96 protein-coding genes and 4 riboswitches (1 of these 100 running past the window's edge) are annotated in these 115,343 nt (G+C 69.1%); of the genes, 59 read left to right on the top strand and 37 right to left on the bottom strand.

Going from position 1 to position 115,343, the window contains the following annotated elements:
* Together DTA22_RS22400 and DTA22_RS22395 are read right to left on the bottom strand one after the other, a co-directional pair.
* Positions 1-392, bottom strand: the 5' end (the start) of a protein-coding gene (locus DTA22_RS22400) for an HAD-IIA family hydrolase (RefSeq protein ID WP_052033043.1). The gene continues 403 nt to the left of window position 1, outside the view; 392 of the gene's 795 nt are visible here — the first part of the coding sequence; it begins with the start codon at positions 390-392; the stop codon falls past the left edge of the window.
* 76 nt (positions 393-468) lie between these two features.
* Positions 469-1,236: a sulfite exporter TauE/SafE family protein gene (locus DTA22_RS22395; RefSeq protein ID WP_037230743.1), complete on the bottom strand. Its 768-nt coding sequence runs from the start codon at positions 1,234-1,236 to the stop codon at positions 469-471.
* A gap of 212 nt (positions 1,237-1,448) precedes the next feature.
* Positions 1,449-1,545: riboswitch (SAM riboswitch) on the top strand.
* A gap of 7 nt (positions 1,546-1,552) precedes the next feature.
* On the opposite strand from DTA22_RS22395, the gene DTA22_RS37195 reads away from it, so the two are divergent.
* From DTA22_RS37195 to DTA22_RS36335, 28 genes are all read left to right on the top strand, one after another.
* Positions 1,553-1,627, top strand: a complete 75-nt coding sequence (locus DTA22_RS37195) for a putative leader peptide (protein ID WP_368681154.1) — start codon at positions 1,553-1,555, stop codon at positions 1,625-1,627.
* Between the two features lie 145 nt (positions 1,628-1,772).
* Entirely contained in the window at positions 1,773-2,753 is a 981-nt protein-coding gene (locus tag DTA22_RS22390; RefSeq protein WP_037230742.1) for an amino acid ABC transporter permease, read from the top strand.
* Positions 2,750-3,532 carry an amino acid ABC transporter ATP-binding protein gene (locus DTA22_RS22385; protein WP_112300936.1) on the top strand — a complete coding sequence of 261 codons (783 nt, stop codon included), beginning with the start codon at positions 2,750-2,752 and terminating at the stop codon, positions 3,530-3,532. The genes DTA22_RS22390 and DTA22_RS22385 overlap by 4 nt, the downstream gene beginning before the upstream one ends.
* Positions 3,533-3,569: 37 nt before the next feature.
* Positions 3,570-4,541, top strand: a complete 972-nt coding sequence (locus tag DTA22_RS22380) for an ABC transporter substrate-binding protein (protein WP_037230740.1) — start codon at positions 3,570-3,572, stop codon at positions 4,539-4,541.
* An 11-nt stretch (positions 4,542-4,552) separates the two neighbouring features.
* Positions 4,553-5,095 carry a GNAT family N-acetyltransferase gene (locus DTA22_RS22375; protein ID WP_112300935.1) on the top strand — a complete coding sequence of 181 codons (543 nt, stop codon included), beginning with the start codon at positions 4,553-4,555 and terminating at the stop codon, positions 5,093-5,095.
* Complete coding sequence (locus tag DTA22_RS22370; protein WP_037230738.1) at positions 5,092-6,153, top strand: LLM class flavin-dependent oxidoreductase; 1,062 nt, start codon at positions 5,092-5,094, stop codon at positions 6,151-6,153. Before DTA22_RS22375 ends, DTA22_RS22370 begins: the two co-directional genes overlap by 4 nt.
* The gene (locus tag DTA22_RS22365; protein WP_112300934.1) at positions 6,150-7,208 is read left to right on the top strand and encodes an LLM class flavin-dependent oxidoreductase; all 1,059 of its coding nucleotides are present in this window, start codon (positions 6,150-6,152) and stop codon (positions 7,206-7,208) included. The genes DTA22_RS22370 and DTA22_RS22365 overlap by 4 nt, the downstream gene beginning before the upstream one ends.
* A gap of 15 nt (positions 7,209-7,223) precedes the next feature.
* The gene (locus DTA22_RS22360; protein ID WP_112300984.1) at positions 7,224-8,618 is read left to right on the top strand and encodes an NtaA/DmoA family FMN-dependent monooxygenase; all 1,395 of its coding nucleotides are present in this window, start codon (positions 7,224-7,226) and stop codon (positions 8,616-8,618) included.
* 46 nt (positions 8,619-8,664) lie between these two features.
* A riboswitch (SAM riboswitch) is annotated at positions 8,665-8,758 on the top strand.
* 4 nt (positions 8,759-8,762) lie between these two features.
* Positions 8,763-8,846, top strand: a complete 84-nt coding sequence (locus tag DTA22_RS37190) for a putative leader peptide (protein ID WP_310794466.1) — start codon at positions 8,763-8,765, stop codon at positions 8,844-8,846.
* 152 nt (positions 8,847-8,998) lie between these two features.
* Positions 8,999-10,633: an ABC transporter substrate-binding protein gene (locus tag DTA22_RS22355; RefSeq protein ID WP_037230736.1), complete on the top strand. Its 1,635-nt coding sequence runs from the start codon at positions 8,999-9,001 to the stop codon at positions 10,631-10,633.
* A gap of 3 nt (positions 10,634-10,636) precedes the next feature.
* Entirely contained in the window at positions 10,637-11,626 is a 990-nt protein-coding gene (locus DTA22_RS22350; protein ID WP_112300933.1) for an ABC transporter permease, read from the top strand.
* Entirely contained in the window at positions 11,619-12,539 is a 921-nt protein-coding gene (locus DTA22_RS22345; RefSeq protein WP_112300932.1) for an ABC transporter permease, read from the top strand. Before DTA22_RS22350 ends, DTA22_RS22345 begins: the two co-directional genes overlap by 8 nt.
* A complete protein-coding gene (locus DTA22_RS22340; protein WP_112300931.1) occupies positions 12,536-14,215 on the top strand; it encodes a dipeptide ABC transporter ATP-binding protein in 1,680 nt (559 codons plus the stop codon). The genes DTA22_RS22345 and DTA22_RS22340 overlap by 4 nt, the downstream gene beginning before the upstream one ends.
* A complete protein-coding gene (locus DTA22_RS22335; RefSeq protein ID WP_112300930.1) occupies positions 14,208-15,344 on the top strand; it encodes an LLM class flavin-dependent oxidoreductase in 1,137 nt (378 codons plus the stop codon). Before DTA22_RS22340 ends, DTA22_RS22335 begins: the two co-directional genes overlap by 8 nt.
* 4 nt (positions 15,345-15,348) lie before the next feature.
* Positions 15,349-16,713: an NtaA/DmoA family FMN-dependent monooxygenase gene (locus DTA22_RS22330; RefSeq protein WP_112300929.1), complete on the top strand. Its 1,365-nt coding sequence runs from the start codon at positions 15,349-15,351 to the stop codon at positions 16,711-16,713.
* A complete protein-coding gene (locus tag DTA22_RS22325; RefSeq protein WP_112300928.1) occupies positions 16,710-17,507 on the top strand; it encodes a DUF1684 domain-containing protein in 798 nt (265 codons plus the stop codon). The genes DTA22_RS22330 and DTA22_RS22325 overlap by 4 nt, the downstream gene beginning before the upstream one ends.
* A gap of 2 nt (positions 17,508-17,509) precedes the next feature.
* Entirely contained in the window at positions 17,510-18,424 is a 915-nt protein-coding gene (locus tag DTA22_RS22320; protein WP_112300927.1) for an LLM class flavin-dependent oxidoreductase, read from the top strand.
* Positions 18,421-19,563, top strand: coding sequence for an LLM class flavin-dependent oxidoreductase (locus tag DTA22_RS22315; RefSeq protein WP_112300926.1), 1,143 nt, complete (start codon positions 18,421-18,423; stop codon positions 19,561-19,563). Before DTA22_RS22320 ends, DTA22_RS22315 begins: the two co-directional genes overlap by 4 nt.
* A gap of 44 nt (positions 19,564-19,607) precedes the next feature.
* Positions 19,608-19,907: an acyl carrier protein gene (locus tag DTA22_RS22310; protein ID WP_037230727.1), complete on the top strand. Its 300-nt coding sequence runs from the start codon at positions 19,608-19,610 to the stop codon at positions 19,905-19,907.
* Entirely contained in the window at positions 19,904-21,001 is a 1,098-nt protein-coding gene (locus DTA22_RS22305; RefSeq protein ID WP_112300925.1) for an acyl-CoA dehydrogenase family protein, read from the top strand. The genes DTA22_RS22310 and DTA22_RS22305 overlap by 4 nt, the downstream gene beginning before the upstream one ends.
* Positions 20,998-22,008 carry a 3-oxoacyl-ACP synthase gene (locus DTA22_RS22300; protein ID WP_112300924.1) on the top strand — a complete coding sequence of 337 codons (1,011 nt, stop codon included), beginning with the start codon at positions 20,998-21,000 and terminating at the stop codon, positions 22,006-22,008. The genes DTA22_RS22305 and DTA22_RS22300 overlap by 4 nt, the downstream gene beginning before the upstream one ends.
* Complete coding sequence (locus DTA22_RS22295) at positions 22,005-23,057, top strand: HAD-IIIC family phosphatase (protein WP_112300923.1); 1,053 nt, start codon at positions 22,005-22,007, stop codon at positions 23,055-23,057. The genes DTA22_RS22300 and DTA22_RS22295 overlap by 4 nt, the downstream gene beginning before the upstream one ends.
* The gene (locus DTA22_RS22290; protein ID WP_112300922.1) at positions 23,054-24,625 is read left to right on the top strand and encodes an amino acid adenylation domain-containing protein; all 1,572 of its coding nucleotides are present in this window, start codon (positions 23,054-23,056) and stop codon (positions 24,623-24,625) included. Before DTA22_RS22295 ends, DTA22_RS22290 begins: the two co-directional genes overlap by 4 nt.
* Complete coding sequence (locus tag DTA22_RS22285; RefSeq protein WP_112300983.1) at positions 24,612-33,755, top strand: non-ribosomal peptide synthetase; 9,144 nt, start codon at positions 24,612-24,614, stop codon at positions 33,753-33,755. Before DTA22_RS22290 ends, DTA22_RS22285 begins: the two co-directional genes overlap by 14 nt.
* A 16-nt stretch (positions 33,756-33,771) precedes the next feature.
* Positions 33,772-38,202: a condensation domain-containing protein gene (locus DTA22_RS22280; RefSeq protein ID WP_112300982.1), complete on the top strand. Its 4,431-nt coding sequence runs from the start codon at positions 33,772-33,774 to the stop codon at positions 38,200-38,202.
* The gene (locus DTA22_RS22275) at positions 38,199-39,059 is read left to right on the top strand and encodes a 3-hydroxyacyl-CoA dehydrogenase family protein (RefSeq protein WP_112300921.1); all 861 of its coding nucleotides are present in this window, start codon (positions 38,199-38,201) and stop codon (positions 39,057-39,059) included. The genes DTA22_RS22280 and DTA22_RS22275 overlap by 4 nt, the downstream gene beginning before the upstream one ends.
* A complete protein-coding gene (locus DTA22_RS22270; RefSeq protein ID WP_174233844.1) occupies positions 39,046-46,287 on the top strand; it encodes a non-ribosomal peptide synthetase in 7,242 nt (2,413 codons plus the stop codon). Before DTA22_RS22275 ends, DTA22_RS22270 begins: the two co-directional genes overlap by 14 nt.
* Positions 46,284-50,582: an amino acid adenylation domain-containing protein gene (locus DTA22_RS36335; protein ID WP_255309513.1), complete on the top strand. Its 4,299-nt coding sequence runs from the start codon at positions 46,284-46,286 to the stop codon at positions 50,580-50,582. Before DTA22_RS22270 ends, DTA22_RS36335 begins: the two co-directional genes overlap by 4 nt.
* Here DTA22_RS36335 and DTA22_RS22265 read toward each other — a convergent pair.
* Positions 50,538-51,497 (bottom strand): alpha/beta hydrolase, encoded by a 960-nt coding sequence (locus DTA22_RS22265; protein WP_112300920.1) that lies wholly within the window; start codon positions 51,495-51,497, stop codon positions 50,538-50,540. The two genes, DTA22_RS36335 and DTA22_RS22265, sit on opposite strands and share 45 nt — an antisense overlap.
* A gap of 92 nt (positions 51,498-51,589) precedes the next feature.
* Here DTA22_RS22265 and DTA22_RS22260 point away from each other — a divergent pair, with 92 nt between their 5' ends.
* On the top strand, positions 51,590-51,931 hold the full coding sequence (locus DTA22_RS22260) for a YidH family protein (protein WP_037240845.1): 342 nt from the start codon (positions 51,590-51,592) through the stop codon (positions 51,929-51,931).
* A 55-nt stretch (positions 51,932-51,986) separates the two neighbouring features.
* Positions 51,987-52,994, top strand: a complete 1,008-nt coding sequence (gene fgd / locus DTA22_RS22255; protein ID WP_054247883.1) for a glucose-6-phosphate dehydrogenase (coenzyme-F420) — start codon at positions 51,987-51,989, stop codon at positions 52,992-52,994.
* 69 nt (positions 52,995-53,063) lie between these two features.
* Here the strand turns inward: fgd and DTA22_RS22250 are convergent, their stop codons facing one another.
* On the bottom strand, positions 53,064-53,978 hold the full coding sequence (locus DTA22_RS22250) for an AurF N-oxygenase family protein (RefSeq protein WP_112300981.1): 915 nt from the start codon (positions 53,976-53,978) through the stop codon (positions 53,064-53,066).
* Positions 53,979-54,232: 254 nt separating this feature from the next.
* Between DTA22_RS22250 and DTA22_RS22245 the strand changes: the two genes are divergently transcribed.
* Positions 54,233-54,499, top strand: a complete 267-nt coding sequence (locus tag DTA22_RS22245) for a hypothetical protein (protein ID WP_112300919.1) — start codon at positions 54,233-54,235, stop codon at positions 54,497-54,499.
* A 1-nt stretch (position 54,500) separates the two neighbouring features.
* On the opposite strand, the gene DTA22_RS22240 is transcribed toward DTA22_RS22245, so the two are convergent.
* Entirely contained in the window at positions 54,501-55,124 is a 624-nt protein-coding gene (locus DTA22_RS22240) for a CatB-related O-acetyltransferase (protein ID WP_174233849.1), read from the bottom strand.
* 183 nt (positions 55,125-55,307) lie between these two features.
* Here DTA22_RS22240 and DTA22_RS22235 point away from each other — a divergent pair, with 183 nt between their 5' ends.
* The gene (locus DTA22_RS22235; protein ID WP_112300917.1) at positions 55,308-56,582 is read left to right on the top strand and encodes an HNH endonuclease; all 1,275 of its coding nucleotides are present in this window, start codon (positions 55,308-55,310) and stop codon (positions 56,580-56,582) included.
* An 8-nt stretch (positions 56,583-56,590) separates the two neighbouring features.
* Here DTA22_RS22235 and DTA22_RS22230 read toward each other — a convergent pair whose 3' ends face one another.
* Complete coding sequence (locus DTA22_RS22230) at positions 56,591-57,100, bottom strand: nitroreductase/quinone reductase family protein (protein WP_112300916.1); 510 nt, start codon at positions 57,098-57,100, stop codon at positions 56,591-56,593.
* Positions 57,101-57,162: 62 nt separating this feature from the next.
* Here DTA22_RS22230 and pta point away from each other — a divergent pair, with 62 nt between their 5' ends.
* Both pta and DTA22_RS22220 read left to right on the top strand, forming a co-directional pair.
* Entirely contained in the window at positions 57,163-59,283 is a 2,121-nt protein-coding gene (gene pta / locus DTA22_RS22225; protein WP_112300915.1) for a phosphate acetyltransferase, read from the top strand.
* Positions 59,280-60,473, top strand: coding sequence for an acetate kinase (locus DTA22_RS22220; protein WP_112300914.1), 1,194 nt, complete (start codon positions 59,280-59,282; stop codon positions 60,471-60,473). Before pta ends, DTA22_RS22220 begins: the two co-directional genes overlap by 4 nt.
* 3 nt (positions 60,474-60,476) lie before the next feature.
* Here DTA22_RS22220 and DTA22_RS22215 read toward each other — a convergent pair whose 3' ends face one another.
* From DTA22_RS22215 to DTA22_RS22205, 3 genes are read right to left on the bottom strand one after another with little or no spacing between them, the layout of a single operon-like run.
* Positions 60,477-62,798: a serine/threonine-protein kinase gene (locus DTA22_RS22215; RefSeq protein WP_112300913.1), complete on the bottom strand. Its 2,322-nt coding sequence runs from the start codon at positions 62,796-62,798 to the stop codon at positions 60,477-60,479.
* Positions 62,799-62,806: 8 nt separating this feature from the next.
* A complete protein-coding gene (locus DTA22_RS22210; RefSeq protein ID WP_081792679.1) occupies positions 62,807-63,787 on the bottom strand; it encodes a glutamate ABC transporter substrate-binding protein in 981 nt (326 codons plus the stop codon).
* Positions 63,784-65,166, bottom strand: a complete 1,383-nt coding sequence (locus DTA22_RS22205) for a hypothetical protein (RefSeq protein WP_112300912.1) — start codon at positions 65,164-65,166, stop codon at positions 63,784-63,786. Before DTA22_RS22205 ends, DTA22_RS22210 begins: the two co-directional genes overlap by 4 nt.
* Before the next feature lie 124 nt (positions 65,167-65,290).
* Between DTA22_RS22205 and DTA22_RS22200 the strand changes: the two genes are divergently transcribed.
* Complete coding sequence (locus tag DTA22_RS22200) at positions 65,291-66,049, top strand: NUDIX hydrolase (protein WP_037240864.1); 759 nt, start codon at positions 65,291-65,293, stop codon at positions 66,047-66,049.
* Here DTA22_RS22200 and thiE read toward each other — a convergent pair whose 3' ends face one another.
* Complete coding sequence (gene thiE, locus DTA22_RS22195; protein WP_112300911.1) at positions 66,050-66,748, bottom strand: thiamine phosphate synthase; 699 nt, start codon at positions 66,746-66,748, stop codon at positions 66,050-66,052.
* A gap of 24 nt (positions 66,749-66,772) precedes the next feature.
* Positions 66,773-66,885, top strand: a riboswitch (TPP riboswitch).
* Between thiE and thiO the strand changes: the two genes are divergently transcribed.
* The 7 genes from thiO (at position 66,884) to DTA22_RS22160 (ending at position 73,293) form a co-directional block, all read left to right on the top strand.
* Positions 66,884-67,951: a glycine oxidase ThiO gene (gene thiO, locus DTA22_RS22190; RefSeq protein WP_112300910.1), complete on the top strand. Its 1,068-nt coding sequence runs from the start codon at positions 66,884-66,886 to the stop codon at positions 67,949-67,951. (Overlaps the previous riboswitch by 2 nt.)
* A gap of 2 nt (positions 67,952-67,953) precedes the next feature.
* Positions 67,954-68,178 carry a sulfur carrier protein ThiS gene (gene thiS / locus DTA22_RS22185; protein ID WP_037240872.1) on the top strand — a complete coding sequence of 75 codons (225 nt, stop codon included), beginning with the start codon at positions 67,954-67,956 and terminating at the stop codon, positions 68,176-68,178.
* Entirely contained in the window at positions 68,171-68,938 is a 768-nt protein-coding gene (gene thiG, locus DTA22_RS22180; RefSeq protein WP_128641507.1) for a thiazole synthase, read from the top strand. Before thiS ends, thiG begins: the two co-directional genes overlap by 8 nt.
* Before the next feature lie 112 nt (positions 68,939-69,050).
* On the top strand, positions 69,051-69,992 hold the full coding sequence (locus DTA22_RS22175; RefSeq protein WP_011594987.1) for an ABC transporter ATP-binding protein: 942 nt from the start codon (positions 69,051-69,053) through the stop codon (positions 69,990-69,992).
* Positions 69,992-70,786 carry an ABC transporter permease gene (locus DTA22_RS22170; protein WP_037240603.1) on the top strand — a complete coding sequence of 265 codons (795 nt, stop codon included), beginning with the start codon at positions 69,992-69,994 and terminating at the stop codon, positions 70,784-70,786. The genes DTA22_RS22175 and DTA22_RS22170 overlap by 1 nt, the downstream gene beginning before the upstream one ends.
* A gap of 145 nt (positions 70,787-70,931) precedes the next feature.
* Positions 70,932-72,386, top strand: a complete 1,455-nt coding sequence (locus DTA22_RS22165) for a M20/M25/M40 family metallo-hydrolase (RefSeq protein WP_174233845.1) — start codon at positions 70,932-70,934, stop codon at positions 72,384-72,386.
* Positions 72,387-72,438: 52 nt separating this feature from the next.
* Entirely contained in the window at positions 72,439-73,293 is an 855-nt protein-coding gene (locus tag DTA22_RS22160; RefSeq protein ID WP_037240608.1) for an adenylate/guanylate cyclase domain-containing protein, read from the top strand.
* A gap of 32 nt (positions 73,294-73,325) precedes the next feature.
* On the opposite strand, the gene thiD is transcribed toward DTA22_RS22160, so the two are convergent.
* Positions 73,326-74,171 (bottom strand): bifunctional hydroxymethylpyrimidine kinase/phosphomethylpyrimidine kinase, encoded by an 846-nt coding sequence (gene thiD / locus DTA22_RS22155; RefSeq protein ID WP_037240610.1) that lies wholly within the window; start codon positions 74,169-74,171, stop codon positions 73,326-73,328.
* 10 nt (positions 74,172-74,181) lie between these two features.
* Complete coding sequence (thiC, locus tag DTA22_RS22150; protein ID WP_112300908.1) at positions 74,182-75,828, bottom strand: phosphomethylpyrimidine synthase ThiC; 1,647 nt, start codon at positions 75,826-75,828, stop codon at positions 74,182-74,184.
* Positions 75,821-75,928: riboswitch (TPP riboswitch) on the bottom strand. Its footprint overlaps the gene before it by 8 nt.
* 133 nt (positions 75,929-76,061) lie before the next feature.
* Here thiC and DTA22_RS22145 point away from each other — a divergent pair.
* The 3 genes from DTA22_RS22145 to DTA22_RS22135 all read left to right on the top strand — a co-directional run bounded on the left by DTA22_RS22145 (position 76,062) and on the right by DTA22_RS22135 (position 77,683).
* On the top strand, positions 76,062-76,448 hold the full coding sequence (locus DTA22_RS22145) for a GNAT family N-acetyltransferase (protein WP_005251726.1): 387 nt from the start codon (positions 76,062-76,064) through the stop codon (positions 76,446-76,448).
* Between the two features lie 101 nt (positions 76,449-76,549).
* Positions 76,550-76,912 (top strand): GNAT family N-acetyltransferase, encoded by a 363-nt coding sequence (locus DTA22_RS22140; RefSeq protein WP_112300979.1) that lies wholly within the window; start codon positions 76,550-76,552, stop codon positions 76,910-76,912.
* Between the two features lie 93 nt (positions 76,913-77,005).
* Complete coding sequence (locus DTA22_RS22135; protein WP_112300907.1) at positions 77,006-77,683, top strand: hypothetical protein; 678 nt, start codon at positions 77,006-77,008, stop codon at positions 77,681-77,683.
* On the opposite strand, the gene DTA22_RS22130 is transcribed toward DTA22_RS22135, so the two are convergent.
* From DTA22_RS22130 to DTA22_RS22120, 3 genes are read right to left on the bottom strand one after another with little or no spacing between them, the layout of a single operon-like run.
* Positions 77,650-78,453 (bottom strand): exodeoxyribonuclease III, encoded by an 804-nt coding sequence (locus DTA22_RS22130; RefSeq protein ID WP_112300906.1) that lies wholly within the window; start codon positions 78,451-78,453, stop codon positions 77,650-77,652. The two genes, DTA22_RS22135 and DTA22_RS22130, sit on opposite strands and share 34 nt — an antisense overlap.
* 34 nt (positions 78,454-78,487) lie before the next feature.
* Positions 78,488-79,453 carry an N-acetylglutamate synthase, CG3035 family gene (locus tag DTA22_RS22125; RefSeq protein WP_112300905.1) on the bottom strand — a complete coding sequence of 322 codons (966 nt, stop codon included), beginning with the start codon at positions 79,451-79,453 and terminating at the stop codon, positions 78,488-78,490.
* A complete protein-coding gene (locus DTA22_RS22120; protein ID WP_112300904.1) occupies positions 79,443-80,033 on the bottom strand; it encodes a peptide deformylase in 591 nt (196 codons plus the stop codon). The genes DTA22_RS22125 and DTA22_RS22120 overlap by 11 nt, the downstream gene beginning before the upstream one ends.
* 178 nt (positions 80,034-80,211) lie before the next feature.
* Between DTA22_RS22120 and DTA22_RS22115 the strand changes: the two genes are divergently transcribed.
* From DTA22_RS22115 to DTA22_RS22095, 5 genes are all read left to right on the top strand, one after another.
* Positions 80,212-80,550 (top strand): DUF3263 domain-containing protein, encoded by a 339-nt coding sequence (locus DTA22_RS22115; RefSeq protein ID WP_011594977.1) that lies wholly within the window; start codon positions 80,212-80,214, stop codon positions 80,548-80,550.
* A 24-nt stretch (positions 80,551-80,574) separates the two neighbouring features.
* Complete coding sequence (locus tag DTA22_RS22110; RefSeq protein WP_112300978.1) at positions 80,575-81,126, top strand: LytR C-terminal domain-containing protein; 552 nt, start codon at positions 80,575-80,577, stop codon at positions 81,124-81,126.
* Between the two features lie 73 nt (positions 81,127-81,199).
* Complete coding sequence (gene sodC, locus DTA22_RS22105) at positions 81,200-81,901, top strand: superoxide dismutase[Cu-Zn] (RefSeq protein WP_009474839.1); 702 nt, start codon at positions 81,200-81,202, stop codon at positions 81,899-81,901.
* 75 nt (positions 81,902-81,976) lie between these two features.
* Positions 81,977-83,101, top strand: coding sequence for a glutamate--cysteine ligase (locus tag DTA22_RS22100; RefSeq protein WP_037240630.1), 1,125 nt, complete (start codon positions 81,977-81,979; stop codon positions 83,099-83,101).
* A gap of 118 nt (positions 83,102-83,219) precedes the next feature.
* Complete coding sequence (locus tag DTA22_RS22095; RefSeq protein ID WP_112300903.1) at positions 83,220-84,503, top strand: phosphatase PAP2 family protein; 1,284 nt, start codon at positions 83,220-83,222, stop codon at positions 84,501-84,503.
* Here DTA22_RS22095 and mnhG read toward each other — a convergent pair.
* The 6 genes from mnhG to DTA22_RS22065 are packed head-to-tail and all read right to left on the bottom strand — an operon-like array spanning position 84,472 to position 90,649.
* Entirely contained in the window at positions 84,472-84,810 is a 339-nt protein-coding gene (gene mnhG / locus DTA22_RS22090) for a monovalent cation/H(+) antiporter subunit G (protein WP_037240636.1), read from the bottom strand. The two genes, DTA22_RS22095 and mnhG, sit on opposite strands and share 32 nt — an antisense overlap.
* A complete protein-coding gene (locus DTA22_RS22085; protein ID WP_005251754.1) occupies positions 84,807-85,067 on the bottom strand; it encodes a monovalent cation/H+ antiporter complex subunit F in 261 nt (86 codons plus the stop codon). The genes mnhG and DTA22_RS22085 overlap by 4 nt, the downstream gene beginning before the upstream one ends.
* Complete coding sequence (locus DTA22_RS22080; RefSeq protein WP_112300902.1) at positions 85,064-85,636, bottom strand: Na+/H+ antiporter subunit E; 573 nt, start codon at positions 85,634-85,636, stop codon at positions 85,064-85,066. The genes DTA22_RS22085 and DTA22_RS22080 overlap by 4 nt, the downstream gene beginning before the upstream one ends.
* The gene (locus DTA22_RS22075; protein WP_112300901.1) at positions 85,633-87,255 is read right to left on the bottom strand and encodes a Na+/H+ antiporter subunit D; all 1,623 of its coding nucleotides are present in this window, start codon (positions 87,253-87,255) and stop codon (positions 85,633-85,635) included. Before DTA22_RS22075 ends, DTA22_RS22080 begins: the two co-directional genes overlap by 4 nt.
* Positions 87,252-87,818 carry a Na(+)/H(+) antiporter subunit C gene (locus DTA22_RS22070; RefSeq protein WP_037240643.1) on the bottom strand — a complete coding sequence of 189 codons (567 nt, stop codon included), beginning with the start codon at positions 87,816-87,818 and terminating at the stop codon, positions 87,252-87,254. Before DTA22_RS22070 ends, DTA22_RS22075 begins: the two co-directional genes overlap by 4 nt.
* A complete protein-coding gene (locus tag DTA22_RS22065; RefSeq protein ID WP_112300900.1) occupies positions 87,815-90,649 on the bottom strand; it encodes a Na+/H+ antiporter subunit A in 2,835 nt (944 codons plus the stop codon). Before DTA22_RS22065 ends, DTA22_RS22070 begins: the two co-directional genes overlap by 4 nt.
* Before the next feature lie 196 nt (positions 90,650-90,845).
* On the opposite strand from DTA22_RS22065, the gene DTA22_RS22060 reads away from it, so the two are divergent.
* The gene (locus DTA22_RS22060) at positions 90,846-91,262 is read left to right on the top strand and encodes an NUDIX hydrolase (protein ID WP_112300899.1); all 417 of its coding nucleotides are present in this window, start codon (positions 90,846-90,848) and stop codon (positions 91,260-91,262) included.
* Here DTA22_RS22060 and DTA22_RS22055 read toward each other — a convergent pair.
* On the bottom strand, positions 91,259-92,599 hold the full coding sequence (locus DTA22_RS22055) for a hypothetical protein (protein ID WP_112300898.1): 1,341 nt from the start codon (positions 92,597-92,599) through the stop codon (positions 91,259-91,261). The two genes, DTA22_RS22060 and DTA22_RS22055, sit on opposite strands and share 4 nt — an antisense overlap.
* 112 nt (positions 92,600-92,711) lie before the next feature.
* Between DTA22_RS22055 and DTA22_RS22050 the strand changes: the two genes are divergently transcribed.
* Entirely contained in the window at positions 92,712-93,464 is a 753-nt protein-coding gene (locus DTA22_RS22050; protein ID WP_037240651.1) for an isocitrate lyase/PEP mutase family protein, read from the top strand.
* A 39-nt stretch (positions 93,465-93,503) separates the two neighbouring features.
* On the opposite strand, the gene DTA22_RS22045 is transcribed toward DTA22_RS22050, so the two are convergent.
* From DTA22_RS22045 to DTA22_RS22020, 6 genes are all read right to left on the bottom strand, one after another.
* Positions 93,504-95,687 (bottom strand): AAA family ATPase, encoded by a 2,184-nt coding sequence (locus DTA22_RS22045; RefSeq protein WP_112300897.1) that lies wholly within the window; start codon positions 95,685-95,687, stop codon positions 93,504-93,506.
* Between the two features lie 27 nt (positions 95,688-95,714).
* Positions 95,715-96,578, bottom strand: a complete 864-nt coding sequence (gene pssA / locus DTA22_RS22040; RefSeq protein WP_037240657.1) for a CDP-diacylglycerol--serine O-phosphatidyltransferase — start codon at positions 96,576-96,578, stop codon at positions 95,715-95,717.
* Positions 96,575-97,288, bottom strand: a complete 714-nt coding sequence (locus DTA22_RS22035; RefSeq protein ID WP_037240659.1) for a phosphatidylserine decarboxylase — start codon at positions 97,286-97,288, stop codon at positions 96,575-96,577. The genes pssA and DTA22_RS22035 overlap by 4 nt, the downstream gene beginning before the upstream one ends.
* A 62-nt stretch (positions 97,289-97,350) precedes the next feature.
* Entirely contained in the window at positions 97,351-98,388 is a 1,038-nt protein-coding gene (locus DTA22_RS22030) for a DNA polymerase III subunit beta family protein (RefSeq protein WP_112300896.1), read from the bottom strand.
* Entirely contained in the window at positions 98,363-98,887 is a 525-nt protein-coding gene (locus tag DTA22_RS22025) for a hypothetical protein (protein ID WP_112300895.1), read from the bottom strand. Before DTA22_RS22025 ends, DTA22_RS22030 begins: the two co-directional genes overlap by 26 nt.
* Before the next feature lie 34 nt (positions 98,888-98,921).
* The gene (locus DTA22_RS22020; protein WP_112300894.1) at positions 98,922-99,377 is read right to left on the bottom strand and encodes an SRPBCC family protein; all 456 of its coding nucleotides are present in this window, start codon (positions 99,375-99,377) and stop codon (positions 98,922-98,924) included.
* Between the two features lie 477 nt (positions 99,378-99,854).
* Here DTA22_RS22020 and hutH point away from each other — a divergent pair, with 477 nt between their 5' ends.
* Positions 99,855-101,402: a histidine ammonia-lyase gene (gene hutH, locus DTA22_RS22015; RefSeq protein WP_112300893.1), complete on the top strand. Its 1,548-nt coding sequence runs from the start codon at positions 99,855-99,857 to the stop codon at positions 101,400-101,402.
* Between the two features lie 21 nt (positions 101,403-101,423).
* Here hutH and DTA22_RS22010 read toward each other — a convergent pair whose 3' ends face one another.
* Genes DTA22_RS22010 through pcaH form a run of 6 tightly spaced genes read right to left on the bottom strand, consistent with a single transcriptional unit; the run spans position 101,424 to position 107,400 of the window.
* Positions 101,424-102,635, bottom strand: coding sequence for an acetyl-CoA C-acetyltransferase (locus DTA22_RS22010; RefSeq protein WP_112300892.1), 1,212 nt, complete (start codon positions 102,633-102,635; stop codon positions 101,424-101,426).
* Between the two features lie 36 nt (positions 102,636-102,671).
* Entirely contained in the window at positions 102,672-103,469 is a 798-nt protein-coding gene (locus tag DTA22_RS22005) for an IclR family transcriptional regulator (RefSeq protein WP_112300891.1), read from the bottom strand.
* A complete protein-coding gene (gene pcaDC / locus DTA22_RS22000) occupies positions 103,466-104,668 on the bottom strand; it encodes a bifunctional 3-oxoadipate enol-lactonase/4-carboxymuconolactone decarboxylase PcaDC (protein WP_112300890.1) in 1,203 nt (400 codons plus the stop codon). The genes DTA22_RS22005 and pcaDC overlap by 4 nt, the downstream gene beginning before the upstream one ends.
* Positions 104,665-106,017 carry a 3-carboxy-cis,cis-muconate cycloisomerase gene (gene pcaB / locus DTA22_RS21995; protein WP_112300889.1) on the bottom strand — a complete coding sequence of 451 codons (1,353 nt, stop codon included), beginning with the start codon at positions 106,015-106,017 and terminating at the stop codon, positions 104,665-104,667. The genes pcaDC and pcaB overlap by 4 nt, the downstream gene beginning before the upstream one ends.
* A gap of 28 nt (positions 106,018-106,045) precedes the next feature.
* Positions 106,046-106,687 carry a protocatechuate 3,4-dioxygenase subunit alpha gene (gene pcaG, locus DTA22_RS21990; protein WP_037226322.1) on the bottom strand — a complete coding sequence of 214 codons (642 nt, stop codon included), beginning with the start codon at positions 106,685-106,687 and terminating at the stop codon, positions 106,046-106,048.
* A complete protein-coding gene (pcaH, locus tag DTA22_RS21985; RefSeq protein ID WP_037226325.1) occupies positions 106,687-107,400 on the bottom strand; it encodes a protocatechuate 3,4-dioxygenase subunit beta in 714 nt (237 codons plus the stop codon). Before pcaH ends, pcaG begins: the two co-directional genes overlap by 1 nt.
* Positions 107,401-107,552: 152 nt before the next feature.
* On the opposite strand from pcaH, the gene DTA22_RS21980 reads away from it, so the two are divergent.
* Positions 107,553-108,302 carry a CoA transferase subunit A gene (locus DTA22_RS21980; protein WP_005248111.1) on the top strand — a complete coding sequence of 250 codons (750 nt, stop codon included), beginning with the start codon at positions 107,553-107,555 and terminating at the stop codon, positions 108,300-108,302.
* Positions 108,299-108,940 (top strand): 3-oxoacid CoA-transferase subunit B, encoded by a 642-nt coding sequence (locus DTA22_RS21975; RefSeq protein WP_005570063.1) that lies wholly within the window; start codon positions 108,299-108,301, stop codon positions 108,938-108,940. The genes DTA22_RS21980 and DTA22_RS21975 overlap by 4 nt, the downstream gene beginning before the upstream one ends.
* Positions 108,941-108,949: 9 nt before the next feature.
* Here DTA22_RS21975 and fdhD read toward each other — a convergent pair whose 3' ends face one another.
* The gene (gene fdhD, locus DTA22_RS21970) at positions 108,950-109,777 is read right to left on the bottom strand and encodes a formate dehydrogenase accessory sulfurtransferase FdhD (protein ID WP_112300888.1); all 828 of its coding nucleotides are present in this window, start codon (positions 109,775-109,777) and stop codon (positions 108,950-108,952) included.
* 129 nt (positions 109,778-109,906) lie between these two features.
* Between fdhD and DTA22_RS21965 the strand changes: the two genes are divergently transcribed.
* The 3 genes from DTA22_RS21965 (at position 109,907) to DTA22_RS21955 (ending at position 113,703) form a co-directional block, all read left to right on the top strand.
* A complete protein-coding gene (locus tag DTA22_RS21965; protein WP_037226332.1) occupies positions 109,907-110,530 on the top strand; it encodes a GNAT family N-acetyltransferase in 624 nt (207 codons plus the stop codon).
* Positions 110,531-110,592: 62 nt separating this feature from the next.
* Positions 110,593-111,606, top strand: coding sequence for an iron-siderophore ABC transporter substrate-binding protein (locus tag DTA22_RS21960; RefSeq protein WP_037226334.1), 1,014 nt, complete (start codon positions 110,593-110,595; stop codon positions 111,604-111,606).
* Positions 111,607-111,654: 48 nt separating this feature from the next.
* Positions 111,655-113,703 (top strand): S9 family peptidase, encoded by a 2,049-nt coding sequence (locus DTA22_RS21955; protein ID WP_112300887.1) that lies wholly within the window; start codon positions 111,655-111,657, stop codon positions 113,701-113,703.
* Positions 113,704-113,724: 21 nt separating this feature from the next.
* Here DTA22_RS21955 and DTA22_RS21950 read toward each other — a convergent pair whose 3' ends face one another.
* Both DTA22_RS21950 and DTA22_RS21945 read right to left on the bottom strand, forming a co-directional pair.
* Positions 113,725-113,985, bottom strand: a complete 261-nt coding sequence (locus tag DTA22_RS21950; protein ID WP_012688276.1) for a WhiB family transcriptional regulator — start codon at positions 113,983-113,985, stop codon at positions 113,725-113,727.
* Positions 113,986-114,044: 59 nt separating this feature from the next.
* Positions 114,045-114,596, bottom strand: a complete 552-nt coding sequence (locus DTA22_RS21945) for an HNH endonuclease (protein WP_112300886.1) — start codon at positions 114,594-114,596, stop codon at positions 114,045-114,047.
* Positions 114,597-115,014: 418 nt separating this feature from the next.
* Here DTA22_RS21945 and mihF point away from each other — a divergent pair, with 418 nt between their 5' ends.
* Complete coding sequence (mihF, locus tag DTA22_RS21940) at positions 115,015-115,326, top strand: integration host factor, actinobacterial type (protein WP_005248100.1); 312 nt, start codon at positions 115,015-115,017, stop codon at positions 115,324-115,326.
* The last annotated feature ends 17 nt before the right edge of the window (positions 115,327-115,343 follow it).

Genomic DNA, 115,343 nt, shown 5'->3' with positions numbered 1-115,343 from the left:
CCCCTCTCCACCAGACGAATTGCGGTGGTGATGGCCTCGAAGGAGTAGGTGCGGGTCTCGCCGAGGACCACGTAGTCGGGATCGTTCTCGGTGAGGACGTACCCGATGTCGTGCAGCGCGGTGGTGAGCCCGGATTCGCCGACGACGTACGCGCTGCCGCCCGGACGCTGGCTCGCCAGGAACGTCGCGGTGGCCAGGGCGGACGTCCAGATCGATTCCTCGGGGATGTCCAGGCCGGTGCGGAGCAGACGGGCGCGGAGGTCGCGCGGAGTCCTGATCGAATTGTTGGTCAGCACGATGAACGGGGTACCCGACTCCCGGAGTTCGGCCAGGAACAGGTCGGCCCCGGGGACCAGGTGCTCTTCGTGGACGAGAACGCCGTCCATGTCCATGAGGTAGGTCCAGCCCGGGTGCTCTACGTCGTTGCTCACCGACTCAGTATGAGGGAGTGGCAGGGTGCATGCGCGACTATGCGAGCAGCCGGAACAGACCGATGAGGCCGACGACGACGATGGTTCCCCGCAACGCGGTGGGCGACAGCCTGCGGCCGTAGCGGGCGCCGAGGACGCCTCCGAGTAGCGAGCCCACCGCGATGAGGCCGGCGGCCGCCCAGCTGATCCGGTCGAAGGCCACGAGCGTGTACGCGGTCGCGGCGACGACGTTGACGATGAGCGAGAGCAGGTTCTTCGCGCCGTTCATCCGTTGCAGGCTCTCCGGCAGGATCGCGCCCATCACGCCCATCAGCAGGATGCCTTGCGCAGCGGTGAAGTATCCGCCGTACACGCCCACCGCGAACGTGCCGACGGTCAGCAGGGTGAGGCGCGCCGGGCTCAGGCCCGCCTCGTGGCTGCCGCGCTGCTTCGCCCAGGCCTGGATCTTCGGCTGCAGCACCACCAGGATCAGGGCGAGGATCAGCAGCACCGGGACGACGAGTTCGAACACAGTTTCGGGCAGGTGCAGCAGTAGCCACGAGCCGAGAATCGCACCGCACAGTGACGCCGGGATCTGCCACCGCAGCCGCGGTCCCTGCCCGGCCAGTTCCCGCCGGTACCCCCACGTCCCGGACACGCCACCGGCGACCAGGCCGATCGCATTCGACATCGTGGCGGTCACCGGAGGGAACCCGAATGCCACCAGGGTGGGGAAGGTGATGAGCGTGCCGCTGCCGACGATGGCGTTGATCGCGCCCGCGCCTACGCCGGCTACCAGGATCGCGATGACTTCGAGTGGTGTCACCGAGGCGACGTTACAAGGGCCTCCGGAGGCCCGGCAGCCGGGTCGCACCACCGTGGAGATGCAGGGCTGCAAGCCCCATTCAACCGCATGGATCTCCGTCTGTCAGTACTTCTGCGCACGGTGATTCTTGCGGGCGATCGTCACCATTTCCCCTGTGTCGCAGGGAAATACCCCGTGTTGACGGGTCCCGGGAATGCGGCTAGTGTTCGCTTCAACCATCCAGAGCGACCGAGAGACCTGGCTCGTTGACGTCGCAGCAACCCTTCCGAATTCTTCGGGTGCGGGTGCTACCGCCGGGATCGATGGAAGGCAGCACATGAACTACCTCGCGCGCCCTGCGTGGCGCAGACGGCACATCGACCTGTGCCGGACCACCTCCTGCCACTGTTGACGGGGTCTCACAGCACGCTCCCCGGGCATTTCGCCCGGTGAGCGCCTGACGCGCGCCCGCATCCCGCGGAAGACGCGCCCTCCTCCCGTCCCGGTTCCAGGTGAAAGGCCGCCTCAGTGATGTCTGTCGTAAGTGGTGAGGGAGCGTGAGCGCCCCCGTCCGGGCGCGTTCGGCCGCGCCCCTCGAGTCAGTGCCCTCCGGCGACGGGGACGCCGCGCTGGAAGTGGCGCGGAGGTGGCATCCGTGGCGGTGGATCGTCAGCGCCGTCGTGCTGGTACTACTCGCCCAGTTCGTCCACGGCCTCGCCACCAACCCGGGGTGGGACTGGGCCACGTTCGCCAAGTACTTCACGGCCGGCTCCGTGCTGCAGGCCCTGTGGATGACGGTGAAGCTGACGCTGTGGGGGACGATCCTCGGATTCGCACTCGGTGTGGTGCTGGCGGTCAGCCGCTTGTCGCACAACCCGGTGCTGCAGGTGATCGCCTGGGTGTACATCTGGGCGTTCCGATCGATTCCGCTGATCGTGCAGCTCCTGTTCTGGTTCAACATCACGTACCTGTATCAGACTCTGTCGCTGGGCATTCCGTTCGGCCCGGGCTTCTTCACGTTCGAGGTCAACGGCGTCATCAGCGGCTTCACCGCCGCCGTCATCGGTCTGGCCCTGCACCAGGCCGCGTACTCCGCCGAGATCATCCGGTCCGGCATCATCTCGGTGGACCACGGGCAGATCGAGGCGGCGCAGTCGCTGGGCATCCCGCGCCGTCGCCAGTTCTTCAAGATCGTTCTGCCCCAGGCGATGCGCGGCATCCTGCCGAACGCCGCGAACGAGGTGATCAGCCTGTTCAAGGGCACCTCGATCGTGTCGACGATGGCGATCGCCGAGCTGTTCTATCAGGTTCAGGTGATCTTCGGCCGCAACGGCCGCGTCGTGCCACTGCTGATGGTCGCGACGATCTGGTACATCATCCTGACCACGCTGTTGTCGATCGGCCAGTACTACGTCGAGCGGCACTACGCGCGCGGATCGGCTCGGGCACTGCCGCCGACTCCGTGGCAGAAGCTCACCCGGAAGTTCGCCGAGATCCGTGACGCCGGTGTCTCCGTACCGAGAGGTGCCACGAAATGACAACCGAAGCCCATCCGGCGGAGTACGCAGTGGAAGTTCGCGGAGTCCACAAGTCCTTCGGCGCACTCGAAGTCCTCCAGGGTGTGGACCTGCTGGTCCGCAAGGGCGAGGTGACGGTGATCCTGGGGCCGTCGGGTTCCGGCAAGTCCACGCTGCTGCGCACGCTCAACCACCTGGAGAAGGTCGACCGCGGCACCATTCGCATCGACGGCGACCTCATCGGTTACCGGCGCAAAGGCAACAAACTGCACGAACTGCGTGAACGCGAGATCCTGAAGCAGCGGTCCCGGATCGGATTCGTGTTCCAGAATTTCAATCTGTTCCCCCACCTCACGGTGCTGGAGAACGTGATCGAGGCGCCGGTGTCGGCGCAGGGCCGCGACCGGGCAGAGGTCGAGGCCGAGGCGATTGCGCTGCTGGAACGGGTCGGCGTGGGCGAGAAGGCCCACGAGTACCCGCGGCAGCTGTCCGGCGGCCAGCAGCAGCGGGTCGCGATCGCCCGGGCCCTCGCACTGCGCCCGGCGGTGATCCTGTTCGACGAGCCCACGTCGGCCCTCGACCCGGAACTGGTCGGCGAGGTCCTCGCCGTGATCAAGCAACTGGCACGAGACGGCGCGACCCTCGTGATCGTCACCCACGAGGTGGGCTTCGCGCGGGAGGTCGCCGACACGGCGGTCTTCATGGACGCCGGCGTCGTCGTGGAACAGGGCCCACCCTCGCAGGTCATCGACAACCCGCAGCACGACCGCACCGCAGCATTCCTCTCCCGAGTTCTCTGATTTCCCACACCTCGGTGTGGATCCCCGAAAGGCACACATGTCCACCGCACGGTTCCGTACGAAGATTCTGGCCTCGGCCCTCACCACCGTCGCGCTGCTCGCCGCCGCGTGCGGGGGCGGCGACGTCGAGGACGAGGGATCGGGGCCGACCTCGGCCGCCGGATACAACCTCACCGCAGACCAGAACCGCATCACCACCGACGAGGTCGAGTCGATCGCCGCGAAGGTTCCCCAGCAGATCCGCGACCGCGGCACGCTCATCGTGACGGGCAGCGCCGGTTCCGCCCCGCCCCTGCGCTTCTACGCCGACGACGACAAGACACTCATCGGCTCGGAGACCGACTTCGCGTACCTGATCGGCGACGTTCTCGGGTTGAAGGTCGATCTCCAGGCCGCGGACTGGGCGCAGAACTTCGTCCGCATCGATTCGGGGGAGGCCGACGCGTTCATTTCCAACGTCACCGTCACCGAGGAGCGGAAGGAGAAGTACGACTTCTCGACCTACCGCCTCGACACGGTCGCGTTCGAGACGAAGAAGGACAGCGGCATCCAGATCAAGGAGCCCAAGGACGTCGCGGGCCTGAAGATCGCGGTCTCCTCCGGCACCAATCAGGAAGCGCTGCTGGTGAAGTGGAGTGAGCAGAACGTCGCGGCGGGGCTCGAACCCACCGACATCACCTACTACCAGAACGTCACCGACTACTACCTGCCACTCGCGTCGGGCCGGATCGACGCCTACTTCGGGCCCAACCCGTCGTCGTCGTTCCACGTGGCGCAGGCGGGGGAGAGTGAGATCGCCGGAACGTTCTCGGGGGCGGGCGACGCCCTCCAGGGTGAGATCGCCGTGCTCACCAAGAAGGACAACGGCCTGGTGACCGCCGTCAACGAGGCAATCAACCACATCATCGAGAACGGCACGTACGCACAGGTTCTCGACCGCTGGAACATCGCGAGCGAGGCAGTCGGCACGTCGGTCGTCAACCCGCCCGGACTCCCGAAGACCAGCTGACAGGAGGACCAGTGACCGAGAGGACCGAATCCGTGCAGACCGTGTTCGTCGACCAGGCAGATCCACTCGCCGCGCCGCTGCTCGAAGAATTGGCGATCGAATACAGCACCCGGTACGGGCGCACCCGCGACGAGATCTACGACGATCTCAGCACGTATCCGGCGGAGGAGTTCGCCGCGCCGGGTGGCGCGTTGCTCGTCGTCGTCGAGGGCGGGACATCGGTGGCGGGCGGAGCCTTCCGCCGCTACGACGACACGACGGCCGAACTCAAACGGATCTGGACCTCGTCGGCGCACCGCCGCCGCGGCCTCGGACGAATCGTGCTGCGGGAGCTCGAGGCCGAGATCGTCCGGGCCGGCTATTCCCGCATCTTCCTCACCACGGGCCCGCGGCAGCCCGAGGCGGTGGCCCTGTACCTGGCCGCGGGGTACACGGCGCTGTTCGATCGCTCACTCCCGCCGCAGGACGTCGGAATCCACGGATTCGAGAAGGTCCTGCACACCCCTAACGCTCTGCCTTCCGCCTGGGCCGCAAAGGAGTACGAGTCCGTATGAAGTTTCTGCTGATGAGCCTGATCACTCACCAACCGGATCCGGTGACCGGGGAGAGGATCAGCACTGCGGCCAGGCTGCAGGAGGTCGTGGAGTCCGCCGTCCTCGCCGAGCAACTGGGGTACGACGGGTTCGCCGTGGGCGAGCGCCACGAGCATCCTTTCCTGTCCTCGTCCCCACCCGTGGTGCTCAGCGCCATCGCGGCGCGCACCGGCACGCTGCAGTTGTGGACCGCGGTGACCACGCTGAGCCTGCTCGACCCGGTCCGCGCGTTCGAGGACTACTCGACGCTGGACAACCTGTCGGGCGGCCGGCTGCAGCTCATCATCGGGAAGGGCAACGGCACCGCGCAAGCGGAGCTGTTCCACGTCACCCCGGACGACCAGTGGGATCGCAACCGCGAAGGCTACGAACTGTTCCGGCAGTTGTGGGAAAGTGAGGACGTCACCTGGGAGGGCGCGTTCCGGCCGTCGCTCGCGCACGCTGTCGCACTGCCGCGCCCGCTGCAGCGACGGATCCGGATCTGGCACGGCAGCGCGACGAGCAAGGAATCGGTGGATCTCGCGGCCCGCTACGGTGATCCGATCTTCTCGGCGAACGTCACGTATCCCATCGACTCGTACGCCGAACTCGTCCGGCACTACCGCGAACGGTGGACGCACTACGGTCACGATCCCGCCGACGCCCTCGTCGGCGCCGGAACCGCCGGGTTCTACGTGACTCCGAACTCGCAGGACGCGCTCGACGTGTGGCGTCCCATTCACGCCGCTCGCCTCGACTTCGCCCGCAGGGCAGGACTTCCGGTCGTGTTCGAGACCGTCGAGGACTTCGTCGAACGCAGTTCCGCACTGATCGGCAGCCCGCAGCAGGTGATCGACAAGGTGCAGCGCTACCACGAGCAGTTCGGCCACGAGGTGATCCACCTGAGCGCCGACCGCGTCGGCACCGACAAGCAGCACCGCGAGAGCCTGGAGCTGTTCCAGGCCGAGGTGGCACCCGCGCTGCGCGAGACCATTCCGAGCCGCCCCCTCGCGGCCCGCACCGAGGAGGAAGACGCATGAGCCTGGTTCTGGGCATCGAACTCGACGGCGAGGGTGCGCATCCCGAAGCCTGGCGCCGAGCCGCGCACACACCCGACCGGTTGCTGACCGGGCGAACGGTGGCGGACCGGGTCGCGGCGGCCGAGAACGCGGGTTTCACGTTCGCCTCCTTCGATGATTCGCTCCTGCCTCCCGGCGCCGGCGGGGGACCCGTCGGCCGGATCGACGCGGTGAACCGCGCGGCGTTCGTCGCCGCGACCACCAGCACGATCGGACTCGTACCGGTCGTCGGCACCACGTATGCCGAGCCGTTTCACACGTCCTCCCAGCTCGCGACGCTCGACTACGCGTCGCGCGGTCGCGGTGGCTGGATCGCAGCACGCGACACCGACCCGCGGGTCGCGAGCGCACTGGGCCGGGCCGAGGTCACCGCACCCGCCGACCTTGCGCAGGAGGAACGGGACGCGATCACCGTGGTCCGGGACCTGTGGGATTCGTGGGAGGACGACGCGGTGATCCGCGACTATGCGACCGGGCGTTTCCTCGACCGCGACCGAGTGCACTACCTCGACTTCCAGGGCGAGACGTACTCGGTGAAGGGTCCGGCCATCGTGCCGCGACCACCGCAGGGGCAACTGGTGGTGTTCGGCCGCGCGGGGGACACCGATCCGTCGCTGGTCGACGTGGTGCTGGTGTCCGGACCGACCGTCGAGGACACCGTCGAGGCCGCCGTGCGCGCAAAGGCAGGCGGGGCGGTGCTGGTGTTCGCGGAACTGGACGTCGCGCTGGGCGCGTCCACGCCTGCCCCGCCGAGCGGACGGGTGTCGTTCGCCGGCGATGCCACCGGGCTGGTGGACCTGTTGCGGACCCTGGATGCGCACGTCGACGGCGTGCGCCTGCATCCCGCCGTCGTCGACGAGGACCTTCCGGTGCTGGCCCGGTTCGTGGTTCCGGCGCTTCTCCGTGCCGGCATCGCCCACCGTCCCGTTCCCGGTTCGACCCTGCGCGGCACGCTGGGCCTCGACCGTCCCGTCACCCGATTCCAGGCCGAGTGCCTCGAACACTCCTCTCGCTGAAAGGTTGTGGAGAACATGACCGACAACTCGTACGCCCGACCCGGCGCCCAGGTGCACTTCGGTGTCTTCTTCCAGGGCGTCAACCACACGACGATCTGGTCGGATCCATCGAGCGGATCGCAGATCGACTTCGAGACGTTCCGGCGGGTGGCACTGACCGCCGAGCGCGGCCTGTTCGACGCCTTCTTCCTCGGTGAGGGCCTGCGCCTGCGGGAACAGGAGGGCAAGATTCTCGATCTCGACATCGTGGGCCGCCCGGACGCGATCACCCAGCTCGCGGCGCTCGCCGGCATCACCCGGCACATCGGGTTGGTGGCCACCCAGAACACCACCTACAACGAGCCCGCCGACCTCGCCAGGCGGCTGTCCGGGCTGGACCTGCTGTCCGGTGGCCGTGCCGGCTGGAACGCGGTCACCACGGACAATGCCTGGACCGGTGAGAACTTCCGGCGCGGCGGCTTCCTCGATCACGCGGACAGGTACGAGCGGGCCGGGCAGTTCCTCGACACCGCCCGGGCGATCTGGGATGCGTGGGCCGACGGCGCGGTCGCGACGAGGACCGACGCGCCGTCGTGGGCAACCCCGGACGGGGTGCGGGAGGTGTCCCGGCGCACGTCGCAGTTCGACGTCACGATCACCCCCACGCTGCCGCGCAGCGCCCAGGGACACCCCGTCATCTTCCAGGCCGGTGACTCACCGGCGGGCCGGGACTTCGCGGCCGCGCACACCGACGTGATCTTCTCCCGGCACGGAACGCATTTCGACGCGGCGCTCGCCTTCGCCGAGGACATCAGGGCGAGAGTGCGTCGTGCGGGGCGCCCCGAGGACGACGTCAAGATTCTGCCGGGCACGCAGATCGTGCTCGCGGAGAACGCGTCCGAGGTGGAGGAGAAGGTGCGCTGGGTTCTCGAGGGCCAGTACACCGGGCAGACGGCGTTGTCTCTGGTCGGTCAGGTGTGGGGCCGCGATCTGTCCGATCGCGACCCGGACGGTCCACTGCCCGAATTCGATCCGGTGCCCGCGCCGATCTCCGTCACCCGCGGGGCGGCGCGTGACGGAAAGGATCCGCTCGCCATCGCCCGGGAATGGCGGGCACTGGCGGAGGCGCAGAACCTGTCGCTGCGTCAGGTGGCGATCGCGACCACCCAGCGCTCCGGTTTCGCGGGCACCCCCGGGCAGGTCGCCGACGAACTCACCCGGTGGGTTCGCAGTGGGGCGACGGACGGATTCAACATCTCGCCGTATCTGGTGCCCACCGGACTCGACGAGATCGTCGACCTGCTGGTGCCCGAATTGCAGGAGCGAGGTTCGTACCGAACGGAATACGAAGGCTCCACCCTGCGTGAGCACCTCGGGCTCCGGCCCGCCCTGTCGCGGCGGGAGGTCGAGTCCCAGCAGGCGGTCGGGTAGCGGGGTCCGTGTGGCGCCGCGACCGGCGATCTCTTACACTCGGTAACGACCATCCAGAGCGACCGAGAGACCTGGCTCGTTGACGTCGCAGCAACCCCCCGCCCTGCGGGTGCGGGTGCTACCGCCGGGATCGATGGAGGAACGATGTTGACCGAAGGTTTCGTGAGCGCCTGGGGGCGCCTGCACGTCGATCTCTGTCGGCTGTCCACCTCGATCTGTCACAGCTGACCTGATACCCCGATCCCTCGGGGTTCCGGCTCTTCACACCGCATCCGCGTCGGATCCGGTGTCCCTCACCTTCCTGTGCGCGTGAGCGCTGCCGATACGACGGGCAGCGCGCACGGCACTTCTTCGAGATCACGGAGTTCTCGGTGCCATCAGTGCTTTTGTCCTCGCCCCACCGCGGTGCCCGCATCGCAGCAGGTATCGGCGCCGCCGCCGTGCTGGCCACGGCGCTCACCGCCTGCGGTGGCGGTTCCAGCAGTTCCTCCGCGGATGCGGGCCCCGCACAGCCGGGCGGCACACTCCGCTACGGCCTCTCCCAGGCACCCACGTGCGCCGACCCCGCGCAGTCGGGCACGAATCAGACGATCTACGTGGCTCGTCAGGTGGTGGACTCGCTCACCGACCAGGACCCGGAGACGGGCGAACTGAAGCCGTGGCTCGCCGAGAGCTGGGAAACCGACGCCGACGCATCCTCCTTCACGTTCCACCTGAAGGAGGGGGTGACGTTCAGTGACGGAACGCCTTTCACCGCGGAGTCGGTGAAGAAGAATCTCGACGCCATCGTGAACACCCTCTCCGGCGCCAAGGCCCCGCTCGGTGCCAGCTACCTCGCCGGGTACACCGGAACCACCGTGATCGACCCGCTGACCGCGCAGGTCGACTTCGCCGCACCCAACGCGCAGTTCCTGCAGGCGTCGTCCACCCCGCAGCTGGGCATCCTGTCCGATGCGTCCGTCGCGAAGTCCGCCGAAGAGCGGTGCACCGGCAACATCTCGGGCACCGGACCGTTCACGTACGCCGACTACCAACAGGACAAGTCGGTGACCCTCGCCAAGCGCGCCGGATACAACTGGGGTTCGGACGTGTTCGGCCACGACGGCGAGGCCTACCTCGACACCATCGAGTTCAGTGTCGTGCCCGAATCCGGTGTCCGCACGGGCAGCCTGTCCTCGGGACAGCTGGATGCGATCAGTGACGCGTTGCCGCAGGATGCCCCGCAGATCGAAGGCGCAGGCGGGCAGGTGCTCACCACGTCGAACCCCGGGACGCCGTTCGGTTTCCAGCCCAACGTGACTCGCGGACCGCTCGTCGATCCGGTCGTGCGCAGTGCGCTGGTCCCGGCGATCAACCGGCAGGAACTGGTCGACACCGTGCTCGGGCCCAACTTCAAGCCCGCCACCAGCACGCTGGCCAGCCGCACCCCCGGCTACGTGGCGCTGCCGGACGTGACATTCGACCCGGAGAAGGCGAAGTCGATCCTCGACCAGGCGGGCTGGGTTCCCGGTGCCGACGGCATCCGGGAGAAGGGCGGTCAGAAGCTGAGCTTCCCCGTTCTGTTCAGCTCCGTGTTCGCCGGCAACCAGGCCATCCTCGAACTGGTGCAGCAGCAGCTCAAAGAGGTGGGAGTGGATCTGCAGCTGAATCTCGTGTCCACCCCGGAGGCCACCGCTCGCCAGAATGCCAAGGACTTCGACGCCACCTATTACAACAGCACCCGCGCCGACGGTGACATCCTCCGCACCCAGTTCGGACTCGAGGGCCGCAACCTGAACAACCGCGGACCGATTCCCGCGCTCGACGCCGTGCTCGCGAAGCAGCTCGCCACCACCGACACCACCGAGCGGAGCGCGCTCGTCGCCGACGCCCAGCAGCAGGTGCTCGACAACGGCCTGTGGATCCCCACGGTGGAGTTGTCGCAGGCGATCGGCGCCGGCCCGAACGTGCAGGACCTGAAGTTCGAGGCCTCGGCCCGGCTCCAGTTCTTCGACACCTGGATCAGCGGACGCTGAGCCATGATTCGCTACCTCGGACTACGCGTGCTGCAGGCGATCGCCGTCCTGTGGGCGACGTTCACCGTGTCGTTCGCCGTGCTGTTCCTGTTGCCGTCCGACCCGGTGAGCATCGCCGTCGACTCGGCGACCGCCGGAACGACGGTCGACGCGGCCGCCGTCGCGGAGCTGCAGGCGCGGTACGGCCTCGACCAGCCGGTGTGGGTGCAGTACTGGAATTCGCTGAGCCACGCCGTCCGCGGTGACTTCGGGTACTCGATCGCCACCGGGCAATCGGTGACCGAGGCGATCGGGAACGCGGTCCCCAGCACGCTCGCGCTGGCGTCCGCGGCGCTGCTCCTCGCGGTCGTGTTCGGGGCAGCGGTCGCGTTCCTCGCCACCTACACCAGGGTCCACTGGGTGCGGAATCTGCTGTTCTCGCTGCCTCCGCTCGGTGTCGCGGTGCCGACGTTCTGGGTGGGACTGATTCTGCTGCAGCTGTTCTCGTTCCGGCTGAAGGCCTTTCCGGCGTTCGGCGACCAGGGGATCGCGACGCTGGTGCTCCCCGCGGTGACGCTCGCGCTGCCGACCGGCGCGGTGATCGCCCAGGTGCTCGCGGCGAGTCTGCAGACCACGTGGCGGCAGCCGTTCATCGAAGCCGCGCGGGCGAAGGGCGCGTCCCGCTGGCAGATCCAGACCCGGCACGCGCTGCGCCTGTCGAGCATTCCCGCGTTCACCATCGCCGGTGTGCTCGTGGGGAATCTGCTGGCCGGATCGGTCGTCGTCGAGACGGTGTTCTCGCGCGCCGGAGTCGGGCGGCTCACCCAGACGTCCGTGATGGCGCAGGACATTCCGGTGGTCCAGGGAATCGTGGTGCTGAGCTCCGTCGTCTACGTACTCGTCAATCTCGCCGTCGATCTGCTCTACCCGCTGATCGATCCCCGGATCGTCGAGGGCAGGCGCAGTTCGGACCGCAGCGGCAGCGCGGATGTGGAGGAGAAGGTTCATGTCTGACATCCTCACCAGGGAACTGATCGACGAGGCCGAGGGTTTCGGCACTCCGCCGGTCGAACCGCCGCCCGTGATCGCGTCCGAGTCGGACAGCCGCGGACGCCGCGTGGTGACGTGGTTGCGTCGTAATCTCGTGCTCGTGGCCTCGGCCGCCGTGCTCCTCGTCGCGGTCGGATTCGCGGTGGCGCCGTCGGTGTTCGCGAGCGGCGACCCGCTGGTCGGGGTGCCCGCCCAGAAACTGCAGGCGCCGAGTGCCGCGCACTGGTTCGGCACCGACAACATCGGCCGCGACGTGTATACCCGCGTGGTCCACGGCGCCGGATTGTCGCTGACCGCAACGTTGTTGGCCGTGGGCATCGCACTGGTCGTCGGTTCGCTGATCGGCCTGCTGTCCGGTGCCGTCGGAGGCGCGCTGGACGCCGTCCTGATGCGCGTCGTCGACGTCCTCCTGTCGATCCCCGCCCTGCTGCTCTCGCTCGCTCTGGTGACCGCGCTGGGGTTCGGCACGGTCAACGTGGCCATCGCGGTGGGCGTGTCGCTGATCGCGAACTTCGCCCGCGTGATGCGTTCGGAGGTGCTGCGCGTGCGCCGGTCGCTGTACGTCGAGGCGGCGTTCGCGTCGGGTGTCCGCTGGCACACGGTGCTGCGCCGCCACGTTCTGCGGAATTCGTACGCGCCCGTCGTGGCACTCGCCGCCGTCGAGTTCGGGATGGCGGTCCTCGCGGTGTCGTCGCTGAGCTTCCTCGGGTTCGGCGCGGTGCCGCCCACCCCGGAGTGGGGCTCGCTGATCTCCGAGGGCCGGAACTACCTCGCCACCGCGTGGTGGATGACCACCCTGCCCGGACTGGTGATCGTGGCCGTCGTGCTGTCGGCGCACCGACTCGGACATGCACTCGAACAGAGGGAAGTGCGATGAGTTCGACTACTACTGCTGCGGCAGGCACCACGGCGCCGCTCCTCCAGGTCTCCGGACTGCGGGTGGCGTACGGGAGCGTGAGCGATCCCGTCGTGGCCGTGAAGGGCGTCGACCTCACGGTCTCGCGCGGCGAAGTGGTGGCCGTGGTCGGCGAGTCCGGCTCCGGAAAATCCACCACCGCGCACGCCATCCTCGGGCTGCTCAGCGGATCCGGGCGGGCCGTCGCCGGCACCGTCACGTTCGACGGTGAGCGTCTCGACACCAAGTCGGAGCGCGCACTCGGACGGGTCCGCGGCGCCCGGATCGGCCTGGTTCCCCAGGACCCGACGACGTCGCTCAACCCCGTCCTGCGGGTCGGCGCCCAGGTGGCCGAGGTGCTCCGGATCCACGGTCTCGCCGACCGGCGGACGGCCGCCGTCGAGGCGGTGCGCATTCTCGCCGAAGCCGGGATCGACAAGCCCGAGGTGCGGGCGAGACAGTACCCGCAGGACCTCTCGGGCGGGCAACGGCAGCGCGTCCTGATCGGGATCGCGCTGGCGTGCAGCCCCGAACTCGTGATCGCGGACGAGCCGACCAGCGCACTCGACGTCACGGTGCAGCGCCGGATTCTCGATCACCTCGACGCGCGGATCGCCGAATCCGGCACCGCGGTCCTGCTGATCACGCACGATCTGGGTGTCGCAGCCGACCGCGCCGACCGGATCGTGGTGATGAGCCAGGGTGAGGTGGTGGAAGCGGGTCCCACCCGCGAGATCCTCGAGAACCCCCAGCACGAGTACACCCGCACCCTGCTGGCCGCGGCGCCGAGTCTCTCGGTGGGGCGGGGGCCCAGCCGCGCCGCGGAGGCGGGCGGAGCCGAACCCGATGTCCTGCTGCGGGTGTCCGGGGTGTCCAAGACGTTCCGGATCGATCGGCGCACGGCCATCGACGCCGTCCAGGACGTGTCGTTCGAGGTCCCCCGCGGGCGCACCCTGTCGCTGGTGGGGGAGTCGGGGTCCGGCAAGTCCACGGTGGCCCGGATCGCGATCCGGTTGGAGTCTCCCACCGGAGGCCGCGTCGAGTTCGACGGCCGGGACATCACCACCCTGCGCGGCGGCGCGCTGCGCGCCCTGCGCCGCCGAGTGCAGATCGTGTACCAGAACCCCTATGCGTCCCTCGATCCGAAGCTGGCCGTTGCGGATATCGTGGCGGAACCGCTCGGTGCGTTCGGTGTCGGCACCCGGGCGGAACGGGAGGCACGAGTCGCCGAACTGCTCGAGCAGGTCGCGTTGCCGCGCACCTACCTCGAACGCCGACCGGCCGAGCTGTCCGGCGGCCAACGGCAGCGGGTCGCCATCGCCCGGGCGCTCGCGCTGCACCCCGAACTCGTCGTGCTCGACGAACCGGTGTCGGCGCTGGACGTCTCGGTGCAGTCGCAGATCCTCGGGTTGCTCGAGCGCCTGCAGCGGGACCTCGGGCTCAGCTACCTGTTCATCTCACACGACCTCGCCGTGGTCCGGCAGATCAGCGACACGGTCGCGGTGATGCGGTCCGGCCGCATCGTCGAATCGGGCACCGCGGCAGAAATATTCGACAATCCCCGCCACGACTACACCCGGCAGTTGCTCGACGCCATCCCGGGACGATCCGTCGTGCGTTCACGTTCTGCACAGCTGGAGGAATCGATTCATGCCTGAGCCACACGACCCGCTCGTCGCCGTCGATCTGTACGGCACGGGGATCCATCCGCAGTCCTGGCGTCGTCAGGACTCGCGCGCCGAGGACCTCTTCACCGCCGGCTACTGGACCGGCCTGCTCGGGCAGGCCGACTCCGCCGGAGTGGACCTCGCGTTCGTCGGCGATACCTTCGCGATCGCCACGACGGGACACTCCGATCAGCGTGGACAACTGGACGCCGTGGCGATCGCCGCACGGGCCGTCGCGTCCACCGAGCGGATCGGTCTGGTTCCGACGGTGACCGTCACCCACACCGAACCGTTCCACGTGTCCAAGGCCATCGCGAGCCTCGACCACGCGTCGCTCGGCCGCGCCGGATGGCAGGTGGACGTGTCGGCCGGTCAGGCGCAGGCGAATCTGTTCGGGCGCAAGGACGCACAGGATGCCGAGAGCCTGTGGGCGGAGGCGGCCGACGCGATCGAGGTCGTCAGCCTGCTGTGGGACAGCTGGGAGGACGACGCCGAGATCCGCGACGTGCGCACCGGCCGCTTCATCGACCGGGACAAGCTGCACTACATCGATTTCGAGGGCACGCACTTCTCCGTGAAGGGTCCCTCGATCACGCCGCGATCGCCGCAGGGGCAGTCGCTGATCGTGATCGGTGCGCGGGACGAGCACTCCACCCGGGTCGCCGCGGCGCGCGCCGACGTGATCCGCATCGGCGCGCCCACCGTGGACGCAGCACGTGACGCCGCGGACCGGGTGCGACGTGCCGCCGCCGAGGCGGGCCGGGACTCCGCCTCGCTGCGGATCCTGCTGGACGTCGAGGTGGTGATCGCCGAGACCGCCGACGCGGCGGAACGCGACCTCGCGCAGCTCGAGAACTGGTCCGGCAGCCGGTACGAGCCGGCGTCGATTCTCCACCGCGGCGACGCGCCGGTACTCTCCCGCCTGATCACCGACGTGGTGGGCGCCGGGGGCGTCGACGGCGTGACCCTCCGGCCGCTGGCGCTGACGTCCGGCCTGAACGAGATCACCGAGCGCGTCCTGCCGCTGCTGCGCCCGGGCGACCGAGCGCCCGACAGCGGAGTGCTCCGGGAGCGGCTCGGCTTCACCCGTCCCGTCAATCACTTCGCCGGGCAGGACTGACATCATGAGCAACCAGCGCAAGCAGATTCATCTCGCCGCGCACTTTCCCGGCGTCAACAACACCACCGTGTGGAGCGACCCCGAGTCGAAGAGTCAGATCGACTTCGACTCGTTCGTGCACCTCGCGGAGACCGCCGAACGCGGATTGTTCGACTTCTTCTTCCTCGCCGAGGGCCTGCGCCTGCGTGAGCACCGGGGACAGATCCACGACCTCGACGTGGTGGGCCGGCCCGACACGTTGACGGTGCTCGGCGCGCTCGCCGGAGTCACCACACATCTGGGCCTGGCGGGGACGATCAACACCACGTTCAACGAACCGTACGAGCTGGCACGGCAATTCGCCTCGCTCGACCACCTGTCCGACGGCCGGGCCGCATGGAACATGGTGACGTCCTCGGACGCGTTCACGGGGGAGAACTTCCGGCGCGGGGGATACCTCGACAAGGCCGACCGGTACGTCCGCGCAGGCGAACTGATCGAAGGCGCCCGCAAGTTCTGGGACAGCTGGGATCAGGATGCGCTGCAGATCGACCGCGCCCGGGGAGTGTTCGCCGCGGACAACGCGATTCGCGACGTCACCCACTCCGGCTCCCAGTTCGACATCCGGGGACGGTTCACGATTCCCCGGAGCCCGCAGGGGCATCCGGTGCTGCTGCAGGCCGGTGACTCCGATGAGGGCCGCGAATTCGGCGCGGCCCAAGCGGATGCGATCTTCACCATTCACGGATCGCTCGAGGACGGCCAGAAGTTCTATACGGACGTCAAGGGCAGGCTGGCGAAGTACGGGCGCAGCCACGGCGACCTCAAGGTGCTGCCCGCGGCGACCTTCGTGCTGGGCGACTCCGCGGCGGACGCGGCCGAGCGCGCCGATCACATCCGGCACCAGCAGGTGGGCCCACAGACGGCGATCGCGTTCCTCGAACAGGTGTGGGGTCGTGACCTTTCCGCGTACGACCCGGACGGTCCGCTACCGGACGTCGAACCCACCGACGACACGAACATCACCCGCGGCCGGGTCCGGCACGCGAAGGACCCACGCGAGATCGCCGCCGCGTGGCGGGCGAAGGCGGAAGCCGAGAAGCTCAGCATCCGTGAACTGATCATCGCGGTCACCACCCGCCAGCAGTTCGTCGGCACCGCCGCGCAGGTGGCCGAGGAGATCGACCGCTACGTGCAGGCGGACGCGTGCGACGGCTTCATCCTGGTACCGCACCTCACTCCGGCCGGGCTCGACGAGTTCGTCGAGACGGTGGTCCCGGAGTTGCAGAACCGCGGCAGTTTCCGCTCCGAGTACTCGGGGACGACCCTGCGCAGCCATCTCGGACTGCGCCATCCGCATCACCAGACAGAAGGAGTTCGGGCATCATGACCGCAGTCACCGCAGGCGCGACATTCGAGCAGGACTGGCAGGACTGGCATTCGGCGCGGGAGGAGTCGTTCCGCGACCCGCTGGGATGGCTGAGTCTCACGGCCCTGCACTGGCTCGTCGAGACCGACACGACGTTCCCCGACCTGCCCGGGAAGTGGCGTGCCGATGCGGACGGGGTGGTGATCACGGCCACCGCCGACGCCGGTCTCGAGGTCGATGGCGACGCGGTCGACGGCACGGCGACCCTCGCACCTCTGGAGGGTGCACCCGGTCTGCTCGTCCGGCACGGGAGCCGCAACATCGAGGTGATCCGCAGAACCGGTGACGTCGCCCTGCGGATCCACGACCCCGAGGCAGGCACCCTCGCCGCGTTCACCGGAATCCCGACGTTCCTGCCTGCGCGGCAGTGGGCCGTGCCGGGAACGTTCACCCCGTTCCCCCAGTCCCGCGTCGTGACGACGGGTGCGGTCGTCGAGGGACTCGAGCACCACCACACGGCGCTGGGGACGCTGGCATTCGACTACGACGGCGCCGCACACGAACTCGTCGCGTTCGCCGGCAAGGACGGTGGCCTGCACGTTTTGTTCACCGATGCCACCAGCGGGGTCAGCACGTACCCCGCGGCGCGGTCACTGGCCGTGGTCGCCCCCGCCGCCGACGGCCGGGTGGTCCTCGATTTCAACCGGGCGGCCAACCTGCCGTGCGCATTCACCGACTACGCCACCTGCCCGGTCGCGCCCGCCGAGAACCGGCTGACGCTCGCGGTCGAGGCCGGCGAGAAGAACCCGCGGTAGGCATGGCCGAGAAGCAGGTCGTGCTCGGGGCGGCGGCACCCGCGGGCCGGACGGACTTCGCCGTCCTCGCGCATGCCGCCCGCACCGCGGAGCGGGGGAGATTCGACTTCTTCCTCGCCGACGGTGTCACCGCGGCGAACGCGCTGGCCGGGTTCACCGACGCGATCGGGCTCGCGGCGACGCTGGACACGACCTCCGCCGAACCGTACGACGTGGCCCGCCGGCTGGCCTCACTCGATCACCTGTCCGGCGGCCGTGCGGCGTGGAACACGCCGGCTCCCGGCGACGAGCGGGCCGCGGAGTTCGTCGACACCGCTCGCACGCTGTGGGATTCCTGGGCCGAGGGGGTCGTGACGGTCGACCGCGGCGCGGGGCGATTCGTCTCGGACCCCACCGCCGGGGCGTTCTACCACCGGGGCAGGCACTTCGACATCGGTGGACGCTTCACCGTCCCGCGGAGCCCGCAGGCGCAACCGGTGGTGATCGTGTCGGGCGACGGCCCGCAGGCCCGGGATCTCGCCGCCCGGCACGGCGACGTGATCCTCGCGCCGCTCGGCACGTTCGAGGCCGGTCGCGCGTTCTACGACGACCTCGCGCGCCGCACGGTCGAAGCCGGCAGGCCCGCCGGTGCGGTGAAGGTTCTGTCCGCCGCGACGTTCGCAGGCACCGCCGCGTCCGTCGCGGACCGGATCGTCCGGTGGGTCCGCGGGGACGCAGCGGATGGGTTCGTCCTGCCCTCCCACCTCACCCCGGGCGAACTCGACCTGTTCGTCGACACGGTGGTGCCGTTGCTCCGGGACCGCGGCGTTCTGCGCACCGAATACACCACCGCCACGCTGCGGCAGCACCTCGGACTCGGTGCCCCGCGCAACCATCGCGCTGTCAATCCCCGCTCTCTCCAGAAGGTGCCCTCATGACCACTCCGTTGTCCGTCCTCGATCTGTCGCCCGTCAGCGAGGGCGCCACCGCCCGCACCGCGCTGCGGAACACCGTCGACCTGGCCCGGCACGCCGAAGCGTGGGGATACAAGCGGTACTGGGTTGCCGAACACCACTTCGTGGGCGTCGCCAGTTCGTCGCCGGCCGTGCTCGTCGGGATCCTGGCCGCGGCGACCAGCACGCTCCGGGTCGGCGCCGCCGCGGTGCAGTTGGGCCACACCACCGCGGCGGCCGTGGTCGAGGCGTTCGGCACCGTCGACGCGCTGTATCCGGGTCGCCTGGACCTCGGACTCGGGAGGTCGGGTCAGCGGCGGGCCGAGGCGCTGAAAGCGGTTGCGGAGCGCAACAACCAGCCGGCCCCGCCCCGCCGGGAGACGGAGATCCGCGACGGCGTCGTGATCCCGGCACCGTTCGATCCGTCCGGGCTCCTGCTGTCTCCGCGGCTCTCGGCGGCCCAGTCGGTACTCCAGCAACCGGGCGCGCTGTCGCCCGCATTCGACCAGCAGGTCGACGACATCCTGGCACTGCTCGGCGGCACGTACCGCACCCCGGACGGGATCGAGCTCCACGCCAGCCCCGGCGAAGGCGCCGACGTCGAGGTGTGGGTGTTCGGCAGCAGTGCGGGGCCCAGCGCCGAACTGGCCGGCCGGCTGGGGTTGCCCTTCGGGGCGAACTACCACGTGAGCCCGTCGACGACCCTCGCGGCGGTCGAGGCCTACCGTGCCGCGTTCCGCCCGTCGTCGAACCTGCAGAAGCCGTACGTCGTCGTCTCCGCCGACGCGGTCGTGGCGGAGGACGACGCGACCGCGAAGGAACTGGCGTCGACGTTCGCACACTGGACGCACAGCATCCGCAGCGGGCACGGTGCGATCCCGTATCCCGACCCGGCGCACACGGCACCGATCGGCGAGACGGAACGCGCGGCGGTCGAGGACCGGCTGATCACCCAGTTCGTGGGGGCACCAGCCACCGTTGCGGACCGACTCGACAGTCTGCGAAGGCTCACCGACGCCGACGAACTGGTGATCACCAGCGTCACCCACGATCACGGCGACCGGTTGCGCTCCTACGAGCTGCTCGCGGCGGAGTGGGGACTGCCGGGTCTGCTGGCCGCCTGAGAGCACGATGATTGAACGCTGGTCCAAATGGGAATCCCAGGCGCATGGACACAGCAAATGCCCCTGTGCCCGGGTCCCATGACGAGCTGGTCGAGCAGTTACGGAAGTACCTGAGCTCGATCACGTCGACGGAACTCGGTCCCGACGACGACTACTTCACCCTGGGATTGGTGAGTTCGTTGCGGGCCCTGGAGATCGTCACGTACATCGAGGGCTCCCACGACGTCGTGGTCGAGGTGGAGGATCTCGATCTCGACAACTTCCGTACCGCAACGCGGGTGGCGGGCTTCATTCGGAGAAAGCGGGGCGAGCAGCTTCGTGCGACGGACGGGGCGTCGCCGTGATCGGAATCGACACACTTGTCGCCTCCGCCGAGACCGACGCCGGCAGCTGGGACGAGACCGGACTGCCGGTCGACGTCATCGAGGCCGCCGCGCGGGCGGGAGTCCTCGGGCTGGATCGGACGACGGACTGCCGGGGACTCGGCCTGAACGCGGCCGAACTCGGCTCGGTCGCAGAAAGACTCGGGGCGGTCTGCACGTCGTTGCGCTCGCTGCTGACCGTGCAGGGGATGGTGAACGCCGCCCTCGATCGGTGGGGCACCGCCGAACAGCGGGCGCAGTGGGTGCCGGCCCTGGCGACCGGCGAACTCCTCGCCGGATTCGCCGCCACCGAATCCGGCGCCGGCAGCGACCTCTCCTCTGTGACTACCAGTTTCGAGGCGCACGGCTCGGATCACCGGATCTCCGGACGGAAACTGTGGGTCACGTTCGGCGAGGTCGCGGACGTACTGCTCGTCCTCGGCCGGTCGCAGGCCGGGCTGACGACCGCGCTGGTCGAAACAGACTCACCCGGAGTGTCCGTCGAACCGGTCCACGGACAGCTGGGTATGCGCGGCGCCCGGATCGCACACGTCGCGTTGGACGGCGTCGTCGTCCCCGCGGACCACCTGATCGCACCGCCCGGATTCGGACTGTCCCACGTCGTCGGCACCGCCCTGGACCACGGCCGGTACACCATCGCCTGGGGGTGCGCCGGGATGGCGCGCGGGTGTATCGCCGACGCCGTCGCGCACGCCTCCACCCGGGTGCAGGGCAGCGCCGTGTTGTCCGAGCACGACTCGGTCCGCGCGATCGTCGGTCGCAGCTGGGTCGATGCCGCCGGCGCCCGCGCGCTGTGCGAACGGGCCGCCGAACAACGCGATGCCCACGAGCCGAGCGCGCTGTTCACGACGATCGCCGCGAAGTACGCCGCGGCCCGGGTCGCCGCGTCGGTGAGCCAGCAGGCGGTCCAGGTGCTCGGGGCCGCGGGATGCGCCCCCGGCAGCAGGGTGGGTCGCTTCTTCCGCGACGCCAAGGTCATGCAGATCATCGAGGGCGCGACGGAGGTCGCCGAACTCCAGATCGGTGAGTACGTGCTGGGGGGAGGTGCGCGATGACCGCTGACAGACCGGTCACGATCGATTCGGTAGCGCTCTGGTTCCCGGACGACGAGGTGACCGTGGCAGGCCTGCCCGAGCTCGACGAACTGCCGATCGCTCAGCGCGAGCACGCCTTGTCTCTGGGCATCGACACGGTGCGGATCGGAATCGGGCTCTCCGAGGTGGATCTGGCGCACGCCGCGGCCGACGAGGTGCTCCGGACGGCGGGCCTCGACGCCACCCAGCTCGATGCGTTGCTGCTCGTCCAGGGCCGGGTTCCGCAGTATCTGCTCGCATCCGAGACGACCCGGCTGCAGCACCGGCTCGGCGCGACCCAGGCGTTCACCACCGGTGTGGGGGACCTCGGGTGCGTGTCCGTCTCGGCGGCGTTCGCGCTCGCGTCGGCGTTGCTCCGCGGCGACCCCCGTTGCCAGAACGTCCTCGTCGTCGCTGCGGCGAAGACACCGACCCGGTCACGGTACCGGTCGCCGATGACGCTCCTGGGCGACGGCGCCGCCGCGGTCCTGCTGACGACGTCGGGGACCGGGCGTTACGAACTCGTCGACCAGATGATCCGCAGCGACGGAAAATACGCCGACCTGTTCCACATCGACTACCGCGACGTCCGCGAAGCCGACTGGGTCGAGGAATGCGCCGACGAACCCACGTACTCGTTCCGCCTCGCGGTCGAGAGCCGGAAGAGGTTCACGGAGATCAACGCGGACCTGCTGGCCCGGAACGGGCTGCAGCAGGACGCGATCGGCGTATTTCTCATGCAGAACCTGTCGCTCGGTGCGTTCGCGTTCTGGCAGGAGGCGCTCGATGTCACCATCGATCCCGTCTGCCGCGACAACCTGGCCCGGTTCGGCCACCTCGGATCGGTCGACGTCGCGGCGAACCTCGAGCGCGCGGCGTCCGCACAGGCGCCCGGCGACTACTGCGTGATCATGAACAGCAGCCCGGTCGCGGCGTGGAGCAGCGCACTGCTCCGGCGCCTGCCGGATCGACCCGGGCACGGGAAGTGATCGCGATGGCGCAGACGGTCAAGTGCATGGTCTGGGATCTCGACGACACCATCTGGGACGGCGTCGTCCTCGAACAGGATGCCCCGGTGCCGAAAGCGGACGCCCTCCGCGCCCTGGACGTGCTCGACCGCCGCGGCATCCTGCACGCCGTGGCGAGCCGCGGCGAATACGAACCCGCCGCCGCGCACCTGCGCATGCACGGCATCGAGGAACTGTTCTGCGCCGTCGACGTCGGCTGGGGCCCGAAGTCGGAGGCCGTGCGCCGCATCGCGGAGACACTGAATCTGGGTCTGGACACCATCGCGTTCGTCGACAACGATCCCGTCGAGCGGGCCGAGGTGTCCGAGGCGCTTCCCCCGGTGCGTTGCTATCCGGCCGAGCAGATCGCGTCGTTCCCCGACCTTCCCGAGTTGACGCCGCCCGCCGTCACCGAGGAGGCGAGGCAGCGGAGGTCGCTGTATCGCGCCGAACGGATCCGTCAGGTGAGCGAACAGGAGTTCCGCGGGTCCAACTCCGAATTCCTGGCGTCGCTCGAACTGGTCATGACGGTCCGCCGGGCGACCGAGGACGACCTCGAACGCGCCCACGAACTGACCGTGCGGTCTCATCAACTCAACACGACGGGCCGGACTTTCGGCATCGACGAACTGCGCCGGCTGTGCGCCTCGGACGACCACGAGGTGCTCGTCGCGTCGCTCGGCGACCGATTCGGCGGGTACGGCACGATCGGTCTCGCGGTCTCGGAGATCCGCGGCGACGATTCCGTCCTGCAACTGCTGCTGATGTCGTGCCGGGTGATGTCCCGAGGGGTCGGGACCGCGCTGATCCGGCACGTCGTCGAGCGGGCACGCACCCACGGCAGGCGGGCGCTCGCCGAGTTCGTGCCGACGGACGTCAACCGGGTGATGCTGGTGACCCTGCGATTCGCGGGCTTCGACGTGGTCGACCCAACCCCCGATCGGATGCTGCTGCTGTGCAGTGACGTTCGCAGTGCCGGCGCACCGAACGCCGATCACGTCGCGGTCCTCTCGGGAGACGTGGCGCCATGACGGACGTGGTCGCGAACGGTGGGGTGATGTCCGGGATCCTCCGCCAGTGCGCGCGGGTTCCCGACCGGATCGCGATCGTGGTGGGCGACCGGACGCTGACGTATCGCGAACTCGATTCGGTGAGCGAGGCACTGGCGCGGCAACTCGCGGCCCTGGGCGTGCGGCCGGGCCGGGTGGTGCTGATCCACCAGCGGCAGAGCGTCGAGACGGTGGTGGGGATGATCGCCGCGCTGCGGCTGGGTGCGGCGTGGTGCGTCATCGAGCCCGGCCATCCGGTGGGTCAACTCCGCGCGCTCCTCGGCGACATCGACTGCGGTGCCATCGTCTTCGGGTCCGCGGATCCGAAGACGTCGCCGGAGTCGGTCCGGGAACTCGCCCGGAGTGCGGGCGGACGTGTTCCCGCACTGCACGACCGGGACGCCGACCACCCGCCCGTCGCCGAACGGGCCGATCTTCCCGAGGACGTGCCCGCGGGCGCCGCCGCCTACGTGATCACCACGTCCGGGTCGACCGGCGTCCCCAAGGCCGTCGTCGCGAGCCGCGCCAACCTCGCGAGCATGGTCGACGGTCGCAACTACGACTTCGACGACGGCGACCTCGTCACGTTCTCCGCGTTCCGCCTCACGTGGGACGGCTCCCTGCTGAAAACCCTGTGGGCGTTGTGCACCGGCGGCACCAGTGTGCTCCCGGACGCCCGCGAACTGATGGACGCCGAGGCCGTCGCCGCGCTCGCCCGGACGTGGCGGACCACCCACCTGGTCGCGACCCCCTCCTTCTACCGGCTGCTGCTGCCGCATCTCACCCCGCTGCGCGAACGTCTGCGGTTGGTGACGCTTGCGGGAGAAGCCCTTCCGGGCACGCTCGTCGAACAGCATCGAGCGGTGCTGTCCGGGGTCCCGCTGAGCAACGAGTACGGTCCGACCGAGACGACCGTCAGCTGCCTGGCTCATCCAGTGCGCGACGTGCCCGCCTCGATCGCGCCGATCGGCAGACCACTCGGGGCGAGCACGGCGTACGTCCTCGACGCGAAACTGGTCGAGGTGCCGTACGGAACGGTCGGGGACCTGTACATCGGCGGTCCGCAGATCTCCGAGGGGTACGCGTCCCGCCCGGCCGCCACCGCGGCCCGCTTCGTCGCCGACCCCTTCGCGGCGCGGCCGGGTGCCCGGATGTATCACACGGGTGACCTCGCGCGCGTCGATCCGCACGGCGACATCGAATTCCGGGGCCGATTCGACGGACAGGTGAAAGTGCGCGGCGCCCGGGTCGAGAGACACGCGGTGGAGGCGGTCCTGGAGAGTCACCCCGCGATACACCAGGCCGTGGTTCTCGCGACCGCCGACGAACACGGGGAGACGGTATTGACCGCGTTCTGGGTGCCCGCGGCCGCGGCGACCGTACTGCCCACACCGCGCGACCTGATCGCGCACTGCGCCGAGCGGCTCGTCGCGCAGGCGGTGCCCGACCGCTTCCTCGCGCTCGGTGCCCTTCCGCTCGCACCGAGCAGCAAGGTGGACGAGGCGGCGTTGCGCCGGCTGCTGCCCAGCGGAGGTGGTGGCGTTGCGTGAGCACCATACCGAGGCCGCAGGCCGCGCGGACGCACCGTTCCCGCTGTCTTCGGCCCAATATGAGGCGTGGCTGGCCCAGCAACTGGCCCCCGACGTGCCGTTGTGCATCGCCCAGTACGTCGAGGTGCACGGCGACCTGGACGTCGACCTCCTGCGCGAGGCCACCGTCGCGACCGCCGACGAATTCGGGTCGCCCTTTCTCCGGTTGATCGACAGGGGCGGTCAGCCGTTCCAACTGGTCGATCCGTCGGCGGACCGGTCGATCGGCCTGATGGACTTCCGCGGGGACGCCGAACCGGTGGAGGCCGCCCGTCGATGGATCCGCGCCGACTGCGAGATCCCACTGGATCCGACTCGCGACCGCCTCGTCGAATCGTCGATTCTTCGCGTCGGCGACGCGCACTACTTGTGGTACAGCAAGATTCATCATGTCGCCCTGGACGGCTACGGTGCGATGACGATGCTCAACCGCATCGCGTCCCGCTACACCGCGGAGGTGCTCGACCGGGAACTGCCGCCCAACGAGGCCGTGGACCCCCGGCATCTGTACGACGCCGACCAGCAGTACCGGTCGTCGAGCCGCTTCGCCGCGGACCGGCAGTTCTGGGCCGAACGGGTCGGCGGCCTCGGACCCGGGTCGACCCTGGCCCGGCGGACCGGGCCCGCGGTTGCCACGAGCACCGACGTCACCGCACCCCTGCCGGACTCGGCGGAGCGTGCGCTCGGCGACGCCGGCGCCCACGGGACCGCGAAGATCATCGCCGCGTTCGCCTGCTACCTGTCGAGGACGACCGGACGCCGGGACGTGCTCGTGAAGATCCCGGTGTCGGCGCGCACCACCGCGACGCTGCGACGGTCCGGCGGAATGGTGGCGGGTGTCGTGCCGCTTCCCGTGCAGATCCGCCCCGAGGACACGGTGGGGCAGCTGGTGGAGCGGGTGCAACTCGACCTGATGGGCGCGCTGCGACACCAGCGTTTCGGGCTCGGCGACATCCGGCGCGACGCGGGCGCCGGTGCGGCGGAGACACTGTCGGGTCCGATGGTCAACGTCATGCTCTTCCACCAGGAACTCGCTCTCGGGTCGCTCGTCGGCGAATACCACATCGTCACGTCCGGGCCGGTCGAGGACCTGCTCGTCAACGTGTACCGGAGCGGCACGCCGGTCCGGACCTTCGTTCACTTCCTGGCCAACCCCAACCGGTACGACGCCGACGAGGTCGACGCGCATCACCGGCAATTCCTGGGACTGCTGGGCGATTTCGTCGCAGCCGACGCGGACACCGCGCTCAGCACCGTCCACGAGGAGACGGCCCGGCTCGACTTCTGGACGCGCACACTGGCGGACGCGCCCCCGGTGCTGGACCTGCCTACCGACCGTCCGCGGCCCGCACGGCCGTCCCATCGCAGCGCCGCCGTCGACGTCGCACTCGACCCGGATCTGCGGCGCAGCCTGGAAGCGTGGGCGGCCGCACACCGCACGGACGCCGCCACCGTGATCCATGCGGTGCTGGCGCTGGTGCTGGCACGATCGGCCCGGACCGACGACGTCGTCATCGGCAGGCGGACGGACACCGACCCGGTGGTGGTGCGGACCCACGTGCGCGGTTCGGACCGCTTCGGCGAGTACGTCGACACGGTGCGGGTCGCGGCCGCGGAGGCGTTCGCACACCGCGGTGTGCCCGCCCTCCGAATCGCAGACGCGCTCGACCGGCTGCGGTCCGGGTCGCACGCACCGCTCTTCCAGGTGCTACTCGAATTCTCGGATCAGGGCGGGGAACTCGGCGACCTCGATCTGCGGGTGCGGGTTTCGGACACGACGGCCCGATTCACCTACGCGACAGACCTGTTCGACGCCGCCACCGTGGAGGGAATCGCTCGGCGGTTCGTGCGGACCGCCGAGGCCGCCGCGGATCCGTCGGACGTGATCGGGGACATCGACCTGGTCGAACCGGCCGAACGTGCCCTGCTGCGGGACTGGTCGTCCCGGCCCGCGGATGCCGCCGACGAGACGACACTCGGTGCGCTGTTCGCCGCCCGGGCAGCGCGGAGCCCCGACGCCGCGGCAGTCGTGTCGGGTGGCGAGCGCATGAGTTACGGCGACCTCGATGCCCGCTCGAACCGCCTTGCGCGGCGCCTGCTCTCGCTGGGGGTGGGTCCGGAGTCGTCGGTCGCGGTCGCGATGCCGCGGTCGGCGGCGCTCGTCGTCGCGCTCCTGGCGGTCGTCAAGGCCGGGGCCGCGTACCTCCCCATCGACGCGGACCATCCCGGTGAGCGCTCGGGGCTCGTCCTCGACGACGCCCACCCGATGTGCATTCTGGCCACCCGCGACACCGCGACCGCGCTGCCGACATCGGACGTCCCCGTTCTGCTCCTCGATCCGACGGACACGGATCTCGGCGGCGGCTCCGCCGACCCGCTGACCGACGCGGAACGGGCACCGATCGATCCGGACTCGGTGGCCTACGTCGTCTACACGTCGGGATCGACGGGCCGGCCGAAAGGCGTTGCGGTGTCACACCGCAACGTGGTCTCGCTCTTCACGAGCACCCGGGATCTGTTCCGCTTCGGGGACACCGACGTGTGGACGATGTTCCACTCCCCGGCATTCGACTTCTCGGTCTGGGAGCTGTGGGGTGCCCTTCTGCACGGCGGGACGCTCGTCGTCGTCGACTTCGACACCACCCGGTCGCCCGTCGCGTTCCTCGCGCTGCTGCGCCGCGAGCGGGTGACGGTGCTGAGCCAGACCCCGACGGCGTTCTCGCAGTTGATCGACGTCGCCGATGCGGAGGACGGCGCGGGCACACCGCCGCTGCGGTACGTCGTACTCGGTGGCGAAGCGCTCGACTTCGGGCAACTCGAACGCTGGTACTCCCGCCGCGACGAGGGTGCGCCCGTGCTCGTGAACATGTACGGCATCACCGAGACGACGGTGCACGTCACGCACCTCCCGCTCGGTCGCGGGCTCGCCGCGGCCGCGTGGACGAGCAAGGTCGGGCGGCCGATTCCCGGATTCCGGGTGTCGGTGCTGGACGCGCGGCTGCATCCGGTGCCGGTCGGTGTGGCGGGCGAACTGTACGTGGCGGGACCGCAGGTCGCGCGCGGCTACCTGGGCCGCGCCGGGCTCACGGCGTCCCGCTTCGTCGCGGATGCGTCGGGTGCCCGGATGTACCGGACCGGGGACGTCGTGCGGTGGCGACGCGACGGGGGTCTCGACTACCTCGGACGCGACGACTTCCAGGTCGAGATCCGCGGGTTCCGGGTGGAACTCGGCGAACTGGAATGGGTGCTGGGCCGGTGTGCCGGGGTCGCGCAGGCAGTGGTGACCCTGCACGAAGATCCGGTGACGGGCCCGGCGCCCGCGGCGTACGTGGTGCCCGAGGCGGGTGCGATCGTCGACCCGGAGGCCGTGCTGGAATTCGCCGGAGGCGCGCTGCCGTCGTACATGGTCCCGGCCTCGGTGACGGTCCTCGAGCGGCTGCCGCTGACCGTCAACGGGAAGGTGGACCGGGCGGCACTTCCGGCGCCCGTCACGGATTCTCGCGCCGAATTCGTGGCACCGGGCACTCCCGTCGAGGAGTCGCTCACCGTCATCTTCGCCGCGCTGCTCGGCGTGCCCGCGGTCGGCGTCGACGACGACTTCTTCGCGCTCGGCGGCAACTCGCTGATCGCGGCGAAGGTCGTGGCGCGGATCCAGGGTGTGCTCGGTGCGGGCGTGGGAGTGCGCGACGTCTTCGAAGCGCGGACGGTGCGGTCGCTGGCGACTCGGGTGAGCCGGGCGGACTCGGCCGACCGGCCGCCGCTCGTGGCGACGGACCGATCCGCGGCGGCGCCGGTGTCCCTTGCCCAGACGCGGATGTGGTTCCTCGACCAGTTCGACACGACGTCACCCGCCTACAACATCGCGGCGGCCTTCCGGTTGCGCGGCCCCCTCGACGTCGCGGCGCTGCACACGGCGCTGACCGACGTCGTGGACCGGCACGAGGCGTTGCGGACGATCTTCCCCATGCGGGGCGACACGCCCGTGCAGTCGGTGATCCCGGCGGCGGACGCGGTACCCGGTCTCCGCGCGGTCACGGTGTCGGGGGAGAGCGACCTGCGGGACCGGCTCGCGGCGGCGCTGTCGGCGGGCTTCGAGGTGACCGCGCAGGTTCCGTTGCGGGCGCACCTGTTCGAGGCCGGACCACACGATCACGCCCTGGCCCTGGTGGTCCATCACATCGCGGCGGACGCGCTGTCGCTGGGCCCGCTCGCCCGGGACATCACGTCCGCGTACACCGCCCGGGCGCGGGGACACGCGCCGGACTGGGTGCCGCTTCCGGTGCAGTACGCCGACTACAGCATCTGGCAGCGGGCACTGCTCGGATCGGAGGACGATCCCGGCTCCCTGATGTCCCGCCAGCTCGGGTACTGGCGTTCCGCGCTCGCCGATGCGCCGGTCGTGACGGACCTGCCGATGGATCGCGCACGTCCCGAACACCGGTCGCTCGCCGGCGCGCGGGAGTCGTTCGACATCGGGGAGCGCCTCCACCGGAAGGTGGTAGCCCTTGCGCGAGAACACGATGCGACCGTGTTCATGGTGACGCACGCGGTGTTCGCGGTACTGATGTCCCGCTTGGGAAGCACCACCGACGTGGTGATCGGATCCGCGGTGGCGGGCCGCGGTGAGGCCGTGCTCGACGACCTGGTGGGGATGTTCGTCAACACCCTGGCACTGCGCACCCCCGTGCACGGCGCCGACTCGTTCGCCGCGCTGCTCGCCGCCGTGCGGGACCGCGATCTGGAGGCGTTCGCGCATGCGGAGGTGCCGTTCGAGCGGGTGGTCGAGGCACTCGCTCTGCCGCGCACCACGGCCCACGCGCCGTTGTTCCAGGTGCTGTTCGAATTCCAGGACGTCGTGCGGCCCACCCCGAGCCTGCCGGAACTGGACGTGGAGGAAATCGACCTCGGTGTCTCCGTCTCCACGTTCGACCTGCAGCTGACCCTGGCCGAACGATTCGGGGAGGACGGGGAACCCGCCGGGATCAGCGCGGGATTCACCTATGCCACCGACATCTTCGACACCGCGACCGTCCGCAAGTTCGCCGAACGATACGTGCGGCTCCTCGACGCGATGGTCGCCGACCCCGACGTTCCGCTGGCCCACTTCGATCTGCTGTCCCCCGGCGAACGCGAGGCACTCGTCCCGGTGCGCGGGCGGCCCACCGGCACGACCCGGCTGCTGCCGGAGATCCTCTCCGCCGCGGCCGCCCGGGACCCGCACGCCGTCGCGCTGTCGTACGGCAACGCGGTGATGTCGTATCGCGAACTCGACGACTGGTCGAACCGCCTGGCCTGGGTGTTGATCCGGCGCGGAATCGGACCGGAGGACCACGTGGCGATCGGGCTCGTCCGGTCCGTGGAACTGGTGGTGTCGGTGTGGGCGGTGGCGAAGTCGGGTGCGTCGTTCGTGCCGGTGGATCCGAGTCTGCCGCCGGGGAGGATCGCCGACATCCTCGCCGACTGCGGGGCGGTCGCCGGACTCACCGTCGCCGAACAGCGTGACCGGATGCCGGACGGCGTGGAATGGCTGCTCCTCGACTATCCCGGTCCGACGCGGCGTTGGGAGTCCCGTCCGATCGCCGACGACGACCGGGTCGTGCCGCTGCGACCGGGCCATCCGGCGTATCTGATGTACACGTCCGGGTCGACGGGGGCACCGAAGGGCGTCGTGATCCCCCATGCGGGGTTGCAGAACTTCACGATCGATCAGCGCGCCCGGTACGCGACGACGAACGCCTCGCGCGTCCTGAATCTCGCCTCACCCGGGTTCGACGCGACGATGCTCGAATACCTGATGGCGTTCGGCGCCGGTGCGCGACTGGTGATCGCGGCGCCCCAGGTGTACGGCGGCGCCGCCCTGACGGAGCTGCTGGCGGCAGAGCGGATCACGCACGCGTTCACCACCCCGGCGGTCCTGGCCACGATCGACCCGCGAGGACTGCGCCTGCTCCGCACGCTCGTCGTCGGCGGCGAACGCTGCCCGCCGGAGTTGCTGGCTCGCTGGGCGTCCGGGCGCACCCTGCTCGTCGGTTACGGTCCGACGGAGACGACGGTGATGTCGAACATCGGCGACCCGATGACACCCGGCGACCCCGTGCGGATCGGCCACCCGATGCGCGGTGTCCGCGAACTCGTCCTCGACGAGTGGCTGCGTCCGGTGCCGGTCGGTGTGGTCGGTGAGCTGTACGTGCTGGGGGAGGGGCTGGCGCGCGGCTACCACCGGCGGGCAGGAGCGACCGCCGCCTCGTTCGTGGCGAACCCGTTCGACCACCCCGGCTCCCGCATGTACCGCACCGGCGACCTGATGCGATGGACGAAGGAAGGACGGCTGGAATATCTGGGCCGCAACGATTTCCAGGTCAAGTTGCGCGGCCAGCGGGTCGAGCCGGGGGAGGTGGAGGCGGCGCTCACCCGCTGCCCCGGTGTCGCGCAGGCGGTGGTCGTCGTCCGCCGCACGCCCGCTGCGGAGGCGGTCCTCGCCGGATACGTCACGGCGGAGGACGGCGCGGACCTCGACACGACCGAGGTGCTGCGGTTCGCCGGGTCCGTGCTCGCACCCTTCATGGTGCCGGCCTCGGTGACGGTCCTCGACCGGCTGCCGCTGGGGGCCAACGGCAAGGTCGACCGGCACGCGCTGCCGGACCCCGAATTCGCGCCCCGCATCTTCCGTGCACCCGGCACACCGTTCGAGTCCGCGGTGGCCGACGTGTTCGCCGAGGTTCTCGGGGGCGGTGTCGTCGGTGCCGACGACGACTTCTTCGCGTCCGGTGGCAACTCGCTGACTGCGACGCAGGTGGTCGCGCGGATCAACTCCGCGCTCGACACGGATGTCGGTGTGCGGGACGTGTTCGAGACCCCGACCGTGCGGGCGCTCGCGGCGCGGATCGCGCGCGAGACCGCGGGCGGAGAGGCCCGGCCCGCCGTGGCGGTGCCCCGGCGCCCCGACCCGGTGCCGCTGTCGTGGGCGCAGCACCGGATGTGGCTCCTCAATCAGTTCGACCCGTCCTCGCCCGCGTATAACGTCGCGATGATCGTCCGGTTGTCGGGTGACCTCGACGTCGACGCACTGACCGCCGCGCTCGCCGACGTGGTGGAGCGGCACGAATCGCTCCGCACCCGGTACCCGTACGGCGATTCGGGACCCACTCAGGTGATCGTCGGTGCGGGCCACGTCGCGCAGCTCACCGTGTCGACGTCCGACGATGCGGTACGCGAACAGATCTCGGAACTCGTGTCCGCGGGCTTCGACGTCGCCACCGAAGTCCCGATGCGGGCCAGGCTGTTCCCACTCGGCGACCGGGAGCACGTCCTCGTCGTGGTGGTGCACCACATCGCGGCCGACGGGTTCTCGATGGTTCCGCTCGCCCGCGACGTGATGACGGCCTACACCGCGCGGACCGAGGGCTGCACGCCGGGATGGGAGCCGCTGCCGGTGCAATACCCCGACTACACAGTGTGGCAGCGGGAACTCCTCGGCTCGGCGGACGATGCGGACTCCCTGCTGTCGCGCCAACTGGACTACTGGCGATCCACCCTTTCCGACGCGCCGGCCGTGACCGCGTTGCCCACGGACCGTGACCGCCCGCCGCGGCGCTCTGCGTCCGGCGACCGGGTGACGTTCGCGATCGGAGCCGACGTGCACCGGGACGCGGTGGCGTTGGCGCGGACCCGGCGGTGCACCGTGTTCATGGTCGTGCACGCGGCCCTCGCCGTGTTGCTGGTCCGCTCGGGCGGTACCGGCGACGTGGTGATCGGGTCGCCGGTCGCCGGCCGCGGCGAGGCCGTCCTCGACGACGTGGTGGGGATGTTCGTCAACACGCTCGTCCTGCGGACCGACGTGTCGGGGACTTTCGAGGATCTGCTCGCACGGGTCCGCGAGACCGACCTCGCGGCCTACGCCCACTCGGACGTGCCGTTCGAGCGGGTCGTCGAGGCGCTGAACCCGCCTCGGTCCCAGTCGCATTCACCCCTGTTCCAGGTGTTGCTCGAGTTCCGGAACACCGAGCACCCCGATCTCGCGCTCCCACACCTGGAGGCCGAAGTCCTCGAACCCGACGTCGAGGTGTCGCTCTTCGACCTGCAGCTGACGGTGCGCGAGAAGTACGACGACTCCGGAACACCGGAAGGGATGACGGCAGGATTCACCTACGCCACCGACCTCTTCGATGCGGCGACCGTGCAGTCCCTGGCCGATCGTTTCACCAGGATCCTCGCGGCATTCGTCGCGGATCCGGGTGTCGCCGTCGGAGACGTCGACGTGCTGGCCCCGGACGAGCGCACCCGGATTCGCGAATGGAGTGCCGCGGCCGAGACCGTCGTGCTCGATCCCCGGTTGCAGCTCATCCCCGAAGGCGTGACCGGCGCCGTGTACGTGGCCGATACGCGGGAGCACCACACCTCGGCGCGGGCGGCGGCCACGACGTTCGTGGCGAATCCGTTCGGCGCCCCGGGCTCCCGGATGGTCCGGACGGGAACGCTCGCGCGGTGGAACCGGTCCGGACGACTGCTGAGCGTCGGCGCCACCGGGTCTCCGGCGCGTTCGGTCACGGACGTCGTGGAGAGCCACCCGGCAGTCCGCGAGGCGGTGGTCCTCACGACCGCGGCCGGCGTCACCGCCTTCTGGGTCCCGGCGGCCGCGGCAGCCGTGCTACCGATGGCGGAGGACCTGCGGGCGTTCAGCGCCGGGCGGCTCGACGCCCGATCGGTTCCGACGCGGTTCGTCGCACTCGGTGCGGTCCCGCGAACGGCGGACGGCGAGGTGGACGAGAACGCGCTGCGCGCACTCGTCTCCGAGGCGGAGCCTGCGCCCGGCGAGTCGCGGCAACGCTGGACCGCGCTGCAACGGTCGGTCGCCGAGTACTGGGCGGCGGTGCTGGGGCACGACGACTTCGGTCCCGAAGACGGGTTCTTCGACGTCGGCGGCAACTCGCATCGCGTCGTGGAACTGCAGCGTCGTCTCGACGAGCGGTGGCCCGGAGCGCTGCGGGTGGGCCAGCTGTTCGACCTCGTCACCGTGGCGGCGCAGGCCGAGGCGATTTCGCAGTCCACCGACACGGGCGAGGCGTCCGCGCCCGCCACCTACGAGTTCTGAGCAGCCGGGAGGAGGCATTACCATGCGACATCCCACGCCGGGCGACGACGACATCGCCGTGGTCGGCATCGCCGCGCGCTACCCCGAGGCCGCGGACCTGGCGGAGTTCCGCGCCAACCTCGCGGCGGGCCGGGATTCGGTACGTCCGCTGTCGCGGTCACGGGCGAAGGAGACCGGGCTGGGGCCTCCCTCCCACTACCACGCGATGGGTTTCGTCGAGGACATCTCCACGTTCGACTACGCCTTCTTCACCCTGTCGAAACGGGAAGCGTCGCTGATCGACCCGCAGCAGCGTCTGGCACTCGTCCTCGCGTATCAGGCGGTCGAGGACGCCGGCTACTCGGTGGCGGAGTTCCGCGACAGCGCGACGGCAGTGGTGTTCAGCGCCGCCACCTCGACGTATCCGGCGATGTGGGCGGAACCGGGAGTGCTGAGCACCCTGGGCAACGTTCCGTTCGCCGTACCGGCCCGGATCGCGTACCAGCTCGGCCTCACCGGACCCTGCTATGCCGTCGATTCGGGGTGCAACGGGTCGCTCATCGCGGTGCACCACGCCTGCCGGGAGCTGCGGTCGGGTGACGCCGACTTCGCCCTCGCGGGCGGAGTCAGTCTCCGGGTGAACGGCCTCCGCGCGGACATGGCCGAAGGATCCGCGGAACTGATGTCACCCGGCGGGCGCTGCCGCGCGTTCGACGCGGACGCGGACGGCACCGCGGTCGGGGAGGGCGGGGCGGCGCTCCTCCTCACCACGATGGCCCGCGCCCGCGCCGATCGCGTCCCGGTCCACGCCGTGATCCGTGGCACCGCAACGGTGTCCAGCGGGCATTCGTCCGCGACGATCAGCTCCCCGAGCGCCCGGGCGCAGGTGGCCGTCATCTCCCGGGCCTGGCAGAAGGCGGGCCTCACCCCGGACGATGCCGGGTACCTCGAGGCCCACGGATCGGGAACCCCACTGGGCGACGCGGTCGAACTCGAAGGGATCACGACCGCGTTCCGGGGCCGTCCCGGCGTACTGCCGATCGGTTCGGTGAAGACCAACATCGGTCACCTCGACCACGCCGCCGGGGTGTCCGGCCTCGTGAAGGCGATCCTGGCCGTCGAGCACGGCGAGTTGTACCCGTCGCTGCACTTCGAACGACCCACCGGTGGAGTCGACCTCGCGGACAACGGAATCGAGGTGGTCACCGAGGCCCGGACGTGGAGCGACGAGACCGGACCCCGGCGGGCGGGGGTGAGTTCGTTCAGCCTAGGCGGCATCAACGCACACTGCGTGGTGGAACAACCGCCGGAGCGTGCCGTCGGATCCCGCGCCGGCACTACGACTCGATTGGTCGGGGTGTCGGCGAAGAGCGTGGGCGCCCTCGCGACGCTGTGTGCCGAACTGGCGACTGCCATCCGCGGGCACGACCTCGACGATGTGGTCTTCACCCTCAACCGCGGCCGCCCGCACCACGACCACCGGGTGGCGGTGCACGCACGCAGCATTGCCGAACTCGCGCAGTCGCTCGCTGCGTGCGCCGCCGAACTCCACGCCCGCCGCGAGGAGTCCGCACCGCTCACCCGGCAACGCCCCGCCGTGGCGTTGCTGCTGTCGCCCGATCGGATGCCGCCCGCACTGCGCGGCCGCACCCTGCCGTCGGAGCTTCCCGCCACCGGCGCCGAGGCGGACCTCCTCGCCGGCCAGATCGCCGTCCACCGCGAACTCCGGGCAGCGGGAGTCACCGTCGACGCCGTCCTCAGCGGTGGCGTGTCCCGGTACGCGGCCCGGTATCTGCGGGACACGATGTCGGCGGTGGAGGCTGCAGACATCGCCGCCGTGGCCGTGGACCCCTCGATCGACACCGACCGGCTCGTCGCCGTCGCGAAGGGAATGCTCGCGGACGGCCCCGTCGTCTTCGTGGAGCCGAGCCCGGAGGGACGCCTCGGCGCGCTGCTCGCCGACGCTCTCCGCGACACGCCGGACGCCGAAATACTCCGCGCGCCGGACACGTCCGACGCGGTCACACACCTCCTCGCCGGGCTGTACGAGCGGGGAATCGACCTCGACTGGGCGGCCGTCGACCGTGGTGACGACTCCGCCTGGCGAGTGCGACTTCCCGGCCACCCGATGCGCGGCTCGCGGTGCTGGTTCGACCTCCCGGGCCAACCCGACTGGGCCGACGCGCCGGACAATCCCTCGGCGGAACCGAGCACCCGAGCGGTGACGGCCGCGCCGGAAGACAGCCTCGACTGGTTGCAGACGACACTGCGCGAGTTGCTCCACAGCGAGAGGGACGTCGGCGCCGACGACGACTATTTCGACCTCGGCGGAAACTCGCTCATCGGCATGCAACTCGTCGACCGGGTGTCCGACCGGTACGGGGTCCGGCCCAAACTCATCGACCTCTACGAGCGGCCGAAGGTCGCAGACTTCGCCGCACTCCTCGCGGACGGCACGTCCGCGTCCGGTGGGCTACCCCCGATCGTGCCGCGGGGGCGGCACGTGATGTCGTTCGGTCAGGTACGCATGTGGTTCCATCATCAACTCGACGCCGTCACGACCATCTACAACCTCCCGATGGTCAGCGAATTGCACGGGCCGATCGACGAATCCGCCGTCCGGGGAATGTGGGACGACCTCGCCGCGCGGCATCGGGTGCTGCTGTCCAACTACGTCGAGGTCGACGGGGAGCCGGAACTGCGGATCCGCGAATCCCTCGGCGACTTCTTCCGCACCGCCGACGTGTCGGGCGAACCGGATCCGGTGGCCGCGGCCCGGGCCCTCGTCCACGAGGCCGCCGTGGCACCGTTCGACCTGGCCACCGACCCGCTTGTGCGGGCACTGCTCATCAGGATCGGCACCGACGAGCACGTCCTGCAGGTCACCACCCACCATTCCGTCAACGACGGGGGTTCGCCGAGGATCTTCGAACAGGAACTGCCCGCCCTGTACGCGGCACGCCGAGCCGGTCGCCGCGCCGACCTCGCCCCGCTCCCCGTCGAGTACTGGGACTACGCCCTGTGGCAGCGGGAACTGATCGCGAGTGCCGCGCTCGACTCCGAACTCGAATACTGGAGAACCGTTCTGGAGGATGTGCCGGTGCTCCGGCTGCCCACCGACCACCCGCGCCCGGAACGGAAGAACTTCACCGGCGCGTTCCACACGTTCACCGTCTCCGAGGACCTGACACGGAGCCTGCGGGCCGTGGCGCGGAGGGAGTCCGTGTCGCTGTTCGTGGTGCTGCTCTCCGCGTTCTACCTCCTCATGGCGAGCCGCAGCCGCCAGCGCGACCTCGTGGTCGGGACACCGACGACCGGGCGTAACCGGCCGGAACTGTCCGGAATGATCGGGTACTTCAACAGCACGGTGGCACTGCGCGCCGACCTGTCCGGGAACCCGAGCATCACCGAGCTGTGCGCCCGCGTGCGTGATGTCGTGCTGGGCGCCCTCGAGCACCAGGAGATCCCGTTCGACCGCGTCGTCACCGCACTCACCGGCGACCGGGACCTGAGCCGGACACCCCTGTTCGACGTCTGCCACGTCCACCAGGAACTGCCGGCGCTGCAGTCGCAGCAAGGGCTCACGGAGACGCTGTTCGACCAGGAGGACCCCGCGGCCATCGCGTTCGGCGGGGTGCCGTCCGGCACGGCCAAGTTCGATCTCACCCTCGTCACCACGGAGCGGGGCGGCGAGGACGGCATGGCGGCGGGGCTCGAGTTCAGCACGGAACTGTTCACCGAGCGGACTGCCGCCGCGCTGTGCGCCGAGTACGTCCGCATCCTCGAAGGGGTCGCGGAAGCGCCTCGCACACAATCCATTTCCGTGTTCCTGACCGACGCGGCCCCAACGCCGACGGCGCGACTGGTGGCACCGCCCCTGGTCCCGGCCGACCGGCCCCGGCAGCCCTCGACCGGCGCGGAACCGCCGAGCTACTCGACCGCACGGGTGACGGCGACGCTCGACGGGCAGCCGGATCACCCGGAACTGCTCGCCGCCTGGCTCACGCTCCTCGCCTGGTACACGGCGCAGGACGAGGTGGCGGTGGGCACCGTCGCGGGGCCGGGGACACCGCCGCGACTCGTCGCCGTGGACCTGTCCGGAGAACCCACCTACCCGGAGCTGGTGGAGACCGTACGCGGGGAGCTGTCCGCGGACCCTCGCGCGGCCGACTCGGCGGTGCAGCACTTCCCGGTGCGCTGCGACGGGGAGCGCGACGGCGGTGACGATCGGGCCGGCCCGTCGCCCGCCGAACTCGGACTGTCGTGGACCCGCGGTCCCACGGGACACACCCTCGAACTCGACTACGCCACCGACCTCTTCGACCGGAGCACGGCTACCGCGATGCTCACCGACCTCCAGCGGCTGCTCGCCGGACTCGAGGCTCATCCCGACCTGCCCACCCAGGAGGTGGCGATGGAGTACGTGCATCAGGACGACACAGGCTTTTCGACGGAGGCGGCGCGATGAGTGAAGGCAGTGCGATGAGCGTCGGTGTGGTGGGGGCGGGGACCATGGGCGCCGGGGTGGCCGAATGTCTCGCGCAGGCCGGCCACGACGTGATCGTCGTCGACCCCGACCCACAGGCTGTCGAGCGGGCCCGGTCTCGGATGCGCGACTCGCTGCGGCTCGCGATACTCCTCGGCCGGGCCGGTGGTCCGAAACCCGCCGAGGTCGCCGCGCGGGTGCACTGGACCGGGCAGATGACCGATCTGCGGGACGCCGCCGTCGTCATCGAATGCGTCCCCGAGCGAATCGATCTCAAGGAGAAGGTCTTCGCCGAACTGGACCGTGTGTGCGCACCCGCCGCGCTACTCGCGTCGTGCACCTCCGGCATCCCCGTCGACCGTCTCGCGGACAGTACGACGAGACCGGAGCAGGTGGTCGGACTGCATTTCATGAACCCCGCGCCGCTCAAGGACACCGTCGAGGTGGTGCGGGGGCCGCGGACGTCGCCGCAGTCGCTGGACCGTGCGCTGGCGCTCCTCGACTCACTGAACAAGACCGGCATCGTCGTCGGCGACGGTCCCGGATTCCTGCTGAACCGTGTCCTCATGCTGTGTATCGCCGAGGCGGCAACCGCGCTCGGCGACGGTATCGCCGACGCGGACACCACCGACGCGTTGTTCGAAGGCTGCCTCGGCCACCCGATGGGACCACTGCGGACCGCGGACCTGATCGGCCTGGACAACGTCCACGACACGATGACCGCGTTGCGCGAGTTGACCGGCGACGACCACTACCGCCCGCCCGAGTCGCTCGTCGCCCTGGTCGAGGCCGGTCATCTCGGACGTAAGACCGGGCGAGGATTCCATGAGTACCGGTGAGGTGCTGCCCCTCACCTACGATCAGCTCGCGGTGCTCCGCGCCGACCTGCCCGATGCCTCCTTCGGACAGTATCTCGAACTCGAAGGGCCGCTCGACGAAGACCGGTTCTGCCGGGTACTGCAGCAGACGCTGGCCGAATGCCACGGCCTGCACACCACTTTCGTGCTCGACGGCCCGGAACCCGCACAGGTCGCCGGCGCCGCGGTGACCGGCCCGGACGTCCTCGACGCCGCCGCGTCCGACGATCCCGGCCGGCTCGTGACGACGTGGATCGACCACGAGCTGAACCGGGCGATGGACCCCGGAACCGGACCGCTGTACGTGCACGTCCTGTTCCGGCTTCCGCATGGCCGATACGGGTGGTTCCAGCGCTACCACCGCCTGGTGAACGACGAACCGGGCATGACGGCGATCGTCCGCCGCACCGCCGAGGCCTACGAGACGGGGGAAGCCGCTCCCACCTCGCCGCCGGAGTCCCGGCCGTTCGTGCCGCCCTCCGTCCCGCTGACCTCCGATGCGCGATACCGCGAGAGCGACTCCTGGGCGGACGATCGCCGCTACTGGGAGCACCTGCTCGCCGGAGCGCCGCGCCATGAGACCCCGCCCGGTCCGGCTTCCGAAGAGGGGAATCCCGGCCCGTTCACCATTCCCGCCGACGGCGCGCTCGTGCGGCTCGCGCGCCGCAGTGGTGGTGGTTCCGCCGCCGTCCTGCTCGCGGCGCTGGCGGTGTACCGGCACAGCCGCACCGGCGTCGAGGACGTGCTGGTCGGGCACCGGTCGCACGGGTCCACCACGCCCGTGAGGCTGTCCCTCGCACCGCAACTCACGTTCGACGCGCTGACACGGAACGTGGGATTGCAACTCCGGAGATCCCGGAGACACCGGTTCCTCGCGTCCGCAGATGGTCCGGTGGAATCGTGGCCGGTGGCAGGCGGAATGCGCGAACACCTCGGCGTCGAGCGCATCGGTGAGGGTGCCGTCGCCGTCGTGAAGCGGTGGGACTCCACCGGCGGCGGGGTGTTCGTGGAAGTCGACGACCGAGACGGTTCCTGGACCGTCGACGTGCACGGCCCCGGCGACGCCCAGCGCCTCGCCCACATTCTCGACGCCGCGGTCGCGGCACCGGATACGCCGTTGGCTGGTGTGGATGTGTTGGGTGTGGTGGAGCGTGGGTTGTTGGTGCCGGTGCGGGGTGGGGTGGGTGTGGGGGTGCGGTTGTTGCCGGAGATTGTGGCGGGGGGTGTTGCGGCGAATCGGGGTGGTGTGGCGGTCTCGTGTGGGGGTGTGGAGTTGTCGTATGGGGAGTTGGATGAGTGGTCGAATCGGTGGGCGCGGGTGTTGATCGGGCGGGGTGTGGGTCCGGGGTTGGTGGTGGGGGTGGCGGTGCCGCGGTCGGTGGAGTTGTTGGTGGCGGTGTGGGCGGTGGTGAAGTCGGGGGCGGCGTTTGTGCCGGTGGATCCGGGGTTGCCGGTGGTGCGGGTGCGGGAGTTGTTGGTGGATTCGGGTGCGGTGGTGGGGTTGTCGGTGTCGGGGGTGGTGTTGCCGTCGGTGGTGGAGTGGTTGCGGGTTGATGATGTGGTGGTGGTGGAGGGGGTGTCGGGTGCGGGGGTGTCGGATGGGGATCGGGTGCGGCGGTTGGTGGTGGGGGATGCGGCGTATGTGATGTATACGTCGGGGTCGACGGGGCGTCCGAAGGGGGTGGTGGTGACGCATGGGGGGTTGGCGAATTTGGTTGAGGAGGTGCGGGTTCGGTTCGGGTTGTGGTCGGGGTGTGTGGTGTCGCATGTGGCGTCGCCGAGTTTTGATGCGTCGGTGTACGAGTGGTTGATGGCGTTTTCGGTGGGGGCGCGGTTGGTGGTGGCGCCGCCGGGGGTGTTCGGGGGTGCGGCGTTGGGGGAGTGGTTGTCGGTGGAGGGGGTGACGCATTGTTTTGTGACGCCGTCGGTGTTGGCGACGGTGGAGTCGGGGGGTTTGGGGTCGGTGCGGGTGTTGGTGGTGGCGGGGGAGGTGTGTGGGCCGGAGTTGGTGGCGCGGTGGGCGCCGGGGCGGGAGTTTTTCGATGCGTATGGGCCGACGGAGGTGACGGTGCAGGCGACGGTCAGTGATGCGTTGGTGGCGGGGGGTGTGGTGACGGTGGGTGGTCCGGCGGTGGGTGTGGAGGTGGTGGTGCTGGATGGGTGGTTGCGTCCGGTGCCGGTGGGTGTGGTGGGGGAGTTGTATGTGGGGGGTGCGGGGTTGGCGCGGGGGTATCTGGGGCGGGCGGGGTTGACGGCGGGGTCGTTTGTGGCGAATCCGTTTGGGGTGGTGGGGTCGCGGTTGTATCGGACGGGGGATTTGGTGCGGTGGGATGGGTTGGGGTCGTTGGTGTTTGTGGGGCGTGCTGATTTTCAGGTGAAGGTGCGGGGTCAGCGGGTGGAGTTGGGGGAGGTGGAGTCGGTGTTGGTGTCGTGTCCGGGGGTGGGGGCGGCTGTGGTGGTGGTGGGTGAGGGTGGTCGGTTGGTGGGGTATGTGGTGCCGGAGGTGGGGGTGCGGGTGGATCCGGGTGTGGTGGTGGAGTTTGCGGGGTCGGTGTTGCCGGGGGGTGTGGTGCCGTCGGTGGTGGTGGTGTTGGGGGAGTTGCCGGTGACGGCGAGTGGGAAGGTGGATCGTGCCGCACTCCCCGCACCGGACGTGGCGCGCGGACCACACCGCGCGCCGCGGACAGCGACGGAAGAAACGCTGGCGTCGGTGTTCGCCGAAGTGCTCGGCGTCGACCAGGTCGGCTTGGACGAGTCGTTCTTCGCGCTGGGCGGCGACAGCATTCTGTCGATCCGGCTCGTATCCCGTGCCAAGGCACGAGGTCTCGTGTTCACGCCACAGCAGGTGTTCGAGCACCGGACGGTGGCCGCGCTGGCCGCGGAGTCGGAGATCACGGATGGTGAGACCACGGTTGCGCTCGCCGAACTCGCGGGCGGCGGAATCGGCACGTTCCCGCCCACGCCGGTGGTCCGGTACCTGATCGAGCGCGGCGGACACTTCGAGCGGTTCAGCCAGAGCGTGCTGCTCGACCTCCCGGGCGGCATCGACTCGGACCGGCTCCTCGAGACCATCACCGCGGTGCTCGCACGACACGACATGCTGCGGTCGCGGCTCTATCAGGGCGCGAACGGGCAGTGGCAGATGGAGACTCGTGCCGCGACAGAGATCGACACCGACGCATTGGTCCGGCGGATCGCCTTCGACCCGGCGACCGATCCCGGCACGGTGGCAGACCTGATCGCCGCCGAGCACCAAGCGGCCGTGAACAGATTGCGGCCGTCCGACGGGGTGGTCGTCCAGTTCGTGTGGCTCGACCCGGAGCCTGCCGCCACACCCCCGGCCCGGGCAGGCCGATTGATCGTGGTGGCCCACCACCTCGCGGTCGACGGGGTGTCGTGGCGGATTCTGCTGCCCGACTTCGCAACTGCCTGGTCCCAGATCAGCACGGGGGCCGCGCCGGACCTCCCGGAACCGGCGACGTCGATGCGCCGCTGGGCGCACGCGCTGGCCGAGGAAGCTGCCCGCAGCGAGCGAGCCGCAGAGCTGCTGTGGTGGCAAGACGTCGTCGAAGGACCGGATCCTCCGATCACCGACCGCCCCCTCGATCCGGGGCTGGACCTCGCGACCGCGCTGCAGGACGTGAGTGTCGAGACGTCCCGCGACGACACGTCCGCTCTGCTCACACGCCTGCCGGAGCTGTATCACGGGGGCGTCCTCGACGTCCTGCTGACGGCGCTGGTGGTGGCGTCGTCGAGGTGGCGAGCGGAGCGGGGAATACCGGGAACGTCGACTCTGATCCGGTTGGAAGGCCACGGCCGGGAGCAGCAGGTGGTGCCCGGTGCCGACCTGTCCCGCACCGTCGGCTGGTTCACGACGGTCTTCCCCGTCCGCGTCGATCTCCGGGGCATCGACCTCGACAACGCACTGGCCGGCGGCCACGACATGGGCAGCGCCGTGAAACGCGTGAAAGAACAACTCAGGGCAGTGCCCGACATGGGCATCGGCTACGGTCTGCTCCGGTACCTGAACGCGGACACCGCAGGCAGCCTGCCGAGAACGGAACCGGGGCAGATCAGCTTCAACTATCTCGGTCAGGTGCCGGATTCGGCGGACGGCAACTCCGCGGTCGGCTGGAGTCCCGCCGACGGGTTCGGCGACCTGCGGTACGTCCCGGACCGCGACATGCCGGCGTCTGCCGCCATCGAGGTCAACGCGATCGTGATCGGTGGACGACTCCGGGTCGGGTTCGGTTTCCCGGACACCCTGCTCGCGCACGCCGACGTGGAGCGGCTGGCAGCGCGATGGCGGGAAACGTTGTTCGCCTTGGTGTCCCACGCTCGCAGTGGGGACGCAGGCGGACTCACACCGTCGGACGTTCCCCTCGTCGACGTCACCCAGAGCGACCTCGACACATGGGAGCGGCGCTTCGGCGCGCTCACCGACGTGTGGCCGCCCGCACCATTGCAGGCCGGGTTGCTGTTCCACGCGCTGCTGGCGAAACCGTCGATCGACGCATACACGGTGCAGGTGGAACTGCACCTGAAAGGCGCCGTCGACCCGGACCGGATGCGCCGCGCCGCAGAGGCATTGCTGGAGAGGCACGCGAATCTGCGGGTGGCGTTCGTTCCCACCCGAGACGGAACATTCGTCCAGGTGGTTCCCGCGGCGGTCGACGTACCGTTCCGCGAGATCGACCTCACGGATCTACCCGAGGCCGTGCGCACCGCCGAACTGGACCGGGTCCTCACCGCCGACCGCGCCGAGCCGTTCGACACGTCCCGGGCCCCTCTGGTGCGGTTCCTGCTCGTGACGACCGGCAGCCGCGAATCGCGGCTCGTGTGGACCAATCATCACACCCTTCTCGACGGATGGTCGATGCCGCCGGCGATCCGCGAGCTGCTCGCGCTCTATGTGGCCGGAGACGAGGACGTGTCGGCGCTGCCACGCCCCCGGCCCTACCGAGACTTCCTGTCGTGGCTGCATCGCCGAGACCCGGCGGACTCGCGAGCGGCGTGGGCGACCGCGCTCGCCGGCGTCGACGGTCCGACGCTGCTCGTGCCCGACGCACAGGGACGGCCGCTGTCGGCTCCTCCCGAGAGTGCCCGGTTCACCGTGTCCGAGGAACTGACCGCCGACCTCACGACGCTCGCGCGCACCCGCGACACGACACTGAACACGGTGACGCAGGTGGCGTGGGGCATCGTGCTCGGCGCAGCAACCTCCCGCCACGACGTGACGTTCGGGAGCACCGTGTCCGGCCGGTCGCCGCACCTGTCCGGTGTCGAATCGATGATCGGGTTGTTCGTCAACACCGTGCCCACCCGCATCACTCTGAACCCCCGGGAAACGCTGGGCCGGCTGCTCGACCGGACACAAGCGGAACAGGCAGCCCTCCTCGACCACCATCACCTCGGGCTCGCCGACATCCAGCGAGCAGCCGGCCCCGACATCGGTTTCGACACGGCGACCGTCTTCGAGTCGTACCCGATCGATCGGGGAGGCCTGACCGAGGACACCGACCTCGCCGGGATCCGGGTGGTCGACGTGCGTGGCGTCGACGCCACGCATTATCCGCTGAGCGTCGCCTTCTCGGTGGACACGCAGCTGCGCATGACGTTTCACTACCGACCCGACCTGGTAGACCGGGCCACCGTCGACGCGATCGCAGGCCGGGTGACCCGGGTGCTCGACGCCGCGGTCGCGGCACCGGATACGCCGTTGGCTGGTGTGGATGTGTTGGGTGTGGTGGAGCGTGGGTTGTTGGTGCCGGTGCGGGGTGGGGTGGGTGTGGGGGTGCGGTTGTTGCCGGAGATTGTGGCGGGGGGTGTTGCGGCGAATCGGGGTGGTGTGGCGGTCTCGTGTGGGGGTGTGGAGTTGTCGTATGGGGAGTTGGATGAGTGGTCGAATCGGTGGGCGCGGGTGTTGATCGGGCGGGGTGTGGGTCCGGGGTTGGTGGTGGGGGTGGCGGTGCCGCGGTCGGTGGAGTTGTTGGTGGCGGTGTGGGCGGTGGTGAAGTCGGGGGCGGCGTTTGTGCCGGTGGATCCGGGGTTGCCGGTGGTGCGGGTGCGGGAGTTGTTGGTGGATTCGGGTGCGGTGGTGGGGTTGTCGGTGTCGGGGGTGGTGTTGCCGTCGGTGGTGGAGTGGTTGCGGGTTGATGATGTGGTGGTGGTGGAGGGGGTGTCGGGTGCGGGGGTGTCGGATGGGGATCGGGTGCGGCGGTTGGTGGTGGGGGATGCGGCGTATGTGATGTATACGTCGGGGTCGACGGGGCGTCCGAAGGGGGTGGTGGTGACGCATGGGGGGTTGGCGAATTTGGTTGAGGAGGTGCGGGTTCGGTTCGGGTTGTGGTCGGGGTGTGTGGTGTCGCATGTGGCGTCGCCGAGTTTTGATGCGTCGGTGTACGAGTGGTTGATGGCGTTTTCGGTGGGGGCGCGGTTGGTGGTGGCGCCGCCGGGGGTGTTCGGGGGTGCGGCGTTGGGGGAGTGGTTGTCGGTGGAGGGGGTGACGCATTGTTTTGTGACGCCGTCGGTGTTGGCGACGGTGGAGTCGGGGGGTTTGGGGTCGGTGCGGGTGTTGGTGGTGGCGGGGGAGGTGTGTGGGCCGGAGTTGGTGGCGCGGTGGGCGCCGGGGCGGGAGTTTTTCGATGCGTATGGGCCGACGGAGGTGACGGTGCAGGCGACGGTCAGTGATGCGTTGGTGGCGGGGGGTGTGGTGACGGTGGGTGGTCCGGCGGTGGGTGTGGAGGTGGTGGTGCTGGATGGGTGGTTGCGTCCGGTGCCGGTGGGTGTGGTGGGGGAGTTGTATGTGGGGGGTGCGGGGTTGGCGCGGGGGTATCTGGGGCGGGCGGGGTTGACGGCGGGGTCGTTTGTGGCGAATCCGTTTGGGGTGGTGGGGTCGCGGTTGTATCGGACGGGGGATTTGGTGCGGTGGGATGGGTTGGGGTCGTTGGTGTTTGTGGGGCGTGCTGATTTTCAGGTGAAGGTGCGGGGTCAGCGGGTGGAGTTGGGGGAGGTGGAGTCGGTGTTGGTGTCGTGTCCGGGGGTGGGGGCGGCTGTGGTGGTGGTGGGTGAGGGTGGTCGGTTGGTGGGGTATGTGGTGCCGGAGGTGGGGGTGCGGGTGGATCCGGGTGTGGTGGTGGAGTTTGCGGGGTCGGTGTTGCCGGGGGTGTGGTGCCGTCGGTGGTGGTGGTGTTGGGGGAGTTGCCGGTGACGGCGAGTGGGAAGGTGGATCGTGCCGCACTCCCCGCACCGGACGCTCCGGTGCGCCGATTCCGGGCTCCGGCAACCCCGTTCGAGGCCGTCGTCGCCGAGGTGTACGGCGACGTCCTCGGTGTCGATCGCGTCGGTGCCGACGACGACTTCTTCCGGTTGGGCGGAGACTCGCTGTCGGCCACCCGGGTCGTCGCACGGGTCGATGCCGCTCTCGGCGTCGACGTCGGCGTGCACGCCCTGTTCGAGGCACCGACCGTGACGGCTTTCGCCGAGCGCGCGGCGAAAGCGGGTGTGCTGACGCATCGGCCGGAGTTGCGGGCAGCGCCGCGCCCCGAGCGTATTCCCCTGTCCCTCGCCCAGACCCGCATGTGGTTCCTCAACCAGTTCGACACCTCGTCGCCCGCCTACAACATCGCCATGGCGTTCCGGCTCACCGGCGCACTCGACCTCGGTGCGCTGCGGGCTGCGGTGTCCGATGTGGTGGAGCGCCACGAATCGCTCCGCACCCGATTCCCGATGGCCGGCGAAGAACCGGTGCAGGTGATCCTCTCGGTCGCTGATTCGGTGCCGGACCTGCCCGTCACGTCCGTGTCGAGCGAAGCGGAGTTGCGGGAACGGCTGTCGGAGGCGGTCGCGGAGGGGTTCGACGTCACAGCGCAGATCCCGGTGCGGGCAGCCGTGTTCGAGACCTCCGACACCGACCGCGTGCTGCTGGTGGTGGTCCACCACATCGTCGCGGACGGCGTGTCGATGGTCCCGCTCGCGCGCGACATGATGGTGGCATACACCGCGCGGGCGGCGGGGCACGCCCCGGAGTGGCGCCCGCCGACGGTCCAGTACGCCGATTTCACGCTCTGGCAGCGCCAACTCCTCGGGTCGGAAGACGATCCGCAGTCGATGGTGTCGCAGCAACTGGACTACTGGCGCACCACGCTGGCCGGTCTGCCCGCCGCCCTGGACCTGCCCGCCGACCGCCCGCGGTCGATGCAACGCACGCCCGACGGGAGCAGGGTCGGATTCGAGATCGACGCCGGTCTGCACCGCCGGCTGCTGGCGACGGCGTCCACGCACCAGTCGACCGTGTTCATGGTCGCGCACGCCGCCCTGGCCGCATTCCTCGCGAGGATGTCCGGTACCGAGGACATCGCCGTCGGCACCCCGGTCGCCGGTCGCGGCGAGGCCGCCCTCGACGACGTCGTCGGGATGTTCGTCAACACCGTGGTGCTGCGGACCGTCGTCGCCGACGCGAGCCGGTTCTCCGAACTGCTCGAGCAGGTGCGCGACGTCGATCTCGGTGCGTACGCCCACGCGGAGGTGCCATTCGAGAAGGTCGTGGAAGCGCTGGATCCGCCCCGCTCGACGGCACATTCACCGCTGTTCCAGGTGCTGCTCGAGTTCCAGAACGTGGAGCGCCCCGACCTCTCGCTGCCCGGCGTCGAGGTGGGCGGTATCGATCTCGGTGCGACGATCGCCAGGTTCGACCTGCAGCTGACGTTGTCCGAGGAGTACACGGACGACGGAACACCGGCAGGCATCACGGCCGGTTTCACCTACGCCACCGACCTTTTCGACGCCGAAACCGTCGCAGGCCTGGCCGACCGGTTCGTCCGGATGCTCGACACCGCCGTCACCGACCCGTCGATCAGGGTCGGCGACCTCGAGATCCTCGACGCCCTCGAACGGGACGAACTCGTGCCCATGCGCGGCTTTCCCGCGGCCGCGGAGCGCACACTCCCGGACGTCCTCACCGCGGGCGCCGCGCTCGCACCGGGGGCGACCGCAGTGTCGTGCGAAGGCGTCACCGTGTCGTACCGGGAACTCGACGAGCGGTCGAACCGACTGGCCAGGGCGCTGATCCGTCGGGGTGCCGGCCCGGACGCCTTCGTCGCGATCGGCGTGCCGCGATCGATCGAATGGGTGCTGTCGGTGTGGGCGGTCGCGAAATCGGGGGCGGCGTACGTGCCGGTCGATCCCGCCCTGCCGCCCGCGCGCACCGGCGGCATGCTCGAGGATTCGGGTGCGGTGCTCGGGTTGACGGTGACGGCGCACCGTGACCGGCTACCGGGGGTGGTCCCGTGGTTGTTGCTCGACGATCCCGCGGTGGCGAGCGAATACTCCGGCGACGCGGTGACCGACGCCGACCGGCTGCGTCCGCTGAGAGTCGACCACGCCGCGTTCCTGCTCTATACGTCGGGATCGACGGGAACACCGAAGGGGGTCGTGCTCACGCACGGCGGACTCGCGAATCTCGCAGTCGAGGAACGGGAACGGTTCGCATCCATGCACGGTGCGCGGGTGTCGCACCTGGCGTCACCGAGCTTCGACGCGTCGTTGTTCGAACTGCTGATGGCGTTCGCCGTCGGCGCGACACTGGTCGTCGTGCCACCGACGGTCCTCGGGGGGCGGGAACTGGCCGAACTCCTCACCAGCGAACACGTCTCGCACGCATTCTTCACACCCACGATCCTGGACACCCTCCGCCCCGAGGACGTTCCGTCCCTGCGGATTCTCGCCGTCGCGGGCGAGCGGTTCCCACCCGAACTGGCCGACCGCTGGACCCCGGGACGATTCGTTTTCAACGGATACGGACCCACCGAGGCGACGGTGCAGACCACGGTCAGCGAGGTGCTCTCGCCCGACGAACCGGTGAACGTCGGAGGCCCGGGGCGGGGCGTCGACGTGATCGTGGTGAACGCGTGGTTGCAGCCCGTTCCGGTGGGCGTGATCGGGGAACTGTACGTCGCCGGGCCGGGCCTGGCGCGCGGCTACCACCGGCGGTCGGCGCTGACGGCGGCGTCCTTCGTGGCGAACCCGTTCGGCGAACCCGGCTCCCGCATGTACCGGACCGGCGACCTCGTCCGGTGGAGTGAGATCGGCAGGTTGGAGTATGTGGGACGCAACGACTTCCAGGTGAAGATCCGTGGCCAGCGGGTGGAACTCGGCGAGATCGAGTCGGTGCTGGCCCGCTGCGACGGCGTCGGCCGCGCGGCGGTCACCGTGCACAGCGGCACCGGCGACCGGCTGGTGGGATACGTGACGGCCGAAGCCGGTGCGAGCATCGACACCGCCGAGGTACTCCGGTACGCCGGATCCCACCTCGCGCCCTACATGGTGCCCGCCCAGCTGGTGGTGCTCGACCGGCTGCCCGTCGGCCGCACCGGCAAGCTGGACCGGCGAGCGCTACCCGCACCGATTCTCGCGCCACGAGAGTTCCGGGCGCCCGCCACCGCAATCGAGGAGGCGGTGGCGGAAGTCTTCGCCGACATCCTGGGAATCGACCGCGTCGGGGCCGACGACGACTTCTTCGAGCTGGGCGGGAACTCTCTCGTCGCGACCCGGGTGGCGTCCGCGCTCCGCGACCGGCTCGGCACCGACGTCGTCCTGCAGTGGATCTTCCGCAACCCCACCCCGGAGGGCCTGGCTCGCCGCATCGTCGACCCGTCGGTGCTCGGAAGCATGCCGGCCGACGACGTGCTGAACGTCGTCGTGCCGTTCCGGGCGTCCGGCGCACAACCCGCGCTGTTCTGCGTGCACCCGGCAGGCGGACTCGCGCTGGGATACGCCGGACTGATGAAGTACGTCTCGCCCGACCGTCCGGTGTACGGACTGCAACTGCCGATCCTCAGCGGCGGAACGACGTTCGAGTCGATGGCGCAACTCGCCCACCGGTACGTCGTCGAGATGCGTGCGGTGCAGCCCCAGGGTCCCTACCACCTGCTGGGCTGGTCCCTCGGCGGTGTCATCGCCCAGGCCATAGCCGTCGAACTCCGTGAGTCCGGCGCCGAGGTCGGCACCCTCGCGATGATGGACAGCTACGTCGCGGAGGGCGAAAACTTCGGTGACCTCGAGGTGAACGCCGAGGAGTGGCTGCACGGGCTGGGTGTCGAGTTCGAGGGCGAGGGCGACACCGGCACGTCGTACCGCGAGCAATTGGTCGAGATGCTCGGACGGTCCTTCGGGCGCGACCCCGCGTTCGCGTCGACCCTCCTCGGGCGCATCAGCACCGGCCTGGAGAACTCGAAGCTGATCTCCACCGGATACAGGCCGCGGGTGTTCGACGGCGACCTGTTGTTCTTCAGCGCCGGGCAGTCCGCCGCCGGCGAGGAAGGCGAACGGCCGTCGCCGAGCGTCTGGCAGCCCGCGGTCACCGGCGTGATCGTCGAGCACAAGGTGGAGTGTGACCACCTGCGGATGACCACACCGGAAGCCCTCGCGGTCATCGGGCCGATCCTGGAGGGGGCTCTGGCGTCACGCCCCGATCGCACCGCCGATGACGGGCCAGGACTCCCGTAACTCGGTCTCGAACAGCCCCCACGAATGCGTGCCCTGCGAGAGATACGTGAACGTGGCGGGAATCCCCAGCGAGTGCAGCCGCGACTGGAACGCGGCCGCACACGCGTTGGTCACCATCTCGACGACGCTGCCGCCGATCGTCTGGGGCACCACCAGCACGGGGTCGTGGTTGTCGATGCTGCCGGGAAGTCCGTTGCCGCTCGAGACGAACACTTCTGTGCCGCGCAGACGTTCGGCATTCAGCATCGGGTCGTGCACCCGCCACCGCGGGTCCACGGCAGAGCCCCACATGTTGGCCGCATTGCCGCCGCCCCGCAGTTCCACCATCGACCGCACCATCGCCTGGCCTAGCAGCCCACTCGTCGCGGCACACCCGCTGTACGAGCCGACGGCACGATAGAAACCCGGAGCCTGAATGGCGAGATCGAGTACCGCGCCGCCCGCCATCGACACCCCGCCGATCGCGTTCGCCCCGGTGGTCGCGAACCGGCCGTCGATGGCTGCGGGGAGTTCGCTCGTCAGGTACGTCTGCCACTTGTTCCGGCCGAGGACCGGATCGTCGGCATCCCAGTCGGTGTACATGCTGTACTGGCCGCCGATCGGCATTACCACGTTGACGTGCTTGTCGGCGAAGAAGTCCCGCACACCGGTGTTGTTGAACCAGGAGATCCCGTCCGACCCGCCGCCGATCCCGGTGAGCAGGTAGAAGGTGGGCGCCGGAGCGCCCGATGCGGGAGAGATGACGTCGTTGGCCACCCACCGGCCCATCGACTCCGAATACACGTCCACCCTGGTGATGCGGGGCTCCGCCGACGCCGCCGGCGGACCGAGCACCGCCCACCCGGATACGACCAGCAGCATCACCGCCACTACACGCAGAGAGAACGCGGATCGCAGAGCTTCGAACGGTCGCATGGACGCCCCCTGGCTGTGGCCTGCCCTTCCAATCTAGGACTGCGGGGTACCTGCTTGGTGCGGTTCCAGCGAACCGGTGTAAAGATGATTCGGTGACCGACAACGACCGGCCCGACGAGCGTTTCACCCTCGCAAGCGAGCGGACGTTCCTCGCCTGGATGCGAAGTTCGCTCGCACTTCTGGCCGGTGGCATCGCGATGATCCACCTGGTCCCCGAATTCAGCACCGGGTGGGTGCGGACTACCCTCGGCCTGATCCTGATCGGTCTCGCCGCAGCCGCGGCCCTCGTCGGCATGCGGCGGTGGTCGCAGGTCGAGAAGGCCCTGCGCGACGGATCACCGATGCCGCCGCCCCACGAGTTGTGGCTGTTCGCGGTGACACTGACGGTGGTGGCACTGGGAGCGGCGCTCGCCAGCCTGGTGGCCGCGCTCTAACCTGCAGAAGAGGTTTGCATCTCGCGAACCGGACGTGAAGACGAAGGAGTACACGGTGGCCCACGAACTCAAGCTCGGTTACAAGGCGTCCGCGGAGCAGTTCGGTCCGCGGGAGTTGGTGGAGCTGGGTGTTCTGGCGGAGGCACACGGTATGGATTCGGCGACGGTGTCGGATCATTTCCAGCCGTGGCGGCACGAGGGTGGTCATGCGCCGTTCTCGTTGGCGTGGATGACGGCGGTCGGGGAGCGGACGGAGCGGTTGCAGTTGGGGACATCGGTGATGACGCCGACGTTCCGATACAACCCGGCGGTGGTGGCGCAGGCGTTCGCGACGATGGGGTGTCTGTATCCGGGGCGGATCATGCTCGGGGTGGGCACCGGAGAGGCGCTCAACGAGATCGCGACAGGCTTCGCGGGGGAATGGCCGGAGTTCAAGGAGCGGTTCGCGCGGCTGCGGGAGGCGGTCCGGTTGATGCGCGAACTGTGGCTCGGCGACCGGGTCGATTTCGAGGGGGAGTACTTCACCACGAAGGGGGCGTCGATCTACGACGTGCCCGAGGGAGGGATTCCGGTGTACATCGCCGCCGGTGGTCCGGTGGTGGCCCGGTACGCCGGTCGTAGCGGTGACGGGTTCATCTGCACGTCCGGTAAGGGCATGGAGCTGTACACGGAGAAGTTGATGCCTGCCGTCGCGGAGGGGGCGGAGAAGGCGGACCGTGATGTGGCGGAGATCGACAAGATGATCGAGATCAAGATTTCGTACGACACGGATCCGGAGTTGGCGCTGGAGAACACGAGGTTCTGGGCGCCGTTGTCGTTGACGCCGGAGCAGAAGCACTCGATCGACGATCCGATCGAGATGGAGAAGGCGGCCGATGCGTTGCCGATCGAGCAGGTGGCGAAGCGGTGGATCGTGGCGTCGGATCCGGATGAGGCGGTGGCGCAGATCCGCCCGTATCTCGATGCGGGGTTGAACCACCTGGTGTTCCACGCTCCCGGCCACGATCAGAAGCGGTTCCTGGAACTCTTCGAGCGGGATCTCGCGCCGCGGTTGCGGGGATAGGCGGCTTCGCCGCCCGTGCGTGGTTAGCGAGTGCAGTGACTCGTCAACCACTCACGGGCGCGGAGCGCCTCAGAGCATGTTCACGCGCTTGTAGAGATGGCGGGACGGACCGCCGAGCAGATCGGCATCGTCCAGGAACCGCATGAGCGGCTGCGAACTCTCACGGATCTTCTCGGCCCGGAACCGGTTGTTCTTCGCCTCGCGCAACGCGCGTTCGGTGTCCAGCCCGGCTGCCGCGTAGACGGCGGGATTGATCATGCTGGAGACGATCAGGTTCGACGCGATCGCGATGCACGCGCGGCTCGCCGCACGGTGTGCCTTGCTCATGCCCTGAGCCCGTCGCAGCGACTCCTCCCGGGCGAAGCGCATGTGCCGCGCTTCTTCGACCACGTGAATCTTGCTGGTGACGCGGACGATCGGCTGGACGCGTGTGTCCTTCATCCAGTCGCGCTGCATGACGTCGAGGATCTCCTCGGCGACGAGAATGCCGGCGTACGCGACCTCTCCCGAGGCGAGCGCCTTGAACCCGCGACCCAGCGTCACCACCGACTTGCGCGGAACATAGGAGGGGCACCCGAACTTCTCGGCGGTGCGCGCGAACATCACCGAATGCCTGCACTCGTCGGCCACCTCGGTCAGCGCGAACTGGAAATGGGCCTGCGACGCGTCCGTGGCGTACATGTCCCGGATGACCATCTGCTGGAGGATCATCTCGAACCAGATTCCGGTCCCCATGATCGAGGACACCTCGTGCTTCGTCAGCGTGATCTGCTGTTCGAACGTCATCTCGTCCCACATCGGCGTGCCGTACAGCGTGGACCACTCGGGTGTGAGGCCGTACAGGTCGTCGGGGACGGGCGCGTCCCAGTCGACCTCGACGGTCGGGTCGTACGACATGCGTGCGGAGGACTGGAGAAGCCGGGCGCCGGTGTCCTGGCGATCCGTGATCTTCGGATTACGGATAGCGAGCGTCGAGCGTGCCATGAAATCCTCCATGTCAGTGTGTCCAGCAGTTACACCTAATCATGTCGAAGAAGATCCTTGACGTCAATGCCTCTGGTGTACAAACAGTGGACAAAGAATAGGTAGGTCCTCGGGCGTCAAGGCCTCGGTGATGATCCCCACAACTCCGACTCGAGGCTTGCTCAAAATTTGCCGATCGTCTGTAGTGAGTTCTCGGCAGCGGGCCCGGATGAGCCCTTGCCCTGGCATCACCCTGCAGAAAGCGGAATGAACCCATGTCTGATCAGAAGAGTGCCGCACAGCCCCACAGCCACGACGTCGTCGTCGGCGCCCGCGTTCGGGTCCGTCGCGACTCCGACGCTCCCGCACCCGGTGTCGTGATCGAGGATTTCGCGGACCTGTCCCAGTCGGAGGGACTCCTCGGACGTGATTGGGCGCCCGTGCACCGCTGGGCCGTCGCTCTCGACGACGGACGCCTCGTGTTCGCCGACGACGGCGAACTCGACCTCGACACCGACGCACCGCAGGCGGCGCTCGGCTGATTCAGCCGAGTCCGTCGGCGACATCCTGGAGTTGCTCGACAGTACCTGCGGCGATGGTCCGCACATGTTCGGTGACGACCGAAATCGGCCAGTCCCACCACGCGATCCGCACCAGCGCGGCGATCTCGGATTCCGAGTAGCGGTATTTGAGGTGGACGGCCGGATTCCCGCCCACGACGGCATAGTCCGGCACGTCCCGCGTCACCACCGAACCGGTCGACACGATCGCGCCGTGCCCGATACGCACCCCGGGCATGATCGTCGCGTTGCCTCCGATCCACACGTCGCTGCCGACGACGGTGTCGCCGCGCGACGGTAGATCGGCGAGCAGATCGGAATGCTGGGCCCACGACCCTCCCATGATCGGAAACGGGAAGGTCGACACTCCGCTCATCCGATGATTCGCGCCGTTCATGATGAACGTCGTCCCGGTCGCGAATGCGCAGAACTTCCCGATGATCAGCCGGTCCGGCCCGTAATGGTGCAGAACATTGCGCGTTTCGAACTCGTCCGCGAACTCGGGATCGTCGTAGTAGCTGTACTCCCCGACCTCGATCAGCGGGTTCTCGATCAGCGGTTTGAGCAGGACAACTCGAGGCTGACCCGAAACAGGGTGCAGGGTCATCGGATCCGGTGCGGCATTCGTGGGCAATTATGTCTCCATTCCCTCGGGCGCAGGTGTGCGCGATCTCTTGTATAGCGCCGTACGGCGCTGCGCTGCACGCGCTTTACGAGGGCCGACTATTGCCATTGTTCAGGGGCTGTTGCTAGAGTCGAACGTGTATTCGAACCTTGGGGGAGGTTGGTCGTGGGGGATGTGATTGCGCCGGATCTGGACGAGTTGCGTGCGTTCGCGGCACGGCTGCGATGCGTCGAGACGGGTGGGGACGCCGGGTTGGGGATCGAGTGGCTCGATGCGATCGAGTCGTTGAAGTCGGTCGGGTGTGCGGTGCAGGCGGTGATCACCGACGGCGTCGCGACGAATATTCGTGCGGACCGCAGGGCTCGAGGGCTGCCGCGGGCGGACTGGGGCCGCGGGATTGCGTCGCAGATTGCGTTGGCGCGCAGAGAATCCCCGAATCGTGGCGGTCGGCATCTCGATTTCGCGCAGGCCCTGGTGCACGAGATGCCCCACACCCTGGCCCTGTTGCGGTCGGGCCGGTTGAACGAAAGGCGCGCCACCCTGTTGGTGCGCGAAACGGCGTGCCTATCGGCGCAGGATCGGGGAAACGTGGACCGCCGGTTGTGCTCGGACCCGGCCACTCTCGACGGGGTCGGCGACCGCGGGCTGATCGCGCAGGCGAAAGCGTTGGCGGTCGAACTCGACGCCGCGGCCGTGATGCGGCGGCATCGGAAGGCTGTGTCCGAGCGTCGGGTGACGACCCGTCCGGCGCCGGATTCGATGGCGTATCTGAGCGTGCTGATGCCGGTCGAGCAGGCGGTGTGCCTGCAGGCCACGCTCGGCCGGGATGCGGACAGCCTGATCGCCACCGGGAACAGTGGAGGTCGCACCCGCAGTCAGCTGATGGTGGACCTGTTGTTCGAGCGCGGCACCGGAGCGTCAGTGGCGTCGGGTGTGCCGGTGGCGGTGAACCTCGTGCTCTCGGACGAGACACTGCTGGCCGGTGGGCACGAGGCCGCGCAGCTGCAGGGGTTCGGGCCGGTGCCGGCGGGGATCGCCCGGCGACTGGTGGCGGACGCCCTTGATGGTGACGTGGCGACGTCGTTGCGTCGGGTGTATTCGTGCCCGCAGTCGGGTGCGTTGACGGCGATGGAATCGCCGTCGCGCACGTTCCCGAAGAGCCTGAGGACGCTGATCGATCTGCGGGACCGGACGTGTCGTACGCCGTGGTGTGATGCGCCGATCCGGCATCACGACCACATTCGCTCCCGCCGAGAATCCGGTGCCACGACGGTGGACAACGGGTCCGGGCTGTGCGAGGCGTGCAACTACGCGAAGGAAGGCGACGGATGGACCGCCCGACCGGTACACAACCCCGGCGGCACCCACCTCATCGACCTGGGCACCCCGACCGGGCACCACTACCGCTCGGCCGCGCCGCCGCTCCCGGGCGCGGCATGACGGTCGGGTCACGCGGCGGTGAGAGCGAATACCCGCATCGTGCGGTTCGTTCGGTGCTCGTAGACGCCGTAGACGCGCACCATCTCGTCGAATTCGCGATAGATCCGCGTCCGCTCCGGTTCGGTGAGGAGGGTCGCGGTGACGGGGATGTCCTTCCCGCCGATCGTGACCTTCGCATTCGGCTCGGCGAGGAGGTTCCCCGACCACGCCGGGTGGTGATCCTGCCCGAAGTTGCTGCCCACGACGAAGATCTGCTCTCCCTCGCGGTAGTACAGGAGCGGGCTCGTCCGCGGCGCTCCCGACTTCCGACCCGTCGTCGTCAGCAGGACAACCGGTGCGGCGATCGGACCGAGGATCGTGAAGCGTCCCCTGCTCTTCTGGAGGAGCCGGCGGTCGACTCCGGCGAGATTCCGGATCACCCACGATCCAGGTCGAGTGGCGGCAAATTTCGCGGCGGGCTCGCGGAGGAAGCTGTTCTCGCTGCCCCACCGGACATCAGGGAAGGGTGATTCGGCCATAGGTCATCTGACCGCCCGGCGGGTGCGGTGTCAATCGCCGAGCGGCGGTGGCCGGATACGCTATGGCCATGGCTGCGCCAGCGACACCCTCACCCGTGAATCCGCCCGCCCGTCCCCAGCCGTCGAGCGTCTACATCGCCTCACCGGAGGGCGACACCGGCAAGTCCACCATCGCGCTGGGTGTCCTGCAGATGCTGTGTGCGTCGGCGGCGAGGGTGGGCGTCTTCCGTCCGATTGCCCGATCGACGCAGGAAACCGACTACATCCTCGAGTTGCTCCTCGAACACACGACGGCCGACGTCGGCTACGAGGAGTCCCTCGGGGTCACGTACGAGCAGGTCCACGCCGATCCCGACGGCGCGCTCAGCGAGATCGTCTCCCGGTATCACCAGGTGGCGGCGCAGTGCGACGCCGTCGTCGTGATCGGCAGCGACTACACCGACGTGGCGAGCCCGAGCGAACTCGGCTACAACGCGAGGATCGCGGCCAACCTGGGCGCACCGGTGCTGCTCGCCGTGAAGGGAGCCCGGCGCACCCCCGAGGAGGTCGCGCAACTCGCCCATCTCGCGATCGGTGAACTAACTTCTCACCACGCCCATCCGCTCGCCGTGGTCGCGAATCGCTGTGACCCGGATCAGCTCGATGCGGTCACCGCCGCGTTGGCGTCGACCGGTGTGCCCGCGTGGAGCCTGCCCGAGATCCCGCTGCTGGTCGCACCGACCATGGCCGAACTTCTCGAGTCGATCGACGGCAGCCTGTTCAGTGGCGACCCTGAGCTTCTCCACCGCGAGGCGCTGCGCGTGATGGTGGGCGGAATGACGGCAGAGCACATTCTCGAACGGCTGACGGAGGGCACGGTGGTGATCGCCCCGGCCGACCGTTCCGACGTGCTGCTGGCGATGGTGAACGCGCATGAGGCCGAGGGATTCCCATCACTGGCGGGGATCGTCATGAACGGTGGGCTGATGCCGCACTCGGCGATCGCGAAGCTGATGGCCGGCCTGAAGCCGCGGTTGCCGATCCTCACCACCGAACTGGGCACGTTCGACACGGCCAGCGCAGCAGCGCAGACCCGTGGCCGGGTGGCGGTCGGTTCGCAGCGCAAGATCGACACCGCCCTGAGCGTCATGGAACTGCGGGTGGACGCACCCACGCTGCTGGAGCGGTTGAAGCTGCCGATCCCCTCGGTGGTGACGCCGCAGATGTTCGAATACCAGCTGATCGACCGCGCCCGCCGCGACCGCAAGCACATCGTGCTGCCGGAGGGCGACGACGACCGCATCCTCCGCGCGGCGGGGAGACTGTTGCAACGACAGGTGGCGGCGCTGACCATTCTCGGCGACGAGGTGCAGGTGCGGCGCCGCGCGGCGGAACTCGGCGTCGACCTCGGAGACGCGCAGGTGCTGAACCCCCGGACGTCCGACCACGCCGGTCCGTTCGCCGAGGAGTACGCGCGGCTCCGCGCCCACAAGGGCATGACCGTGGAGCGGGCCCGCGAGGTGATGGCCGACATCTCGTACTTCGGAACCATGATGGTGCACTTGGGAATCGCGGACGGCATGGTCTCCGGTGCCGCGCACACCACGGCGCACACCATCCGGCCGTCGTTCGAGATCATCAAGACGCAACCGGGGGTGTCCACGGTGTCGAGCGTGTTCCTGATGTGCCTGTCCGATCGGGTGCTCGCGTACGGGGACTGTGCGGTGGTGCCCGACCCCACGGCCGAACAGCTGGCCGACATTGCGATCTCCTCGGCGCAGACGGCGTCCCAGTTCGGCATCGATCCGCGCATCGCGATGCTGTCGTACTCGACTGGTGACTCCGGCAGCGGTGCGGACGTCGACAAGGTGCGCTCTGGGACGAAACTTGTTCGCGAGCGTCGCCCGGACCTGTTGGTGGAGGGCCCCATTCAGTACGACGCTGCCATCGAGCAGAGCGTGGCCGACAAGAAGATGCCCGATTCGGAAGTGGCCGGCAAGGCGACGGTCTTCATCTTCCCCGACCTCAACACCGGGAACAACACGTACAAGGCGGTGCAGCGCAGTGCCGGTGCGATCGCCGTCGGTCCGGTGTTGCAGGGCCTCAACAAGCCCGTCAACGACCTGTCGCGAGGGGCGCTGGTCGAGGACATCGTGAACACCGTGGCCATCACCGCGATCCAGGCGCAGGGAGCAGAGCAGTGACCGAGGGGTCCGTACTGGTAGTCAATTCCGGTTCGTCGTCGATCAAGTTCCAGCTGATCCACCCGGACACCGGTAAGTCCTCGGCGTCCGGTCTCATCGAGAGGATCGGGGAACCCGAGGGGCGCATCGTCTATCACCACCGCACCGGATTGGCGGAGCGCCACGTGCACATCGCCGACCACCGGGCCGGGCTGAAGATGGTGTCGGACATCGTCGCCGAGGTGGGCCGACCGCTGAGGGAGGCGGGGATCGTCGCGGTCGGTCATCGCATCGTCCACGGCGGCGACGTGTTCTTCGAACCCACGATCATCGACGACGCGGTGGTGCAGTCCATCTCGGACCTCTCGGCCCTTGCGCCGCTGCACAATCCGGCGAACGTGATCGGGATCGAGGTGGCGCGGGAGGAACTGCCGGACATCCCGCACGTCGCGGTGTTCGACACCGCGTTCTTCCACACCCTGCCCGCGGAGGCGTCGACGTATGCGATCGACCGGCAGGTCGCGAGGGAGCACTCCATCCGGCGGTACGGCTTCCACGGCACGTCGCACCAGTACGTGTCGGCGCAGGCGGCCGACTTCCTCGGCAGGGACCTGTCCGAGCTGAACCAGATCGTGCTGCATCTGGGGAACGGTGCCTCGGCGTCCGCGATCCGCGGGGGACTGGCCATAGACACGAGCATGGGGCTGACCCCGCTCGAGGGTCTTGTCATGGGCACGCGGTCCGGGGACGTCGATCCCGGTGTCATCCTGCACCTGCACCGCAGCGGGATGGGTGTCGATCAGATCGACGACCTCCTGAACCGGCACTCCGGACTCAAGGGCCTGTCGGGTGTCAACGACTTCCGGGCGCTCCTGACGCTCGTCGGCGAGGGCGACGAGGCCGCGGCGTTGGCGTACGACGTGTACGTGCACCGACTCCGCAAGTACATCGGCGCCTACCTGGTGGAACTGGGCGGCGTCGACGTCATCACGTTCACCGGGGGAGTCGGCGAGAACAATGTCGACGTCCGCCGCGACAGCCTGGCCGGGCTGGGGCGCCTCGGCATCGTCGTCGACGACGACCGCAACGGCGCGGATTCCCGGGACGCACGCCGTATCTCGGCGGACGACTCCGACGTGCAGGTGCTGGTCGTGCCCACCAACGAGGAGTTCGCGATCGCCCGTGCGGCGGCGGACCTGATCGGGGCCTGAGCGTTACAGCAGGCTCTTGGGCCGGATGGCGTTGGCGAGATCCACCAGCGTGTACCGGTGAGTGCGCTCGGGGGCGTTGCGGGCCAGGGCCCGCAGGCCGGCCTCGGCGCCCTTGCGGAGGCCCCGTTCGGTGAACGGCACACCGAGGATCTGCTCGAGTTCCGTCGCCGACGTGTGACCGGCACGCATCCAGTCCAGTGCGGTGCCCAGTACGAGCGTGCGCATCTGCAGTGCCCGGCTCTCCTCGGGTGCGAGCGCGGCGACGCGGAGTGCAGCCTCCCGGAGGGCTGCTTCGTCGATCTCCTCGATCGGTTTGCAGGACAACAGCATCAGCACACTCGTCATCCGGGCCATGGTGAAGTGCCGGGACGTCGCGGGAACCTGGTCGAGGGCGGCGATGGCACCGGGCAGGTCGCCGCGTTCGGTGAGTTGCCGCGCCAGCCCGAATGCCGCACTCACCATGCTGTGGTCGGTCCGCCACACCGTTCGGTAGTACTTCTCGGCGAACGCCCGCCACTGGTGGGGATCGGAACTTTCCCAGTGCTGCAGAATCAGTTCGGCGGTGGCGGCGAGCGCAAGCTTGGGAGCGGTCTCCCCGGGCATCGCCTTCAGCACGGATTCGAAGCGGGAGAACGCCGTCTCGTACTCGCCGTCGATGAGCGTCGCGAGTCCGGCGTACCAGTCGACGCGCCAGCTCCCGCCCATGTCTCCCTCCACGTCGCGGAGGAGTCCGGTGGCGGTGGCGGCGTCACCGAGATCGAGGTGCGCCTTGATCTCGGCGAGTGTGAGTTCCCGGGAGAACGACACGTCGAGGTCGCCGACGACCCGTTCGATACCGTTCTCGCGCGCGTGCCGAATGGAATCCAGTGTCTGCTGCGGTTCGCTGTGCACCGCGGCGGCCAGGAGCGGGGCGTTGGGATCGGTCGGGTCGATCAGGGGCACCGCCAACGCCTGCGCCACGGACTGCGGGTCGAGGTTCTCGTCCCGGTCGACGCCGTCGACGTACACGTCGGTCTGCTCGACGGCCTCATCCGTGCCGAACGTCGTTCTCTGCTTGCTGAACACGGTCGACAGTCCGGGATGCTCCTCGCCGGTCTGCTGCGCGAGCACCTCCCGCAGTACCGCCGTGAGCTGACCCGCCATCTCCTCGGCCGACGCGAAACGCCTGCTCGGATCGGGGTCGGTGGCGCGCAACAGGAGTCGGTGGAAGAACTCGTATTCCGCGAGGAGCGGCGCCTGCTCGGGGGACGGGATCCCGTCGAGGTACCGCCCCTTGTCGGACGGCATGTCGAGCGTCAGGACGGCGAGTGTGCGCCCCACCGTGTAGATGTCGGACGCCACGGTCGGGCCGGTCTTGACGATTTCCGGCGCCTGAAACCCGGGCGTGCCGTACAGGTAGCCGTAGTCCTCGATGCCGGCGACGGCCCCGAGGTCGATCAATTTGAGGGCGTCCTCGGTGACCATCACGTTGTCGGGTTTGAGGTCGTTGTACACCAGGCCTGTGGAGTGCAGATACGCCAGTGCGGGAAGGATTTCGAGCACGTAGGCGATGGCCTGCTCGACCGGCATGCGCTCGGGCTTCGCGTGCGTCGACAGGACGTCCCGCAGCGAGTGACCGCCCACGTACTCCATGACGATGTAACCCATCGGGGTCCCGTCCGACCGGGGATGCTCCACGAAGTTGAAGATCTTGACGATGCTCGGGTGGGCCACCTCGGCGAGGAACTGGCGTTCGGCGACCGCCACGGCCTGAGCCTCGGCGTCGCCGAAGTGCAACAGACCCTTGAGGACCACCCACCGGTCGCTGACATTGCGATCGATGGCCAGATAGATCCAGCCGAGGCCGCCGTGCGCGATGCAGCCCTGCACCTCGTACTGGCCGCCGATCAGCTCGTTCGGGCTGAGCAGCGGCCGGAAGTCGTAGGTGGCTCCGCACTTGGGGCACAGACCGAATTCGGAGCCCTCGGAGGTGGCGCTGGTGCGGCCCACCGGCTTGTTGCATTTCCAGCAGAAGCGCTTGCTCTCGGGGACTTTCGGGTCGGTCATCACGGCGGACGCCGGGTCGAGTGTCTTCACGACGGGAACCTCGACGAGACCGCCGCCGAGACGCAGGCGCTGCCCGGACCGGGTGCGCGGTGAGCGCGTCGAGCGGCCGGTGCCGGACGCGCCGGACGGCCGGGACGTCGGCGCCGCCTGGGTGGCCGGACCCTCGTCCGGTTCTTCCCGAACCGCGGCCTGCGTAGCGTCCTCTTCCGGCTCCCGTACGGCGGCCTGGGTGGCGATGTCCGGGTCGGTGGACTCGGGATTCTTCGGATGGTGCGGCATGCGTCCCCTCAGTCCTGGTACACGGCGGACGGCGGGGCGGGGGACGGCCCCAGCATCGACAGCCACTGGTCGTACATCCTGGTCCAGGTACCGTCACGGCGGATGCGTTCGAGCGTGCCGTTGACGAACCGCACCAGGTCCTCGTTCGACTTGGTGATGCCGACGCCGTACGGCTCGGCGCCCATGCTGTCTCCGACGATCTCGAGATACGGGTCCTGGGACGCCAGACCGGCGAGGATCGTGTCGTCGGTGCTCACCGCATCGACCTGCCGCTGTTGCAGGACCACCAGGCAATCCGACCACATGGGGACCGTCAGGATGTCCGCGGTGGGCGCCACCTGCTGCAACCGTGTCAGCGACGTGGTGCCGCGGACGACGCAGACCCGCTTCCCGTCCAGGTCGGCGGCGCTGCGGATCGGGGAGCCCTTCACGACGAGAACCCGTTGCTGCGCCTCGAAGTATTCGGAGGAGAACGCCACCCGTTCCTTTCGGTCGCAGGTGATGGTCATCGTCTTGGCCACGATGTCGACCATCGATTCCTGAAGTGCCTTCTCACGATTCGCCGACGTGAGGATGCGGTACTCGAGTCGGTCCGGGTCGCCGAACAGGTCCCGCGCGATCTCCCGGGCGATGTCGACGTCGAAGCCCTGGACGGTACCGGTGGCCGGGTCGCGGAAACTCATCAGATTGCTGCCCGTGTCGAGGCCGACGACGAGACGGCCCCGCGCGCGGATGGCGTCGACGGTCGGCATCGGCGGCGCGGCGTCGGTGTCGGGGAACGGGCGAAGGCTCGCGGTGGGATCGCCGCAGTCCTTCTCGGGAGTCGGCGGCGCAGCGCTGGTTTCGGGCGCCGGCATCGCGGCCGCGGGAAGCGGCGGCTCGGTGTACGACACGCTCGGCGATCCGACGTGCTCCGGACTCGACTCGGCGCACCCGCCGATCAGCAACGTGGCCGCCACCAGCACCAGCGCGATCCGGCGCCGCCTCACTGGTACTCCCGCAATCGAGGCCACAACCCGATGATAATTCCGCCGAACGCGATCAGCGTCAGGACGAGGGCACCGGAACCGAGCGCGGTCAGCACCCGGGCCGCGGATTCGACATTCGACCGCAACCGGTCGCGTGCGGCGCCGATTCCGTCGGTGAGCGCGTCGTCGACGGCGGTGAACTGAGCCGCGGAATCCGACGGTCCCGGTCCGATGGCGACCATTGCCGCCGAGACGAAGTCGCCCTTGGCGAGGATCTCGTTCATGCGGTCGTGTGCCGAGGACCAGCGCGTCCACGCCTCCTGCGCCCGTGCCACCTCGTCGTGGCCGACGGCGCGGTCGCCGTCGTGTGGGTAGCTCGACAGCAGGGTGTCGAGCTGACCGGACTTGTCTTCGAAGACGGCGTCGTAGTCACCGTTCGAGTCACGGCGGACCAGTTTGAGGGTCTCCTCGGTGCGCGCCTGCTGGGCCAGGATGCGGGCGGCGGTCAACTCGTGCATCGGGCGGGCGCCCTCGGTCAGTGCCCGCTTGGTGTCGAGGGAGGAGACCAACCCGGCGACCAGCATCCACACCAGGAGGATCGCCGTGCACGACGACGCCACGATCAACCCGAGGTTGAACGTGCGCCGACTGAGCCTCGCGATGACGATCTGGGCGACGAGCAGCGCGACGAGGGCCACGAGGATCAGGATCAGCGCCAGCCAGGGCGGACGGGAGTAGTCCCGTTGCGTGTCCGCGACGTCGGATTCCTGCTGGGCGTGCAACTGCTGCGCCATCGGCAGCATGCTCGTCTGCATCAGCGTGGACGCCTCGCTGAGGTAGGCCGCGCCGACGGGATGACCGGTGCGGTTGTTGGCGCGCGCGGTCTCGACGAGACCGGAGTAGACGCTGAGGTCGGTGGAGATGGAGGCGAGCAGGCGCCGGCTGTCCACGTCGCTCGCCGCGAGCCCGCCGGACGCGTACACGAGGTCGGCGGAGGCCGTGCCGATCGCCTGCGTGTACGTGTCCCGGAGTTCGGGAGGTTCGAGACCGCCGGAGATGAACGCCGTCGTGGCCGCGGCGTCCGCCACCGACAGGGCGCTGTACAGGTTCTGCGCCGAGAACGACAGCGGTTCCGTCTCGGCGAGGACAGTGTCGAGGGTGGCCTCCCTGCTGTTCACCGTCGAGGCGGCCAGGAGGCCGGCGGTCAGGGTGAGCAGGACCAGGAGGGCGCCGAGGGCGGTGAGCTTGGCGGGAGTCGACACCAGGAACGCGCGCAGTTCCTTGCGGCGTGCCATCGCGGGGTCGACGTCGTCGTCCGCGGCGGCGGACAATGCGCGGCTGCCCCGGGGTTCGATCGACGGTGCCTCCCGCAGAACCACCTCGCACCCCTCCTGTGTCATGGCCGCACTTTGTGGGGAGCATATAAGCAGCGGTCGGTTCACGACTGCCGACGGGCAGTTCCGGAAGAAACCGTTAGTGTGAGGGAACTGCAGGGAGACCCATCAGGTCGGACAGGGGTAGTCGATGCGTGGTGACGGTGACGGCTGGGCAACCGGGCCGGACGGCAGTCGTCATTGGGGCAAGCACGGTGCGGCCGGGTTGTTGCTGCGTGCGCCGCTCCCGGACGAGACGCCGGCCGTGCTTCTGCAGCACCGTGCGGCCTGGAGTCACCAGGGCGGCACCTGGGCGTTGCCCGGCGGTGCCCGGGACAGCCACGAGACCACCACCCACGCCGCGGTACGCGAGGCGCACGAGGAAGCCGGCATCGAGAGTGCAGCGATCCGCGTCCGCACCGAGGTCGTCACGATGAAGGCCGCGAGCGGCTGGAGTTACACCACCGTGATCGCCGACGCCGAACGCCCGCTACCCACCGTCGCGAACGGCGAGAGCACCGAACTGCGGTGGGTGCGGGAAACCGACGTCGCCGGGCTCCCGCTGCACCCGGGATTCGAAGCGGGGTGGCCGCAACTGCGCACCACCGAGGTGCGATTGCTGCTCGACCGGCACGACGTGCTGGGCGAACGCGGCGCGCTGGCGCAGTTGTCGAAGGCTCTGCCCCGCACGGTGCACCTGCCGGACGGCACGTACGGGTGGCTGCCGCGCGTCGAGGTGCTCGAGGCCCCGGACGCAGTCGGTCGCCTCGCCGAACCGGCCGGCCACGGCACCACGCTGGGAACGATGACGGCGGTCGTCACCACCGACCCCGACCTGATCGAACAGTTGCCGGCCACCGTCGTGGTCCTGCCGCCCGCCACGGTGCTGAACTGGCTGGATCAGCCGTAACTAAGCGCTCTGCTGCAACAGGGCGGACAGCGAGCGCGCGGCGGCCTGCGGGTCGCGGGCCTCGGTGATGGCCCGCACGACGACGATGCGGGAGGCTCCCGCGGCGAGGATCTCCGGAACCCGGGCCTCGTCGATGCCCCCGATCGCGAACCACGGGCGGTTCGGCTCGGAGTCGGCGGTCGATCGCACCAGATCGATGCCCGACGCGGTCCGCCCGGGCTTGGTGGGGGTGGCCCACACCGGTCCGGTGCAGAAGTAGTCGACGCCGTCCTCGATCGCCGCGAGGCTGGCCTGCGCGCGGCTGTGGGTGGAGCGGCCGATCAGGACGTCGGAACCCACCACGGTCCGTGCGTACGGGACGGGCAGGTCGCCCTGGCCGAGGTGCAGCACGTCGGCCCCGGCCGCCAGCGCCATGTCGGCGCGGTCGTTGACCGCGAGCAGCGCTCCGTGACGCCTGGCCGCGGCCGCGAGCACCGACAGCGCCGCCAGTTCGTCCCGGGCGTCCATCGTGCCGAACTTCTTCTCTCCGGCCGAGCCCTTGTCGCGGAGCTGGATGATGTCGACGCCGCCGGACAGCGCGGCCTCGGCGAACTGCGCCAGGTCGCCTTTCTCGCGCCGAGCATCGGTGCACAGATACAAACGTGCTGTTCCGAGGCGGCGCCGACGGTCCGTGAGGTTGCTGTGATGCGAGGTGGTCACGGCATGACGGTAGCCTCTACGGTGAAAGTGCAACACGGGAGTCCCGGGGAACGTGGGGCTGAGAGGGGCTCACGCCGAGCCCGACCGTCATACCTGACCCGGATCATGCCGGCGCAGGAAGTGAGGTGGAGTTCAATGGCGAGATCGGTATCCGTCGTCGGAGGCGGAGTGATCGGCCTGTCCATTGCGTGGCGAGCAGCCCGCAACGGCTGGTCGGTGAAGCTGTACGACCCGTCGATCGGTTCGGGGGCGTCCTGGGTGGCGGGCGGCATGCTCGCCCCGTTGTCCGAGGGCTGGCCCGGCGAGGAGAGCGTCCTCGAACTGGGGAGCGCGTCGCTCGACCGGTGGCCCGAATTCGGGAAGGAACTCGAGGCCGGAGCCGGCGTCGAGCTGTTCACGTCGGAGAGTTCGCTCACCGTCGCGCTGGACGGCGCCGACGCGGAGGACCTGCGGACCATCGCCGAATGGGTGGGTGCCCAGGGGCGGGAACTGCAGATCCTGAACCGTGCCGAAGTGCGCGCCCTCGAGCCGATGCTGGGGCGCGGAGTCCGATTGGGACTCTTGGCCGTCGACGAACTGGCCGTGGACAACAGGCTGCTGTTGCAGGCGTTGCAGCGGTGCGCCGTCGACGCCGGAGTGGAGCTGATCGGGGAGGCCGTGCACAGCCTCGACCGGCTCGACACGGACCAGATCGTCGTCACCGCGGGCATCGCGTCCCCGGCCCTGTGGCCCGGGCTTCCGGTGCGCCCGGTGAAGGGCGAGATCCTGCGGTTGCGCTCGCGTCCGGGGGTGACTCCCGCACCGGGCCGCACCATCCGCGGCAGTGTGCACGGCAGGCCCGCCTACCTGGTTCCGCGAGCCGACGGCATCGTCGTCGGTGCCACCCAGTACGAGTCGGGCAAGGACATTCAGGTCACGGTGGCCGGTGTGCGGGACCTGATCGCGGACGCCGAGGCGCTGATGCCCGCCATCGGCGAGTACGAACTGCGGGAGACCTCGGCGGGTCTGCGTCCGATGACCCCGGACAACCTGCCGCTGATCGGCCGGGTGTCCGATCGGGTCGTGGTGGCGACGGGACACGGCCGTAACGGCATCCTGCTCACCCCGGTGACCGCCGACGCGACGGTGGCATTGTTGGAGGGCTCGGCACTGGTCGAGGCGAAAGCCGCCGACCCCGAACGTTTCGAGAAAGTAGCGAGGTAGAGATGAGTGAGCAGCAAGTAGTGGTGCCGATCGGCATCAGCGTCAACGGTGAGGACCACGAGTTCACGGAACCGTTGACCGTCGCCGGGCTGCTGGAGGTGCTGAACCTGCCCACCAAGGGCATCGCGGTGGCCGTGAACGGCGCCGTGTTCCCGCGCGCCCGGTGGGACGAGCTCGTGGTCCGGGGCTGGGAGATCGAGATCCTCACGGCGGTGCAGGGTGGCTGACGCGACGCCCGGCGTGCAGAAGGGCCTCACGATCGCGGGCCGCACGTTCGGTTCACGGTTGATCATGGGCACCGGCGGCGCAGCCAACCTCACGGTGCTCGAAGAGGCGCTCGTCGCGTCCGGCACCGAGCTGACCACGGTCGCGATGCGCCGCGTCGACGCCGTCGGCGGCACCGGTGTGCTGGACCTGCTGCGCCGGCTCGACATCGCGCCGCTGCCCAACACCGCCGGGTGTCGCGGTGCTGCCGAGGCGGTGCTGACGGCGCAACTCGCCCGCGAGGCGCTCGAGACCGACTGGGTGAAGCTCGAGGTCATCGCCGACGAACGCACCCTGATGCCCGACGCCATCGAGTTGGTCAGCGCTGCAGAGCAACTGGTCGACGATGGTTTCATCGTCCTGCCGTACACCACCGACGACCCGGTTCTGGCCCGCAGGCTCGAGGACGTAGGCTGCGTGGCCGTGATGCCGCTGGGTTCGCCGATCGGCACCGGGCTCGGTATCGCGAACCCGCACAACATCGAGATGATCGTGGACGGTGCGGGGGTACCCGTCATCCTCGACGCCGGCATCGGGACGGCCAGCGACGCGACCCTCGCGATGGAACTCGGCTGCGATGCCGTGCTGCTGGCCACGGCTGTGACCAGGGCGAAGGACCCGGCACTCATGGCGTCGGCGATGCGCGGGGCCGTGGTGGCGGGCTACGAGGCGCGTCACGCGGGCCGCATTCCCAAGCGGTTCTGGGCGCAGGCGTCGTCGTAGTCCTCGGGGTCGCGTCGGGGTCCCGCTCAGGTCCGACCGGTACCAGGGGACGAGTCGGGTGTAGACCTGCGGCCGATGCGCGCCGGCCGCAGGTTCCGGCATCCTTCTCACCATGATTGAAGTGAGGGGACTTTCAAAGACCTTCGGTGCGACGAAGGCGGTGGACAACCTGACGTTCAACGTGAAGCCGGGTATGGTCACCGGCTTCCTCGGCCCGAACGGTGCAGGCAAATCGACGACGATGCGCATGATCCTCGGGCTGGACCGCCCCACGGCGGGCAGCGCGTTGATCGACGGCAAACCGTACAGCGACCTGGTGCAGCCGCTGCGGACGGTGGGGGCTCTGCTCGACGCTAAATGGGTGCACCCCAACCGCTCGGCCCGCGCCCATCTGCAGTGGATGGCGGCGTCCAACTCGCTGCCGAAGAGCCGGGTCGACGAGGTGCTGCACCTCGTCGGGCTCACCGAGGTGGCCGGGAAGAAGGCAGGCGGGTTCTCGCTGGGCATGTCCCAGCGACTGGGCCTGGCCGCCACGCTCCTCGGCGACCCGAAGGTGCTGCTGTTCGACGAGCCGGTGAACGGGCTCGACCCGGAGGGCATCGTCTGGATCCGGAAGTTCATGCAGCGCCTCGCCGCGGAGGGGCGCACGGTGCTGGTGTCGAGCCACCTGCTGTCCGAGATGGCGCTCACCGCCGAACATCTGGTGGTCATCGGCCGGGGGCGTCTGATCGCCGACACCACCGTGTCCGAGTTCGTCAGCAAGTCCTCGGAATCGACGGTGCGCGTGCGGAGCCCACAGCTGGACGCGCTGCGGAGCGCGCTGACGTCCAACGGGCTCACCGTGCGCGAGGACGGATCCGACGGGCAGCAGGCGCTCGTCGTGGTGGATTCGTCGACGGACGTCGTCGGCGGGATCGCCGGTTCGCAGGGCATCGTCCTGCACGAGTTGGCATCTCAGCGCGGATCGCTGGAGGACGCCTTCATGAAGTTGACCGGAGACGACGTGCAGTACCACGCAGAGGGCGTCGAAGATGTGATGAGGGGTGCACTGTAATGGCTGTTCTCAATGCCGAACGGATCAAGATCACGTCGACGAGGTCGCCGTGGTGGTGCACGGTCATCATCATCGTGCTGGGTCTCGGTCTCGCCGCGGTCATCGGGCTGAGCGCGAAGGCCAGCATCAACTCCTTCAACAACCAGATCGCCGACGGTAAGCAACCGGATTTCGATCCGTTCCTGCCGCAGATGTCGGACGCGGTCGGCGGTGTCTCCGGATTCGGCGTGCTGGTCCTGATGATCCTCGCGGCGCTCGCCGTGACCAGCGAATACCGGTTCGGCGTCATCCGCACCACGTTCCAGGCCATCCCGAACCGCGCGTCCGTCCTCGTCGCGAAGGCCGGCCTGATCGGCGCGTTCGGCGCCGTGCTGACGTTCGTACTCACCTTCGGCGCGTACGCCATCGCCAAGGCGACCGCGGGTGACGAGGCCGGAGCGGCGCTCACCTTGTCGGGTGACGACGCGTGGCGGTCGATCTACGGTGTCCCGATCTACGCGTTCCTGTGCGTGGTTCTCGCCGTCGGCGTCGGCACGCTGCTGCGCCAGTCGGCGGGCGCGATCGCCCTGCTGCTGCTGTGGCCGCTGCTGATCGAGAGCCTGTTCAACCTGTTCGGCTCGTTCGGCGAGAAGATCATGCCCTTCCTGCCGTTCCTCAACGCCAACAACTTCCTGGGGGCGCCGCAGGGGGTCGAATTCCACTGGGGCCCGTGGGGCAGCCTCGTGTACTTCGCGGTGTTCGTCTTCGTGATCTTCGGGGCCGGCCTGGTGGTCGTCAACAAGCGCGACGCCTGACACCCGATACAGTACTTTCGCCTCGCTCCTCCGCCAGGTGATCGTCGGGAGACCTGGCTGAGGGTGACAGCGGGGCGGGAGCCTGTGGGCCGGTGCGAAATCCATTCGCGCCGGCCCACAGGTGCTTCTGCGTTAGGCTCCCGACATGCGACTACGGGGAGCATTCACAGTCGGAGTGGCCGGTGCGATGATCTTGGCCGGGTGCTCGTCGACGAGCGAACCCGATTCGCCGCCGGTCGACGCGAGCGCTCTCGCCGCCTCGGTCACCGAGGGCGGCGTGGTGGGGCACCTGGAGCAACTGCAGACGATCGCCGAGAACAACAACGGTAACCGCGCGGCCGGAACCTCCGGCTACGACGCCAGTGTCGACTACGTCGCACAGGTGCTGGAAGACAAGGGCTTCGACGTCCAGACCCCGGAATTCGAGTTCCACAAGTTCGACGTCCGGACGGAGGCCCTCAGGTCCGGCGACCGTGACTTCGAGGTGCGTGCACTGTCGTACTCACCGTCCACCGGTCCGGAGGGGATCACCGCCCGCCTGGTGCCCGCACCCAAGGACGAGAGTCCGGGATGCGAGGTCACCGATTACGACGGCCTCGACGTGACCGGGGCGATCGTCCTCGTGAACCGCGGGGTGTGCCCGTTCGCGGCCAAGCAACAGTTGGCCTCCGAGCGCGGCGCGGCAGGCGTGATCGTCGTCAACAACGAGGACGGACCGATGAGCGGCGGAACCCTCGGCGACCCGGACGTGGGCAAGGTGCCCACCGGCGGGGTGAGCAAGGCGGACGGGGCCGCACTCGAGCAGGCCGGGGGTGACGTCACCCTCACACTCGACACCACCACCGAGTCGAGCACCGCTCGCAACGTCATCGCCCAGACGAAGACCGGCTCGGCCGAGGACGTCGTGATGGTCGGCGCCCACCTGGACAGCGTCCCGGACGGTCCCGGCATCAACGACAACGGCACCGGCGTCGCCGCGACCCTCGAAACGGCCGTACAACTCGGCGGTTCCCCCGATGTCGACAACGCGGTGCGCTTCGCGTTCTGGGGCGCCGAGGAACTGGGTCTGCTCGGCTCGGAGGCCTACGTGAACAGCCTCAGCGAGGACCAGCGGAACGACATCGCGCTGTACCTCAACTTCGACATGCTCGGTTCCGTGAACGCCGGCTACCTGGCGTACGACGGCGACAACTCCGACAACGTCGGCGAGGGGCCCGGACCCGAAGGCTCCGCGGGCATCGAACGCACGTTCACCGAGTTCCTGCAGAGCAAGGGCGTCGCCGCGGACGGCACGGACTTCGACGGCCGATCCGACTACGGTCCGTTCATCGAGCACGGCATCCCGTCGGGCGGCGTGTTCAGCGGCGCCGACGAAACGAAGACGCCGGAGCAGGCGCAGAAGTGGGGCGGCACCCCGGGTGTGGTGTACGACGAGAACTACCACAGTGCGACGGACACCCTCGAGAACGTGAACCGGGCTGCGCTCGCCGAGAATGCCGCCGCGGTCGCATACGCCGTCGGGGTGTACGCGGAGTCCCTCGCCGGACCGAACGGCGTCCCCACCGGGGCGGACCGGGAGAAGGCGCGGGCGGCGGAGTGATGTCCGATTCGTCACGGGTTTGTGCATGTGACGCTGGGTTACCCTTACTCTCGTGAGCGACGACCCGGCCGACGAGAACAGTGCCGAACTCGACGCTGCGCAGACACCGAAACGAGGCGACAAGGTTCTGGGCTGGGTGGGATCGGTGAACCGTCAGCCGCAGCTGATCGAGGGGCTGCGGAGGGTCCGTCGCGCGCTGCCCGGGGATCCCGCGTTCGGCGACCCACTGTCGACGGCGGGACCCGGAAGCGCACGGGCCATCGCCCGCGTCGCGGATCGCTTCCTCGACCACCAGCCGGGTGCGTCCCGGGAGATGAGCCTCGGCGCGCTGCAGGTGTGGCAGGCACTGCTCGAGCGCACCGGACGCGGTCGGGGAACGCAGGAGGTGACCATCGTCTTCACCGACCTGGTCGCGTTCTCCAGCTGGTCGCTGCCCGCCGGCGACAGCGCCACCCTCGCCCTGCTGCGCGACGTCGCCCGTGCTGTCGAGACCCCCATCGTCGACCGGGGCGGACATGTGGTGAAACGCCTGGGGGACGGTGTGATGGCCGTCTTCCCCAGCCCGGACCGCGCGATCGACGCCGTCTTCGCCGCACAGGAAGCGCTCGCGGACGTGGAGGTGGACGGCTACCGCCCCCGCATGCGCGTCGGCATCCACACCGGTGTTCCCCGGCAGATCGGCAGCGACTGGCTCGGCGTGGACGTGACGATCGCGGCACGCATGATGGAACTGGGCGGCGACGGCAACGTGATGGCGTCGTCCGCCACGCTGTCGAGTCTGCAGCCGGGCACCCTCGACGAACTGGGTCTCGGCGTCAAACCGTGGCGACGCGCCTTCTTCGCCCCCGCGCCCAACGGGGTGCCCTCCGACCTCGGTATCTGGCGGTTGCGGCTCCGCCGCCCGTGAGTACTTCTCAACCGCCGGACGTTAAGAAGTACTCACGAGTGACGGAGCCGCCACAGGGGGGAGACGGGGCCGTGACCGGCGCCCAGGTCGTACGACGCCTCCAGGCACTTGGTAACCCATTCCTTGCCGAACGCCACCGCATCGGGCACGGACCACCCGTGGGCGAGAGCGCTCGCGATGGCGGCCGCGAGGGTGTCGCCGCCGCCGTGGTCGTTGCCGGTGTCGATGCGGGGACTACTGAACTCGAGGAACGTGTCGCCGTCGAACAGCAGATCGGTGCTCGACGCCGACGTCCGGAGATGCCCGCCCTTCACGATCGACCACTGGGCCCCGAGCGCGTGCAGCGCCTCGGCGGCCCGGCGCGCGGTCGCGTCGTCCACCACCTCGATGCCGGTGATCAATCGGATCTCGTCGAGGTTCGGGGTGACCACCGTGGCGATCGGGATCAGCGTGTTCCGCACGGCGTCCAGCGCCTCGGCGTGCAGGAGCGGATCTCCGTGCATCGACGCGCACACCGGGTCGACGACCAGCGGGACCGGTTGGTCGCGGCCGATCCCGACCTCGGTGCACACGGCGGCGACGGCCTCGATGATGGCCGTCGACGCCAGCATGCCCGTCTTCGCTGCCCCGACCCCGATGTCGTCGACGACGCACCGCACCTGCGCGGCCACCGTCTCCGGCGGAATCTCGTGGAAACCGCTGACGCCCACCGAGTTCTGCACCGTCACCGCGGCGACCGCGACGCATGCGTGGACGCCGCACAGCGCCATCGTCCGCGAGTCGGCCTGGATCCCGGCGCCGCCGCCGGAATCGGTGCCGGCGATGGTGAGGACTCGGACGGGGGTCTGGCCGTCGGGGGTCAGGGGCAGCAGCTTCACGAAGGGGACCTTACCGATTCTCTGAGGTGACGGATTCGACGGGCAGATACACGCGACCACCTGCGTCGACGAACTCGCTCGACTTCTCGGCCATACCCGCCTCGATGGCTTCGACCGAATCGAGTCCGTGTTGCTGCGCGTACTCGCGCACGTCGGCGGAGATCCGCATCGAACAGAACTTCGGGCCGCACATCGAGCAGAAGTGGGCCGTCTTCGCCGGTTCGGCCGGCAGCGTCTCGTCGTGGAACTCCCGCGCGGTATCCGGGTCGAGGGACAGCGCGAACTGGTCGTGCCAGCGGAATTCGAACCGGGCCTTCGACAGCGCGTCGTCGCGCTCCTGCGCCCGCGGATGCTGCTTCGCGAGGTCCGCGGCGTGCGCCGCGATCTTGTACGTGATGACCCCGGTCTTGACGTCGTCCCGATTCGGCAGTCCCAGGTGTTCCTTGGGGGTCACGTAGCAGAGCATCGCGGTGCCCGCCTGCGCGATCATCGCCGCGCCGATCGCGGACGTGATGTGGTCGTACGCCGGCGCGATGTCGGTGGCGAGCGGCCCGAGGGTGTAGAACGGCGCCTCCTCGCACAACTCCTCCTCGAGGCGCACGTTCTCGACGATCTTGTGCATCGGTACGTGCCCAGGACCTTCGATCATCACCTGCACCCCATGCGATTTCGCGATCCTGGTGAGCTCGCCGAGGGTGCGCAATTCCGCGAACTGGGCCTCGTCGTTGGCGTCCGCGATGGAGCCGGGGCGCAGACCGTCACCGAGCGAGAACGTGACGTCGTAGCGGTGGAGGATCTCGCACAGCTCGTCGAAGTGGTTGTACAGGAACGACTCCCGGTGGTGGGCCAGGCACCAGGCCGCCATGATCGACCCACCACGGGAGACGATGCCGGTGACGCGGCGCGCGGTCAGCGGAATGTAGCGGAGCAGTACACCGGCGTGGACCGTCATGTAGTCGACGCCCTGCTCGCACTGTTCGATCACGGTGTCGCGGTAGATCTCCCACGTGAGCGCGGTCGGGTCGCCGCCGACCTTCTCGAGCGCCTGATAGATCGGCACCGTTCCCACGGGCACAGGCGAATTACGCAGAATCCATTCCCGTGTCTCGTGGATGTTCTTGCCGGTGGATAGGTCCATGATGGTGTCCGCGCCCCACCGCGTCGCCCACACCATCTTCTCGACCTCTTCCGCGATCGACGACGTGACCGCGCTGTTGCCGATGTTCGCGTTGATCTTCACCCCGAAAGCCTTGCCGATGATCATCGGCTCGAGTTCGGGATGGCAGCGGTTGGCGGGGATCACGGCGCGTCCCGCCGCGACCTCGGTGCGCACGGTTTCGGATGAAACGCCCTCGCGTGCAGCGCAATACTGCATCTCGGGGGTGACGACGCCGGCGCGGGCGGCGTCGAGTTGGGTGCCTTCGCGGTCGGCGATCCACGGCGCGCGCAGATGCGGCAGTCCCGCTTCCAGGTCGATGGTGGCGTCCGCATCGGTGTACGGACCCGACGTGTCGTACACGTCGAGGTGCTCACCGTTGGTGAGGTGGACGCGCCGGACCGGCACCCGGACGTCGTCGCCCGACAGCAGGTACTGCTTGGTGCTGCCCTCGATCGGTCCCGTGGTGACGGACGTGGCTGTAGATACGTTTGTGCTCATCGATGATGCTCCCTACGCCGGCATTACCCGGACAGGTTCGACGGTCGACGGCCCTAGCCGTCCTCTCAGCCCGCTGGTGCGAGCCCCCGTGGATGTGTAGTTGTCCCGCAAACTGTAACCGAGATCTCTCTGAGTAAACATTCGGGTGAAACTTGGACAGCGGTTCCCGGCATCGGTATAAAGGGTGATGAACATCACATTTCGATTACGACACATACCCCCAGGAGATAGCCATGCTGACGGACGCGCAGGTTGTGGACGTGATCGACAACGCCGATCAGAACCGATTCGAGCTACGACTGAGTGGTGACCTGGTCGGCATCCTCGGGTATTTCGACCTCGCGGACACGCCGCCCGGCGCCGGTGCCGGCGTGGGAGTGGTGGCCGCCCGGCCGCCGGGCCCGAAGGGCCGGGGGCGGCAGGCGCCTGTGGTCTCGTTCATGCACACGGTGATCGTGGAGGACTTCGGTCACCGCGGACTCGCCGCCCTCATGGTGGGTCGCTCCCTCGACCTCGCCCGCGGGTACGGCTGGAAGGTACGGCCCGTGTGCACGTACGTGCAGCGCTTCGTCTCGGCGCACCCCGAGTACCGCGACCTCGTCGTCCCAGTGGAGGGCTGACGGCGGTCGGGGCACGAATCGAGCACTCGTCGGCAACGAAACGGTTGCGGGGGCGGCGATTCCGCTCGCGAGGATGCCGCCTTACTGATTCCATGAGTGTCATGGATCACATTTCGAACAGTTCCGAGTCGCCGGGGAACATCGCGGCCGCTGATGCTCGCGTGCTCGACAACCCTGCCCACGAACGATTCGATCTGTGGCTGGGGGACGAGTTGGTCGGCATCCTCGGCTATCGGGACGAGGACGACATCCCCGGATTCACCGCCAAGCCCGGCGAGGTGGTCGCATTCATGCACACGGTCGTCAAGGAAGAGTTCGGTGGGCGCGGACTTGCCGCGTTCCTCGTGGGCGAGGCGTTGGACTCGGCACGTCGGCGAGGATGGAAGGTCCGTCCCATCTGCACGTATGTCCAGCGCTACCTGGCGCTGAATCCGCAGCATCTCGACGTGCTGATTGCCGGGTAGCCCCGCTTTCGAGAGCACTGCTCTTGCTATCTGCGGCTCCGCTGTGAATACTGCTCTGCATAGAGAGCAGTGCTCACGCTCGAAGGAGTCGTCATGACCGTGTCGGATCGGATCGAGAATCGTACCGGGGTCGCAGGGACCTGCGCCGCAGCGCTGTTCGCCGTGGCCGGCGCCTTGTTCGTCGTCTACCCCGTGGTGCGTCCCTACGCGGCGGGCGGGGCCCCCGACGGACGGGCCGAGTTCGCCTCACCGTGGTGGCTCGTCGCCCACCTCGCCGCCGTCGGTGGATTCATCGCGTTCGGTCTTGCGCTCGTCGCGCTCAGCGGCCTGCTGAAGGGGACGGGTGGCGAACGAGCGGCGGTGGTCTCCTTGGCGGCGTCGTGGATCGGTATCGGGCTGACGCTGCCCTACTACGGTGCCGAAACGTTCGCGCTGCACGCCCTGGGCGGCAGCAGCCTGGACGAGGGGGCCGTCACGACCCTCGCCGAGAGCGTGCGGATGGGCGCGGCCCAGGCGACGCTGTTCGCCGCAGGACTGCTACTCGTCGCGGTCGGCGCTGGCGCGGCCGCCGTCGCGATCGCCCGATCCCGACTGCTCGCCGGGTGGGCGGGGATCCCGATGGCAGTGGGGTTCGCGCTGTTCATCCCGCAGTTCTACGTGGACGCCCCACTGCGCATCGGGCACGGAGTGCTCATCGGGTTCGGGTGCGCGGTCGTGGCGCTCGGTGTGCTGCGTTCTCAGTCGCCGAGGTCGACGATGACCGGTGCATGATCGCTGGCGCCCTTGCCCTTGCGTTCGTTGCGGTCGATCTCGGCCTTGTCGACGCGGCCGGCGAGGGCAGGCGATCCCAGGACGAAGTCGATGCGCATTCCCTGCTTCTTCGGGAACCGCAACTGGGTGTAATCCCAGTAGGTGTAGACACCCGGCCCCGGGGTGTGCGGCCGGACGACGTCGGCGAACCCCGATTCGACGAAGGCCTGGAAGGCCTCACGTTCGGGGGCGGATGTGTGGGTCTTGCCCTCGAACAGCGCCGGATCCCAGACGTCCTCGTCGGTGGGGGCCACGTTCCAGTCGCCGACCAGCGCGATCTGCGCGTCCGGGTTCTGCTCCAGCCACCCGACCGCGTCGGTGTGCAACTTCGCCAGCCAGTCGAGCTTGTACGTGTAGTGCGGATCGGTCAGCTCACGGCCGTTGGGGACGTACAGGCTCCAGATGCGGACGCCGTTGCACGTGGCGCCGATGGCGCGGGCTTCCTGCGCGGGCGCGACCTCCGGGTCCTTGTGGAAACCGGGCTGATCCTCGAACCCGATCTGTACGTCGTCGAGACCGACGCGGGACGCGATCGCGACCCCGTTCCACTGGCTGAGGCCCACGTGCGCGATCTCGTAGCCCAGTTCGCGGAAACGCTCGTACGGGAACTGCTCGTCCTTGCACTTGGTTTCCTGCATCGCCAGCACGTCGACGTCGGACCGCTGGAGCCAGTCCAGGATCCGGTCGGTACGGGCACGAACAGAGTTCACGTTCCAGGTTGCGATGCGCACGGCAGCCACCCTAGCGGCCGTCGCCGACAGGTTGTCAGCCGACAGGTTCGGTGGCGTAGCGGTACCGGTGGTGCGCCACGAAGCCGAGGTTGCGGTACATCGCCTGCGCGCCCTCGTTCTCGACGGCGACCTGCAGGCACGCGTGGGTCGCGCCCTGTTCGCGTCCCCAGTTGATCATGTCGCCGCAGATGAGGCTGCCGATCCCGTGGCGGCGGTGAGCCTCCGCGACCTCGACCGCGGTGAGCCCGACCCACCGGCGGTCGTCGGGGGCGGACGTGACGGATCCGCGGGCGACGGCGAGGAGCGTCGAGTCGGCGGCGCCGATCCGGCCGAACCCGAGGGTGCCGCCGCGGACCGAGTCCAGCACGTCGACCGCGAAGTCGGGGAGCGCGGACCCGCGGTAGCGGTAGAGGGCGAGCCAGTCCGGGTCGGGGTGATCGGTGACGGTGGTGGTTCGTGGGCCCTCGGGCAGGGCCAGGTTGTCGATGTCGGCCGCCATCACGACCACTTCGTCGCTGACGTTCCAGCCGAGCGGTACCTCGCCCAGCCGGTCGGGGATCAGCAACCGCAGCGGGCGGTCGCGCTCGGCGTACCACTCGCGCAGGCGGTCGAGCGTGCCGCCGGGGGAGAGATCGTCCAGACTGCCGACCGACCCACGGTCGCCGAGCGGGGCCGCCGAGTTGGCGCGTCCGGTGAAGCCGTGACCGTAGCGGGCGAGCCACCCGTCGATCCACGTGTGCTCGACACCCGGCCAGCCGTCGGCGGAGGCCAGTTCGAGGGATCGGATCTCGCTCGCGCGCACCGGTCGCGCGGGGACGGCCTTCAGCGCGATCACCCGCTCCGGATCCACCTCGACGAAGGAGCCGTCCGCGGCGCGGACGACCACCACCGGTTCGACGTTCTCCAGCACCCCGATGACATCGGTCATCGGATGGCTGTGGCCGGGCGGCAGCTGATATCGCAGCACCACCCGGCTTCCCAGCGGAATGTCAGTCGTCATGCCCAAACGGGTCTTCGACCGTTCCCGGCACCCAGCTGAGACCGGGAACTCCCCAGCCGGCGCGCTTGATGGTCTTCTTGGCGGCACGCGCGTTGCGGCCGACCAGCATGTCGACGTAGAGGAAGCCGTCGAGGTGACCGACCTCGTGCTGCAGCATGCGGGCGAAGAAGCCGCGTCCCTCGATCTCGACGGCGTTGCCGTCGGCGTCGGTGCCGGTGACCTTCGCCCATTCGGCCCGTCCGGTGGGGAACTGCTCGCCCGGAACCGACAGGCAACCCTCGACGTCGTCGTCCGGGTCCGGCATGGTCTCGGGTCGTTCCGATGTTTCGAGGACCGGGTTGACGACGCAACCGCGGCGGCGGAGCGCCGTGCCGTCTCCGTCGATGTCGGGGCAGTCGTAGACGAACAACCGCAGCGGCAGGCCGACCTGGTTGGCGGCGAGCCCGACGCCGTTGGCGGCGTCCATCGTGTCGTACATGTCGGCGATGATCTCAGCGAGTTCCGCAGGTGACTGGGACACTGCCTCGGTCGGTTCGTGCAATACCGGGTCGCCCACGATCCGGATGGGGAGGATGGCCATGGTCGTCAAGGATAGTGCGGCGCGCCCGAGCCGTTCGCACTGCCCGCGGCGTTCGTCATGGTTGAATAGTCGCTGAAGAACAGCGGTGTAATTCGTTGCTCGGTCGGCCACGCGATCGAGGAGCCGGGGGAACGTGGTTTCGCTGCGGTCGAGCGAGAGCTAGTAGTCGAGGAGTGAGATGGACGGCGCAACAGCGCGTAGTCGGAACCAGTCCGAGCGCATCGACGGCGACAACTCGGCGGGGGTCAAGGACGTCGGCGACGACGGCCTCTCGCGTCGGGAGCACGACATCCTGTCCTTCGAACGCCAATGGTGGAAGTACGCCGGCGCGAAGGAAGAAGCGATCAAAGAGCTGTTCGACATGTCCGCCACCAGGTACTACCAGGTTCTCAACGCGCTGGTGGACCGGCCGGAGGCGCTCGCCGCCGACCCGATGCTCGTGAAGCGGCTGCGACGGCTGCGCGCAAGCAGGCAGAAGGCCCGCGCCGCTCGTCGCCTCGGGTTCGACGTCACGTAGCACCCGGTGGCTAAGGTCGACATCGTGAGTACTCCGAAACCCGAATCGTCCGGCCCGCCGTTACGTGCCCTCGCGATGGTGCTGATCGCCCTCGCGATTCTGTTCGCGGGTCTCGGGTTCGCCTCCCTGGGAGGCTCGGACTCGGAGGAGACCGCGGCCACCGTCACGACCACGGCGGCCGCCACGACCACCGCCGCCGCGCGCCCGACGACGGCCGCCGGAGCAGCGGGCGCCACCTCGGCTTCCGCGGCGAGCATCACGTCCGGCGCCTCGAGCACCTCGAAGTCCGCCGACGCGGCGTCGGTCCCGGTGCGGGTGCTCAACAACAGCAACGTCACCGGTCTCGCGAGCCAGACGGCCACCGAACTGATGTCCTCGGGGTGGACGGTGTCGGAAACCGGTAACTACAGCGACGGCACCATCTCCGAAACCACGGTGTACTACGGGACTTCCGCCGCCGAGAAGGAAGCGGCAACGGAGATCGCCGCGCAGCTCGGGGTGTCGGCCCAGCCGCGGTTCCCGGGTATCGCGAATTCGTCTGCGGGTGTGATCGTGATCGTCACCTCCGCGCAGTAAACCGGACGGTCGGTGCACCATCGCCGCGGTTATGATCAGATGCACTTCTTCGCCACCTCAAAGGAGCGGTTTGATGGCCTCGAGTTCTACCCGTCGGATGTCCTGGCGCATTGTCACCCCGGTGGTGGCCATTGCAGCACTCGGACTGACCGCCTGCAGTAACAACGAGGAGCCGACCGACGTTCCCGGCACCACTCCTCCCGTCTGGACCGGCGCCGCCGATCCCAGCGCCGCAGGCGTTCCCGGCGACGCCGAGAGCGGTTCGGGTGAATCCGCCGAGAGCGGCGCGGTCAGCGCGACGCTGAAGAACGCCGAGGGCGAGGACGTGGGCACCGCCACGTTCAAGCAGGCAGGCAGTCACGTCGAGGTCACCGTTTCCGTCAAGGATCAGACCCCCGGCTTCCACGGTTTCCACGTGCACTCCGTCGGAAAGTGTGAGACGAACTCCGTGGCACCCACCGGCGGTGCGCCCGGAAACTTCCTGTCCGCGGGCGGGCACTTCCAGGCCGAAGGTCACTCGGGCCACCCCGCGAGTGGCGACCTCACCTCACTGCAGGTTCTGGCCGACGGCACGGCCGAGTTGGTCACCACCACCGACGCCTTCACGGTCGAGGACCTGAAGAACGGCGACAGCGGCACCGCGGTCATGATCCACTCGGGTCCCGACAATTTCGCCAACATCCCCACTCGTTACGCACCCGCCCCCGATCAGGAAACCCTGAACACCGGGGACGCAGGCTCGCGCGTGGCCTGCGGTGTCATCGGCGCCAGCTGAGCCGCGTGACATCCCGGCTTCGGCCGGGATGTCGGTGCGCTGCCGCGCACTGCGGCCTGTGGTTGGATCGAAACCGTGGTAGTTCCCTTTCCCGGTTCGCCGCGGCCGACGCTGGGTGTCGAGTGGGAGATCGCGCTGGTCGACAGGGTCACGCGGGATCTCTCCAACACGGCCGCGGAGGTGTTCGACGCGGTGGCGAGTCTCGCCGGTCCCGAGGATCCGAGGATCACCAAGGAGTTGCTGCGCAACACCGTCGAACTGGTCACCGGGATCCACTCCACCGTCGGTGAGGCGATGGACGACCTCGACGAGTCGCTCGACCTGCTGCGGCGGGCGGCGAACCCGCTCGGCGTCGATCTCATCTGCGCGGGCACCCACCCGTTTGCGCAGTGGTCGACCCAATTGGTCACGCGCACACCGGATTACGACGAGCTGATCGAACGGACCCAGTGGTGGGGCCGTCAGATGCTCATCTGGGGTGTGCACGTCCACGTCGGTGTGTCCTCGCCGCAGAAGGTGTTCCCGATCCTCAATGCGCTGTTGCAGCGGTACCCGCATCTGCTCGCGCTGTCCGCGTCCTCGCCGATGTGGGCCGGCGTCAACACCGGGTACGCGAGTAACCGTGCGCTGATGTTCCAGCAACTCCCCACCGCGGGGTTGCCGTACCAGTTCGCGAACTGGGGGCAGTACGAGGACTTCATCAGCGACCAGATGAAGACCGGTGTGATCACCAAGATCGGCGGGATGCACTGGGACATCAGGCCGGCGCCGCGGTGGGGCACCATCGAGGTCCGCGTCTTCGACGGCATCTCCACCCGCGCCGAACTCAGTTCCCTCGTCGCGCTCGTGCACTGCCTGATCGTCGACCTGGACCGGCGTTTCGAGGCGGGCGAGAACCTGCCCAACCTGCAGCCGTGGCACGTGAAGGAGAACAAGTGGCGGGCCGCGCGGTACGGGCTCGACGCCGAGATCATCCTCGACGAGGACAGCAACGAGCGGCTCGTCACCGACGACCTGAACGACCTGCTCGAGAAGCTGGCCCCGACCGCCGTGCGTCTCGGCTGCGCGGACGAACTGGCCGCGGTCGCGGAGATTCCCCGCCGGGGTGCGTCCTACCAGCGGCAACGTCAGGTCGCGGAGGCGACCGGCGGTGACCTGGTGGCTGTGGTCGATGCGCTGGTGAAGGAGCTCGGGACCTGAAAGACGGTCTCGGGCAGGACACTCGTCCACTTCCCGTTCACGTGTTGTTTACACTTGGCGGGTGTCGATCGACGATGTTGCCGTTATGCGGCCGGGTGGGCCCGTCGATCGTTCCCGCATGTTCGTCGCGAGCGGGGCGCTCGGTGTGGCGATCCTGCTGGTGGTGGTCCAAGTGGTCGCGTCCACCCAGGGTTTCCAGGGCCCCCTCGAAAGCCTGTTCCACGACTACGTCCTGACCCCCAAGTCGGCGTCCGTCCCGTGGGCCGGCCTCGCGCTCGCGATGGTCGGGCTCACCAATCGCCAGCGCGTCGTCGCACTCTCCGCCGCAGCAGGCATCGACGTCGTGGTTGCTGCGGCACGCTACCTGTCGGGCGGCCCGCTGACCGTCGGAAACGGCGCGACCTGGGTACTCACGGCGGTGGGCGTGTACGCGGCGGTCCGCTGGACCGGCGACCAGCGGCGCAGCGCCCTCCAGGGCGTCGGTCTCGGTGCGCTGCTGATACTCGCGACCAAATTCGGCGACGCCTGGCTGCAGGTCACGATCATGGCCGGGCCGATGGTGCTCGACGAGTACGCCCAACTGGCCGATCATGCGCTCGGCAGCCCGTCGTGGCACCTGGGGCAGTTCGTCGACGCTCTCGGTCCCGTCGGGTACGGCATCCTCCACTGGGTCTACATCGAACTGCCGGTCGCGGCCATCGCGGTGGCCGTCTACCAACTGCGGAACGGCTGGCCGTCGCACTACCTGGTGCGCACGTTCCTGCTGATCGGTCTCGTCGGTCCCGTGTTCTACGTGCTGTTCCCGGTGGTCGGTCCGATCTTCGCGTTCGGCACCGAAGGCCAGGGGTTCCAGGTCAGCGACTACTGGCCCAACCTCGTCCCGACACCCGACTTCGCACCTGAACCGATGTCGTTCGATTCGGTGACCCCCCGCAACTGCATGCCGAGCCTGCACACGGCGTGGGCCCTCGCCCTGTTCATCCACTCCCGGCAGGGTGCCTGGTGGCTGCGCCTCGGCGGCACGTTCTGGCTGGTGTGCACGCTGACGGCGACCCTCGGATTCGGCTACCACTACGGCGTCGACCTGGTCGCCGGAGCAGTCCTGTGCCTGACCATCGAATCCGCGTTGCGCGACCCCGAGCGGGGGTGGGGCTGGTTCCGGGTCCGCCTCGTCGGAGGCGGCGCGCTGGTGCTCGCCGGACTGCTGCTCAGCTACCGCTACCTCGCGGTGCCGATGGGCCGATTCCCCGAGGTGTCCGGACCGCTCGTGCTCGGCGCCCTCGCCACGATCAGCCTCGGGTTCTACGCGACGTTCTTCGCCCGGCCCGACACCGCACTCGCGCGGTGGGGCAGCGGCGCGAAGGCGGCGGTCACCGACGTTCTGGCGGCTCCAACTCGTTGATCATCAACAGCCCGTCCTGATCTCGCTGCTCCCGGTACGCCACCCGGCCGACGCTGTGCGCGATGACCGGCGCGGTGAACAGGGTGAAGATGCCGACGAGGATCAGCATCCAGATGTCGACGTTGCCGCGCAGTTCGAGGACGGCGCCTGCGAGAACCATGATGAGACCGACCACCTGCGGTTTGGTGGCGGCGTGCATGCGGCGCAGGGTGTCCGGGAACCGGACGATGGCGATGGCGGCCGTCAGTGCGAGCAGCGAGCCGCACAGCATGAGCGTGGCCCCGATGACGTTCAGCGCGGTGGTCACGACTTGTCACTCACCCGGAACCGGGCCACCGACACCGAGCCGATGAATCCCACCAACGACAGCGCGACGATGGCGGGCACGATCGTCGTGTCGCCGGTGTACGCGGCCCACACGGCGAGCCCGCACATTGCGAGCGCGATCAGGGTGTCGAGGGCGACGAGACGGTCCAGCGAGTTGGGTCCGTCGAGCAGCCGGAACGTCGTCAGGACCCCGGCGACGACCAGGATGATTCCGGATATGACCGAGACGACCGTCATGAGCTGCCCTCCTGGGTGGGGTCTTCGTATTGCAGGTCGCGGTTGTGCCAGGGGCTCGGTTTCCAGTCGGAGTCGCGTTCGAACGCCGCGATGAACAGCCGTTCCAATTGCGCGACCGTGCGGTAGAACTGGCTGACCGCCTTCTGCGAGCCCATGTCCAGGACGTGCACGTAGACGATCCGCCGGACCTGGTCGATCTCGAGGACCATGGTGCCCGGAATGAGGTTCAGGACGTCGATGCACAGGGTCAGGACGAGGTCCGACTTGATCCCCAGCTGGTAGCGCAGGACCCCGGTGACGGGCGGCGGGCCTGGCCGGAGCGCGAGCCACGCGATCTGGAGGCTCGACTGGAGCGAGTAGTACACGAACATCACGGCCAGCCGGAGCAGCGGCAGGACGTGCACCCGGCCCTCCACGGGCACCCGCGGCAGCGGCATGAGCACCATGATGAGCGCGCCGACGGCGAGCCCACCGAGGATGTTGCCCCAGCTGACGTTGCCCCACAACAGGATCCACACCGCCATCAGCCACAGCAGCGCGCCGAACTGGAGAAGTCTCTCGCGTTTCATCGCGGTGCCTCCTGCGCTTCGCCGCCGGGATGCCCGCCGAGGACGGCGTCGATGTAGATGGACCGGTTCTGCAGGTCGCTCGCCGCGCGATCGCTGATCTGGATGATCTGGCCGGCGAACACCGTCATCGCCAGCCCCACGGCGACGAGGGCGACGGTGGGGATGAGCATCATCGCGGGGATACGGCCCACGTCGGCGCGGTCGTCGAACGAGATGTCGGCCTCGGACTCGTCGAGCAGCGCCGACGGGCTGACGTCCGCGAGATCACCCTCGGGGGCGTCGGCGCGGGCCCGCCAGAACGCCTTGGTCCAGACGCGTGCGACGACGTACAACGTGAGGAGGCTGGTGAGGGTTCCGCCCGCGACGAGGATCCACGCCAGCACGCTCGCGTCGGCCGAGCCGGCCTGCAGCAGCGCGACCTTGCCGATGAACCCGGAGAACGGGGGAATGCCACCGAGGTTGAGGGCCGGGACGAGGAACACGATGGCCAGGACGGGGCTCGCCGCGGCGAGCCCGCCGAGACGTCGCAACGACGACGACCCGGCCTGGCGTTCGATCAGACCGACCACCAGGAACAGCGTGGTCTGCACCAGAATGTGGTGGGCCACGTAGTAGATGGCACCCGAGAGCCCCGACTGCGTCGACAGCGCGACACCGAACACCATGTACCCGATGTGGCTGACCAGCGTGAAGGACAGCAGACGTTTGATGTCGCTCTGCGCGATCGCACCGAGGATGCCGACGAGCATCGTCAGGAGGCCGCACACCATCAGCACGTTGTCGAGTTCGCCCTCCGGGAAGAGCAGCGTGTGCGCGCGGATGATCGCGTACACACCCACCTTGGTGAGCAGGCCGGCGAACACGGCGGTGACCGGTGCGGGCGCGGTGGGGTAGGAGTCGGGCAGCCACGTCGACAGCGGGAACACCGCCGCCTTGATACCGAACGCCACGAGCAGCACACCGAAGATGGCCGTGCGCGTGCCGGACGGGATGCCGTCGAGGCGGGTGGCCATGTCGGCGAGGTTGAGGGTTCCGGTGGCCGCGTAGGCGAATGCGATGCCCGCAAGGAAGATCAGCGACGACACCATCGACACCATCACGTACGACACACCGGCACGGACACGGTCGGCGCTCGCACCGAGCGTCAGCAGCACGAAGCTGGCGGCGAGGAGCACCTCGAAGCCGACGTACAGATTGAACAGGTCGCCCGCGAGGAACGCGTTGGAGATGCCCGCCGTCAGCGCCAGATACGTGGGCAGGAAGATCGAGACGGGCTGGTCCTCACTGCCGTCGCGGATACCCTGACCCACGGCGTATGCCATGACGGCGAGCAGCACGATCGACGAGACCACCAGCATCATCGCCGACAGCCGGTCGACTACCAGCGTGATGCCGATCGGCGAATCCCAGCCACCCACCTGAATGGCCGTCGTCCCGTCGCGGTCGGCCAGGTACAGCAGTAGTCCCGACACGACGAGGACGCCGATCAACGCGACGAGCGTGATGATCCGCTGAGCTCGCGGACGCCGGCCGAGCACCAGCGTGGCCGCGGCGGCGAGCATCGGCACGAGGACCGGCAGCGGCGCGAGGGCCGTGATGATGTGTGGGGATATGGTCACGACTTCTCCCCGATCCCGGCCTTGTCGGAGTCCTCGTCGTCGAAGTCACCCTCGTGCAGGTCTTCGTAGCATTCGAGGTCTTCGAGGTTCTTCAGCTCTTCCAGGGGAATGGGGTTTCCGTCCTTGTCGAATGCGTCGCCGCTGAAACTCGGCTCGCCGGTGACCGGGTCGTCGGAGCGGTCGCGGTCGGGGGCCTCGGCGGGCGACCGGCGCCGCAGGACCTTGGTGTCCTCGGGGTCGTTCTCGACGGCGTCCTGCGTGGTGATCTTGAACGACCGGTACGCGAGCGCCAGCACGAAGCCGGCGATGCCCATCGTGATGACGATCGCCGTCAGAATCATCGCCTGAGCCAGCGGGTCGGCCATCGACTCGTGGATGGACTCGCGGCCGACGATGGGCGGATTGCCGTCCGTACCGCCGGACGTGAGGATCAGGAGGTTGATGCCGTTGCCGAACAGCAGCAGTCCCAGCAGCATGCGGGTGATGCTGCGTTCGATGAGCAGGTAGACGCCCGCCGACACCAGGACGCCGATGATGACGAGAAATCCGATGTTCGCGCTCATCGCTGGTTCACCTCGATCTGTGCGTCGAGACGCGCCCCGAGACTGCGGAGCACGTCGAGTACGAGCCCGACCACGATGAGATACACACCCAGGTCGAAGAAGAGGGCGGTGACCATCTTGACGTGGCCGACCAGCGGCAGCGTCACCTCGAACACCGCGGAGGACAGCGCCGGGGCGCCGAGGAACAGCGACGCCAGCGCGGTGCCCGCGGCAAGCGTGAGTCCGAGGCCCAGGATCTTGCCCGCGTCGATCGGGACGGTTTCGCCGAGTTCGTACCGTCCGCCCGCCAGGTACCGCAGGACCAGCGCGAGACCGGCCGTGAGGCCGCCGGCGAACCCGCCACCGGGCGCGTTGTGACCGGCGAAGAAGAAGTAGACCGACAACACCATGATGGTGGGGAAGATCAGCCGGGTCGTCACCTCGAGGACCAGTGACCGGTGTTTCGGATCGATGAGCTCGCCGCCGAGCAGCCACGTGGTCTCGGAATGCGACGCCGACGAATCGGCCGTGACCGCGGGAGCGTCGGACACCCGGGGTGCGCTGCCGAAGCGACGGTTGCGGAACACCAGGCTCGCGACGCCCGTGGCCGCCACCAGCAGCACCGAGATCTCACCGAGCGTGTCCCAGGCACGGATGTCGACGAGCAGGACGTTGACGACGTTCTTGCCGTTGCCGAGGTAGTACGCCGCGTCGGGGAGTCGCTCGTAGATCGGCACCGAGTTCCGCGCATTGATGGCGTACGCGCCGATCGTGGTGATGGTGGCACCGACCGCGACCGCCAGCAGTGCCCGCGGAATCTTGAAGCCGATGGCCCTGCGCTCGTCCACCTCGGCGGGCAGCTTCCGGAACACGAGGACGAAGATGACGAGGGTGAGCGTCTCCACCAGGAACTGGGTGAGCGCGAGGTCGGGGGCTCCGTGGAGGGCGAACAGCACACCACAGCCGTAGCCGCTGAGACCGACGAGGATCACGCTGGCCAGACGGTTGCGCATGACCGTCGCGGCAAGCGCGGCCGCGACCATCATCAGCCCGATCACGAACTGCACCGGCGAATCCCACAACCGGACGTCGGCGCCCGTATTCGTGCCGACGACGAGCAGCACCAGCGGCACCACCACCAGGGTGCCGAGGATGGTCGCCTGCGTCAGCGGGAGCGAACCGCGCTGGGTGGCGCCGGTCAGCCGCATCGACAGGGCGTCCATGCCGCGCAGCGTCGCGTCGTAGATGCGGTCGGCGTTGCCGAGCGGCGGATGCTCGAACCGCAACCGGTTGACCCAGCGCTGCGCCACGAAGAGCGCGGTGCCGACGGCGAACACCAGCAGGGTGAGCAGCAGGGCGGTGTTCACGCCGTGCCACAGTGCGAGGTGATAGTCGGAGACACCCTCGGCGGGCAGGGTCTGCGAGTACGGCGTCAGGAGCTTCTCGAGCTGCGGCGCCACGAGTCCCGCCGCCAGGCTCAGTACCGAGAGCACGGCGGGCGCGGCGAGGAACAACGGTCCGGGTGCGTGCATGCCCTGCACGGCCGGGCTCGGCCGCGCGAGCCGCTTGCGACCGAAGGCGCCCCACATGAACCGCACGCTGTAGGCGAGCGTCAGGATCGAACCGAGCACCACGACGCCGACGGTGACGATCCGCGCCGGGTCGGCGAGGACCGTCGTGCTCAGCAGGGAGTCGAATGCGGCTTCCTTGCCGACGAACCCGAGGAACGGGGGAAGCCCGGCCATGCTCGCCGCGGCCAGCGCGGCGACGACCGTGAGCGCGGGTGCGCGGTCACCGAGGTGCGCGAGTTTGCGGATGTCGCGGGTGCCCGTCGTGTGGTCGATGATGCCGACCACCATGAACAGCGCGGCCTTGAACATCGCGTGCGCGACGACCATCGTCATGCCGGCGAGCGCGGCGTCGCGGGTGCCGAGGCCGACGAGCACCATCATGAAACCGAGCTGGCTGACGGTGCCGAACGCGAGCACCAGTTTGAGGTCGAAGGCGCGCATCGCCCGCCACCCGGCGAGGACCATCGTCAGCAGGCCGAGCGTGATGATCGTGAACCGCCAGGGCGCCGAATCGGCGAACCCGGGCGACAGTCTGGCCACGAGGTAGATGCCGGCCTTCACCATGGCCGCGGCGTGCAGATAACCGCTGACCGGGGTCGGGGCGGCCATCGCTCCGGGCAGCCAGAAGTGCAGTGGGACGATCGCGGATTTCGACAGGGCACCGATGAGGACCAGCACGACGGCGACGCCGGCGAGCCAGCCGCGAGGTGCTATCTCGATCAGTTCGGACAGGTTGTACGTGCCACTCACCTGGCCGAGGATGATGATGCCGACCAGCATGGCCAGACCACCCGCGGTGGTGACGAGCAGCGCCTGCGTCGCGGCCCGGCGACTCGACGCGCGTTCGGCGTAATGCCCGACCAGCAGGAACGACAGGACCGTCGTCAGTTCCCAGAATATGTACAGCAGCAACATGTTGTCGCTGGCGACGAGGCCGAACATGGCCCCGGCGAAGGCCACCATCTCGGCGGCGAAGATGCCGAGCCGGGGTTCGTCGTCGGTGAAGTAGCGCGCGCAGTAGACCAGGATCAGCGTGCCGATACCCAGCACGAGCACCGACATGATCGCGGCGAGCGGATCGAACCAGAAGTCGAGGTCCATCGACAGGCCCGGAGCCCACACGATGGACAGGGTCTGTTCGGTGCCCCAGTTCGCGATCACCCATCCGAGTGACGCCAGCGGGACGAGGGAGAGTGGGTAGAAACCGTTGCGGCCGAACTTGCGCACCACAAGCGGAGCCAGAACGGCGGCAACGGCATGGGCGAGCAGAACAGCAAGCAAAAGGCACTCCGTCGGGGGTCAGCGGGCGGCGGGGTGTCGGAACGAAACGAACCGAGTCGTGTAGACCGTTCGCTTAGCTAGCGAACTGGGCTACGGGATACATCCTACTGGGTCGGTTATTCGGACTTACAATCGCGGCAAATCGGACTAATGGGGCGCATTGTGTTATGGGCGGCCGGCCCGACTGTTCTATCTTGTGACGGTGCCTGCCGAGATCCGAACCGCCGCGCTCGCCCACATCCGCGACCGGAAACTCCTCCAGACCCGATCGGTGGGGAAGACCGCGTTCTACATGGCCGGCGGGAAGATCGATCCGGGCGAGAACGCCGAACAGGCGCTGCACCGCGAGATCCGGGAGGAACTCGACGCCGGAATCGTCGACGGGACGCTCGAACATCTGGGGGTCTTCGAGGCGCCCGCGTACGGACATCCCGAGGGTACCGACCTGCACATGACCTGCTTCCTCGCCGAACTGAGCGCAGAGCCGCGGCCGACGAGCGAGATCGCCGAACTCCGGTACTTCACCGTCGCCGAGTACGCGGCCATGCCCGACGTCGCGCCCGGCTCGATGCTCGTGTTCCGCAGGCTGCAGTCGCTCGGCCTCCTCGACTAGGTGACCTCCGCTGTGCTGCGCCGCTCGTGTACCGAGTACACGCAGAACGCGACGACGAGCAGCATCACGAAGCCGACGAGGTGGTCGGACGCGGCGGTCGAGGCAGGCGACGACGGCAGGCGGTGTTCGGTGCTCGCACCCGAGTAGACCACCCGGCTACGGGGAACCGTGGTCGCCGCCACGAACACCAGCGACGCGAACGGCAACGCGAAACCGAGTACCGCGACGGGCGCCGACCCCGGCAGAGCGGCGGCGAGCGCGAAACCCGCGCCGCAACCCAGCACGGCCAGCCGGATCAACAGTGCGACGCCGTCGTCGCCGAAGTCGGGCCAGACGGCGGCGAGGAGCGGAACGACGGCGGCCAGGCAGAGTCCCCACTGCGGGCGCCGCCACTTCGGTGGGACCCTGACCGCTATCGCGATTCCCGCGACCAGAGTGATGACGCCGACCGCCAGCAACGCCGGCGCGGGCGTCGTCACCCGCGGGGTGCGGAGGTCGTCGAGGACGAGCACGGCGGCGGCGGTGACACCGGTCGAGGCGAGCAGAAAGCGTCCGTCGATCCCCGGGAACCGGCGTGCGATCAGCACCGTGACCGTGAGAATCACGGCCAGTGAGAATGCGACGATCAGCCAGACCGTCAGGGGTTCGCCGAATTCCTGATCGTCGATCCACGCCCCGAGCAACCGGTTGAGCAGGGCGAGAGCCAGGGCGCCGACCAGCGCGGTCAGCAGGGTCTTCCGGTCGGGACGCTGCACCCGGAACTGCGACCGTGCCACCACCGCCGACGCGAGCGCGAGCACGAGAACCGCGATCAGCATCCACTGCGGGGGTTCGCCGATCGCGGAGGTGCTCATACTCGCGGGTTCGACGTACGCGGTGTCGCCGCGCGGCAGTCGCTGCACACTCGCGAGGAGGAACGCGCTCGCGACACCGAGAGTCAGCGCCAGCTGCGAAACCCAGCGACCCCACACCGCGGCGACCGCCGCACCCAGCAGGAACCCGGCAGTCGCGGTCTTGGCGAAGTGCAGGGCGATCAGCGTGTCGACCCCGCCGGCGTGCGGCACCACCCAGCGCGCGCCGATCAGGGCGAGCGCGCAGGCCGCCGCCAGGAGCCACGACACCCGCCGGGAGCCGGACCGTTGCAGACCGGCCACCGCGATGACGGCGAGAACGAGAGCCACCACCACACCCGTCGGCTGGCTGCTGAGCCACCGATCGATCTCCCGGTCGGAAGCATTGATCGTCCAGGCCCGGTTGCGGGGATTGGTGAGAACGAAACCGGCCAGTGCACCGGACGCGAGAGCAGCCGCGGCCGACAGAGGTTCCCGGAAGTCCATTCGCTCACGGTACTCGAGCGGGTAGGAATGGAAATGGCGAACCCGGCGTTGGCACCGAAGGCGTGCCCGAGAACGACTCCGATCGAATACAACCGAGGCGAGGAGCCCACCTATGACGTCGATCAACGAGAAGGCCACCACCCTGCTGGGGCTGCACCAGCCCGGCAACCCCGTCATCCTGCCCACCGTGTGGGATGCGTGGTCCGCGAATCTGGCTGTGTCCGCTGGGTTTCAGGCGCTGACGGTCGGAAGCCACCCGGTCTCCGACTCGATCGGCAAGCCCGACAACGAGGGGATCACGTTCGACGAACTGCTGCACCGCATCTCCCAGATCACCGCAGCGGTGGATCTGCCGCTGTCGGTCGACATCGAATCGGGATACGGGCTCGAGCCAGCCCGTCTGATCGAGGGTCTGATCGGCGCGGGAGCAGTCGGCCTGAACATCGAGGACACGGTTCACAGCGAGGGTGGGCGTCTCCGTGAACCGCAGGAGCACGCCGACTTCGTCGGAGGATTGCGGCAGGCGGCCGATGCTGCCGGGATCCACGTGGTCGTGAATGCGCGCACCGACCTGTTCGTGAAGCAGGTGGGTGACGAATCCGACCGTGTCGATCGCGCGATCGCTCGGCTGAAGCTCGCTGCCGAGGCCGGAGCCGATGTGCTGTACCCCGTGGGTCGTCACGACGACGCCACCCAGAAGCGGCTCACGTCGGAGCTCCCGCTGCCCGTCAACGCCATCGGTCTGCCCGATCAGGACGATCCGGCGAGCTTCGGCCCGCTCGGCGTCGCGCGGGTGAGCTTCGGCCCGTTCTTCCAGGCCGCCCTCGCCGCACACGCGGCCACGCTCCTCGGCCGCTGGTCCTGACCCGTGAGTACTTGTTAACCGCGGGCGGTTAACAAGTACTCACGGGCGCGACAGCGCATAGGACTTCAGGTGCGCCACTTGCTCGGGATCGAGTGAGGGGCGCACCTTTTCGCGTGCCTCGGCGACGTCGGCCGCGGTGACGTCGGCGGCGTCGATGTTCCGGCGCATGGCGGCCAGCGCGGCTTCCCTCAGCAGCGCCGAACAGTCGGCGGCCGAGTAGCCGTCGAGGTCGTCGGCCAGGGCGTCGAGGTCGACGTCGTCGGCGAGGGGCACCGATTTCCCGGACGTTCGCAGGATCGCGCGTCGGGCATCACCGTCCGGTGGCGGCACGAATACCAGCCGCTCCAGGCGGCCGGGGCGCAGCAACGCCGGGTCGATGAGGTCGGGCCGGTTGGTGGCGCCGACGACGACCACGTCACGCAGCGGTTCGACGCCGTCGAGTTCGGTGAGCAGCGAGGCCACCACCCGATCGGATACCCCGGAGTCGGAGCTCTGACCGCGCCGCGGAGCGAGGGCGTCCACCTCGTCGAGGAAGATCAGCGACGGGGCCGAATCCCGTGCCCGCTGGAACAGTTCGCGGACCGCCTTCTCGGACGCGCCCACCCACTTGTCCATCAGTTCGGCGCCCTTGACGGCGTGCACACTCAGATGCCCCGAACTTGCCAGCGCCCGAACGAGATAGGTCTTGCCGCAACCGGGGGGACCGTAGAGCAGCACTCCGCGCGGCGGATCGACGCCCAGCCGGGCGAACGAATCCGGATGCTGCAACGGCCACAGGACCGCCTCGGTCAGCGCCTGCTTGGTCTCCACCATGTCCCCGACGTCGTCGAGGGTGACGCTGCCGATCGCGAGTTCCTCGCTGCCCGACCGCGACAGGGGGCGGATGACGTCGAGCGCGCCGAGCAGGTCGTCCTGTGTGAGCGCCGGGTCGACGGGTTTCCTGGTCGCGCGCGAGGCGGCACGCAGGGCCGCTTCCCGGCACAGCGCGGCGAGGTCGGCGACGACGAACCCCGGTGTGCGGGCCGCGATCGCGTCGAGGGCGATCCCGTCGGTGGGGACTTTCCGCAGAAGCAGTTCCAGCAGCGCCCGGCGGGTGGAGCCGTCGGGCAGGGTCAGGGTGAGTTCGCGGTCGCACAGGTCCTGCCCGCGCAACCGTGCGTCGACCGACTCCGGGTGCGCCGACGTCGCCACGAACGCGACGCCGACGGTGTCGACTGCGCGGCGGAGCTGTTCGACGATCAGCGCCGACACCGGCTCCGGGGTGGCAGGCAGCAGGGCGTCGATGTCGGTGATCAGCAGGACGCCGCCGCTGCGGGTCGCGTCGACCGCCGCGGTGACACGCTGCAGCCGCGAGTCGGCTTCCAGCGCGCCTGCACTCGGCCCGTCGAGTTCGACCACCCGCCGGGAGGCGAGCACCGAACGGGCCAGCGTCGCCTTCCCGACACCGGCGGGCCCGGTCACCAGGACGCCCAGATGGGGTGAGGCCCCCAGTTTGCGGAGCAGTTCGGGTTCGTCGAGTGCCAGTCCGAGCCACTCGGTGAGTTTGGCTGCCTGGGTGTGGGCACCGACCAGGTCCTCGACGGGGACCGGGGGAACTTCCTCGGCGGGCGGTACCGGCGGCGCGGGCAACCGCGGCGGAGCCGCGGACACCGTCGCGCGCACACCCTCACCCCACCCGACCGCGGTGTTGGGCTGCACGCTCACCGGACCACCGGCCGGGTCGACCCCGGTGACGGTGAGCAACTCGGACGTCCAGGCGACACCGAACGTCCGGGACAGTGCCTGTGTCGCGGGGGCGGTGCTGGTTCCGGGGCCCAGATCGCGGGGGAGCAGCGACACCGTGTCGCCGACCGTGAGGACCTTGCCGAGCAGGGCGTGACGCAGGGTGACGTCGGAGACGGAGGTGACGGCCAGATTCGAGCCGCTGACCGTCACCGTCTTCCCGCCGTACACCGTCACCGGTGTCACGACGACCGTGCTGTTCTCGGACAACCCGGCGTTGGACAGGGTCACGTCGTCGAGGAGTGCAGTCCCGGTGGGGGTTCCGGTCGGCGCGCGACCCGCCACCGCGGCGGTGCGGCGCGCGCCGACGAGGGCGATCGCGTCCCACTCGCGGACGCCGAGCGCGGCCAGGGCTTCCGGATGCAGCCGGACCACGCCGCGCCGGGCGTCGGCGGCCGAGGTGTTCAGTCGGACTGTGAGCGCGAGTTCCGGTGAGGTCACGCCGTCGAGCCTACGTGCGGGAGCGAACTATCGGGCCCGGGGACGACGCAGTCCGAGCCGTGCGGCGGATCGCCTGCCGCGGGCGTCGGGCTGACGCCGGATGGCCCGCCGCTCGGACGGCTTGATGTCCCACGTCTCGGGGCGTGCGGCCACCCACCGCTTGGAATGGACCGCGAACGGAATGTGCACGAGGTACACGGCCACGAGCGCGATCAGCAGGATGTACGGGTAGGTGACCAGGGCCGCCGCCGCGAGCGCCACGAGGACGAGTAGACCGGCCGCCATCCGCGGGGGCACGGACACCGTCTTCAGCGCCAGTGTGGGAATCCGGCTGACGATCAGCGCCGCGGAGATCACGGTCCACGCCACGACGACCGGATACGACGACCACCAGCCGTCACCCCACTGCGCGGCGGCGGCCAGCGGGGTCAGTGCGATCAGCGCACCCGCCGGCGCAGGCACCCCGGTGAAGTACTCGTTGGTGTAGCCCGGCGCGTCGTCCTCGTCGAGGAGCGTGTTGAACCGTGCCAGCCGCAGCACGATGCTCACCGCATAGATCAGCGCGATGATCCAGCCGAAACTCTGCCCGTCCAGCAGTGTGACGTAGAGGACGAGGGCCGGTGCGACACCGAACGAGATGGAATCGGCGAGCGAGTCCAGTTCCGCGCCCATCTTGCTGGTGGCGTCGAGGAGGCGCGCGATGCGGCCGTCGAGCGAGTCGAGCACCGCGGCGGCGCCGATCATCGCCAGCGCCGTCCCCAGGTCGCCGTCGAGCGCGAACTTGACGGCGGACAGCCCCGCGCACAGGGCGAGGATCGTGACCACGCTCGGCAGGAGCCGAACCGCCTGCTGGGGTCGTCCCCGCCTCTGCTGCTTGGCGTTGGCGATCACGGCAGTTGAGCGATGACGGTCTCGGCGCCGATCGTCCGCTGGCCACGCTCGGCGAGCAACGTGGTGCCCGCCGGGAAGTACGTGTCGACGCGGGAGCCGAACCGGATCAGGCCGTACGTGTCACCGATCGGGAGGGTGTCGCCGACCTTGGCGTCGCAGACGATCCGGCGGGCGAGCAGACCGGCGATCTGCACGACGGCGACGTCGTGGCCTCCCTGGGTGTGCAGCAGCATGCTGTTGCGTTCGTTGACCTCGCTGGCGTCGGCGAGATCGGCGGAGAGGAACTGGCCCGGCCGGTGGACGACCTTCGTGACCTCACCACCGACAGGACTGCGCTGGACGTGCACGTCGAGCACGGACAGGAAGATGCTGACCCGGGGGAGCGGCTCGGTTCCCATGTCGAGTTCGGACGGCGGGACCGCGGAGTCGACGAGTGCGACCTCGCCGTCGGCCGGTGCGACGACGACGCCGACACGGTTCGGCGGAACGCGGTGCGGATGCCGGAAGAACGCGGCGCAGGCCGCGGCGGAGGTCAGCGCTCCACGCCGGACCCACTTGCGCTTGCGGCCGAGGACGGCCACACCGAGTGGTGCGAGGACGAAGGGCAGCCCGGCCGGATGCAGGGGCGGAACTGCTCCGCGGACGAGGTCGACGATGTGGCCGACGCTCGTGGATTGCGGGGTTCCGGGGGGTGTGGGCTTGCGTGCCACGGGCTCCTCTAACTGTGTCGGACGGACGTGCTGCCTGCGCGCCATCGCGCCGCACTCACAGATTACGTGAGCGCTACCGGCTGCAACGGCATCAGGAGAGAGTACGCACTCGCGGGGTCCGATGTGTGAACGGATCGTGGCCGGAGGGCGAGCGGCGTGATGGGTCCGCCCACCTGGAACGTCAGCTGCTCACCCGGCAGCGCGTCGACGGCTTCGAGGAGAAAACCGGCGCTCACCTGCACATGGAAGCGGACGGGCTGATCCGTCCCCGGGCTGCCGACGACGATCTCGCCGGACTCGAGAACGCCGAGATCCACCCGGTCGCCTGCGTCCGCGAGAAGTGCACGCAGGTCCGCCGAGGAGAAGGTGTGCTCGGTTCCCGGGTCGCGCGGCGACAGGCTGCGATGGTCGGGGAACGCGCCCTCGACGAGGCGGGTGCTGAGCTGTTCGGCGCCGCAGCGGAGGGTGATGCTGTCGGAGCCGACGACGACGGTCACCGTGTCGTGGCGACCCAGCAGACCGGCCGCGTCGTCCAGGAACGTGCACGGGACGACGGCGGAGATCGGCTCGTCCGGTGGTTCGAGAACGGTCACCGTGCCGACCGCCAGCCGGTAGCGGTCGGTGGTGACGAGCCGAAGCACGCCGTGGTCCGTCTCCAGGAGGCAGCCGCGCAACACCGGGAACTCCGAGTCGGCGTCGGCGGCGAACCGCACCGAGCCGAACGCGGTGAGGAGGTCGGTGGTGCGGAGGACGGCCGTGCACTCCCGTGCCGTCCGCGCGTCGAGCAGTCCGTGAATCCTCGCCAGTTCGCGTCGAGCGTCGTCCAGCCCCTTCTCGAGCCGGCCGAGATGCCGGTCGAGGAGTCCGTGGGCGTCCGTCCCGCTCAGTACGGCCGCCATTTCCTTCACCGGCATACCCACCCGGCGCATCGCGGCGACGAGGATCGCCGCGTCCACGTGCCGGTCGGCGTACCAGCGATAGCCCGTGCGCGGGTCGACCGCGTGCGGGGTGACCACCCCGGCCTTGTCGTAGAACCGCAGCGCGCTGACCGACAGACCGGACGCCCGGGCGAGTTCACCGATGCTGAGCACGGCACTCACTCTGCCCCCACGGTCCGACAGTCGCGGCGCCGAGTTCTGCGCGCAGGCGCTCGACCGCCCCGCGGATCATCCGTCCGTATCCGTCCTCGGCGAGATGTTCGCAGCTCTGCGCGGCCCGATCGAGATGATGACGTGCCTCGGACGACTGGCCGAGTGCGTGATGAGAGGCCGCCACGTTGAGATGCAGCGACGGGTAGAACCCCGCGACCTGCAACGAGGAGTGGTGTTCCTGAGCTCGCTCGTCGGTCAGCGAGTCGGCGGCGGCGAGGGCCCGCAGATCCCAGCGCAGTTCCTCGGCGGGGTCCGTCTGGACGTCAGCCATGTAGTGGGCCAGCGTGACGACGTGCAACGGGTCCGCTGTGTCCTCGCCGGGACCCGCGAGGGCGTCCCACACCTTCTCGAAGATGCGTCGGGCGCCCTCCCGGTCTCCCGCTACTGCCAGTTCCTGCCCCTGCGCGATCCTCGCCATGACGGCGTCCGGTGTGTCCATGCGGACCACGCTGGGGCCTCGACCAGGTCGAGGGTCAACCGGACTACGTGCGCTCAGCCGCCGACTTGATGCGGGCGAGGGTGGTGTTCATGCCGTTCACGAGGTCGACCTCGAAGTCCTCGTTGCCGCCGAGGACGGTCTTGACCAGGAACTGCGACACCTTCGACGTTCCGGTCGGGGCTTCGCGGCGCTCGGTGACCTTGGTTCCGCCTGCCGTCGGCTCGAGTTCGTACGACCAGATGGTGCGGTTCTCGAGGATCCGGAACGCGATGGCCTTGTTCGGCTGGAACTTCACGACCTTCGACGTGGTCGGCCACACGAGGAGGCCCTTGCGGTTGATGTTGACGGTCTTGGTGCCCTCTTCGACGACGCCACCGAGGACGCGCATCGTGCGGCACTGGGGGCTCCATTCGCCCATCCGCTTCAGATCCGACACGACGGCCCACACGTCTTGCGGGGTCGCGTCGATGTCGATGCTTGCTTCGAGGGTGTTTGCCATCGGCTGTCTCCAGTCAGGGGAAGGTGGTACGTAAGGTAACAATTACTTTTCCGTCATGGTAGGCGCTCGCGCCGGAGCCGTGTGCGGTAGGTCACTGAATTCTCGTCCCGACCCCAGTTTTCCAGCACTTCCGCGCGCCTCATCGAAACCGTGTAACCAAAGGGGCACGATGGGCGATGAGTCAAGAGCGCGACGAAATGTCGCCGATGCAATGGCGCAAATGGAAAGTTGTCGAGTCGGTGTTCGGAAGTGATCGGTAGTGAATGTTCATTCGATCCTGCGGTGGGACCGCAGCCCTCTCCCTCTACTCGAATCAGCCCGATTGCAAGGACGTCCGTCCTCGTGGCCGAGTGAAAAACTCGAACGTTTGATGACGCCACGCGAAATCGAGGAAGCTCTCCGCGGCCGGTTGTAGACGCCGTCGTCGCTCCCGCAATCTCCTCACTCTCCGCCCGGCCCCGGGGGAGACTGGGGGTTGTGGGAGCCGAAGAGTCTGTCGTGGTCGGAACCGGAGCGGTCGCCGCCGAAGAAGTGATCCGGGTGGCGCGTCTCGGCGCGCCGGTGCGGATCTCGCGGGACGCGATGTCGGCCATGGCGGAAACCCGGAAGCGCATCGAGGCGCTGGCCGAGGACCCGAAGCCCGTGTACGGGATCTCGACGGGGTTCGGGGCACTCGCCACCCGGCACATCCCCTCGGCGCTACGGACGCAGCTGCAGCGCAGTCTGGTCCGCTCGCATGCCGCCGGGAACGGCCCCGAGGTGGAACGCGAGGTCGTGCGCGCCCTGATGCTGCTGCGACTGTCGACCCTGGCCACCGGCAGGACCGGCGCGCGGCCGGAGGTCGCGCAGGTCTACGCCTCGCTCCTGTCGGCGGGGATCACCCCCGTGGTCCACCAGTACGGCAGCCTCGGGTGCTCGGGGGATCTGGCGCCGCTGGCGCACGTCGCGCTCGCGGTGATCGGTGAGGGCACGGTGCGGGACGCGGACGGCGAACTGCGGCCGGCCGCGGAGGCGCTGGCCGCTGCCGGTATCGCACCGGTGATCCTCGAGGAGAAGGAAGGGCTGGCCCTGATCAACGGCACCGACGGCATGCTCGGCATGCTGCTGCTGGCATGCGAGGACCTGCGCGGGCTTCTCCGTCTGGCCGACGTCACCGCGGCGATGAGCGTGGAGGGGCTGCTCGGCACCGACAAGGTGTTCGCCGCCGACCTGCAGGCGCTCCGGCCGCATCCCGGGCAGGCAGCGGCTGCGGACAACATGACGCGGTTGCTCGCGGGTTCAGGCATCGTCGCCAGCCACACGGGTCCGGATTGCACGGTGGTGCAGGACGCCTACTCGTTGCGGTGCGCCCCGCAGGTGGCCGGGGCGGCGCGGGACACTCTCGCGCACGCCGAGCGGGTGGCGTCGTGGGAACTGGCCAGCGCAATCGACAATCCGGTGGTCACCGTGGACGGTCGGGTCGAGTCGAACGGCAATTTTCACGGGGCGCCGGTCGGGTACGTGTTGGATTTTCTGGCGATCGTCGTCGCGGATGTGGCGAGCATGAGCGAGCGCCGCACCGACCGTTTCCTCGATGTGGCCCGCAATCACGGGCTGCCGCCGTTCCTGGCCGACGATCCCGGGGTGGACAGCGGCCACATGATCGCCCAGTACACCCAGGCGGCGATCGTCTCGGAACTGAAGCGGCTGGCGGCGCCGGCGAGTGTGGATTCGATTCCGTCGTCGGCGATGCAGGAGGATCACGTGTCGATGGGGTGGTCGGCGGCCCGGAAGCTGCGCCGTGCGGTCGACGGGCTGACCCGGGTGCTGGCGATCGAGGCGTTGACGGCCGCTCGTGCGCTGGATCTGCGGGCCCCCCTCGCTCCGTCGCCGGCGACGGGTGCGGTGCGGGACACGATCCGCGAGCACGTGGACGGACCGGGGACCGACCGTCACCTCGCGCCGGAGATCGAGGCCGCGGTCGCCCTCGCGGCCTCGGGCAGGTTGCTCGAGACCGCTGAGGGTGCCGTGGGTGCGCTGGCCTGACGACAGACCCGCGTTTCTGCGTCAGACCCGCTCGAACACCGCAGCCAGTCCCTGGCCGCCGCCGATGCACATGGTCTCGAGCCCGTAGCGGGATTCGCGACGGTCCATCTCCCGCAGGAGGGTGGCGAGAATGCGGCCACCGGTGGCGCCGACGGGGTGTCCGAGGGAGATGCCGGATCCGTTGGGGTTGAGGCGTTCGTCGGTGGGGTCGAGGTCCCAGCTGCGGAGGACGGCGAGGGTCTGCGCGGCGAAGGCCTCGTTCAGTTCGATGACACCCATGTCGGACAGCGACAGTCCGACCTGACCGAGGGCCTTCTCCGTGGCGGGCACCGGGCCGATGCCCATGGTGCGCGGCGGGACGCCGGCCACGGCCCAGGACGCCATGCGGGCGAGGGGCTTCAGCCCCAGTTCCTTCGCCTTCTCGGCGGTCGTCACGATGCACACGGCGGCGCCGTCGTTCTGCCCGCTCGCGTTGCCGGCGGTGACGGTGGAGGCGGAGTCGATCTTGGAGCGGATGGCGCGGAGCTTCGACAGCGACTCCACCGTGGTGTCGGCGCGCGGGTGCTCGTCCCTGTCGACGACGAGCGGGTCCGACTTGCGTTGCGGCACCGTCACTCCGACGATCTCCTCGGCGAAGCGTCCCGATTCCTGCGCGGCGACGGCACGCTGGTGCGACTGCACGGCGAGCGCGTCCTGGTCTTCACGGCTGATGTCGAATTCGGCGCGGAGGTTCTCGGCGGTCTCGATCATGCCGCCGGGCACGGGGAAGTTCGCCCCGCCGGCGGTGACGCGGGCGCGGGCGAGCCGGTCGGCGAGTTGCACGCCTTCGCCCTTGACGCCCCAGCGGATGTTCGGGTTGGTGTAGAACTCGGCCTGGCTCATGGATTCGGCGCCACCGGCGAGGACGAGGTCGTTGCCGCCGGACGCCACCTGCAGCACGGCGGTGATGACCGCTTGCAGACCGGATCCGCAGCGGCGATCCACCTGCATGCCGGGGACGTCGATGCCGAGTCCGGCATCGAGGGCCGCGATCCGGCCGATGGCCGGGGCTTCCCCGCCCGGGGACGCCTGGCCCAGGATGACGTCGTCGATCTGGCTGCCCTCGATGCCGGTGCGTTCGACGAGAGCCGTGATGACGGTGGCCGCGAGGCTCTGCGGGGTGATGTCTTTGAACACTCCGCCGAAGCGCCCGACCGGCGTTCGCAGGGGCTCGCAGATGACGACGTCACGCATGGAAAGACCTTTCATGAAGATTCCTCGGTCACAGCGTCAGCGATTGACGGTGGCGAGGTCCTGTTCGATGTCGGTTGCGGTGACCCGCAGCGACGGGATGAGATCGGAATGCAGATCCACGAGGCTGTATCGCGCTGCCGGAGTGGAGATGTTCACCGCGGCGACGGTCAGCCCGGAGGCGTTGCGGATCGGGGCGGCCATCGACCGCAGGCCTGCTTCGAGTTCCTGGTCGAGTACACAGATACCGTCCGCGCGGACCGCGAGGATCGCAGCTTTCAGCTCGTCGCGGGCCGTGATCGTGCGTTCGGTGAGCCGCTCGATGTCGAGCTTTTCGAGGTACGTGTCGAGTTCGTCGTCGGGAAGTCCCGCGAGCAGGACCCGGCCCATCGACGTGGCGTACGCGGGGAGCCGCGTGCCGATGGTGATGCCCACCGTCATGATCCGGCTGACGGGCACACGGGCGACGTAGACGATGTCGGCACCGTCGAGGATCGACACCGACGACGACTCGTGGACCTTGTGGCTCAGCCTCTCGAGGTGCGGCTGCGCGACCTCCGGCAGCGACAGGCTCGACAGGTAGCTGTATCCGAGTTCGAGAACCCGCGGGGTGAGCCAGAACGCGGAACCGTCCGTCGCCACGTAGCCGAGTTCGACGAGGGTGAGCAGAAATCGGCGGGCGGTGGCGCGGGTCAGGTCGGTGGCACGGGCGACGTCACTGAGCGTGCGCCGCTGATTCCGGTCGTCGAAGCAGCGGATCACGGCGAGGCCCCGGGCCAGCGACTGCACGTAGTCGGGGGACGGGAGGATCTTCTCCGTCGGTTCGGTAGCGGTCATGTCTGCGAATTCTCCTCCGTGGCCTCTGTCTCGGTGGAGGACAGGTCGGCGAGGGCATGTTTGCCGAGTGCGAACCCGAGATTGCTGTTGGGCACTCCGGCGTAGACGGAGGTGTGGAGGAGCACCTCGCCGATGGTGTCGGCGTCGACACCCGCGCGGAGTGCGGCCCGGATGTGCATGTCGAGTTCGTGCTCGTTGCCGACCGCGGTGAGGACGGCGATCGTGAGCAGCCGCCGCAACTCGTGGTCCAGTCCGGGGCGCGACCAGATGTCGCCCCACGCGGTGCGGGTGATGAAGTCCTGGAACGGTGCCGTGAAGTCGGTGGTGCCCGCCACGGACCGGTCCACGTGCGCGTCGCCGAGTATCGCGCGGCGCACCGTCATTCCCTGTGCGTGCGCGGCGCGACGTCCGCGCGCGTACCCGCCGCCGGCGATGTGTTCGCGCAGCAGCGCCGTGACGGCGCCTGCCTGCTCGAGGTTCGCGACGTGGGCGGCAGGGGAGAGCACCTCGAACCGGGCACCGGTGATGCCGTCCGCGAGAACCTGCATGACCGACGGCGGGGTGGACGGGTCCTCCTCACCCGCGATCACCAGTGTCGGTGCGCTGATGCGGGACAGGTCGGCGGTGAAATCCCAGTCGGCGAGGGCGTCGCAGCACGCGGCGTATCCCTCGGGGGACGTCGACGCGATCATCTCGCGGTAGTGCCGGACGAATTCCGGATCACGCTTGGCGAGCCCCTCACTGAACCACCGTGCGACGACGGCATCCGCGAGCGACTCCGGGCCGTCGGTGCGCGACGCGGCGGCCCGCTCGATCCATCCCTGCGGTTCACCGAACTTCGCGGCGGTGCACAGCAGCGACAGCGACAGCACCCGGCGCGGGGCGTGCGCGCCGAGCCACTGGGCGATCGCCCCGCCCATGGACAGTCCGACGAAGTGGGCGGCGTCGACTCCGAGCGAGTCGAGCAGGGCGAGGACGTCCTCGGACAGGTCGCGGACGGAGTACGGGCCGTCCGGTGCGGGCGATTCGCCGTGGCCGCGCTGATCGACGGCAACGACCCGGCATTCGTCGGACAGCGCCGCGATCTGCGGGTCCCACATGGACCGGTTGGAGCCGAGCGATCCGAGCAGGACCACGACGGGGGCGTCCGCTGCGCCGTTCCGGGGTCCGGAGATTTCGTGTGCGAGTGCGACTGTCATCGCGTTCCTTCCCGGCCGCGGGCCACTGTCTCCAGTGCGCGGTCGACGATGTCGTGGGCGTGGCCGAGGTATCCGGCGGGGTCGAGCAGGGCGCGGATCTCGTCCGCCTGCAGGTATTCGAGGAGCCCCGGATCCTCGTCGAGGGGGTGTCCGGTCTCGCACGCGGCGGTGACGAGGTCGCGCGCGTTGTCGGTGCGGGCGGACAGGGCGCCGGTGACGCGTTCCGCGAGGAGCAGGCCACCGGTGATGTCGAGGTTGCGGGCCATCGCGTCGGGGTGGACGTTCAGCCCGCCGAGCGAGTCGGCGATGCGCGCGACGGCTCCGCCGGTGAGGCGCAGCAGGTCCGTGAGCGTTTCCCACTCGGCGTGCCAGGCACCCGCGGCGCGCTGCTGCTCGTGATCCATCGAGCCGAGGATCGTCGCGACGAGTCCCGGGGTGCGGCGGGCCGCGGCGCGGGCCGCGATCGCGGCCACCGGATTGCGCTTGTGCGGCATGGCCGACGAACCGCCGGGTGACCCTTCGCTGACCTCGCCGACCTCGGTGGACGACAGGAACACGAGGTCGGTGGCGATCTTCGCCACCGCGCCCGCAGCCGTTCCGAGCGCCGACGCGAGCAGCGCGATGCGGGTGCGATCGGTGTGCCAGGGCACGTCCTGACGTGCCAGCCCGAGTTCGTCGGCGAGCACGTCGGCGACGTCGAGGCCGTGCGGGTAGAGCGCAGCGGACGTGCCGGCCGCGCCTCCCAGTTGCACGGGAAGTCCGTCGAGGGCGTCGAACAGTGCACGGGAAGCCCTGTGCAACGCCGTCATCCACCCGGCGGCGAGCACGCCGAACGTGGTGGGGAGGGCCTGCTGGCCGAGTGTGCGACCGGCGATCGGGGTGCCGCGCTGGGCCCGTGCGAGCGCCTCGGCGCACACCACCGCCTCGTCGAGGGACGCCAGGATGTGCGCACCCGACCGGCGGCACAGCAGCATCAGGGCGGTGTCGAGGATGTCCTGACTCGTGGCGCCCTTGTGCACGTGGCTTCCGGGCACCCCGAGATCGGCGGCCGCGACCTCGCCGCGGAGCAGTTTCACCAGCGGGATCACGGGATTACCCCCCGCTGCGGCCGCCTCGCCGAGGGAGTCCACATCCACGGAGCCCTCGGCGACGACGCGCGCGAACACCGACGAGATGGCGTCGGCGGACGCGGCGGGGATGACGTCGCACTTCGCCTCCGCCCGGGCCAGGGCCCCCTCGACCTCGACCATCGCGGTGACCCACGCCCGGTCCGAGAGCAGCGCCGACAACTCGCCGGCACCGAACGTCGGATCGAACAGGGCACCCCGGGAAGGCTCCGGAGAGTTCACGCGCGACACCTTTCTGCGTTGGGACCGATTACAGGGCGAAGAACGGGGTTTCCCGTCCGTCCGTGTTCTGCACGTGGATCGTCAGGTGGTATCCGCGGTCCGTCTTCTCCGCGATCAGCTTGGGGCGGTCGGCCTCCGGGACGGCGGACAGCACGGGGTCCGACGCGTGCGCATCCGTGTCCTCGGGGAAGTAGAGCCGCGTGTACAGCCGCTCGAGCATGCCGCGGGCGAACAGTCCGACGTTGATGTGCGGGGCCTCGACGGCGCCGTCCTCGGCGGGAAGGGCACCCGGCTTGACCGTGTGCACCACGATCGTGCCGCTCTCGTCGGCGAACACGCGGGCGAGGCTGCGGAAGCCGGCGGGGGTCGCCTCGGCGGCGCCGCGGGGATCGGTGGGGCTGTTGAACCGCCCCGCCGCATCTGCCTGCCAGGTTTCGATCATCGCGTCACCGATGGGCTGACCGGCTCCGTCGATGACGTTGAAGGACACGTCGATTCGTCCCGGCGCATCCTCGGGGACGGCGTCGCCGCTGTTCTCCCACGTGGGGAACAGGCCGATGTGGACGTACGGGCCGACGGTCTGGGACGGGGTGACGCCGAACGGCACCTCGTCCTGGCTCTTGGCGAAAACCGGGTAGCGCGGGGCGTCGGGGTTCTGGGTGTCGATCATCAGTGGCCCTCCGGGTCCTCGAACGGGGTGGCGTCCTGACCGCGCAGAACGATGTCGAACTTGAATCCGACGGCCCAGTTGTCGCGGGTGTGGTCGTAGTCGAACGTGCTGATCATCCGCTCGCGGGCCGCTTCGGGCACGGAGTTGTAGATCGGGTCCTGGAAGAAGAACGGATCGTCCGGGAAGTACATCTGCGTGACCAGTCGCTGGGTGAACGCCTGACCGAACAGGGAGAAGTGGATGTGCGCGGGCCGCCACGCGTTGTGGTGGTTGCCCCACGGGTAGGCGCCGGGCTTGATGGTCGTGAACTCGTAGTGGCCCTGCTTGTCGGTGAGGCAGCGGGCGACACCGTTGAAGTGGGGGTCGAGCGGGGCCGGCCAGGAGTCCATCTTGTGGCGGTAGCGGCCTCCGGCGTTGGCCTGCCACACCTCGATGAGGGTGTCGGGGATGGGCTTGCCCGCGCTGTCGAGGACGCGGCCGTGGACGATGATGCGCTGTCCCTGGGCCTCGCCGCCGTTGGCGTGGGTCATGTCGTTCTCACCCTTGGCGATGTCGGCGTCGCCGAAGACCGGACCGGTGATCTCGCCGAGTCGCTGCGGGACCAGGATCAGGTCGTTCTTGGGGCTGCGCAGCCGAGTCGTCTTGTACTCGGGGAACAGCAGCGGGGCATTCGCTTCGTGCCCGGCGTGGTGGTGGGCTGGCAGATGCAGCATGGAAAAAGATCCTCACGTTCTCGATGTGAACAGTCGGCCGCTATTCGCACATAGTAGTCGCGTTCTGTGATGGGGCCAACAGGCGGGGCGCAATTTGTTCGCAATGTGGATGGGTGTTCACTACTCGAACATTTTGCGGTAGCCTGGGTCACATGGTCAACAAAGTCTTCGCAACGGCGGCCGAGGCCGTTGCCGATGTCCCCGACGGAGCGTCCCTCGCGGTGGGCGGCTTCGGCCTCGTCGGTATCCCCTCGGTCCTCATCGACGCCCTCCTCGCACAGGGTGCGACCGACCTCGAGACGGTCAGCAACAACTGCGGCACCGACGGTTTCGGTCTGGGTCTGCTCCTCGAGCAGCACCGGATCCGGCGCACGATCAGCTCGTACGTCGGCGCCAACAAGGAATTCGCGCGGCAGTACCTCAGTGGGGAGCTCGAGGTCGAGCTCACTCCGCAGGGCACGCTGGCCGAGCGGATGCGCGCCGGGGGAGCGGGCATCCCCGCCTTCTACACCCCCGCCGGTGTCGGGACGCAGGTCGCCGACGGCGGTCTGCCGATCCGCTACGACGGTCAGGGCGGCATCGCGGTGGCGAGCAAGCCCAAGGAGACGCGCGAGTTCGACGGCGAGGCCTTCGTCCTCGAGCGCGCCATCCGCACCGACTTCGCGCTGGTTCACGCATGGAAGGGTGACCGCCTCGGCAACCTCGTGTACCGGGAGACGGCCCGCAACTTCAACCCGGACGCCGCAGGCGCCGGTCGCATCACCATCGCGCAGGTCGAATACCTCGTCGAGCCCGGCGAGATCGATCCCGCCGAGGTGCACACCCCCGGCATCTTCGTCCAGCGTGTGGTCGAGGTCGGCAAGCAGGAAACGGGAATCGAGAACAGGACGGTGCGGGCATGAGCTGGACGCGTGACGAGATGGCGGCCCGGGTCGCGGCCGAGCTGGAGGACGGGCAGTATGTGAACCTCGGCATCGGCATGCCCACCCTGATCCCCGGTCACATCCCGGCCGGCAAGGACGTCATCCTGCACTCGGAGAACGGCATCCTCGGCGTCGGGCCGTACCCGACCGACGACGAGGTCGATCCCGAACTGATCAACGCGGGCAAGGAGACCATCACCGTGGTCCCCGGCGGCGCGTTCTTCTCCTCCTCCGACTCCTTCTCGATGATCCGCGGCGGCAGCGTCGACGTGGCCGTTCTCGGCGCCATGCAGGTCAGCAGCCACGGCGACCTGTCCAACTGGATGGTCCCGGGCGCCATGGTCAAGGGCATGGGCGGCGCGATGGACCTCGTCCACGGCGCAGGCAAGGTCATCGTGATGATGGATCACGTCACCAAGAAGGGTGAGCACAAGATCCTCGAGGAGTGCACGCTGCCGTACACCGGCAAGCGCTGCGTGCAGAAGATCGTCACCGATCTCGCCGTCATCGACGTCACCCCCGACGGTCTGCGGCTCGTCGAGACCGCGCCCGGCCACAGCGTCGAGGACGTCCAGGCAGCCACCGGCGCGAAGCTCCTCGTCGACGCCACCGTCTAGAAAGCCCGCTCAGGCCCCGATCTTCACGCGCTGGGCTCCGGCATAGACGTTCATCGACTCCCCACGGAGGAAGCCGACGAGCGTCGTGCCGGATTCCAGTGCCAGGTCGACGGCCAGCGAGGACGGCGCCGACACCGCGCCGAGCATCGGTACCCCCGCCATCACGGACTTCTGCACCAGTTCGAAGGATGCGCGCCCGCTGACGAGCAGAACGCTGCCCGACAGCGGCACCCGGTCCTGCGTCAGCGCCCACCCCAGCACCTTGTCGACGGCGTTGTGTCTGCCGACGTCCTCCCGCAACGCGACGAGTGCGCCGTCGGGGGTGAACAGGCCCGCGGCGTGCAGTCCACCCGTCGAATCGAAGATGCGCTGACCCGCCCGCAGGGTGGCAGGCATCGACGACAGCGTGGCCGCGGTCACCGACAAGTCGTTGCCGGACAAGGGGAATCGTGACCGTGTCCGGACCTGGTCCAGCGACGCCTTGCCGCACACCCCGCATGCCGACGAGGTGACGAATCGGCGTTCCGGTCCACCCGGTGCCGGGACGCCCTCGGCCAGAACCACATTGAGCACGTTGTACGTGTTGGCCCCGCTCTCGTCGACGCCGTCGCAGTAGCGGACGACGGACACGTCGTCGCGGTTCTCGATGACGCCTTCGGTCAGCAGGAATCCGTGCACCAGGTCGATGTCGTCGCCCGGGGTGCGCATCGTCACCGACAGGGAACGGCCGCCGACCCGGATCTCGAGGGGCTCTTCGACGGCCAGCGAATCGGGTCTGCGTGTCGTTCCGTGCTCGGTGATGCGGACGACCGGGCGTCGCGCGGTGACGCGGCCCATCACCTGCCGCCGGATTCACTCGGTCTGCGTGCGTGCGAGGGTCGGGGCATGAGTCCATAGTGGCCCCGAACCGGGCGCGACGGCCAGTCGTTCCGGCGCGCCCGCGCGATGGGCCCGTACCCTCTGGACATGGGTGTGAGCGTGCGAGCGGCGACCGGATCCGATATCCCCGAATTGTCGCGCGTCCTGGCCGACGCGTTCTTCGACGACCCCGTGATGGTGTGGATGTGGCCGGACCCCGAGCGCAGGCGGCGCGGCCTGCCGAGACTGTTCGCGGTCGAGATCCGCCATCACCATCTCGCCGGGGGCGGAGCCGAACTGGCCGAGGACGGCGACGGCGTGGTCCGCGGGGCCGCCATGTGGGATCCGCCCGGCGGCTGGAAGCAGTCGACACTGTCGTCGCTCCTCAGCCTGCCGGGACTGGTCCGCGCGTTCGGCTCGAGGCTGGGCGTCGGGGCCGCGGTGAGCGGAACCGTCGAGGACGCACACCCGGTCGATCCCGTGCACTGGTATCTGGCGACGATCGGGACGTCGAGCGCGGGGCGGGGCGGCGGTTACGGGAAGGCGCTGTTGCGGTCGCGGCTGGACCGGTGTGATGCCGAGGGGCTCCCGGCGTATCTGGAGTCGAGCAAGGAAGACAACATTTCCTACTACGAGCGGTTCGGCTTCGACGTCACCGGCGAGATCCGGATCCCGGACGGCGGGCCGACGCTGTGGGCGATGTGGCGGGAACCCGTCCGCGCGACCCCTTAGGCTAAGCTCGGCAAGCCTTACCTAAGTGGATCGTAGTACCTGGTAGACGAGAGGGTCGCCGCATGAACGTGGGTCAACAGAGGATCGGCCTGAGCCGACGCGGATTCCTCGTGGGCACCGGGGGAGCGCTGCTCGCGTTCGCCGCGGCCTGCAGCAGCTCGGACGGCGACGGCTCCGGCAACGGCAGTGAGCCGTCGGGCCCCGTCATCGCCCACAAGTACGGCGAGACCCAGGTGCCGACCGACCCGCAGCGCATCGTCAGTGTGGGCTACAACGACCAGGACACGATCCTCGCGCTCGGCGGCCCACTGGCAGGCACGTTCGACTGGTACGGCGATTACCCCTACGGCGTGTGGCCGTGGGCGCAGGACCTCCTCGGCGACGCGCAGCCCGAGATCGTGGGGACGGCGTCGACCAACATCGACTTCGAGAAGGTCGCGGCCATTGCCCCGGACCTGGTGGTCGGCACCTACTCCGGTCTCACCCAGGCCCAGTACGACAAGCTGAGCGCCATCGCGCCGACCGTGGCGCAGCCCGCGGACTTCGCCGACTACGGCGTTCCGTGGCAGGACCAGACGAGGATTCTCGGCGACGCGCTCGGCAAGAAGGACAAGGCTGCCGAGCTGGTGTCCTCCGTCGAGACGCAGTTCGACGACGTCCGGGCCGCCAACCCGGCGTTCGCGGGAAAGACCGTCCTCGTCGGCGCGCTCAAGGGCCCGGGGCAGTTCGGCGTGTACGGTCCGGAGGACCCGAAGGTCCGCTTCTTCACCGAACTCGGCTTCGTCAACCCCCCTGTCACGGAGCAGATCACCGGCAATTTCGCCGAGATCAGCACGGAGCAGCTGTCGCTCGCGAACGTCGACCTCCTCGTCTGGTACGCGGGCGGTGGCTACGGCGACAAGCTGCGCGCGGAACTCGACAAGACGCCGATCTATCAGGAACTCGACGTGGTGAAGGCCGGACGCACGATCACACTCGAGGACGCCGCCGCCGAGGCGATGGCGTGGAGCACCGTGTTGAGCCTGCCGTACGCGTTGAACGAGATCCCGCCGCGGGTCGCGCCCCTGCTCGCCTGAGACGCGGATGTCCGACGGTGTGAGCCCGGTTCGTGATACCAACGACTCGTGACCGCGATTCCTGAACTCCACGCCGGAACTCCTTTCGACGACCTCGACGACTACCTCGCGCTCGGCCGCATCGGCGGCCTCGCGCTGTCGGCGGACGGGAGAAGGCTCGTCGTCGCGCAGTCGACGCTCGACGAGAAGGCGACGAAGTACGTCACCGCGCTGTGGGAGATCGATCCCACCGGTGAGTTCGCGGCACGCCGGCTCACCCGTGGCCGCAGCGGGGAGTCCAACCCGGCGTTCACCAGCGACGGCGATCTCCTCTTCACGTCCTCCCGTCCGACGCAGGACGAGGACGACCTTCCGGACGACCTGTGGCGACTGCCCGCGCGAGGCGGCGAGGCGGTGGTCGTCGCGCGCCGCGGCGGCGGCATCACCGGGGTCCGCGCCGCACGGTGCGCGTCGCGTTTCGTCGTCACCACCGGGGTTCTGGGGAGTTCGGGCGAGTCCGCCGACGACGAGCGGGTGCGCGCCGAGCGCAAGGAGAAGAAGGTCTCGGCGATCCTGCACACGGGCTACCCGATTCGGTACTGGGACCACGATCTCGGTCCCGACGTGCCCCACCTCCTGTCCGCCCCACTGGACGCGCTCGCGGAGAACGGGCAGGAGCCGGAGCTGACCGACCTCACCCCGATGCCGGGTCCGGCGCTACGGGAGGCGAACTACGCGCTGAGCGACGACGGCGCCTTCGTCGTGACGTCGTGGACGGTTCCCGGTCCGCTGGCGTCGATACGGAACATCCTGGTGCGCGTCGACACCGAGACGGGGGCGCGCACGGTCCTCGTCGACGACGCCGACGCCGATCTGTCGGACCCGGTGATCTCCCCGGACGGACGGCACGTCGTGTTCACCCGGGAATCACATGCGACACCCGACTCCGCGCCTCGATTCACGCTGCACCGCTACAGCTTCGACACGGGCACCGTCACGGAGGTGGCGCCGGAGTGGGACCGGTGGGCCACGTCCGTGGTCTGGCTGTCCGACGGTTCGGGGCTCCTCGTCACCGCCGACGATCGTGGGCGCGCGCCGATCTTCGTCCTCCGTGACGGTGCGGACCCCACTCGGGTGACGACCGACGACTGCGCGTACACCGACCTGCAGGTGGCGCCCGACGGGTCGACGGTGTTCGCGCTGCGGGCGTCGTACGCGGCGCCGCCGCACCCGGTGCGCATCGATATCACCACCGGCGCGGTGTCACTGCTGAAGGCGCCCGCCGACCTCCCCGAGCTGCCGGGCACGCTGACGGAGGTCGAGACCGTCGCCGCCGACGGCGCGGCGGTGCGCGCGTGGCTCGCGGTGCCGACCGGCGCCTCCGCCCACGCGCCGGTGCCTCTCGCGCTGTGGGTGCACGGCGGCCCCCTCGGTTCGTGGAACACCTGGTCGTGGCGATGGAACCCGTGGCTGCTCGTGGCGCGGGGGTACGCCGTGCTGCTGCCGGACCCGGCGTTGTCGACCGGCTACGGGCAGGAGTTCGTGGAGCGGGGCTGGGGTAAGTGGGGCAAGGCACCGTTCACCGATCTCATGGCGGTCACCGACGCCGCGGTGGCGCTGCCGGAGATCGACGAGAAGCGCACCGCGGCGATGGGTGGATCGTTCGGCGGCTACATGGCCAACTGGATCGCCGGACACACCGACCGGTTCAAGGCGATCGTCACCCACGCGAGCCTGTGGGCGCTGGACCAGTTCGGTCCGACCACCGACGCCGCCTGGTACTGGCAGCGGGAGATGACGCCCGAGATGGCGGTGGAGAACTCACCGCACCTGTACGTCGCGGACATCGTGACTCCTATGCTGGTCATTCACGGCGACAAGGACTTTCGCGTCCCGATCGGCGACGGGTTGCGCCTGTGGTTCGAGCTGCTGTCCGAGTCGGGGTTGCCCGCGGACGACGACGGTCGCACCGAACACCGCTTTCTCTACTTCCCGGACGAGAATCACTGGATCCTCACCCCGCAGAACGCGAAGGTCTGGTACCAGGTGGTGCTGTCGTTCCTCTCCGAGCACGTGCGGGGCGAGGACGTCGCGCTGCCCGAGATCCTGGGCCGGTAGCCGGGGCCGCGCGGGGCGGATTCACGTCCGCTTCTCGCGCCCCCGATCGAATTCCTTGCCACCCCACACACCGGTCTGACCGGTGGCCCTGGCGAACAGCTCGCAGCGCGTCCGCAGTGCGCAGTGATGACAGACGTCGCGCGCGTACGCGAAATCCTCTGTCGGAAACGGGAACCACCGGTCCGGCTCGGGGTCTGCACGGCACGCGGCGTTCACCCAGCCCGCCGGATCGTCGGAGGCGGGCAGCAGAGTGGACAGGGATGTGTCCAGGACGTCGGTCATCGGTAATCTCCCCTCCCGGGAGAAGGTCGGTCGGTAAGGCGGGTGCGGAGGTCTCGCGGCTAGACCGCCGCGAGATCCCTCCAGATCTGCCGCTGCGCCTTTTCGATGTGCCGGGGCGCCTTCGGCTCCCAGAGGAGCGGCATTCCCGCCTCCTCCGGTGTGCGGTCGGCCTTCCTCTGGTTGCAGGGGACGCAGCAGGCCACGAGGTTGGCCCACGTGTTCGGGCCGCCGCGGCTCCTCGGCAGCACGTGGTCGATGGTCGTCGCGACCGGCTCGGCGCAGTAGCCGCAACGATTGCGGTCGCGCCGGAACACGCCCTCGAACGTCGCGCGGCTGCTGTCGGTCACCAGCACGGAGTGCTGGACGTAGACGTAGCGCAGCAGACGAATGGTCTGCGGCAGCCTGATCTCGACGTGTTGCGAGCGAATCGGGAACGGAGGCTCCCGATCCGCGACCGTCTCGGCCGCGCCGACGCTGATCAGCACGACGGCGCGCTCCGCGGGAATCTCGCAGAGGGCCTCGTACGTCACATTGAGGACCAGCACATCCGCGCGCGACCAGCTGCGGGCGTCGAGGGTGCTGCCGGGTGGGTTACGGGAGAAGTGCCTCACGGGAGATCTCGGTTCTGTCGTCGGTTCGCGGCGGAGGGGGCACGCCGGGCGACGTCAGTCGAGTCAGGCGTGTCGGGCGGAGCGGTGGGTCTTCGGGGCGGGCATGATCCCGGGTTCGCCCTGCCGGCCGGCGGGGAAGGAGGAGGCGGCACCCGTACGTGACCGCTGCAAGCGGGCTGCGTGGGATGTGGGCAGTGCGCGCATCGCTACTTCCTTCCTGAACTCGACGTGTGAACCGATCGGAACACGTCGAGCATGACACAGCACACCGCCCGCGTCGTGGCATTTTTCGCGCCGTCGGAGCGGTGAGCCGGGGCCCGTCGAATCGGACAGGATGCGCGACACGTCCGATGGATGCGGTGAAGTAGCGGTTCTCTCGCTACGGTGTTCGATACGTACCCCGAATGAAGGAGACATCGTGGCACTTCCCCAGCTCACTGACGAACAGCGGGCAGCAGCTCTCGAGAAGGCCGCCGCCGCTCGTAAGGCACGCGCAGAGCTCAAGGACAAGCTCAAGTCCGGTGACATCACCCTCAAGCAGGTCCTTTCCAAGGCCGATGTCGACGACATCATCGGAAAGACCAAGGTCAGCGCCATTCTGGAAGCCCTGCCGAAGATCGGCAAGGTGAAGGCCCAGGAGATCATGGCCAACCTGGAGATCGCTCCGACGCGCCGCCTCCGTGGCCTCGGCGACCGTCAGCGCGACGCCCTGCTGGCGCACTTCAGCTGACACGTTCCCCGGGTGCC

It is taken from the genome of Rhodococcus wratislaviensis, from assembly GCF_900455735.1.
Classification (GTDB): Bacteria; Actinomycetota; Actinomycetes; order Mycobacteriales; family Mycobacteriaceae; genus Rhodococcus_F; species Rhodococcus_F wratislaviensis.
Note: the sequence above shows the minus strand (reverse complement) of the source record. Positions and strands in the feature narration are given on the sequence as shown.

Coding starts and splice junctions, on each gene's coding strand:
- DTA22_RS22095 (WP_112300903.1), top strand. CDS start 83,220: ATGTTCGTCGCGAGCGGGGCGCTCGGTGTGGCGATCCTGCTGGTGGTG.
- pta (WP_112300915.1), top strand. CDS start 57,163: ATGGCCATGGCTGCGCCAGCGACACCCTCACCCGTGAATCCGCCCGCC.
- DTA22_RS22085 (WP_005251754.1), bottom strand. CDS start 85,067: ATGACGGTCGTCTCGGTCATATCCGGAATCATCCTGGTCGTCGCCGGG.
- DTA22_RS22010 (WP_112300892.1), bottom strand. CDS start 102,635: ATGCGTGACGTCGTCATCTGCGAGCCCCTGCGAACGCCGGTCGGGCGC.
- DTA22_RS21980 (WP_005248111.1), top strand. CDS start 107,553: ATGGTCAACAAAGTCTTCGCAACGGCGGCCGAGGCCGTTGCCGATGTC.
- DTA22_RS22070 (WP_037240643.1), bottom strand. CDS start 87,818: ATGAGCGCGAACATCGGATTTCTCGTCATCATCGGCGTCCTGGTGTCG.
- DTA22_RS37190 (WP_310794466.1), top strand. CDS start 8,763: ATGTTGACCGAAGGTTTCGTGAGCGCCTGGGGGCGCCTGCACGTCGAT.
- DTA22_RS22230 (WP_112300916.1), bottom strand. CDS start 57,100: ATGGCCGAATCACCCTTCCCTGATGTCCGGTGGGGCAGCGAGAACAGC.
- DTA22_RS21950 (WP_012688276.1), bottom strand. CDS start 113,985: ATGACCGACGTCCTGGACACATCCCTGTCCACTCTGCTGCCCGCCTCC.
- DTA22_RS22350 (WP_112300933.1), top strand. CDS start 10,637: ATGATTCGCTACCTCGGACTACGCGTGCTGCAGGCGATCGCCGTCCTG.
- pcaH (WP_037226325.1), bottom strand. CDS start 107,400: ATGCTGCATCTGCCAGCCCACCACCACGCCGGGCACGAAGCGAATGCC.
- DTA22_RS22055 (WP_112300898.1), bottom strand. CDS start 92,599: ATGGACTTCCGGGAACCTCTGTCGGCCGCGGCTGCTCTCGCGTCCGGT.
- fdhD (WP_112300888.1), bottom strand. CDS start 109,777: ATGGGCCGCGTCACCGCGCGACGCCCGGTCGTCCGCATCACCGAGCAC.
- DTA22_RS22050 (WP_037240651.1), top strand. CDS start 92,712: ATGACGTCGATCAACGAGAAGGCCACCACCCTGCTGGGGCTGCACCAG.
- DTA22_RS22145 (WP_005251726.1), top strand. CDS start 76,062: ATGCTGACGGACGCGCAGGTTGTGGACGTGATCGACAACGCCGATCAG.
- DTA22_RS22315 (WP_112300926.1), top strand. CDS start 18,421: ATGACCACTCCGTTGTCCGTCCTCGATCTGTCGCCCGTCAGCGAGGGC.
- DTA22_RS22170 (WP_037240603.1), top strand. CDS start 69,992: ATGGCTGTTCTCAATGCCGAACGGATCAAGATCACGTCGACGAGGTCG.
- DTA22_RS21975 (WP_005570063.1), top strand. CDS start 108,299: ATGAGCTGGACGCGTGACGAGATGGCGGCCCGGGTCGCGGCCGAGCTG.
- DTA22_RS22020 (WP_112300894.1), bottom strand. CDS start 99,377: ATGGCAAACACCCTCGAAGCAAGCATCGACATCGACGCGACCCCGCAA.
- DTA22_RS22140 (WP_112300979.1), top strand. CDS start 76,550: ATGGATCACATTTCGAACAGTTCCGAGTCGCCGGGGAACATCGCGGCC.
- thiC (WP_112300908.1), bottom strand. CDS start 75,828: ATGAGCACAAACGTATCTACAGCCACGTCCGTCACCACGGGACCGATC.
- DTA22_RS22320 (WP_112300927.1), top strand. CDS start 17,510: ATGGCCGAGAAGCAGGTCGTGCTCGGGGCGGCGGCACCCGCGGGCCGG.
- DTA22_RS22250 (WP_112300981.1), bottom strand. CDS start 53,978: ATGGCACGCTCGACGCTCGCTATCCGTAATCCGAAGATCACGGATCGC.
- DTA22_RS22335 (WP_112300930.1), top strand. CDS start 14,208: ATGCCTGAGCCACACGACCCGCTCGTCGCCGTCGATCTGTACGGCACG.
- DTA22_RS22175 (WP_011594987.1), top strand. CDS start 69,051: ATGATTGAAGTGAGGGGACTTTCAAAGACCTTCGGTGCGACGAAGGCG.
- DTA22_RS21965 (WP_037226332.1), top strand. CDS start 109,907: ATGGGTGTGAGCGTGCGAGCGGCGACCGGATCCGATATCCCCGAATTG.
- DTA22_RS22345 (WP_112300932.1), top strand. CDS start 11,619: ATGTCTGACATCCTCACCAGGGAACTGATCGACGAGGCCGAGGGTTTC.
- DTA22_RS22385 (WP_112300936.1), top strand. CDS start 2,750: ATGACAACCGAAGCCCATCCGGCGGAGTACGCAGTGGAAGTTCGCGGA.
- DTA22_RS22165 (WP_174233845.1), top strand. CDS start 70,932: ATGCGACTACGGGGAGCATTCACAGTCGGAGTGGCCGGTGCGATGATC.
- DTA22_RS22380 (WP_037230740.1), top strand. CDS start 3,570: ATGTCCACCGCACGGTTCCGTACGAAGATTCTGGCCTCGGCCCTCACC.
- DTA22_RS22275 (WP_112300921.1), top strand. CDS start 38,199: ATGAGTGAAGGCAGTGCGATGAGCGTCGGTGTGGTGGGGGCGGGGACC.
- DTA22_RS22005 (WP_112300891.1), bottom strand. CDS start 103,469: ATGACCGCTACCGAACCGACGGAGAAGATCCTCCCGTCCCCCGACTAC.
- DTA22_RS22300 (WP_112300924.1), top strand. CDS start 20,998: ATGACCGCTGACAGACCGGTCACGATCGATTCGGTAGCGCTCTGGTTC.
- thiS (WP_037240872.1), top strand. CDS start 67,954: ATGAGTGAGCAGCAAGTAGTGGTGCCGATCGGCATCAGCGTCAACGGT.
- DTA22_RS22360 (WP_112300984.1), top strand. CDS start 7,224: ATGACCGACAACTCGTACGCCCGACCCGGCGCCCAGGTGCACTTCGGT.
- DTA22_RS22115 (WP_011594977.1), top strand. CDS start 80,212: ATGGACGGCGCAACAGCGCGTAGTCGGAACCAGTCCGAGCGCATCGAC.
- DTA22_RS22125 (WP_112300905.1), bottom strand. CDS start 79,453: ATGACGACTGACATTCCGCTGGGAAGCCGGGTGGTGCTGCGATATCAG.
- DTA22_RS22240 (WP_174233849.1), bottom strand. CDS start 55,124: ATGACCCTGCACCCTGTTTCGGGTCAGCCTCGAGTTGTCCTGCTCAAA.
- DTA22_RS22215 (WP_112300913.1), bottom strand. CDS start 62,798: ATGCCGCACCATCCGAAGAATCCCGAGTCCACCGACCCGGACATCGCC.
- DTA22_RS22340 (WP_112300931.1), top strand. CDS start 12,536: ATGAGTTCGACTACTACTGCTGCGGCAGGCACCACGGCGCCGCTCCTC.
- DTA22_RS22135 (WP_112300907.1), top strand. CDS start 77,006: ATGACCGTGTCGGATCGGATCGAGAATCGTACCGGGGTCGCAGGGACC.
- DTA22_RS22245 (WP_112300919.1), top strand. CDS start 54,233: ATGTCTGATCAGAAGAGTGCCGCACAGCCCCACAGCCACGACGTCGTC.
- pcaG (WP_037226322.1), bottom strand. CDS start 106,687: ATGATCGACACCCAGAACCCCGACGCCCCGCGCTACCCGGTTTTCGCC.
- DTA22_RS22325 (WP_112300928.1), top strand. CDS start 16,710: ATGACCGCAGTCACCGCAGGCGCGACATTCGAGCAGGACTGGCAGGAC.
- DTA22_RS22265 (WP_112300920.1), bottom strand. CDS start 51,497: ATGCGACCGTTCGAAGCTCTGCGATCCGCGTTCTCTCTGCGTGTAGTG.
- DTA22_RS21960 (WP_037226334.1), top strand. CDS start 110,593: ATGAACGTGGGTCAACAGAGGATCGGCCTGAGCCGACGCGGATTCCTC.
- sodC (WP_009474839.1), top strand. CDS start 81,200: ATGGCCTCGAGTTCTACCCGTCGGATGTCCTGGCGCATTGTCACCCCG.
- DTA22_RS22120 (WP_112300904.1), bottom strand. CDS start 80,033: ATGGCCATCCTCCCCATCCGGATCGTGGGCGACCCGGTATTGCACGAA.
- DTA22_RS22205 (WP_112300912.1), bottom strand. CDS start 65,166: ATGACACAGGAGGGGTGCGAGGTGGTTCTGCGGGAGGCACCGTCGATC.
- thiO (WP_112300910.1), top strand. CDS start 66,884: ATGGCGAGATCGGTATCCGTCGTCGGAGGCGGAGTGATCGGCCTGTCC.
- DTA22_RS22200 (WP_037240864.1), top strand. CDS start 65,291: ATGCGTGGTGACGGTGACGGCTGGGCAACCGGGCCGGACGGCAGTCGT.
- DTA22_RS22365 (WP_112300934.1), top strand. CDS start 6,150: ATGAGCCTGGTTCTGGGCATCGAACTCGACGGCGAGGGTGCGCATCCC.
- pcaDC (WP_112300890.1), bottom strand. CDS start 104,668: ATGACAGTCGCACTCGCACACGAAATCTCCGGACCCCGGAACGGCGCA.
- DTA22_RS22290 (WP_112300922.1), top strand. CDS start 23,054: ATGACGGACGTGGTCGCGAACGGTGGGGTGATGTCCGGGATCCTCCGC.
- DTA22_RS22270 (WP_174233844.1), top strand. CDS start 39,046: ATGAGTACCGGTGAGGTGCTGCCCCTCACCTACGATCAGCTCGCGGTG.
- DTA22_RS22080 (WP_112300902.1), bottom strand. CDS start 85,636: ATGAAACGCGAGAGACTTCTCCAGTTCGGCGCGCTGCTGTGGCTGATG.
- DTA22_RS22370 (WP_037230738.1), top strand. CDS start 5,092: ATGAAGTTTCTGCTGATGAGCCTGATCACTCACCAACCGGATCCGGTG.
- DTA22_RS22330 (WP_112300929.1), top strand. CDS start 15,349: ATGAGCAACCAGCGCAAGCAGATTCATCTCGCCGCGCACTTTCCCGGC.
- DTA22_RS22310 (WP_037230727.1), top strand. CDS start 19,608: ATGGACACAGCAAATGCCCCTGTGCCCGGGTCCCATGACGAGCTGGTC.